This is a genomic window from Cryobacterium sp. M15 (assembly GCF_002929675.1).
Taxonomy (GTDB): domain Bacteria; phylum Actinomycetota; class Actinomycetes; order Actinomycetales; family Microbacteriaceae; genus Cryobacterium; species Cryobacterium lyxosi.
In genome coordinates, this window is the sequence record NZ_PJJW01000038.1 from 57,260 (window position 1) to 172,602 (window position 115,343).

The window sequence follows — 115,343 nt, forward strand, 5'->3', positions numbered from 1 at the left end:
GAAGTATTTGCGGCCCGGTCCCCCGGCGCCCGGTCGCCATTCGCCGGCGATCCAGCCGGCCGCCTCGAAGCGGGTGAGCAGCGGATAGAGCGTGCCACCCTTGATGGCACCCAAGCCCGCCGCCTCGAGCGCCGACGCGATCGCGTAGCCGTACGTCGGGCCCGGCGCGAGCGTGCGCAGCACGCACAGGCTCAGGGCTGCGCGCATCCAATCGGCTGGCCAGGGTTTGGGTTGCATGACTACATAGTCTCACTAGCTAGCCAAACTGTCTACTCGGGATTCCATCCCGCCCTCGTCGAATCCAGCCGCGTCAGGCCAGGGTGCCGTCGACCAGTTTCACGATCATGGAGCAGTCCTTACCGCCGTGGCCCTGGTCGATCAGGCGTTGAAACAGCTGCTGCACATGCTGGCCGATCTCCAGCGGCGTGTCGGTGGCAGCGGCAGCGGCGACCGCCAGGCCGATGTCCTTATTGGCGAGGTCGGTCGTAAAGGTCGGCGCGAAGTCGCGGTTCACGGCCGCCGATGGCACGACGCCGGCAATTGGATACCAGGTGCGCAGCGCCCAGCTATCGCCCGACGAAACAGATGCGATATCCCAGAACACCTGCGCGTCCAGTCCCAACCGATCCGCCAGCACCGCCCCTTCAGCGGTCGCAGCGAGACTGATGAACAGCATCAGGTTATTGCAGATCTTCGCGGCCTGACCGGTCGTCGCGCCACCGGTCGGAATGATATTCGCGGCCATCGGCTTGATGTATTCGGTAGCGTCGCCGACGGCATCCGCAGCGCCTCCGATCATGAAGGTGAGCGTGCCATTCTCTGCACCGGTGATGCCGCCAGAGACCGGGGCGTCTACCAGGCGAAAGCCCGCAGCCGCCGCGGCATCGTGCAGGGCCTGGGACGATTCAATGTCGATCGTCGAGGACTCCACGAGCAGGGTTTTCGGGTCGGCGTGGGCGAACACTCCTTCGTCACCGAAGTACACCGCGCGGGCATGCTCACCCTTGGGCAATATGGTGAAAACCACGTCGGCGCCTTCTACGGCCTCTTGGATGCTCGTCGCGCGCGTGACGCCGGCGGCCACCGCAGCGTCGAGGGCTTCGACGCTCAGGTCGAAGCCGCGCACGCTGTGCCCGGCCTTCACCAGGTTTGCCGTCATGGGGCCGCCCATGTGGCCCAGCCCAATCCATCCGATGACCGCCATGGCGTAGCTCCTTCGCGTCGGTGACGGGCGTCACTGCCCGTCACCTCCACGATGGCACAACTTACCGCCAGCTAGTGCACGTACTCCAGCAGGTCGGCCCCCACCGAGCGCATGCCGTCGAGCACCGCGAGCCGGGTCATATGCCGAGCATCGTCGAACACCATCGACACCGCGTACGTCACTCCGGCCCGCGGACCGCGGAGGATTCCCACCTCGCTGCGAACGCCCGTCGTCGTTCCCGTCTTGTTGACCATGAGCAGACCGTGGTCGCTCTCCCGGTGCGCGAGCGGATCCAGGCCGAAGGCACTGGCCACGAGCGACAGGTCGGTGTTGAGCGACAGCCAGCCAATCACCCGCGCGCTGGTCTCAGCATTCACGATCTCACCGCGGGCGAGCGCCGTGAACAGCCAGGTGAGCTCCTTCGCGCTGCCCACTGAGAGCTGCGGCGCGTCGTCGGGGCCGCGTGTGTCGCGCACCAGATCGAGCAGCGCCGTGCGGCTGAGTCCGAGCTGTTCGGTACGGGCGCGCACCGAGTGCAGCCCTACGGCACGAATGAGCACGTTCGTGGCGAGGTTGTCACTCGTCGCGCCAACGAGGGCGGCAAGATCAGCGACACCGAGTCGTGAAGTCTGCAGGTGCTGCCAGACACCGGAATCACTCACGGCATCCGCGCCGGATCGTTCGAGCATCGTGGCCAGCCCGAATTCGGCGTCGTTCAGGCGCGCTGCCACCTCGATCAGCAGCAGCACCTTGCCAACGCTCGCCGTTGGCATCGACACGTGGTCGTCGACCGAGAAGAGCACGCGTCCGGTCGAAAGATCGGTTGCCCGGGCCGAGACCTGCACATCGTTGAGGGCGAGTTCGCCGAGGCACGCAAAGCCACGGGCGAAATTCTCAGGCGAGTCTGTTGTGCGGTGTTTGCCGCCAGGCACTGCCGCGTGGCGGGAACGGCCAGGCACGGCATCCGCCCGGCTGGAAGCAGCACTGGCGCCGTCGGCGTCGCGCCCGGAAACGATCACTCGGTTCGATCCTTTCCTCGGCATACGCCCCGCGCCTGCCTCATCCCCAGCTCAGAAGAGCTTGTTCCTACAGTAACCCGGACGGGGGGACGATCGCGCTACCAGATGGTGACGCGCTGGTCGGGGGCGAGGTAGAGGGCATCCGCTTCGCCGACCTCGAACGCCTCATAGAACGCGGGAATGTTGCTGACGATCTGGTTGCAGCGAAACTCGTTCGGGGAGTGCGGGTCGATAGCCAGCAAGCGGATGGCCTCAGCGTCGCGCAATTTCATCTGCCAGGCCTGGGCCCAGGAGAGAAAGAATCGTTCGGCACCGGTGAGTCCGTCGATGACGGGGCTTTCTGCACCGTTCAGCGAAAGCAGATAGGCCTTCCAGGCGATGGAGAGCCCGCCGAGGTCACCGATGTTCTCGCCGATCGTGAGCGCGCCGTTGACGGTGTGACCGGGGATGGCCTGCGGCGTAAGGCCCTCGAATTGCGCGATGAGCGCGGTCGTGCGCAGCTCGAACGCGGCCTTGTCCTCGGCGGTCCACCAGTCGGTGAGGCGACCATCGCCGTCGTACTTGGAGCCCTGGTCGTCAAAGCCGTGACCGATCTCGTGGCCGATGACCGCACCGATCGCGCCGTAATTGGCGGCCGGGTCACGCGCATCGTCGAAGAACGGAAACTGCAAGATGGCGGCCGGAAAGACGATTTCGTTGAATCCGGGGTTGTAGTAGGCGTTGATGGTCTGCGGCGTCATGAACCATTCGTCGCGGTCGAGCGGCTTGCCGATCTTGCCGAGCTCGCGCTGAAACTCGAACTCGCCAGCGGCCTTGACGTTGCTGATGAGGTCGTCAGCTGCGATCTCGAGACTGGAATAGTCGCGCCACTTCACCGGGTAGCCGATCTTCGGCGTGAATTTGCGCAGCTTTTCGAGGGCTCTTGTGCGTGTCTCCTCGGTCATCCAGTCGAGGGTGCTGATGCTGTTTTCGTAGGCTTGCACGAGGTTGGCCACGAGCACGTCCATGCTCTCCTTGGCGCTCGGCTTGAAGTGACGCTCCACGTAGATGCGGCCCACGGCCTCGCCGAGAGCGCCCTCCACGAGTGAAACGCCGCGCTTCCAGCGGTCACGCAGCTGCGGGGTGCCGCTCAGGGTGCGCCCGTAGAAGTCGAAGTTCGCCTCCACGAATTCACCCGACAGGTACGCAGCGCTCGAGCGGATGACCTGCCAGCGCAGCCAGTCCTGCCACGATTCGAGGCGGTCGTCTGACAGGGCGGTCGCGAGCCCCGCAATGAAGCTGGGTTCACGCACGACGACCTCCTCGAAGCCGCCGGCCGGGGCGTCGAGGCCATCAAGCCAGAGGTCGACGTCGGCACCCGCGGCGAGTGCCGAGACCTGGCCCCAGGTGCGCAGGTTGTAGGTTTTCTCACTGTCGCGGGTCGCTACCTTGTCCCAGTGGTGCGAGGCGAGTTCGGTTTCGAGGTCGAAGACGCGCGCTGCGCGTTCGGCGGCGCCGTCGAAACCGGCGAGGGTGAACATCCGCTCGAGAAATTCCTGGTACTTGGTGCGAATCTCGGCGAACTTTTCTTCGCGGTAATAGGACTCGTCTGGCAAGCCGATACCACCCTGCGCGATGAAGACCAGGTAGCGTTCGGGGTTGCCTGGGTCGTTGTCGACGTAGAGGTGGAAGGCTCCGGCGACGCCACCGCGCTCGAGGCGGCCGAGGGTCGAGAGAAGTTCGGAGATGCTGGTGACCGCGTCGACCGCGGCAAGGTCGTCGCGCAGCGGGCTGGACCCGAGCGCTTCGATGCGCTCTTCGTCGAGAAAGCTCGTGTAGAGGTCGCCGAACTTGCGCTCCAGGCTGCCCGCTGGCGCGGCCTGCGCCTCGACGATAATCTCACGCACGGCCTTCTCGGCGTCTTCGGCAAGCATCGTGAAGGAACCCCAGCGGGCCTTGTCGGCGGGGATCTCGCTACGTGCGATCCACTTGCCGTTCACGTGCCGAAAGAGATCGTCTTGTGGGCGCACCTCCGGGTCAAGTTCGTTCTCGTTGATTCCGGATGCACTCGCCAGCTCAGTCATGAGCCCAGCCTATCTGGGCGGAGTCGGTGGAAGCCGAGTGTACGAATCAATATTCGATACTAAAAGCGCTGCCCGCCAACGCCGCATCACTTCGAATAAGTATCTGGGTTCGATTGTTGCGAACGAGACGGCCGAACCGACCCCTCGACGAAATACAATAAGGGATCGTTTATTCGAAGTTGTGAGGAGATAGTCGTGCCAGATTCCCGCGGCAGGCGGGCAGGCGGCTTGCAACACGGGAGTCGACACCGGGGTGCGTCCGCGTGTTGCAGAACTACGCCCTGTTCCCTACTGATGACCGCAAACCACCGGCGTTGCAACAACCCACGGCGCGCACCCGAGAACGGGAACACGATCTCGGGTGAGTGCTGTCGTGGTCAGTCAGATGTCGCTGGCGGTCTCAAACATTGAGACTTGGGGGGCGCTGGCTAGCAATGAGCCCAGTTCGGTCGCACCCGCACCCGCACGCCACTCACGGTAGGCCGCGTCAGCGTCGGCCGACGCCCACCGCTCCAGCAAGATCATGTGGGCGGGATCATCACAATCAAGCAACACGTCAACACCCAAACACCCCTCAAATGCTCGGGTCCCGGTAAGGATGTCGCGCAGCATGGCCGGCGCACCGAGAACGGCTTCCGGTTTCAAGCGAAGGTCAAGAAGTACTGTCAGGGCCATGAAAACTCCAATTCATGCAAGGGAACGGGGGCGGACGTGGTGCTTAGAAGTTGAGGATCTGGTAGCCCTGGACGACGAGAGAACGGATACTCGCTTCGCCTTTGTACTCAGCAAGTAGCGGCCAGCCGCCGGACTCGACAGCGTCGGTAACCCCGTGGGATGCGACGCAGAATGCGCAGGCGCCCCGGATGTTGTCGTGCAGGGCAACGGCGAGCGGGTTCATCTTGTGCTTAGGGTCTGAGATGGCGGCGAGGGATTCAACACCCGATCCGTCGAAAACGACGACAACGTCATCGCCAGCATCCTTGAACTCGAGGGCGGTTTTGAGACCGCGATAGACGCGTGAGGTGTCGGAGCCGATGGGCTCATAAATGACGACGGCGATCTTAGATTCAGACATGAATAGTTACCTCCTAGTTAGACCGATCTGGTCACTGTCAACTATACCGATCGGTCTGGTAATATCAAAGTATGTATTCGTCGACCATCACCCCGATAGTGAGCGCCAAAGAGCGCCTACTCGCGTCCGCGGGCCGCCTGTTCCACGAACACGGCATCAATGCAACGGGAATCGACCTTGTCGTGCGTAACGCGGGCGTCGCCAAAGCCAGCCTCTATAACAACTTCGCCAACAAAGAAGCTCTCGTCGTGGCCTACCTGGAGCAGGAACTAGACGGCTGGATCCGAAACGCCCACGTACTGGACAATCCGCTCTCACCACGCCGGGAGCGGGTCGCCGCCCTATTTGAGGCCCTCGCCCGCTCAGTCGAATTGAACACGTTCCACGGCTGCCCATTCACCAACGCCGTGATCGAACTGCCGGAGTGCGCGGCGGTACGCACGGTCGCGCAAGACTACCGCGCCGTCGTTCGCACACACTTGGCCAACCTCCTCGGTGCAGACACTATGTCCACGGCAGTATCCCGCCTCGTCTTGCTCTACGACGCGGCTATCACCGCTGCGAAGGTCGGCCGCGACGCTGCTCTCGTTCGCGAAGCAAGCACCATGGCACAAGAACTCGTCGACGCTCACAAACACGAGGAAACGCAGCCGCCCGCTACCAAGGGAGAACTAACGAAACGTGACGCAGCTGCCCGTTAGCCGGCGGTGGTCAGCGCTTGGTCACTGCCTTCTGACTACCGGTCAGATCCGGCTCGGGTGGTGACCGGCAAAGATTCGGAAACCTCATCGGACGATAGGTCTTTGCGCGCCCAGTAGCTGGCGAGCACCGAACCCGATACGTTGTGCCAGACCGAGAATATCGCTGCCGGCAGCGCGGCCACCGGGTTGAAATGCGCCACGGCCAGGGCGGCGGCGAGGCCGGAATTCTGCATGCCCACCTCAAAGCTGAGAGCTCGGCGACTAGCGACGGGAAGCCCGAACAGACGCCCGATGTAGTACCCCAACGTCAGCCCGAGGGAGTTGTGCAAGATCACGGCGACGACCACGAGCACGCCAATCGATAACAGCGTAGAGGCACTCGCGGCGATGACGGCCGCAACCACGACGGTGATGCCGGCCACCGACAGCAGCGGCAAAACATCGAGAAACCGCTCCACCAGGCGCGGGACGATCATGCGCAGCACGAGCCCGAGCACCACCGGAACCAGCACGATCTGCACAATCGACACGAATAAAGCGCCAGCATTAACGGGCAAGGACTCTCCCACGAGCACCAAGACCAGCAGCGGCGTCAGCACAGGCGCCAACAACGTCGAAACGGACGTCATCGCCACAGACAATGCGGTATCGCCCTTAGAGAGGTAAACCATCACGTTGGACGCTGTACCTCCGGGCACCGAACCGACCAAAATCATGCCGGCCGTCAGCATCGGCGAAAGCCCCAACGCGACGGCAATCCCAAAGCCAAGCAGCGGCATCACAAAAAACTGGACGGCAACGCCGAGCAGTAGCGCCCACGGCCGCCTGGCAATAATCGCAAAGTCAACGGGACGCAGCGTCATACCCATTCCCAGCATGATCACGGCAAGTAACCACGGGATCGCCACGGTCAGGCCTGAAAATGCGTCGGGCACAGCAAGCGCCAACGCCCCCGCAGCCAAAACAATAACGGCAAACCAACGACCGACGAATGCGCTGACAATTCTGATGCGGTACATGATGAAACCATACCCACAATGAACAGGGACCTCGTGGCCGGCACCTGCTGGTTAGGCAGCATCCCCGAGGCACTGCCACTGAGTCTTCGGATTCAACACCGCCAAATCCACCAACTCCCGGAATCGGCGCGAACGCACAGGAACGCTGCCAGTCTCCGGCGCAACGCAACGCTCAATAAGTCAGGCGGCAGCGCGGCTCAGAACTGACCGGCGGCCCCCCGTAAAGTCGAACTATCAATATTTTGCGGGCACAGCCCATCGACCGCGACATTCTGCGGCTCGCCGTGCCCGCGCTCGGCGCCCTCATGGCCGAACCGCTGTTTCTGCTGGCGGATTCGGCCATGGTCGGCCACCTCGGCACCACCCCTCTGGCCGGACTCGGCCTGGCGAGCGCGGTGCTGCAAACCATCATCGGCCTCATGGTGTTTCTCGCCTACAGCACCACCCCGGCCGTGGCCCGCTGGCTCGGCGCCGGCGATACGCGCAAGGCAGTCTCCGTCGGCATCGACGGGCTCTGGCTCGCCGTCGGTCTCGGAATCGTTCTCGCGGCCGGTGGCCTGCTGGCCGTTCCGGTGCTCGTCGGCGCGTTCGGCGCCGAACCGGCCGTGACAGCGGATGCCGACACCTACCTCAGTATCTCAATGTTCGGCCTGCCCGCCATGCTGCTGGTGTTCGCCGCCACCGGACTGCTGCGCGGCCTGCAAGACACCCGTACCCCGCTCTACGTCGCCGGAATCGGCTTCGGCGCGAACATTGCGCTCAACTATGTCTTCATCTACCTGCTCGGCTGGGGCATTGCCGGATCGGCCGTCGGCACGGTCGTGGCGCAGTGGGGCATGGCCCTGGTCTACCTCGTGGTGGTCGCCATGCATGCCAGGCGCCAGAGCGCTCCGCTGCGCCCGCACCGAGCCGGATTACTACTTGGCGCCCGCAGCGGCGGCTGGCTGTTTGTGCGCACGCTCAGCCTGCGCGCTGCCATGCTCCTCGCCGTGTTCGTCGCCGCCCAGCTCGGCTCCCCCGAGCTCGCGGCCTTTCAGATTGCCATGACCCTGTTCGCGACGCTCGCCTTTGCCCTCGACGCCCTCGCGATCGCCGCCCAGGCTCTCGTCGGTCGCGGCCTCGGTGCCGGAGACGTGGCGCACGTGCGCGCCGTGCTGCGCCGATGCCTGGAATGGGGCGTACTGGCCGGCCTCGTGCTCGCCGCCGTCGTGATCGGCACAAGCGGCGTGCTCGGGCACGCGTTCACGAACTCTGACGCGGTGACCTCACTGCTGCCGCTGACGGTGATCGTGCTGGGGGCATCCGTCCCCCTCGGCGCGGTGGTGTTCGTACTCGACGGCGTGCTCATCGGCGCCGGCGACGCTCGCTACCTGGCCCTGACCGGGCTGCTCAACTTCGCAGCCTTTGTGCCGCTGGCCGCTGCCGTGTTGGTCTTTGCGCCGGCGGGCCCAGTTGGTCTCGCACTGCTCATGGCGGCGTTCGCCCTCGGCTACCTCGGCGCCCGCGCGCTGACGCTGAGCGTGCGCGCCCGCAGTTTGGCCTGGATGATCGTCGGCGCGCGCTGACTTCGCGCCGCAGATGCAGGACCGGCCGCGCACCGGCATCCACTGCCTGAACGGCGCTAGTGCGGATCGACCGGATGCTCGATGTAGCGGGGGCTTTTCGGGTTCATGACGGAGTTGTGGCGACCGTAGAAGAAGTAGATGACCAGGCCGATGACGAGCCAGATGCCGAAGCGCAGCCAGGTCTCCCAGTGCAGCTGCGTGATGAGAAAGACAGAAGACAGCACCCCGAACACGGGCACCCAGGGCATGAAGGGCAGCTTGAAGGTGCGGGGAACATCGGGGCGGGTGCGTCGCAACACAATCACGGCGACGCACACCACGACGAAGGCGGCGAGAATTCCGATATTGGTGAGGTCGGCAATCAGCCGGATCGGGAAGACCCCGGCCAGTAGCGCCGCGGCAAGGCCGGCAATCCATGTGACCCGGGCGGGAGTTCCCTTCCGGTCGGTGCCGGAGAACCACTTGGGAAGCAGGCCGTCGCGGCTCATCGAGAACCAGACCCGGCTGACGCCGAGGAGGAAGGTCAGCATAACGGTGAGGATCGAGATAACGGCGAAGGCCGAGAGCACGGTCGCGACGATCGGAAGCCCGACGGACTGGAATGCGACGGCGAAGGCGGCGGTCGGGTCGATATCCTGCCAATTCTGCATGCCGGTGAGCACGAGAGTGGCCAGCACGTAGAGCACCATGGCGATGGCGAGCGAGAGCAAAATCGCCTTCGGCATGTGCTTCTTGCCATCTTTGGCCTCTTCGGCGGCGGTGCTCATAGCGTCATAACCGAAGACGGCGAAGAAGACCGTGGCCGCGCCGGTGAAGACCGCGCCGAACCCATTCGGCACGAATGGAACGTAGTTCTGGGTGTTGATGTAAAAGAACCCAAGAACGATGATTGCGAGGATCAGCAACACCTTGAGTCCGACGGCGACGAGCTCAAAGCGGCCGAAGGTCTGCGTTCCGCGGCTGAGGATGAAGGTCACGAGCACGCAGACCACGATGGCGGGCAGGTTGATCAGGCCACCGTCGAGAGTGTCGGGGGTGCCCTGCATCCAGGTCGGAACGTCGATGCCGATGCCGCTCATGAACTCGGTGAAGTACCCCGAGATGCCGATCGCGACAACGGCGACGATCGCGATGTACTCCAGCAGCAGGTCCCAGCCGATGAACCAACCAATAATCTCACCGAGGGCGACATAACCGTAGGTGTACGCCGAGCCCGCGCGGGGGATCATCCCGGCGAACTCTGCGTAGCTGAGGGCGGCGGCCGCGCTCGCGAGTCCGGCGATGAGGAAGGAGATGAGCACGGCCGGACCGGCGCCTTCGCCGTCCGGGCCGCCGTTTGCAACGAGTCCAGCGAGAGTGAAAATACCGATTCCGATGATGCCGCCGACGCCGATCGCGGTGAGCTGCCAGAGTCCGAGGCTCTTGAAGAGACCGTTCTTGGCGGTCTCGTCGCCGATGTCGGTAATGGGTTTGCGCCTCATGACCGAATTGGAATTGCGCTCGTTCATTTAGCCTCCATTGGCTTGGCTACAACCGTTTCATGCGCGCTTGCACATGATTTCGGGAGGGCTTCGTGCGCACGGCTCCGAGCTCTCACCAGTCCTAAGGGTGGCACATGCGTGAGCTAACGTCATGCAACTCGCGCAAAGAGTAACTTTACGGACTGACTGCCGCACGGGTCAGCGGATGCAGCAGTGCGGCAAGTGAAAGGCTTTCAGACCTGCCGGTAGGAACTCGGGACCGCGGCCAAATCACGCGCCCAGCGGGTAGGCGAGAGCATTCTGGCGCACCCCAAGGGTTAGCCGGTCGCCGATGCGGGGCAGGTCGGGGGCCGCCACTCGGGCTCGCACGGTGAGGCCTGCCGGGAGGGCGAAGCTCACCAGGGCGTCGTGGCCGGCGTAGGCGATGGCCGTGGTGACGGCACCCGTTTGTCGTTCGGTCGATGGCAGAGCCAGGGTCAGCCATTCCGGGCGGAGCAGCACGAGCACCGGCGTTCCGTCGGCGGGGGCGGATGCCGCGCCCATCCAGTCCGCCGGGAGAGAGCCGAGGGCGCACTCCACCTGGCCGTCCCGCCACTGGCCGTCGAGTTCGACGGTGTCGCCGACGAATCCAGCGACCCAGGGGTCGACCGGGCGCTCATAGACATCCGCTGGGGTGCCGAATTGCAAAATCTTCCCGCCGCGCATCACGGCCACGAAGTCGGCAAGGGAGAGCGCCTCTTCCTGGTCGTGTGTCACGATCACGCTCGTGTTGTGCTGGCCACGCAGCAGGGCAGCGACCTCGGTGCGCAGGGCCGAACGCAGCAGCGGGTCGAGGGCCGCGAACGGTTCGTCGAGCAGTATGAGGTCGGGGCGAGGAGCGAGCGCCCGGGCCAGCGACACCCGCTGGGCTTGGCCACCGGACAGCTGCGAGGGGGCGCGATCCACGAGTTCGGCCAGGCCCACGAGGGTAGCGAGCTCCGCGATGCGGGCCGCGCGGCTGGTCTGGCGGCCGCGGTCGGGGCTGATCGGTACTGCAGTGAGGGGGTTCGCGTGCGCCGCTGTACCGGCCAGAACGGACACCGGTCGGGCGCGGTTGGCGCGACCACGCCGGGTGAGTCCGGCCAGCAGTCCGCCGACTCCGCCGGAAGTCTCGCCGGGTTCGCAGTAGAGGTCGTCGTTCTGCTTCGTGCGCGGCAGACCGAAGCCGATGTTTTCACCCACCGACAGGTGCGGAAACAGGGAGGCATCTTGCGGAACCCAGCCCATGCCGCGCTTCTCCGGAGCTCGCAGCACGCCGGGGCCGGTCACGAGGCGCCCACCAACGGTGATCGTGCCCGAGTCGACCGGCAACAGACCCGCAACCGCGCGCAGGAGCGTGGTCTTGCCGCATCCGCTGGGACCGAGGACGGCCACGAGCGAGCCGCGCGGAATGTGCAGGCTGACGTCGTCAAGCACACGCGTGTCACCATAGGAGACGCTCAGCGCCTCGATCGTTACCCAGCCCACTAGTTCTCCCTTGCCGTGCCGCGAATGCCGGACAGCAGCACCGCGGGCACCATCGCCACGAGCACGAGCGCCGCCGCGTATGGCGCCGCAGCGCCGAACTCGAACAGGGCCGTGCGACTCCACAACTCGGTCGCGAGCGTCGAAATGCCCGTCGGCCGCAGCAGCAGCGTCGCTGGCAATTCTTTCATAGCTGAGATGGCCACGAGCAGTGCGCCGATCGCGATGCCAGGCAGGGCGAGGCGTGCGGTCACCCGCCACCAGGCCTGAAACGGTGACAGGCCGAGCATGCGCGACACGTCGCCGAGGCTGGTCGGTACCGCCGCAATGCCGCTGCGCACGCTGCCGATGGCGCGCGGCATGAACAGAACAACGTAGGCGAAAACGAGCACGAGCGAGGTTTGGTAAAACATTGGAACCGCAGCGAGCGCGAAGAACACGAGGGAGAGGCCCACGACGATACCGGGCAGGGCATGGCCGAGAAAGCCGACGGCCTCGATTGCCGCGACGAGCCTTCCGCGGTACCGGGCGGCGAGCGCGGCGATCGGCAGCGCCACGAGCACCGCGATCACGGCAGCCGCCAGGGCCAGCCCGAGGGTCGCGCCGATCGCCTCGACCAAACGCGACACGTCGATTGCGCGCAGGGTTTCAGCCTCGAGCAGGCGACTGAGCAATCCGACCACCGGAACCGCGACCCCGGCGAGCGGCGCGGCGAGGAGCAGCGCGACATAGACGGGCCAGGTACGGCCGGGCGAGCGCATCGGCATGGTACTGCGACCGGGAACACTGGAGACTTGGCGGCGGCTGCGACGTTCGCCGGCCACAACCACGAGGGCGAGCACGACCAGCACGAGGGCGAGCAGCGCGGCCTGGTTGCGGTCGAAACTCGCACCATACGCGGCATTGATTCCCCAGGTGAGCGTCTGAAACCGTAGCATCGCGACGAGCCCGAAATCGCTCAGCGAGTAGAGGCATACCAGTAGCGCCCCGGCGATCGCGGCCGGGCGAATCTGCGGCCAGGTCGCGGCCGCGAACGCGCGAAACGGGCCACGACCGAGGGTGCGGGCCACCGATTCCAGATCTGCGGATGCGCCGCGCAGCGCCGCCGCGACCGGCAGCGTCACGTAGGGGGTGCAGACCGCGGTCATGACGAACCAGCTGGCCCAAAACCCGTTGAGGTGCGGAAACCAGACCAGCCAGCCGTAAGCGGCCAGGTAGCTTGGAACCGCCAGTGGCAGCGCGGAAACCAGCAATAACGTGCGCTGCAGAGGCAAGCGGATGCGCGTGAGAACCCACGCGCAGACCGTGCCGAGCACGAGGCACGACAGGGTGACGGCCGAAGCGAGCAGCACCGTGTTGATCGTGAGCTGCAGCACGCGCTGGCGCATCAGGGTATCGAGCAATTCGGTGAGCCCTGCCTCGGTCGTGCGCGCCACGAGGTAGACCAGCGGTATGGCGGCAGTCGCCGCGCAGAGCGCGGCGAGCACCAGCAGCCAGGGCGGCGCGCCGAAGCGATGTCGGCCGGGCGCGCGCGGTGGCAGTGGCGCATCCGTTTCGAGCGGTGGAATGAGCAGCTCGGTCACGAGAGACTCCCGGCGCAGGGTAGGGCGCAGCCACCGACCCGAGCCCACAACCGCGCCTTCACTGCTGCAATGTTAGATCAGGCCGTGTTTGCCGAGCAGGGCCTGGGTGTCGGCGAGGGTGTCCAGGTCGGCCAGGTCGAGGTCGGGGTTGACGAGTGAGTCGAGCGCGGGCAGTCCGGCCGGGGCGTCGATGCCGGCGATGAGCGGGTACTCGTAGGTCTCATCGACGAAATACTGCTGGGCATCGGTGCCGACGAGATAGTCGATGAACTCGAGCGCGTCGGCATCCGCCGTGGCACCTGCGAGCAGTCCGGCCCCCGTGACGTTCACGATCGATCCGGCATCGCCAGCCTCGGGATAGGAGAGCTGCGCGCGCATGTTGGCCTCGCCGGTTTCGGCGGCCTGGGCGAACCAGTAATAGTGGTTGATGAGTCCGGCCTCGATGACCCCGTCGTTGACGGCGGCGAGGATCGCGCGGTTGTTGTCGAAGATGACCGGGTCATTGGCGGCGACGGCGGCAACCCACTTGTCTGCGGCCTCTTCGCCGTTCAGCACCCGATAGGCGGTGACAAAGGCTTGAAAGCTCGCGTTGGCCGGCGCGATGCCGAACTTTCCAGCCCAGGCGGGGTCGGTGAATGCATCAACGCTTGAAGGCACCTCGGCCGCACTCATCACTTCGCTGTCATAGGTGATCACGCGAGCACGGCCGGTGACGCCAACCCAGGTGTCGTCGGTCGAGGTGAATCCGGCTGGGACCTTGTCGGTGGTTGTTGCTGGCAACGTCGCGAACAGGTCGGCGTTGCTCAGCGCTCCGAGCGCTCCGGCGTCTTGCGCGAGAAACACCTGGGCTGGAGTGGCCTCGCCCTCTTCGAGCAGCAGGGCGCCGAGCTCGGCGGTGTTGCCGTAGCGCACCTCGACGCTGATGCCGCTTTGCTCCTCGAACTGGTCGATGAGCGGCTGGATGAGCGCTTCGTCGCGCCCCGAGTAGAGGGTGAAGGCACCGTCTGCGGAGCTTGCTGCCGGCTCGGCGGCCTGCGTGCATCCGGCGAGGGCGAAAACGGTGGCGCCGGCAACGAGTGCGGCGACAGAGATGGGAATGCGCATGGGACTCCAGAGACGTGGCGAACGATTGCTAAGGTAAGGCTACGCTAACTTTGTCGACGGAGCGAATCGTGTGTCCATGTGTCCATTCGACAAGGGCAAGCCGAGGCCTGGCTGGCTGCGACGCCGGATGCGCGGCGGAGCGCGCGGGGAATAGCCCGAGTCAGCAGACCGTTGGCCCCAATGATCATGCAAGTCGAGTACTCGCTGCCCGTCTCGCCTAATTCGAAGGAATGACTATTGTGGATCTAACTAACCGATACGGCATCATCACCGGAGCAGGGCAGGGAATAGGGCGTGCCCTGGCTGTCGAATTCGGATCGAGAGGCGCCCACCTGCTCCTGGTCGGCCGGAAAGAGTCAACGCTCGTCGCGACAGCCCGGCTGGTCGAAGCCGCCGGCGGCACGGCCGAAGTTTTTACGCAGGATCTCACCCTGCCCAATAGTGTTGACCGAGTAGCTGAGGCCGTAGGGTCATGGGCCACCGTGGACCTACTTGTGAACAATGCCGGCAACGTGCGCGCCGGCCGGCTCGAATTGACCAGCGAGGCCGACATTCGGTCCATGATCGAACTCAACCTCGTTGCCCCCGTGCTTCTGACCCGGGCTCTGTTGCCGCGTCTTCGTACCGGCGCCGACCGAGACAGCATTGTCTTGAACATATCCAGCGGAATCGCCCTCGTCGGCATGCCATTTTATACGGTCTACGCCGCGACTAAGGCCGGCCTCGCTCGTTTCGGAGAATCCCTGCGGCGCGAATTGACCGGAGTGAAAGTGCACGTGACGACCGTCTACCCGGGCGCGACGGATACCGACATGATGTCATCTCAGAACGCCGGCGCCGACTTGGGCTGGGAGCGTCGATCCCTCGACGACGTCATTGCCGATGTGCTGGCCGGACTGGAGGCTGGCGACCACGAAATCAACACGGTCCCCGAAGACCGGCGCGGCATGCAGGAGCTCAACATCTCCGACCCCATGGCCGTCGATGCCGCGATGGCCCCCGGACTCGCAGATTTGGAATCTGCGGTACGAGACCACCGCAGCATCTAGGCAAATCGTTCGGGTGGCACTCGTTGTACCTTTGACCTGTCCGCCCGTCTCGAGTCGAGGCCGTCCGCCCCCATCCAGGAACCGTGATGCCGATTATGGCTAACCCCGCTGACTCCAGCGTCGCTCTTGCGGCCGTCGGCAGTGCGCGCCCCGCCCTGCTCGGCTGGCGCAATGCCGTATTCGCGGCGTTCTTTGTGTCGGGCCTCGGCCTCGCGAGCTGGATGTCGCGGGTTCCCGCCGTGCGCGACGGCCTCAGGCTCGACACTGCTCAGGTCGGCCTGCTCATCTTTGGACTCTCCGCCGGCTCGGTCGTCGGCCTGTTGATCGCCGCGGGCCTGCTCAATCGCCTCGGCGCCCGCCGGGCCATGCTGCTCAGCGTCTCGTTGTCGGCCTCCGGGCTCGTGCTCATGGGCGCCGGTGTCAGCGTCGTGCCCTCGGCACCGTTCGTGTTCGCCGCCCTCGCCGTCTTCGGAATCGGCATGGGATCCGTCGACGTCATGATGAACGTCGAGGGCGCCGCAGCTGAACGTGCCATCGGTCGCACGCTCATGCCGCTCATGCACGCCTGCTTCAGCCTCGGCACGGTGGTCGGCGCACTCGGTGGCGCCGCCGCATCCGCTTGGCAGGTTTCGGTGTTCTGGCACCTGATGATCGTGGCAGTGCTCGTTCTGAGCACGATCGTCGTGGCCGTGCGTTTTCTTCCGGCGCCCGTCAACACCACTGAAGCGGATGCCCCCACACCAGCCTGGCGCAACCGCCTGCGAGATAGTCTCGCCGTTTGGCGCGACCGTAAACTGCTTCTGATCGGCGTCATCGTGCTCGGCATGACCTTTGCCGAGGGCTCGGCCAACGACTGGCTCGCCCTCGCCTCGGTCGATGGTCACGGCCTCAGCAACACCGACGGTGCAATCGTCTTCGGCGTGTTCGTGGCCGCGATGACCGTGGGGCGCGTCATTGGCGGGCCCGTGCTCGATCGCTTTGGCCGGGTTCTCGTATTGCGCGCCTGTGCGGGAATCGGCATTGCGGGGCTCGCGCTGTTCATCCTCGCGCCGAACACTCCGCTCGTGATCGCGGGCACGATTCTCTGGGGCATCGGCGCGTCGCTCGGTTTTCCGGTGGGCATGTCCGCGGCCGCCGACGACACCAAGAACGCCGCAGCCCGGGTGAGTGCCGTTGCCATCATCGGCTACTTCGCCTTCCTGGTCGGGCCTCCCGTGCTCGGCCTGCTCGGCGAGGCCTGGGGTATCCTCAATGCCCTCTACCTGATCTTGGCGCTGATGGTACTGGCCGGGCTGGCGGCTCCGGCTGCGCGGCCGGTGGCATCCGCCCCGGTTTGACCGAGCGTCTCCCAATAAACCAACTGACGGCCGCGCGTGCGGGTCACCAAGCTGGACCGATGGCCAGATCCGGACTGTCACGAACGACCTGAGGCCGTAAACTCGACCAGTGCGCCTTGTAATTGCGAAATGCTCCGTTGACTATGCCGGGCGTCTCAGTGCGCATCTGCCGCTGGCCACCCGCCTGCTGATGATCAAGTCCGACGGGAGTGTGCTCGTGCACTCCGACGGCGGCTCCTACAAGCCGCTCAACTGGATGAGCCCGCCCTGTTCGGTCACCATCTCCGAACCCGACAGTGATCAAGCGGATGCCGGTATCACCGCCCTCTGGACGGTCACCCACGCCAAGACCGCCGACCAACTCGTGGTCAGTGTCTACGACGTTCAGCACGACTCCGCGCACGAGCTCGGCATCGACCCCGGCCTGATCAAGGACGGCGCCGAATCGCACCTGCAGAAGTTGCTGGCCGAGCATATCCATCTGCTCGGTGAGGGATTCACCTGTGTACGCCGCGAATACATGACGGCGATCGGGCCGGTCGATATTCTCGCGCAGGACGCGAGCGGCCGATCGGTCGCCGTCGAACTCAAACGCAACGGTGACATCGACGGCGTCGAACAGCTCACGCGCTACCTCGAATTAATGAACCGTGACCCGCATTTGGCGCCGGTCAGCGGGGTTTTCGCCGCGCAGACGATCAAGCCGCAGGCCCGCAGACTGGCCGAAGATCGCGGTATTCGCTGCTTGCTGCTCGACTACGACGCCATGCGCGGACTCGACGACACGGCCTCGAAGCTCTTCTAACTCGCCGCGCAGCCCAAGCCGACACACACTAACCGGGCAAAAGCTGAGAAAAAATGGGTAAATGGGGTAACTATGCGGTGATCGCCTAGGCTATTTTAAGTGAATCCCACTCTAACGCGCACCTGGAGCGCCATCCTCTTCGACCTCGACGGAACCATCACCGATTCCGCCCCGGCTATCACCAGCTCTCTGGCCCGCACCTTCACGTTGCTCGGCCGCCCCGTTCCCTCGGCTGCCGAACTGCTCGCCTACGTGGGCCCGCCCATGCTCGACGCCTTCCAAGAATACGCAGGCATGACCCCCGACGAAGCCCACGAGGCCATCGCGGTCTACCGGGCCGAGTACCACGGTGCCGCCGCACTGGATACAGCTGTCTTTCCCGGCATTGCGGGCCTGCTCGAGCGCATCCACGCTGCGGGCATCCCCCTCGCCCTGGCCACCAGCAAGCCCGAACTGAGTGCGATCGCCATTCTCACGCACTTCGATCTTGCGAAGTACTTCACGGCAACGGTCGGTGCCTCCGCTGACGAGACCCGCAGCCACAAGTCCGACATCGTCGCCGAAGCCCTGGCACGTCTCGCTGCGACCGGCGTCGACACCAGCGGCGCGGTCATGGTCGGCGACCGCAGCTATGACGCCATCGGCGCTCAGGCCAACGGCATTCCCGCCATTCTCGTGGAGTGGGGCTACGGCTCTCCCGCCGAAGCCGCAGCCGCGACAGCCGTGGTGTATTCGTCCGACCAGCTGGGTCGGTTACTGCTGGGCTGAGACCTCGCGCCTAGGAGTCGAAGCCGAGCCTCCGCGCGTCGAAGCTCGTGAGTAAGACATTACGTTTTCCCCGGTTATGGTCGGCGCGGTTGAGCGCCCACCGGGTGGCCTGAATTCCAGCGGATGCGATCGGCTCGGCGGAAACGAAAGTGGACGCCCCGCACCATAGCCAGTTCAGTGCGTTCCGTGGTGCGGTTAGCCAGCTGATCGAGTACCACCCGGCGGCGAAGTGCGCCGCGCCGCCGCCAAGACCGGTGAATCCGGCGGCGTAGCTGATGCGCCCGCCGCGAGCCTGCCCGAAAAAGGCGCAAAACCAGGTTGAGGTGTCGATGGCACCGGCCCATTTGTGTCGGAACCGCACCCCGGCGAGATTGGTTGACGACGCTACCGCGGCCTGTACGGCCGTCGCATCGAGACACACCGTATTCTCGTCGGTGCTCTCCTCGTGCAACCACTGACCCTGGTGTTCCTCGATGGCCAGGTCGATGATTCCGGTGCACTCAAACTGGCAGTCAAGTCCGAGGTCGGCCACCGCCAGCTCAATGTCGTCGAGGTTTTCCTGACCGAGTTCGATCAGCCGGTCGATCTCCTACGGCCAACGGCGGCGCCCGTTCTCTTCACCGCGGGTGTTGCGCACGAATGCATTGCGCCAGTTCGCCGGTTCGCCAGTTCGCCAGTTCGCCAGTTCGCCAGTTCGCCGGTTCGCCAGTTCGCCAGTTCGCCGGTTCGCCAGTTCGCCAGTTCGCCAGTTCGTCTCCGGACGGGGCCCGGGCCCCGTCCAGGCTTGAAGGCGGGTGTGGACCTCCGCTTAACGCGACAGTGCCGCCCCGCAGAAGCGGGACGGCACCAGATTAAACGCTGGGACTAGATGATCGCGGCGCGCAGGGCGGCAGCAGCAGCGGCCGGGTCCTCGGCGCCGTAGATTGCTCCGCCGGCAACGGCGACCGTTGCTCCGGCGCGCTGCACCGAAGAGATGGTCGACAGGTTCACGCCACCCGCGAGGGAGAAGGGAACCTTGGCGGTCTCGCCCTGGTTGAGCAGTGTTGCGAGCGAGAAGCCGGGCTCGGCCTGCTCGTCGAGACCGGCGTGCATCTCTACGAACTGCGCGCCGAGCGCGGTGACCTCGCGGGCACGGGTGACCTTGTCGGCGACGCCGATGAGGTCGACGACGATGCCCTTGCCGTGCTTGGTCGCGGCGGCGACCGCTCCGATAATGGTGCTGTCACCAGCCGTGCCGAGTACGGTCACGAGGTCGGCGCCGGCGGCGAACGCGATGTCGGCTTCGAGCTCGCCGGCATCCATCGTCTTGAGGTCGGCGAAGACGATCTTGTCGGGGTGAGCGGCCTTGATCGCAGTGACGGCGCGCAGGCCCTCTGCCTTGATCAGCGGGGTGCCGAGCTCGATGATGTCGACGTGCGGGGCAACCTGGGCAGCCAGCTTGAGTGCTGCTTCGGTGGTCAATACGTCCATTGCTACCTGGAGCTTCATGGGTTTCTGCTTTCTTTTAGTGACTAAGAGTGGAAAGTTTTTGGAAGGGTTCGCGCCCTATTCGAGGTTGGCGTGACGCGGCCAGAGCTGTTCGGCCGTGGCCCCGCTCGCTTGCCAGAGCGTGTGAAACAGGGCATCGCCAACGAGCAACAGGGCCTGCTCGAACAAACCGCCCGAATACTGGGCCGATACCTGTCCGGCATGGTCCTGCTTGGCCGCGGCCGGAATAACCACGGTCACCGCAGCGAGGCGCCCGAGCGGCGACTCGGGAGCCGTGGTGAGCGCAAGAATGTTCGCGCCCACACTCTGCGCCGTCTCGGCGGCTCGCACAATGGCGCCCGTCGTCCCGGAGCCACTCGCGACCAGCAACAGGTCGCCAGAAGCGATCGCCGGGCTGGTCACCTCGCCGACAACGTGCACGTCGAGTCCGAGATGCATCAGCCGCATCGCGGTCATCTTCAGCGCCAGTCCGGAGCGACCGGCACCCAGCACGAATATGCGGGGAGCCGCAGCGAGTGCGGTGGCCGCCTCGTCGAGCGAGGAAGCGGATGCAGACCGCAGCGAGTTCACGACGTGACTGTTCTCGGCAAAAATGAGGCCAAGAGCATCCGCTGCAGAGGGGGTGGTTGTCATTTCGGTCATAGGTCAATACTCCACTCCTTCGAGCGGGAGTGCTGCCCACCAAAAGGACGGTTTAACTATCCAAACGGATAGCTATGAGCGGGCATCAGGGATGGCCCGGGTAGGCTGGACCTATGACGATCTTCGCAACCTCCCGAGAGCCCGGCACTCACGCCGCCGGTTCCTCCGGGCAAACCGCGCAGACCTCGCGCACCGCGGCGGCCGAACGCTCCAAACTCATCGCCGACCTAACCGACGCGCACGCAACCACGCTGGAAACCCTGCTGGCCGTGCTGCGCTCGAAAAGCACGAGTGACACGGCCGCCCGCCAGAAAGCCACCGAGCTGGCCGCCGCGGCGATGGTCGCATTGCGCGCGGTGAGTGACCTCGATCGCAGCCTGACCGAGGAACCCGTCGCGCAGGCCTTCGAACGCCTGCGTGACGATCTGCGCCCGCTCGTACGTTTCGGCGACCTCGACGTACAGTTCATCGAGCCACCGGTGAATGGGCGCGCCCTTCCCGGTGAGGTCGCCCACGAAGCCCGCGCCATCGTGCGCGGCGCCGTGCTCGCCCTGGTCGAGCAGGCCGGGGTCGCCCGGGTTCGTGTGCAATGGGACTGCGACGGCAGCAACCTGCTCATTCGCATTCGCGACGACGGACCGGGCGATCTCAACGGGGAGGTTCCCAGTGTGCGTCAGCTCGCCGCCCGTGTCGTCGCGCTCAGCGGAACCCTGAACGTCGAGGCGACCGCCGGCTGGGGGTCCGAGCTAGCGGTGTCACTTCCGCTCGACGCGCCCACGGCATCCGTTTCTGCCGCTGCGACCTGGGGGCTCAGCCCGCGCGAACGCGGCGTGCTCGAGCTCGTGGCGTCTGGCGCACGCAATAAAGCGATCGCCGAGGCGCTGACTATTAGCGAGAACACCGTGAAGTTTCACGTGGCCAATCTGCTGCGCAAGGTGGGCGCCTCGACCCGCGCCGAGTTGGCCGCTCTCGCTCGCTGAGCGATTCCCCGCGCTCGTTCATTGCGCCAGCTATCGCTCCTCGCGCCCTCTGAAACTGGCGCGCCCACCCGTATCTGGCGCCGCGATCAGCGTTATGGTGATGATCGAGGGACCCGGCCAAACTGCACCCCCGTGCCCAGGAACGCGATGACGCTCTCTGCCGGGCCCGGTTCGAGTTCCGTTGGACCGACCCGTTCGCGCACTCTCTCGACCCAGGCACCGCGCAGAGCTTCCACGACGAAACGCTTCCGGCTGGCCCGGCCAAGGCCGCCCACTTCTGCAGCAGGTGCGGTCCCAACTTCTGTTCCATGCGCATTTCAGCGGATGCGCGTGTCTACGCCGAAGAGAACGGCCCTACCAGCCTCGAGGCCATCGAGGCCATCGAGGCCGGCGTGGCCGAGAAATCGGCCGAGTTTGCCCGACTGGGCAGCTCGGTATACCTGCCACTCCGGGTGCTGACGACGCGCCAAAACTGATGCTGGCTGGAGGCTGATCGCGCGAGCAAGAGCACGCGCATCCGCCTCCGCGTGCGCATGCACATGCTGCTCGGGCTCACCGGGACACGTTTATCTCGTGGAACCGGGCACCACACGGCGCTCTGAGAAAACCTCCCTCAAATTGGGGGTAAACGCCTACTCCACACGCGGCTACCCCGCTCATCGACAAGCGGGCACCATGGTCGTATTCCAACAGTGGAGGTCGTAATGACAACCGGATTCGACATACGAAAACAGCCAACCGCGACAACTGTGATCCACCTGAACGTGCACGTGTTTGGAAACCTCAGCGTTCGACGGGGGCCGGTCGTACTGCACGCTCACCAGCTGGGCGGACCCAAACCCCGCCAGATCTTCGAAATTCTGCTCGTTCACCTCGGGCTGCCCGTTTCCAAAGACCGCCTGATTGAAATGCTCTGGGGCGCGAATGCTCCGGTCGAGGCGCTGCCCACCCTCGAAAGCTACGTGAGTGTTCTGCGTCGGCATCTGCAGCCGGGCGCGGGAAAATTCGGTCCGCTAAAAACCACCACTGGCGGCTACGTATTGGACCGTGACCTGGTCGACGTCGACCTGGACCAGTTCGACGTACTGTTGCAGCGAGCGCAGAGGACCGAACCCACCCTCGCCTACCCTCTGTTGTTGCGGGCGTTGAACCTCGCCGACGCACCGCTTCTCGGCGACGAACTCATTCCGGCCTGGGCGTCAGAAGCCCGAAACCTGCACGCCGCTCGCCTAACCAGCGCCCGCATTCTCACCTCGGAAATCGCCGCCGTCCTGCACCGCATCGATGACGCCCTCGTTTTCGCGAATCTCGCGCTGATCGACGAACCACTGAACGAGCGGGCATGGACGGCCCTTATCCTGGGATTAGAGACCAGCGGGCGTCACGCCGAAGGGCTTCAGGCCTATCACCGGTGTCGTCGTGCGATGCAGGACGAGTTGGGCTGCGCTCCCGGCCCGATTCTGCGCGCCGCCCAGCTGCGGCTGCTGCACGCGACAGCCGATGGGGACGGCGACCTGGCCGACGTGCTTTCCGCCCTGATCACATTGCACGACCAACTCCGAGTGTCATCCGCCAGCGGCTCGGCCTTGCGCCGTGCCACCACTAATCATCCTCGCCCAGAGCCGGTCGAGGATTCCCTCCGGGAGGCTACTGATGTTGTCACGTCATTTCTGCGACGCGCCGTCGCTCGCGCTTGAGCTGGCCGCGCCTGCGCGCGCCGACCTACCATATGGGGGGGCAAAGAGTAAGCCCTCGACAAAAACTGCGCTTCTCCTGATACTGACTTCGTCAATTGGAAAAGTACGGCGTCTTCCCACGCTACGGAAGCTCACGAACGGGCAGAGAGGTCTCCGCACATGACCGCGCAGATGTCCCCGATCGAACCCAGCGCGCAGGGGACTACCGCTACCGCATCCCTGACCGGTTCCATCCCGGTGGTTGAAACGACGACGGGACAAATCCGCATACTCATCGTCGACGACCACACTACGTTCGCCGAACTGCTCATCGGGTCCCTTAATCGCGAACCCGATTTGTGCAGCGTAGGTTCGGCCAACAGCGTGGCCAGCGGCATCGCCGCCTGTTTAGAGCTGCTCCCCGACGTCGTCGTCATGGACTACCACCTGCCCGACGGCAGTGGCCTCGTTGCGGCCGCCGCCATTCTCGCCCGCGCGCCGAATACCCGCATCGTCATCCTCACAGGCGACCCTGCCCTCGAGGCCCTTGAGCAGTCCGCCGCGATCGGGGTGTGCGCGTTCCTGCCCAAGGACGGATCGCTCGCGACGGTGCTTGACACCCTGCGGCACGCACGTAACGGTGGCTTCATCGTGCATCCGTCCCTTGTCGGGCTGCTCAGCGCCCGACGCCGCCAGCGCAGCGAAGAGATCCCCTTTCCCGAGCTGACCAAGCGCGAGTTCGCCGTGCTTCGGCTCATGGGCGAAGGCTCCGACGTGCGCGCCAACGCCAAAGTTCTTGGCATCTCGGAGAACACCTGCCGTGGCTATGTCAAGGCAATCCTGGGCAAGCTCGGCGCACACTCGCAATTGGAGGCCGTTGTGATCGCGACCAGACTCGGCTTGGTACCGGCCCAGCATGTCTAAACGGCGGCCGGGCTCGTCGCTGCCCAATTGGCACGACGACGCTCAGGCCGCCGAAGGCTCCGGGGTTCGCGCCGCGGTTCAGCGATTTCTGCTCATGGGGCTCATCGCGATGGTGCTGGTCGCTGTGCCGGTATCGCTCTGGGTACGCGCGCAGTCCGCACATAACGCCATGGCCAACGCGGTGCTGCTCACCCACCGGCTGGCCGACTACTCGATCGGGCCGCTGATCACTGATGCCGTCATTGACGGCGACCCCGGTGCGCGTCGACAGCTCGACGAACGGCTCGCCCCGCGCATCGCCGACGGTTCTATGGTGCGCGTCAAAGTGTGGGATACCAACGGCACCATCGTCTATTCCGATCTGCCGCGGTTGATCGGTCAGACCTTCCCCCTGCCCAGCTGGACCTTCGAAATGCTGGCCGATGGCAAGGGTCGGGCCACTCTGGAAACGCAGACATCTCCCGATGACCGATATGAAGCCGATTCGGGCGAACTCGTCGAGGTCTACGTGCCGACGATCGCCTCCACTGGTGAAACGTTTGTTCTTGAGGCCTATTTCAACGTCGATGGTGTGCGTCAGGAACAGAATTCCGCACTGCTCGGTCTTATCCCGGCGTTCCTGCTTGCGTTGGGTGCCCTCCAACTCGCCCAGCTCGTTCCGGCAGTGCAACTGGCTCGCCGCATCCAAAAGCATCAGTCGACCAAGCGTAAATTATTGCAGCACGCGATCGACGCCTCTGATCTCGAACGCCAGCGCATTGCGCGCGACCTGCACGACGAAGTCATTCAAGATCTGGCCGGTTTGTCTTATGCCCTCGAAGCCGAGGAGATGCACTCCGCACCCGAGAATCGTCCATTGTTTGGCCAGGCGAAGGCCATCCTCCAGAAGAACGTGCGTACCCTCCGAGCCATGACGACCGAACTGTATCCCCCCGACCTGGAAGAACTTGGGCTGCCCGAAGCACTGGCCCGCCTCACCGCACCGTTGCTCGAGCAAGGGATTCAGGTGAAGCTAACCGTGCCGCCCAATTGCGACCTCGACCGCGACCGGTCAGCGATGTTCTACCGAGTGGCCAGGGAGGTGCTCGCCAACACCGTCAAACATGCCAGGGCCAGCACTCTCGAGCTCACCCTGATGCAAGACGATGACTGCACCATTTTGCTCATTCATGACAATGGCTGCGGCTTTGATTTGAGTGCCGATCCCCCCGACAACCATCTGGGCCTGCGCATCATGCGCGACACCGTCTATGTTGCTGGCGGCTCGCTTGAGGTTCGCTCCTGGGCAGGCCGCGGTACCTCCGTCATGGCTACTCTCGATCGTGCAGCTCCGGTTCGCTCGCGTTAGTCGACCGCCCGGCGCCGCCTCAAAGAAAGCATGACCCCGACCAGCGACGGCTATCGCGGCCCGGCTCGGGCTCTGTGGCCATGTCCACGCGGCCTCCACCCGGCGTTCCGGCACCGATCAAACTGCCATAGTCACCGAGATCATCCATTTCGATCAGACCAAGCACACCGAATGCGCCCAGCTGGAGAGCGTTCCTGCGTGACGTCATGACCTCTCCTCAAGGCTTTCCACTGATGTTCGTTGTACTGCAGAACATGGGGAAAGCCGGCCGGCGACTGAGATCCAATCGCCGGCCGGCTTCGAGTTGTTGCTGGTGTTCGGTTAGAGCGCTGCGCCGGTCGTGAAGGTCCACGTACTCGTTACCAGGGGGTTACCCGCCAGGTCCCGAACGCTCGTGTTGCCGCCGGTAATTGTGACCCGGTATTGAACGTTGGAGCTGAGGCTCACCGAGGGATTGATGGTCAACACGTTGGTGGTGGCATTGAACGCTGCCACCGATGTGACGACCGCCCCGGTGGAGACCTGCGTAATACGAACCGTGGTGGCGTTGACTCCGGTGATGTCTTCACTGAAGGTTGTAATGACGTTGGCGTTTCGGCGTACCGCGACAGCTCCGGGTGCGGGAGTCCTATTCTGGATCCTCGGAGCCGGGCCTGTGATGAAGGTCCACGAGCTAGCCACCATCGTGTTGCCCGCCACGTCACGGATCCCCGAGAGGGTGGCCGTGTAGGTGCGGTCGGCGAGCAGGGTCGCGCTCGGGTTCAGCGTCGCGACCTGAGTCGTGGCGTTGTACGACACCGAGGCGGAGACCGCCGTGGCGCCAAGCCGAAGCACGAACGTCGTGCGGCTGACGCCCGTGACCGGTTCGCTGAACGTTGCCGTCAGGTTGCCGGTCTGGCTGACCGAACGAGTACCCGCTGCCGGGGTGCGCGTTGTCACGGTCGGCAGCACAAACTCCGTGCGCGGCGTGACGACAATCGAGCGAGCCGAGGCTGCTCCGGTACCGACCGCGTTGATCGCGGCAACATCGAAGGTGTACCCGGTTCCGTTCGTCAGTGACCCGATCACCGCGGCGGTCACGTTCGCCACCGTTGTGGTGCCCGTGGCCGTGGCGCCAGCACCGATGAAGGTGCGAACCCGGTACCCCGTGATCGGTTCCGCATTGGCGACCGGTGCCGGGGCAGCCCAGTTCACGGTGACCGACGCATTCCCCGCGACCGAGGTTCCGATCGTCGGAGCTCCCGCCACCTCCTGCACGACCGGCGCGGTCGGTGTGACGACCTCCGAACGAGCCGAGGGCGCTCCGGTACCGACCTCGTTGATCGCGGCGACATCAAAGGTGTAGCCGGTTCCGTTGGTAAGCGACTCGATCACCGTGCTCGTGACATCAGCCACGGTCGTGGTGCCGGTAGCCGTCGAGCCCGCTCCGATGAAAGTGCGAACGACGTAGCCGGTGACCGGCGGGGCATTGGGAACCGCGCCCGGTGCCAACCAGTTCACGGTGACCTCGGCATTACCAGCGACCGAGGTACCGATCGTTGGCGCGCCGGGCACGACCGGCACGACCGGCGCCGACGGTGTCACTACGTTGGACGAAGCCGAGAATGCGCTTGTTCCTTCCGCGTTGGTCGCCGACACTTGGAAGGTGTAGCTGGAACCGTTGGTCAACCCGGTGACAATAAGGTCGACTGCGGTTGCCGGTGCGGAACGCAGCGCACCCACCTGGACTCCGGCCGAATCGAGCACCTTCACCGAGAAGCTGGTGGGGATACCGGTCGGGGAGGATACCCAGTCAACAGTCGCCTGACCGTTGCCGGCGACCGCAGAGACTGTAGTGGGGGTTCCCGGGGCCACGGTGTCACTGAACTGCAGGCGTTCGATGTTGCGCAGGGTGTCGGTACCGTCGGTACCGCGGTTGTCGACCACGGTCGTGGTCGATCCGGCCGAGCCGAGCGTGCCATCGCCGCCGGTGGTGGTGATCGCATAGTCACTGGTCAGTCCAGAGAACCGTGCCGTGTCAATGCCCCCAGATCCATAAAGGATCTCGCGTACCGCCACGATGTCACCCGGGTCGACCGAGCCAGCGAAGACAGCTTGCTGCAGGGTCGGACCGAAGAATCCACCAGCGCCGTCTGAGAGGTACTGGCTGGCCATTGCACTCTGGTTCGTGCCGGTGATGCTGGCACTGCCGATCTCCGTCGCCGAGTCGCTCGGGTTGGTCCGAACGCTCAGGCGAAGGCTGAGGAACGCGTCACCGTCAATGATGTCATCGGCTCCTCGTCCCTCGATCAGGTCACTGCCCCCGCCGCCGAGGAGCACGTTGCCGGCGCCCCAGACGTTTGGACCGGTCAGGATCGGGCAGTCGCCCTGTGCCGACACCGCAACAACGGATGCCAGCGTGGTCGTGAATTCTGGAATCAGCGCGTCGAGGCCCGCGATGCGGTCTACTCCGGCCTGGTCCACAACGTCACAGCCGATAAAGCCGCCGCCGCCCACGGCGCTGGGAACCCGGTCGTCACCGCGAAGGGTGTCATTCAGCTTCCAGCCCGAAAGTGCCTCGACTTCGTTGTACTTATCGCGTACGCCGACCTGCAGGATGTCCAGCGGAGCGATCGGTAGAGCCAGATCGGAGTCCTGAGCCTGGGGGTCACCCTGGCCAGTCGACCAGTCGTAGCCGGAACCGCCCGCGACCTTTTCAATGCCGGGACCACCGACGCCAATGTCGTCGCCGCCCTCCATGTCGTAGTCGTCGTCGCCGCCCTGACCGATCATGAAGTCGTTCCCCGGCTTCTGTGAGTCGTCCAGGAAGAACAGGTTGCTGCTGTCTCCGATCATGAGGTCAGGCTGATTGCCGCCCTCTTCCCAGTCGTCACCACCGTCTCCCAAGGCTGCATCTAGGCTTTCACCGAGCATGATGAAGTCGTCGTCGGCGCCGCCAAAGGTTGTGTTGGCATTGGCTCCACCGTTCGTGAAGTCCTTGCCTTCGCCACCCATAATGATGTCGAGCCCGGGGCCGGCATCGATCGCGTCGTTGCCAGGACCGCCCTTGGGTACATCGTCTCCGGCGACGTCGGTGATGATGTCACTGCCTTCACCGCCAAGAGCCACATCGGCACCGCCTCCGCCCTCGATGAGGTCGTTACCGAGACCACCCCAGAAGGTGTCGTTGTCGTTGCCGCCGTAGATCCGATCCACCTGGCCCGTGCCGTTGTAGACGGCCTGCCCGTTGATGCCGGCGGGGTCGACCGTGTTGCGGGCACGGTACTTGATCGTGCCGTCAGGCATGCGAATCAGAAGCGCCGTCTCGTTACATTCAGATTGCGGATCGTTCGCGACGGTGTTGCCCGAAGCCGCGAACCCTTCGACGGTTCCCGCCAGGTTTTTCAGCTCGAACTTGCAGTCGGCCGTGGCGAAGGGGTCAGCCTTGAGGGTGTGCGCCGTGGTGTTGCGCATCATGAGTTCGGCAAACGAGTTGCCCTCCAGCTGGGTGCGGAGGTTCATGCCGGGCGTGCGGGCGAGGTAATACAACCGGTCTCCGTTTTGCAGGTCGGTCATCTGTTTCTCGAACACATAGTTGAACGTCGTGCCGAGCAGGCCACCGAACGGGGTCGTCATCTCAGCGAGGCCGCCGACCCAGAGGTCGACGTCGTCGAGACCGGTGATCGAGTGCGTGCCCGAGTTCACCCACGCTCCCGTGCTGTTCATAAAGTCCATGGCACCGTCCGGAGAAAACTCTCCGGCCAGGGCGTCGGGACTGACGATCAGTCGGGCAGCGTCACGCTTGCCGTCGAGCGTAGTCGCACCGGTAATGGTGGGGAACTGACCATAGGCGGCCACGAAGTTGATCAGCGATTCCGGGTGCTTGAGGTTTTCACCGAAGTCGATCCAGTTTGTGTACGGCCTGAGCGCGCCGTCGTTGGTCTTGTTGAACAGATCGCGACGAAAAACGTTCAACCGCGGCACACCTTCCGAACGTGCACGGGCCATATTGACCGATGCCAGGTCGAGCGGCAGGCCGAGCAGGTTGTTGCGCAGGGTGTCAGTGACGAACTCGTCGAGTTCGTTGCCGACCTGATCACTCATGCCCATGATGACGCTGCCCGCCGCCTCTTCAGAGGTCAGTTGACCATCGGGTCCACCGTCGGTATAGGCGGGTGGGTTAAGGAACCCTTTGAGCAGCGAGACATCGTTCTGGGTGCCCAGAACGTCGTCGCTCGTGCCGAACACTCCGTCAGTTCCAGGCTTGTCCTCGTTGCGACGCGAGATGGTTTCGGTCAGCATGGAGTGACCGAAGCGATACACCGCGTGAGCGAATTCAGCCGTGATTGCCGGATTGATTTCGGTCTGCGTGAATGCGAAGGGTTCGAACGGGTTAATACCGGGCTGCACCTTGCGCGCAAACTCCTCGAACACGAGGTGCTGGTACTCCATCTCGGTGACGAAGCGGGCAGCCTGAAACAGGCGGTCGCCGTTCCATCCGGCCGCTCCGCTGGCCAGTTTCCACTCGGCCAAGGCTGCAATGCCCTTGGCGGAGGTGTCGTTGGTCAGGGTTTTCTCAATGTCGCCGATCAGGCGGTCATGCTCCGAGTGGAATACCTGGTGAATGGCGGTCAGTCCGATGTTCTCGTTGACACGACCATCACCGGCGATGAAGTGAGTATCGAGCATCTCATCGTCGTAGGTCCCGGCCGGCTGGCTGGCGAAGTCCGCGGAGGCCGTGGTGTTGCTGTCCGGGGTCAGTCCAGCCTTCGGCTCCGCGTTGTGCGCGATGTCGGTCAGAAATGGGGTTTTGAAATACAGCGCGTTAGCCGGAACGGGCACGGGGCTGGCCGTGTCACCCTCGACCAGACCGGTCGCGGTGGCGTATTGCGGCATACCGCGCGCGGGCCCGGGGATGAACGTGCCGTAGGCATCCGCTGCGAGCATCGGCACGTTGAGCACGTCTTGATCGGTCAGCAGAAGGCCAAGAACATTGGCAGCCTGGGCCTTCGTTGTAGCCCAGGTGGCCATGCCTCCGGCGGAGGGTCCGGTAGGCCCGCCGAGCAGCTTGCCAGTGGCAACGGGATGACCACCCTCGGTCACGTACTCGCGCAGGAACACTTGGTGCGAAGGGTGTGAAGTATAGGTCTGGCTTTGGTCGACCCAGGGCGAATCCGTGTTGAGGGCATCCTGCACATCATCGGCACTCTCGTCGGCCGCGGTGGCCGGGTCGTCACCGGTGACGCCGTCGGGGCCAGGCTGGTTCTGTCCCCGAGTCAACACCATGAAAGCCTGACTTGCGGGTACTTCATCGCCGTTGCCGGCGATGCCGTCGGGGCCGGAAACGCGCAGCGGGTCATCCGCCTTGAGGGGCACGAAGACCGTGCCGCCGCCCTTGACCGTCTGGTCGATACCGTGGTCGAAGAACTGGCCGAAAAGGGTGAACAAAGAGTTGTACGGCGGAGACAGGCCGACATCCGTCGTCACGTTCGGCATGAACAACGTCTCATTAGACGGGATACAGCCTGCGGGAACGCCGAACGGCACGTCCGGGCTCGGGTCGGTCGTGCAGGCCACGACACCCTCATTGCCCTGGGTGCGCACCGGGTTTCCGGCGGCAGCGATGGCGGCTGGGTTGGTCGAGGTTTGGTCGACGATCAGGTTGCTGACAGTGCGCGGTTCACTGTCGAAGATCAGGCCCTTCTTCTGGGTGTAAGAGGTCGGGTTTGGCGGTCCGAAGCTGGAAGGAGTGACATCCGCTGGAGAGAAGGTCGGCTTCGCGAGGCGCGGGAAGACCTGGTCGGCGGCACCGAACTGATCCTGGCCGGGCTGCAGATTGTTGCAGGAACCGTCCACGGTGCGCAGTCCGAGCGAGAGCAGCGGGCTGCCGATTTGATTGGCACCGGTGCCAACGAGGGCGCCGCACGGGCCGGTAGCCGAGGTGGTGTTGGCCACGTGGGCTTCGGCGATCTTGATCTGTTTGAGAATGTAGGCGAGGTCCGAGGTCGTCACGGTAAAGCCCTGGCCGACCGGCGCGACGACCGCGCTAGCACTCATCGCGGACCCGAGCCCGAGTCCGGCGTAGAGCACGACGGCCATCCCCGCAGCGATGACGCGGGTAGTCGTGCGAAAAGCGCCCTGGGGGGTAGGGGTGGGACTTTCAACGCCTGGCGAAGATGGACTACCACGCATTCCGGTTATGCCTCTTGTGCTGCGCACGATTTCTTTTATTTTGAACCTGCTCATGACGCACCTATCTCTTCAGGGTGAGTAAACGCTGTAAGAGTGCGATGTAGACCCTATGGAAACCTTGGGCATTCGCCAGTCGGGCTGCCCGTTGATTCCCCCGTTGATTCCGTGCTAATTTCGCCTGACAATGCCTGATCCGTCCGCAGCTTCCGCGCGCCCCAACCTCATCCTCCCGCCGGTCGCTCGGCTAGCGGAGGCCCGCAGCCGCGTCGACGTGGCCGACATCGCTGTTCGCCTGTTTCAGGCCCAGGGCTACGAAGCCACGAGCACCACTCAAATCGCCGCTGCCGCCGGAGTGTCCCGAAGTACCTTCTTTCGTCAGTTCCGGTCGAAAGACGACGTGATCTTCGCCGATCACGACGAACTCCTGGAACAGATCGACAGGTACTTCGCGGTCGAGCACGATGATCCTTGGCTGGCCGTCTGCGACGCGGCCGCGCTCGTGTTCGAGCGGTTTCGGGAGCGTCTCGAGATCGTGCGGGTGCGCGATCTACTCGTGCGCCAGACATCCGTTCTGCGTGACCGCGAAACCGTCATGGTGTCGCGGTACGAAAAAATATTCTCGGCTTACCTGCGGCGCTCGCTGCTCGGTGTCGACCCGGTCATCGCGATTCAATTTGCGGCAGCCGTCACCGCCACGCACAATTTTGAACTGCGCCGCATGATTCGCGCCGCCGACTCAAGTCAGCTGCTCGACACGGCCGGGCTTGCGGCCGAGCTCCACGCGGTGCGCCATCGCTTCGATCCCTCCGCGAGCTCGCGGACCACAGACACGGTACCGGCGGCCAGCGAGCTGCTGGTCGCCGTGTTTCCCGCCTCGGCCCTGCCGGAAGACGTCGCCCGCGTGATCGAGAAGAGGCTTCGATCCACGGTTATTTGACACTTCGTGTCACTTGACCTGAGACTCAGTGTCAGATAGAACTGATATCACCCCCGCTACCGCGAAAGGCACTGATGCCCGATTACGATGTCTCGGCCCCCCTCGACACCGATTACTACGGCGTTTTTGCCGATGTACCCGAAGCTGATCGAGCGTTCTGGAGCCGGGCCCGTACCTTTGCAGTAGAGACCCTCGACGAGCTGAGCGAAGCCTGGGACAAAGCGGAGTACCCGCTGCACCTGGCTCGCCGCCTGGGCGAACTCGACCTACTCACCGACGGCGTCGAGGGGCCTGGGCTCACCCCCATGTCACCGCTCGCCGCCGGCCTGGTGAACATGGAGATCTCGCGCGGTGACGGTTCAATGGGCACCGTCGTGGCCGTGCAGGGCGGACTCGCCCTGCGCAGCATCGCCATGTTCGGTAGCGATGAACAGAAAGCCACCTGGCTGGTGCCGCTGGCCCGCGCCGAGAAGCTCGGCGCCTTCGCCCTGACCGAGCCGGATCACGGGTCGGATTCGGTGGGCCTCGAGACCACCGCCCATCGCGACGGCGACGAATGGGTCATCAACGGCGAGAAAAAGTGGATCGGCAACGGCTCAGTCGGCGACCTGACCGTAGTCTGGGCACGCGACAACGACGACAACGTGCGCGGCTTTCTGGTGGACCAGTCCCTGCCGGGGTACCACGGCGAGACAATGCTGGGCAAGGGCTCCCTGCGCGCGGTACATCAGGCCCGCATCACGTTGACCGACGTGCGGATTCCGCTCGATGCTGTACTGCCCGGCACCCACACTTTCAAAGACACGGCCGCCATTCTGTTCGCCACCCGGCTCGGTGTGGCGTGGTCGGCACTTGGACACGCCACCGCGGTCTTCGAAGCAGCCCTCAACTATGCGCAGCAACGTGTGCAGTTCGGTAAGCCGATCGCCGGTTTTCAGATCGTGCAGGAACGCCTCACCCTCATGCTTTCTGAGCTCACGTCGATGCAGTTGCACTGCATGCGCTTGGCCGAACTCGACGCGGCCGGAACCCTGCGGCCCATCCAGGCCAGCCTCGCCAAATTTCACAACACCCGCGCGGCCCGGTCCCTCGCCTCTCTCGCCCGCGACATGCTTGGCGGCAACGGAATCCTGCTCGAAAACCACGTCATTCGGCACCTGGCCGATATTGAATCCATCCACACTTACGAGGGCACGGAGAGCATCCAGTCTCTGCTCATCGGTCGCGATCTGACCGGGGTCAGCGCCTTCCACTAGATTCGACGTGTTTTCGCTAAACCCGACACGCTTTTCAGAGAAATCACTTTGCCGGCGGTGTCTGAGTGAAGTTTCTGACAGGGCGTCTGACGTGCTCCCTCTGTATGACGACAGGCGGGTCGAGAACCAGACCTGAATTTGATTCTCCTATACCCAAGCGGCACACCACCGAACGAACTACTCTTACTTGGATGCTGATGGAAGAGACGAATGATCCGGCTCCGGCCGCCCTGCTCGGCAATGGTTTTGTGCGCGTGCGCGGGGCCCGCGAGAATAACCTGCGTAATGTGAACGTCGACGTACCACGGGACGCCATCGTGGCGTTCACCGGGGTCTCTGGGTCGGGCAAGTCCTCGCTCGCCTTCGGCACCATCTTCGCGGAGGCGCAGCGCCGTTTCTTCGAGTCGGTCGCGCCATATGCGCGCCGATTGATTCAACAAGGGCATACCCCGCACGTTGACGAGATCACCGGGCTGCCACCGGCCGTCGCCCTGCAGCAACGCCGCGGAACGCCGAGTTCGCGCTCGAGCGTTGGTACAGTCACGACGCTCTCCAATTCCCTGCGCATGATGTATTCTCGTGCCGGCATATACCCGGCAGATGCAGACGGTCGCCTCGAATCGGATTCGTTTTCGCCCAATACAGCTATGGGAGCTTGCCCGCGGTGCCACGGCCTGGGTATGGCCCACACCGTCAGCGAGGAGTCGATGGTGCTTGACGCCACGCTAAGCATTCGTGATGGCGCAATCACTGCCTGGCCAGGTGCCTGGCAGGGCAAGAATTTGCGTGACATCGTCGCCGTGCTCGGCTACGACATCGATGTACCGTGGCAGGAATTGTCCCGCGCCGACCGGGACTGGATTCTGTTCACCGAAGAGCAGCCGGTAGTCGAGGTGGTACCGCAGCGCGATCGTATCGCCAAGCCCTATCAGGGCCGTTTCTGGAGTGCGAAGAGCTTCGTGCTGCACACTCTCGCCGACAGCAAAAGCCCCAACGTACGGCAACGTGTGTTGCGCTACGTCGACACCGGCCCCTGTCCGGTCTGCGGCGGCAGCGGGCTGAAGCCCGACGCTCTCGCCGTCACCGTGGCCGGGCACTCGATTGCCGTTCTGAACACCCTGCCGATGACTGCCCTCGCCGACATTCTGCGGCCGATCGTAGCGGGTGATACGGCGTCGGAGGTGGCCATGACCCTGGCCAGCGACCTGCTGCGCCGTATCGACGTGCTGCTCGAGCTCGGTCTTGGCTATTTGGCCCTCGGCCGGTCGACCCCCACGCTCTCGCCGGGAGAAATGCAGCGGCTGCGCATCGCCACACAACTGCGCTCGGGCCTGTTCGGCGTCATCTATGTGCTCGATGAGCCTTCCGCCGGCCTGCACCCAGCCGACGCGGAGCCCCTGCTTCTCGTGCTCGAGCAGCTCAAGCTGTCGGGCAACTCGGTCTTCGTGGTCGAACACAATATGGACGTGGTCAGCCGCGCCGACTGGGTCGTCGATGTGGGTCCACGGGCCGGTGAAGGTGGCGGCGACGTGCTCTATAGCGGGCCGACCGCTGGACTGGCCGAGGTAGAGACTTCCGTGACGCGGCGGTACCTGTTTGCGGACCACCGCGATCTGGCGCCACGAGCAAAGTTGCGGCATCCGCTGGGGTGGCTGGGCCTGACGAATATCACCCGGCACAACCTGCGAGGGCTGGACGCGCAGATTCCGCTCGGGGTACTCACTGCCGTCACCGGCGTTTCGGGGTCAGGCAAGTCGACCTTGGTCAGCCACGTTCTCGCCGAGGCCGTGGGCCTGCATTTGCATCCGGCTCTCGACGATGAGCCCGCGCTCGACCTCGGCGACCCGGATGCCGCTGGAGAAGCCGCAGCAGAAGCGGCTGCTGATGCGGCGTCCGGTGAGCGAATTTCCATCGCACAGGTCACCGGACTGGAGACCATCGACCGTTTGGTGCAGGTCGATCAAAAACCGATCGGGCGCACACCGCGGTCAAACCTCGCCACCTACACCGGGCTGTTCGATGCCGTTCGGGCGACCTTTGCCGCCACGGACGAAGCGCGTCAGCGCGGTTTCAACGCCGGTCGATTTTCTTTCAATGTCGCTGGCGGTCGCTGTGAAACCTGCCTCGGTGAGGGCTTCGTGGCCGTCGGGTTGCTGTTTCTACCGGGAAGCTATGCCCCCTGCCCCACCTGCGGCGGGTCACGCTACAACCTCGAAACCCTCCAGGTCACCTACCATGGCAAGAACGTCGCCGAGGTGCTCAGCCTCACAGTGGATGCCGCGCTGGTCTTCCTCGCCGACGTCGCCGTCGCCGCACGCAGCCTAGAGACCCTGCGCGAGGTGGGACTGGGCTATCTGCGTCTCGGCCAACCGGCCACCGAGCTTTCCGGCGGCGAGGCGCAGCGCATCAAGCTTGCGACCGAACTGCAACGCGCACGGCGCGGCCACACGCTCTACCTGCTCGACGAGCCGACAACCGGGCTGCATCCGGCCGACGTGGAGCTGCTCATGCAGCAGCTCGGGCGCCTGGTCGACGCGGGCAACACCGTCGTCGTGGTCGAACACGAGATGGACGTGATCGCCGCCGCCGACTGGGTGATCGACCTCGGCCCCTCCGGCGGTGACCAGGGCGGCCGCATCATCTCCGCTGGAACTCCGGCAACGGTAGCGGCCCATCCCACCAGCCGCACCGCACCGTACCTGGCCCGCCGCCTCGCCTGACCTCCCCGCACCCTGCTCTTCAGTTTCCTTGAGGTTCATTCCAATAAATAGTGCCTGAACGAGTGGCGGCTCGGTCTGTTCTGGTGCGGCGGAATAATTCATACCCTGCACAACGCTTCACCTGGAGGCGCCCACAGCGAGCCGTCACGGGGGCACTCACGGGTTGGGCGACCCGCTCATTTTCGCACCTTCCCTTTCGCACGACCTCCTTTTGCACGACCTCCTTTTGCACGACCGTCAGGGTCCGTTATGACCACGACAGCAAGCGCGCCCACCACCAAGGCCGACCTGCACCCGGACGCCCAGCGCAACCAGCTGGTGATCCGACTCCTATTGGTCTCGGCCTTCGTTGTAATTTTGAACGAAACCATCATGGGTGTGGCGCTGCCGCACCTCATGGACGACCTCGACATCACGGCGACCGCGGCGCAGTGGCTGACCACAGCGTTCATGCTCACCATGGCCGTCGTTATTCCGATCACCGGTTTTCTGATTCAGCGCTTCAATACGCGGCCGATCTTCATCGCCGCGATGACACTGTTCAGCACCGGCACCCTGATCGCCGCTGTCGCACCCGGCTTCGAGGTGCTTCTGGTTGGCCGCATCGTGCAGGCCACCGGAACAGCCATCATGATGCCGCTGCTCATGACCACCGTCATGACGCTCGTCGCACCCGCTTCCCGCGGCAAGACGATGGGAAACATCTCCATCGTCATCTCGGTTGCCCCAGCCATCGGCCCCACCATCTCCGGCATCATCCTGAGCCTGCTGGACTGGCGCTGGATGTTCCTGATCGTGCTGCCGATCGCTGTCGGCGCGCTCATTCTCGGTGCCTCGCGCATGCAGAACGTGACAACGCCGCGCACGGTTCCCCTCGACGTGCTCTCCGTCATCCTCTCCGTCTTCGGCTTTGGCGGCTTCGTCTACGGACTCAGCAACCTCGGCACTGATCCCGCGACCGGATGGCTGCCGCTTGGCATCGGCGTGTTCGCCCTGTTCGTGTTCGTGTTGCGCCAGCTGCAGTTGCAGCGCACCGATCGCGCCCTCCTCGATCTGCGCGTGTTCACCTCGCGCACGTTCACCCTCTCGATCTCGATGCTCAGCATCAGCATGATCGCCCTGTTCGGCACCATCATTCTGCTGCCGCTCTACATGCAGAACGTGCTCGGCATGACCGCACTCTCCACCGGGCTGTTGCTGCTTCCGGGAGGGCTGACCATGGGCCTGCTCGCGCCGTTCGTCGGCCGCATCTACGACCGCCGCGGCCCGACCATTCTGCTCGTTCCCGGGTCGATCATCGTCAGCGGCGCCTTCTGGGCGATGACCATGATGGGCCAGACCACACAACCGTGGATGCTCATGGTCAGCCACATTGGCATGAGTGTCGGCCTGTCGATGCTGTTCACGCCGCTATTCACGTCGGGCCTCGGATCGCTCCCGCCGGAGCTGTATTCCCACGGCAGCGCAGTTGTCGGCACCATCCAGCAGCTGGCCGGCGCCATCGGCACCGCACTGTTCATCGCCGTGATGACCTCACAGTCGGCCGCTCTCATGAGCCAGGGTGCCTCCGAGGTCCCCGCGACGGCATCCGGTATTCACGATGCGTTCCTGTGCGGCGCGATCATCTCGCTGTTCGCGATTCCAGCGGCGTTCCTGGTGCGGCGTGCACCGCTCGGTGCGCCGGCACCCATCGGGCACTAGCCCGCGCAGCTGCACGGCACAGCACGCCGGTTCAGCGGATGCGCTGGGCCAGCACTGCAGGGTGGTCCGCGGGCAGTCCGTGGCGCCGTCCGTTCCGCAGCAGCGCGACGTTCTTCTTCTCCCAGTCGCGCAGCGCCTGGCGCAGGGGGTCGATCGCGGCGCTCTCGGCGCAGCTGCCGGCCGTGCGCCCGCAGGAACACTTCTGCGTCGCTGAGTCGTGGTGCAGCGTTTCGATGCGCCAGATGCCGGCCATGGCCCAATCGATCTGGCGCCGGGCCAGATCGGTGTTGCGTTCAGCCCGCTTGACCAGGTCGTTCTGCAGCAGACCACGCACCCCATCGATGCCGGCCGTGAACTGGCCCGCCACAACGGCGCTGAGCTCAGCGACCTGATCGCGCAGTGCGGTCAGGTCGACGTCGCGGGCGACGAGCAGGGCATCCGTTTCGGAGACGAAGTCGGCGTGGCCGGTCTCGGACGCCGCCCACCGAGCGGCCCACAGTCGAACATGCTCGAGATCGCGACGTTCTGATTTCTCGGCCCCCAGATGGTGCACGCACAGCGCGCAGACCACCTGGTCACTCAGCGAGGTGAAGTGAAAGGGCTGCGGCGCGAGGCAGCACAGGCACGGCACCTCGAGGTCGACATGCAGCCGATGCGCGTGCGTCACGACTGCCCCCTCTCACTGTTGTTCCCTCGAGAATACCGGGTACAGGGCACAGAACCGAGGCACGCACCGGAACATCGGAACGCTACGGTCGCTCCGTCCCGCCGCCGGCTCGCAGCGTGGGCCGCCGAAATCACCGACACCCCCGGGGCGACACGGGCGGTTCACGGCAGCCCGGCCTGGCAGACCTCGCGCTAGGGTTTTAGGGTGCCGCCTTCGACGAGTCCCAGCGCCTCACGCGAATTCTTCGCCGGGGCCGGTTTTCTCGGTCGCGGCCTCAAAATGTGGATCACGTCACCACGCCTCATGCTGCTCGGCGCACTTCCGGCGTTCATCGTCGGCATTGCCTACCTCGCCGGCATCGTGGTACTGCTCATCAACCTCGAAGCCATCGCCGTGGCCATCAGTCCGTTCGCAAGCGGCTGGGGGGAACCGTGGCGCACGGGTATGCGGGTCGTAGCCGCCGCGGCGGTCACGGCCGCCGGCATCCTCTTGTTGGCGTACACGTTCGTGGCCGTGACCCTCGTCGTCGGCGACCCGTTCTATGAGCGCATCTGGCGCGCGGTCGAAACCAACCTCGGCGACGCGCCGGTCGAAACCCCGCGCGGCCTGCTGCGTTCCATGGTCGACGCCCTGAAACTGGTCGGCCTCGCCGTTCTGGGCGCTCTCATACTGCTGCTCTGCGGCCTGATCCCCGGGCTCGGCCAACTGCTCGCGCTCGTTCTCGGGGCGCTGTTTGGCGGCTGGATCCTCTGTCTCGAACTCACCGGCTTCGCCTTCGATGCGCGCGGCTTCACCCTGAAACAACGACGACGGATGCTCCGCGCCCGCCGCGCCCGCAGCCTCGGTTTTGGGGTGCTCACCTACCTGTTGTTCCTGATTCCCGGCGCCGCCGTCATCGTGATGCCCGCAGCGGCGGCCGGCGCGGCCATGCTCAGCCGGGACCTGCTCGCGTCGAGACGTGCCGCCGGTTAACGCTTCCGGTGAATGATGCGGCCGCTGCGAGCCGCGATTGCACGCACGACCGCCGGACGCGCGCCCGCCCAAATTCCGGCCGTGACCAGCAGCGCGGCCACGACGACCCAGACGCCGGTCCATCCGTCATCATTGCGCGCGGCATACATATGGTTGAGGTTTGCACGGGCACCGGTCGTGAGCACGAGCGTCACGTGAATGACAATGAACGCCACAAAGAAGATCAGTACCGCAAAGTGCAGTTTGCGCGCAACAGGCAGAGGAAAGACGCGATCCAGGCGGCGAAACCGGGCGGACAGGCCCGGGGACATGCGCAGGCCGGTCACGAGCGCGATCGGCGCCGCAATGAACACCACGACGAAGTAGCTGAGCATCTGCAGGGCGTTGTAGTGCACCCAGCCGGTGCCGGTCGGCCAATTGAGCGAGGCATATTGCAGGCCGGCCGACACCGCGTTGGGAAAGACGTCCCAGCTGGTGGGCACCAGACGCAGCCATTGACCGGTCGCAAACAGCAGAACATAGAAGAGTATGCCGTTGACAGCCCAGAGGGTGTCGAAGACGATGTGCTGCCAGAGGTTGAGGGTGATTCGAATCGGGGGATTCTTCGTGCGAAACAACCCGGTGTTCGTACGCGTCCAAAAAATGGACGGACGTTTAGTCGTACGCACCTGCCAGCCGGTACGAATGACGAACAGAATGAAGAAGGCATTGAGACCGTGTTGCCAGGCCAGCCAGGCCGGTATTCCAACCGGGGTCGCGGCGAGGTGCGTCGAGACACCGGGGTAGCTACGCACAAACGATTCGACTTGCGGAAGGCCACGAATCCCATTTGCCGCGAGCACAACGAGTGCCAGAGTGACGAGCACGGCAGGCACAACCCAGGCGAGCCAAAACCACCGGTTCGGCCGAACTAGGCTCAGCCGAGAGGCACCCGTCGTCATGGTGATCCGTTCCGCGCTCGGGCGGATTCCCACAGCGTCCTCGTAAGGTTACTTGCCCGTCTGCCTCCGGTGTCGATCACTGACGCGGTAGGTCATATTGTCGGCGACGAGGGCTCTTTGCACGGGGACTGATGGTTCCTTAACGACACAGGGCCTCCGATTTCTCGAAGGCCCTGACTGTTCGCATGGATTGTGCGCCTATCCGCAATGGGTGTTTCAGCTTATTTGAGGGGCCTTGCTACGACTGGGCGGTTATTGTGCCGCCGATCCACCATCCCCGCCTTAGGACTCAATCGTTCCAGCGCTTCGACGATTACTCCGCAACCACGCTAATTTCCTATAGAACATTGGATTCTCGAGCTGGACACTCCGACTGGGACACATTGACCGGTGGATGCTGCCCTCCATCAGTAAGCGTTTCTGCTCGGCGCCTCGGCCAGTGCGGATTAGCCATTGGTATTCGGGGTTGCGAATGTTCGTTGTACTCGCTGCACTCGTTGTGATTTCTTGAACACGTTCAGCTGTTCGGAAATGTTTTACGAATGCGCGAATCATTGCAACGGTGCAGTATCCAAGTGGAGGAATCATTTTGGAAAACGATCGACCCAACAGGGCATCTAATATTCCGATATGCCCCACTGCGATACCTTTCTCACCGGCCGTCCTGCTGAGTGAACAGCTGGCCCGCACCGCGCAGAAACATGGAGGTAATCTCGCCGTGGTGCACGCTGATGTTCGGCTGACATGGAGCCAGGTTGAGGAACAAAGCCGTCGTATCGCCAAGGCACTCCTAGTCAATGGCGTATCGCGAGGTGACAACGTCGCCGTCTGGATGCCAAACCACCCGACATGGTTGCTCCTTTGGCTGGCGGCAGTCCAGATCGGAGCCGTGATCGTGCCGTTGAATACTCGGTATACGGCCGCGGAAGCGTCCTACATTCTGGCGAAGTCGGAGGCGGCGATGCTCTTCATGGAAGCATCCTTCCTCGGCCGTGATTTTCCCGCCATGTTCCGCGAGATCTGTCCCGATTGGAATGGTGAACGGTCGTTAGGGCTCCCGCACCTTCGTTCCGTGGTGCTGATTGATGGCGAAGAAATCGGCCTAAGTGCATTCGCGGACTTTTTGAATAGTGCTGATGATGTCACAGACCTTGAGCTCGACACTGCAGCCCTCAGCGTGAGAGCAGACGACACCGTCATCATCGTATTCACGTCGGGAACGACAGGTTTCCCCAAGGGAGTTATGCACAGCCACAACGCGTTGCGCATGATGGCCGAAGTGACGATGTGGCTTTCGATCGGCCCGGATGATCGGATTCTCGGCCACCTTCCGCTCTTCCATGTTTCCGGAATCTTCTCCAGCTTCCTCCCCGCGCTGATTTCCGGTGGCGCCCTCATCCAACTCGACAAATGGGACGCGACCGAGGCGCTGCGCCTCGTCTCCACAGAAGGTGTCACCGTGTTGTCGGGGATACCGACACACTTCATCGACCTGTTGAAGCACCCTCGCCTGTGCGATTTCGACACCGCGACGCTGCGCATCGGCTGGATCGGGGGATCCACGATTCCGTCGAGCATAGTTACGGGGTCGCGGGACGCGCTCGGCATGCAGGCGCTCCTTCCGGTCTACGGTATGAGCGAGACCACGTCGACGACAACGTTAGGCCGACCGAGCGACCCCATCGACAGCCTGATGGCGGGCAAGGGTTTGCCACTGGGCGGGTACGAGGTCGTAGTCGTAGACCCCCGGCTTCGTGAGCCACTCCCGATGGGCACCGAGGGCGAGATTGCCGTGCGGGGCTACACAGTCATGAAGGGTTACTACGGGGACCCCGAGTCGACACGAGCCGTGCTCTCAGACGAGGGATGGTTTTACACTGGCGACCTCGGTGTCTTCGATGAGCGCGGATACCTGTCTATCACCGGAAGATTGTCCGACAAATTCATCGTCGGCGGAAACAATGTGCATCCGGCCGACATCGAACACGTGCTGCTCGCTTGTCCAGGCGTGAAAGTTGCTCATGTCGTCGCTCGCCCGGATAATCGCCTTGGTGAGGTGGCTGTCGCGTTCGTTGAGCGCGTGCCCGGAATCGTGCTCACCGCAGCCGACGTACTAGCACACTGCCGCTCGCATCTCGCGTCTTTCAAAGTGCCAAGGGACGTAGTCTTCGTCGACACCTGGCCGACGACGCCCACCGGCAAAGTCGAGCGCTTCCGTCTGAGGCAGAGTGCGATCGAATTGGCATTACACGAATTGACCTCAGTTACGGCGCCACCAAAAGAAGGGAATTCCGATGCGAATCAGTAGAGAACGAATCCAGGGAACGCCGCGTCCAGCACTCCGGAGGGTGATGCTCGCCGTCGTTGTCGCAGGATCGCTTCTGGTCAGTGGTTGTGCGCCAGGTCCTGCCGACGGCTCAGGGGAAGAAACCATCAAACTCGGTTCCCTGCACCCGCTCTCCGGCGGACTCGAGTTCGAAGGCACGGAAGCCAATCAGGGTGTCATGGTCGCGGTCGATGAAGTCAACGCGGCCGGCGGCATCGCATCGATGGGCGGCGCTAAGGTGGAGCTGCTCGTCGAGGACAACGGCGGCGATGTAGACCGCGGTTCTCTCATGGCGACAGGCATGGTGGAAGACGGTGTCGTTGCCATCCTCGGTACGATGTCAAGCGGAGTCGCGTTGGCCATCCAGCCCATTTCCGAGCGCAGCCAGGTGCCGTTCATGATAACGGCCGGAGCCGACCCAGAGCTGACTAATCGTGGGCTCAAGTACACGTTCCGCGCCCACCCCGACGTAGGGATGTCTGTCGACGGGGCGATTGCAGCTCTCAAAGGCATCTCAGCGGCCTCGAGCACGCCAATCCAACGGGTCGCCCACCTTAAGTTGGACATCTCGGCTTATACCGCTGTTTCCGAACTGCTTGAGAAAAAGCTTCCTGATGCCGACATGGATCTCGTTTCGGTTGTGACTGCGCCATTAGATGCCACCGATTTTTCGACCCAAGTGACCCAGATCAAACAGTCCAAGCCCGACGTGCTGGTGATCAGCGCACTGCTGGCCCAAAGTCTCGAGATTGTCAAGACGATGAATGCGCAGGAGTTTCGGCCAGACTTCACCGTCGGTATCGCTGCGGGCTTCACCCATCCGGGATTCTCGAAGGCGTTACCGGAACTCGGCGAAAACATCGGAGACGTCACCTACTGGTACAATGCGCGCAGCGACGTCTGGACGAAATTCAAGGCCGAGTATGTCGAGCGTTTCAGCACCGTACCCACGACGCACGCCGCACAGGGTTACCAATCGGCGATGATCGTGATGGACGCACTCGAGCGTGCCGGAACAACCGACGGTCCGGCCCTACGACAGGCCCTGGCCAACACCTCTCTCGAAGACCACCTTCTCCCGCAGGAAGGACCAATCGAGTTCGGTGAGGACGGGCAAAACCATGACGTGCAATCGCCGATGACGCAGCTCTTCACCGGACTGCCGGAGATCACCTTCCCCGCCGAGTTCGCAGCGACGGACTCCTTATTTCCCGACCCCCTCGCAACGCAGTGACTTCGGCAGTGGTATGCGAGCGGCATACCGGCAACGGCAATCCCTCCTATGGCACAATCTCGGATTACGCGCTCATGAAAGGCCAACGATGAATCTGCTTCTACAAGGCGTCGTTTCGGGAATCCTGGTTGGTGGCCTGTTCAGCATCGTCGCGATGGGCCTGGCCGTACAATTCAGCGTCATGCGCGTGATCAATTTTGCCCAGGGTGTCTTCCTGATGCTGGGCGCATACTTGGCCCTGTTCCTCAAGGCGAACCTGGGAATCGACCCGTACCTCGGTTCGGTGGCCGCCTTCGCCGCGCTGTTCCTCGTCGGTTACATCATTATGGGCACTGTCCTGCAGCGGCTCTTGAACTCTGATCCCGTACTTCCCCTTATCGCGACCTTTGGAATCGCGATGGCAGTGCAGAATCTCGTTGTCGCCACCGTGGGTGCCACGCCGCGCCAAGCTGATGCGCTTTGGAGCGATGAGATCTGGCATATCGGGGACGTGACTGTGCCAGTGTCCCGGGTGATCGCATTCGGTTTGGCGGCCGTGTCCGTCGTGGTGCTTGTCGTGATCGTGAAGCACACAAGACTAGGACGCTTCATGCGAGCGACATCGTCGGAGCCCGTGGCCGCAGCGCTCTCGGGTATCAACGTCAAGCGGGTCGACCGTCTTGCTTTCGGGCTGGGTTGCGGCTTGGCCGGATTCGCTGGCGCAATCATCCTGCCCGTGCTCCAGGCCAGTCCGTTCGTCGGCGACCAGTTCATGGTCAATGCCTTCGTCATCGTGCTTATCGGCGGCCTCGGCAGCATCGTCGGGTCCGGAATCGCTGGACTTCTGGTCGGCGTGCTGACCGGCGTCGGCAGCCTGATTCTTCCCGGTTCGCTCGTTGCTGCGCTGCTTTTCGTTCTGCTCATCGCCGTGATGATGTTCCGTCCCTATGGACTATTCGGCGGCAAACGCGAGGCCTTGATATACCGCTCGGCTGGCCATTGAAATGAGGGCATCATGAATCTCCCCCGAAACGAGACTCCGACCAATTTCTGGACCGACCGAATGCTTCCGGTCTGGATCAAACATCGCCGTACCATCGTGCTGGTCGGGTCAGTAGTTGCGCTCCTGATGGCGCTGTCATCTGCCCAAAGTAGTCAGCTCCTAGCTCTGATCCTGATTTATGCCGTCGCCGTTTCCGGCTGGAATATCGTCAGCGGCTATGCCGGGCAGCCCTCGCTTGGGCATGCCGCGTTCTTCGGCCTCGGCGCCTACGGAGCAGCGGTGTGGACTGTCCGTTTCGGTCAGAGCCCGTGGATCGGAATCGCGCTCGGTGCTATCACAGCCGGGATACTGGCGATGCTCGTCGGCTGCGTATCGTGGCGGCTAAAGATCTCTGGCATTTACTTCGCCCTGATCCTGTTCGCGGTCTCCGAGCTGCTCTTCGTGATTGCCTCGAATATCAAGTTTCTCGGCGGAACGACGGGCCTGTTCAGTGTGGTCTCCGGCGACAGTTTCACCATGCTGACCTTCGCCGACCCGCGCTGGTTCGCGGGGATAGCGGCGGGCATGCTCGGCCTGATATTGCTCCTTACCACCGCGCTGTCGCGCAGCCAGCTCGGCCGACAGTGGGCCATCGTGCGACACGATGAAGTGGCCGCCGAGGCCTCGGGAATCAACACCATGCGCGTCAAGGTCATCGCGCTGGGCATCAGCGCCGTGATCACGGCGATGGCCGGAGGTCTCTACGCACAGTTGCAGCTCTTCATCCAGCCCGACACTGCCTTCGGCATGCAGACGAACCTGCGATTCATCCTGATCGGGTTCCTTGGAGGCGTCGGCCTGCTGTGGGGCCCGCTGGTGGGATCCACCATCGTGACGATGATCGAGACCGTTTCCCGCGAGCTCTTTCGCGGTCTGCCTGGAATCGACGGAGTTGCCTTCGGACTCGTGCTGGTTCTCGCGGTCACGCTTCTGCCCCGGGGGCTTGCGTGGCGGCGTTCCGCCAAGGCACGGCGATCACTGGCAGTCACGCCATCCGATCCGCACATCAGCCCGAGTGGAGCAATCGGGTTGGACAGTGCAGATCCCGCCGGAAGAGATCAGGTGCGACGCGGAGCCACTGTGTTCACCGTTGCTGACCTTAGCAAGACATTCGGTGCCATCACCGTGGTCAACGCAGTGTCAATGACGCTCTCAGGGGGAACCATCCACGGCCTCATTGGCCCGAACGGTGCCGGCAAGAGCACCATGATCAATATGCTCACGGGCACTATCCAAAGCGATACCGGCGAGATGCACCTAGAAGGCCGGAGCGTGTTCGGACGACCACCCCATGAGTTCGCTCGGGCAGGGATCGCCCGCACGTTCCAGATCCCGAGGCCGCTGGGCGACCTCACCGTGCGCGAGTGCGTGTTGGCAGCCGCCACCGCGACAGGACGGAGTTCGAATCCGGCTCAGTCCACAGACCGCGCCCTCAAAGCGATGGGAATGGCCGAACACGCGGATCGACTCTGGGTCACGCTCAATGGTTCGCAACAGCGGCGGGTCGAAGTTGCCAGAGCCTTGTCACAGGAGCCGCGGGTTCTGCTCCTGGACGAGCCGATGTCCGGATTGGGAGCCGAGGAGATCGATGCCCTCGTCGAGGTCATCCGGCAGCTTCGGCATTCGCGTCCCGAGATGACCATCTTGCTCGTCGAACACCTCATGCGCATCATGATGACCCTCGCCGACCAGATTACTGTCCTCGACCGTGGTCGCGTCATCGCCCGTGGGACACCGTCGGAAATCAACGCAGACCGCGCCGTGATCGACGCGTATCTAGGGAGTTCGGTCGTATGAGTATTTTAGAGATTTCCGAGCTGGTCGTCGCTCGTGGAGCGGGCATCGTTCTTCAGGGGCTCACTGTCGAGGTCGCTAACAATGAGATCGCAGCCATCCTCGGCCCGAACGGGGCAGGCAAGACCACGCTGCTCGAAACGATTGTCGGGCTTCATCGCCCGCAGAGCGGGCATGTAGTCTTCGACGGCGATGACATCACCGGTGCCAAACCTCACCAGATCGCTGCACGTGGGATCCGCCTCGTTCCCGAGGGGCGGCGCCTCTTCAGCGGACTGACCGTCGGCGAAAACCTTCGGATCGGCGCGGAGGGTGCGGGGCTCAAGGAATGGCGGTGGGTGCTGGAGATTTTTCCGCAACTGCAGAAACTGCTCGGCAGCCGCGGAGGCACACTCAGCGGTGGTGAGCAGCAGATGGTAGCGATCGGTCGGGCGCTCGTCGCCAAGCCCCGCCTCATGATTCTCGACGAGCCGTCCTGGGGGCTGGCCCCATTGCTCGTAGACGATGTTCTGACCGCGGTTGAGAACATCCGCCAGCTCGGCACGACCATCGTGCTCGTCGAGCAGAACGTCGAAGCGGCTCTCAAGATCGCCGGGCAAGCGCACATCCTCGCAGACGGAAAGATCCAGAGATCACTCGGCCACGATGAGGCTATCGCTCGGCCCGAGTTCCTCCGGGAAGCCTACCTCGGCGCTCCGATCGCGCCAGCGTGAGCGAGTGCATGACGGGCTTTCCACAGGAACTAGATGACATTAGCTTCACCGAAAACGCATGGTTCAAAGGAGACCTCATGAATTTCGCTCCGGACACATCAGTACTGGACGTCATAGTGCACAATTCCAGAGCACACCCGGGTGGAATCGCGATCGTATCCAACGACGCGAGTTACACCAACCGCGAACTCGCCGACGCAGTCGCCCGGGTCGCCGCAGGATTCCGAAATCTCGGAATCGACTCCGGCTCGCGAGTTGGCCTGATCTGCTCCAATCGCGTCGAGTGGGCGGTTGCTTTCTATGGTGCGCTCGCGGCGGGAGCGACGGTCACGGCCTTTAATACCTGGTCAAAGAGGTGGGACCTAGATCAGATGCTGGAGCATTCCCGCTGCGATATTTTGGTCGCCGTTGATCACCTCGGAGACACCGACCTGCGCCCCCTGCTCGCCGAGGTAGTGCCGGAGGCATGGTCATCGACCAGCACGGGCTGGCAGTCCGCGAGCTACCCCCAGTTGCGGGACCTGATTCTGATCGCCGTCGACGTTCCTCCGGGAGCCCGGTCGTTCGACGATCTGCTGAACTTCCCGACCAATCCCGACCTCGACGACTTCCCTGCAACTGTTCTCGATCTGCCGCTTGCCGAAGTCGTTCTCTATACATCCGGGTCGACGGCCAGTCCCAAGGCAGTCCGACTGACGCAAACCGCCCTGGTACAGCACGCCCTGGCGGTAGGAGAGCGGATGGGCATCGAACCGGCCGATCGCGTGTGGGTGCCTGTGCCGCTGTTCTGGAGCTACGGCGGAGCGAACGCGCTGATGGTGGGGCTGGTGCATGCTTGTCCGATCATTCTGCAGGAACGGTTCGATGCTCGGGAATCGCTCACTCTCATCGAGAGAGAACGATGCACTGTCGCGTACTTGCTCCCCAACATTGCCCAGCGACTCACCGACTGTCAAGATTTTTCGCCGGCCAAGGTTGCAACTCTTACGCGAGGAATGATCATCGGTCCGCCCTCGGCCATCGTGCATGCCGCCCTCACTCTCGGCGTTACGCACGTGTGCAATGCGTACGGATCGACCGAAATGTATGGGGGTGCCACAACTACTCCGCATGACTGGACATTGGAACATCGGGCGAACTCGCAGGGATTGCCCCTCCGCGGGACTCTGGTTCGCATTTTGGACTCCCAGACGGGTGCCAGAATAGGCGAACGGGAGGTCGGTGAAATCGTCGTCTCCGGTTCGGTCAGCCCCGGTTATCTTGAACCGGCCGACCACAGTACAAGCCCGTTTACCAGCGACGGAGCATTCCATACCGGGGACCTCGGGTACATCGAAAACGGGGAGGTCCACTATGTGGGTCGCGCCTCCGAGATGATCCGCTCGGGTGGCATCAACATCTCGCCGCTCGAGGTGGAAGAGTTTCTGCTGACTAACGACTGCATCGAGGATGTTGTGGTCGTCGGGGCCGAAGCCGACAGTGGCGATCAGGTGGCCATCGCGTTCGTGCGCGTTGCACAGCTTTCCGTCACCGATGAGGTGCAGCTGACGACGTACTGCCGCGAACGGATCGCCTCCTACAAAGTGCCGCGGCGTTTCGTGCTCCGTACCTCGGACTTTCCCCGCACGTCCACCGGCAAGCTCGCCCGCGCCATTCTTAGGGACGAAGGCCAAAAAGTCTGGTCGAGTTGGGATAACGGTACGCATTCATCTTCAACAAAAATTACTGAGGAGACACCATGACCACCGACAATCCCAAAGTGCGCCCGCTCGATGAAACGCTGCTGCGCACAGCGATAGATATCGCAAACATCCCGTCGTTACTCATGGTTCTGGTGCAGCTGACCGGGGAGATGCGCTGGCTACACGATCCGTACCTGCCGAGTCGTGGCAAGGGCCTCAGCCCTAACGACACCGGCCAGCTCGACTCGGTCTACCAGAACGAAGTGCGTAGCGCGGCCTATGCGGCAATCCTGGAATGGAGCCGGGGTCGCGAGCCGCAGATCCCCGCGCCGAGTCCGGAGTTGCTGATCCGAATGCTGAGCGTTTCAATGGGTGAAGACGTGCCGGCCGAATACGCCGAAATGATGTCCCACGAACTTGGTCTCGATAAGGCCCCGCGGCTCGCCGAACGAGTATTCGGCGCCCGGCCACCGGCAGGATTCACCGCGCTGATCATCGGCGCCGGTGCATCTGGGCTGTGCGCGGCCATTCAGCTTGCCAAGGCCGGGATCAGCTATGAGATCCTGGAGCGAAACGACGAAGTTGGCGGAACATGGCTGGAGAACCGCTATCCCGGCTGCGGGGTCGACACACCGAGCCACCTTTATTCGTTCTCTTTCGCCGAGAAAGACTGGACCCGCTATTTCGCGTCCAGGGACGAGCTGTTCGACTACTTCAAGCAAGTGTCGATCGACCATGACATCCGCCGCCACATCCGTTTCAGAATGGAGGTGCTCGGGGCGGTTTGGGACGAGCAGAACAAGCAGTGGCACGTGAATGTAATGGACGCAGACGGACGCAAGCGCACTCTTTCGGCCTCGATGATCATGAGTGCGGTCGGTGCTTTCAACAAACCCAAGATTCCAGTGATCCCTGGTTTGGACACCTTCGAAGGCCCCGCCGCGCACACCGCGCAGTGGCCAGCCGATCTGGACCTTGCCGGCAAACGAGTGGGAGTCATCGGCAATGGTGCTAGCGCCATGCAGTTGGTTCCGGCCGTCGCCGACGTCGTTGAGTCGCTCACCGTGTTCACGCGCTCGAAGCAGTGGGCAGCGCCGTTTGAACAGTTCAAGCTGCCGGTACCCACCGCCCTCCGGTACCTCTTCGAATCGGTGCCGCTCTACCGCTCCTGGTATCGGTTGCGCCTCGCGTGGACTTTCAACGATCGAATTCATGCTTCTCTGCAGCGCGACCCCGAGTGGGAGCACCCCGAGCGTTCCATTAACAAGGTGAACGATGCACATCGCAAGTTCTTCACCCGCTACATCGAGAGCGAACTGGGGGACCGGCAGGACCTCCTTCCGCAGGTTCTCCCCGATTACCCGCCCTTCGGCAAGCGAATGCTGTTGGACAATGGTTGGTTCCGCACCATGACCCGCGACAATGTCACGCTTGTGGCCGATTCCATTACGGAGGTGCGTGCACACTCTGTTATCAGCGGCGATGGGACGGAACACGAGGTCGACGTCTTGGTGCTGGCCACCGGATTCGACGTTGTGCGATTCCTTGCCCCGATGGAGGTTCGCGGTCGTTCGGGGCGCACGCTGGAAAGCACCTGGCATGGTGATGATGCGCGGGCATACCTGGGCCTGGCTGTCCCTGACTTTCCCAACTTCTTCTGCCTGTACGGCCCGAACACCCAGTTCGGGCACGGTGGCAGCCTGATCTTCATGATGGAACTGCAGATGCACTACATTGTTGACCTACTTGAGCAAATGTTCGAGGCGGGAATTGACAGCGTCGATTGCAAGACGGAGGTGTGCGAAAGCTACAACGATCGAGTCGACGAAGCGCACTCTAAAATGGTGTGGACCCACCCCGGCATGGACGTGTACTACCGCAACTCCAAGGGGCGCGTGGTGGTCAACAACCCGTTCAAGATCGTCGACTTCTGGCGAATGCTTCGCAATGCCAATCTGAACGAGTTCGAGGTGACGACCGGATTCAACAGCGCCGAGTCCCTCGCGGGTGTATCCGAGCATGCTCTCGCAGAGCGCCAGGTTTAGCGTGCTTCTGGAAAATAGCTCAACCCTGGTGACCGGTGGTTCATCAGGACTCGGTGCCGCCACAGTACGCCGCCTGCACCAGTCAGGGTCGCACGTCGTGATCCTCGACCTGCCATGTTCGAAGGACGGGGCCGAGCAATTGATCGCCGAGTTGGGCTGTGGGGTCACCTTCGTTGCTGGCGATGTGACCGAACCCGACGATGTAGCGACAGCCGTCGCTGCCGCCGTGAAGATTGCACCGCTTCGGGTGGCCGTGGCAACGGCCGGTATCTCGACGGCGGATCGTCTGATTGGACGCAAAAGCCAGGTGGAACGCCGCAATCACTTCGTCAGGACCATACAGGTAAACCTCGTCGGTACGTTCAATCTGCTCACACAGTCCGCAGAGACCATGGCGAGGAACGACCTCGTCGACGGCGAACGGGGATTGGTCGTCTGCACCGCCTCGATCGCGGCTTTTGAAGGCCAGATCGGTCAGGTGGCATACTCCGCGTCGAAGAGCGGGGTCGTGGGGATGACCCTTCCGGCAGCACGCGAATTGGCGCAGAACAGCATCCGAGTCATGACGATTGCGCCCGGGTTGTTTGACACGCCTATGTTGGCGCGGGTGCCCGAGGCCGTGCGGGCGTCCGTCGCCGCTCAGGTGCCGCACCCAGCCCGTTTGGGTCAACCGCATGAGTACGCCGCGCTAGTTCTGCACATCGTAGAAAACCCAATGCTCAATGGTGAGGTTGTGCGGCTGGATGGCGCAATCCGGATGGGCGTGAGTTGATGGTCGGGTATCGTCGTCGGGTAATCGGTCAGAAGAGGCAAACAGTTATTCAGGAGGTTTCATGGGTCCGCTCGTAGGTGTGACGATTCTGGAGTTCGCTGGGCTCGGGCCCACCCCGTTCGCGGCATTGCTGCTCAGTGATATGGGTGCGAACGTGATCACAATCCACCGGGTGTCCGAAACGAAGCCGCTGGGAGAGAACTCCGAACTGAACGAGATGACCTGCGGTGCGCTTGCGCGCGGGCGGCGGTCGATTGCCGTGGATCTGAAAAGCCCCGATGGGATCGAGACGGTGCTGTCCCTGCTGGCTTCCGCGGATGGTTTGATCGAAGGCTTCCGACCCGGTGTCATGGAACGGCTGGGCCTGGGACCCGACGCGTGTTGGAAGCGCAATCCGCGTCTTGTATACGGCCGCATGACGGGATGGGGGCAGTTGGGAAAGCTCGCCCGCACCGCAGGCCATGACGTGAATTACATTGCAATCGCCGGTGTGCTCGACCACGTCGGGCCGGCAGGCGCGCCGATGGTCCCGCTCAACCTCATTGGCGACTTCGGAGGAGGAGGACTGCTCCTGGCATTTGGAATGGCTGCCGGGCTGTTCGAGGCCACCCGTTCGGGAACGGGACAGGTCGTCGATGCGGCGATGGTCGACGGCTCCTCGCTATTGATGACGATGATGTACGAGTTATGGGGCCGCCAGCAGTGGGATGCCCGTCGTGAGTCGAATATGAATGACGGCGGAGCCCACTTCTACAACATTTATGAGACCCTGGACGGGAAGCACGTCACCATTGCGGCGATGGAACCGGCGTTCTACGCGATCCTGGTCGATTTGATCGGTCTTGGGAACGAACAATTACCGGATCAATGGGACAAGTCCACCTGGGCTGGAATGAAGACACGGTTCGCCGCCGTCTTCCGAACGAAGACTCGGGCGGACTGGTCGACACTGCTCGATGGCACGGACGCCTGTTACGCGCCGGTGCTGTCTATGGATGAGGCGGTCTCGCATCCGCGGAACGTTGAGCGTTCGTCGTTCGTCGAGGTTGACGGCATCTTACAACCCGCCCCAGCGCCGCGCTTTAGCCGCACGCCGGCCACGGTCAGTCGCGGGCGGGCGTCACCGGGGGAGCACACCGAAGAAGTGCTACTCGAATTCGGAATCGATCAAGGCACGATCGATGGGCTCATGTCTTCCGGCGCGGTCGCGGGGATGGCGTCCGTCTTAGCCGAGACCAGATCCTGAATGGCCGTGAAAGTCGCCCGTACCACCTCGAAATCCGACGAAAGTTTCGAGGCGAACCTCGAACGCGTCGATCCGCAGATGCGCCGGCAACTGAGAGGACTGCGAGGCAGGCTCGGGCCCACCGGATTTCTGGGGATCGACGACCTTGTCGCCCGTCGGCAACAGTATGAAGCTGTGGGGCAGGTTGCGGCGCAGGCTTCACCGCCCGCAGACGTCACGCGGGAGGACGTGCTCCTTCGCAATGGGACGACAGGGGAGGGGCTTCGGTTGCGCATCTACCGACCGCCGGAGTCACCCATCGGTTCCGCTCCGGGGCCGGCCGTGCTGTACCTGCACGGAGGCGGAATGATCATGGGCGGTATCGAGACCGATGATGTTTACGCGGCGGCGCTGGCCGCAGAAGCTGGGCTCATCGTCGTGGCCGTGGAATATCGGCTCTCGCCGGAACATCCGTACCCGGCGGCGCTGAACGACTGCGTGTGGGCATTGACCGCTCTGGAATCCGAGCAGGTCGCGGTCGAGATAGATGGCACACGACTCGCCGTCTACGGCGTGAGCGGAGGCGGTGGCCTGGCCGCGGCGGTCGCGTTGTACCTGCGCGATCACGAGGGGCCCACGATTGAGCTTTTAGTGCTGGCAGCACCCATGTTGGATGATCGCGTGGCAGCGCGGCTGAACCATGTTGAGTTGGGGGTCTGGGATGCCGCACACAACGCGGAGGCTTGGGGCTTCGTGCTGGGACATCCAGCCGGGGCCCAGACCGTCCCGCAGTACGCGGCTGCAGGGCGGGCGCTCGATGTGAGCGGGTTGCCACCAACCTACCTCGATGTGGGCGCCCTGGACCTGTTTCTCCAGGAGGATCTCGAGTTCATCCAACGATTGGCGCTTGCGGCTGTTCCGATCGAGCTGCACGTCTATCCCGGCGCGTATCACGGCTTCGACCAGATCGCTCCGGGGTCCGCATCGTCACGCGCGGCCCGGGACAACCGCGTCAGCGTGCTGAGGCGAATACTTGGCCCACTCAATGACCTCACTGATCCGGACGCGCCGGAAGTACCCCGCGGCAACGCTCACGAGTTGCTTGCTACCGTAGGCAATCATGATCGGTTCTCACGCCGACCAGCACGGGGATGGATCGCTCCGGAGCAAGATCTGGAAGGTCACCGGCCCGCTGCCGATGACCGAGACGCAAATTGAATATGCTCGGCTGATGAGGCAGGGTACGAGCAACGCCGAGGCGTGCGGAATGTTGACCATAGGCTCATGCATCTGAACAGCAAGCACGATGCTGTTACCGTTCGCGAACGCGTCGGCACGGCGACGGCCCATCTGCCGGCGCACCTTCGAAATCACTGACGTGAGATCAAGGATTAGAGATGGCCGAATATCTTCATTTCAAGGAGAACACGACGATCCCGGTTTACCTCTGCGACTCTCATTCGCCGTGGCAACGAGGGGCGAACGAGAACACAAACGGGCTCATTCGCCAGTACTACCCCAAGGGCACCACCTGAACCTCCACAGCCCCGAATACCCGGCCGAAGTCGCCACCAAGATCAACGCTCGACCGCACAAATCACGCAATTGGGAACCATCCCAGGCACTTCGACAGCCTCAAGAAAATAGCTTCACGGGAACGAGTGTTGCGACGTTGGCGAGAAAATACCCCGTTCTTCACACCCCTTTACTTTCGGTGTCCAAACCGACGCAATCATGGACCGGGTCATCTGGCGCCCCCTCGCACGATCCTCGGCGCTGGACCGCACGATTGGGTAGCGCTCAGGGCTTCACATACTCACCACAATCCAGATTTCAGTAGACGACGATAGAGTCCCGCTCTAGCCGCGCGTTTTCCGTTCCAGGCAGGGTACTGACCAGCCTGTCTTCGATTGCCGATGCGGTGCGTTGGAGCTCCGTGTAGACATCGCGAAGACTGTGATCACTCAAAATGCTGCGCAGAGCCGAGATATGCACTGCTCCGACGATGGAACCATTGCGGCGGACAGGCGCTGCGAGACCGATGATGCCTGAAACCGCCTCTTCGCGGGAGATGCTTATCCCCTGAGCCTTGATCCACTCCAATTCGCGCATCAAGGATTGTCTATCTACACGGGTTTGCGGGGTGAGTCGAGGGAGCGGCCCATTCATCAGCTCCTGACGGATCTCTCGATTAAAGGCGGCGAACATCTTCCCTGCTGCGGTCGCGTGGCGGTATAGGGGTAGCCCAAGTGGGATGTCGACGTTGATTCGTTGACGGCCTCGGAGGCGAATTGCGTAGATGACGTCATTGCCCGTTCGCACCGCGAGATAGGTATCGAATCCGATCTTGTCTAGAAGTTTTTCCAGTTCAGGACTGGCCACGTTGACTATGTTCAATCGGTCTTGCACCTTGAATGACAGACGCGCCGTGGCTGGTCCTAGGTCGTACCCGTCACTCGTCGATGAGACCATGCCACCCTGCACCATTGCCTTGAGCAGATCATGCGTGCTGCTCACGGGAAGAGACAGCGAGTGACTGACCTCCGTTACCGTTTGTGGGCCACCTACCGCGAGTCGTGCGAGAACATCGAAAATTCGCTTTAACCGCTGACTTTGCATGTCAAGTCCTCTTTAAGTTCGCCTCTTCATCGAGACAATATTCGATAATTCGGAGGTGACCTTCGAATAATCGAAGTAAACCGTGTTTCAGCGTGACAATCAATTCTTCTTCGTGTTTTCGAAACACGAAGACACTGAAAGTGAGAATCGGTCATACCCATGTGACGCTGGACGGTGATGATTCGTGAGCTAGCCGCAGCAGCGCATTCGCCTCGACGCCGACTGCAAACACCGGGATACGAGTTGACCACCACATCATCCGTCGGGGGGTCACCCCGTCGCGGCATAACCAACATGCACTTTCGCACTAGACCCTCGGATTAAACGGACCATCCAGGGATTTCTTCACCTGACCAGCCCACATTAGAATCCACCTCTGCAACACGATGCTCACTGTAGATGCAGAAGTGGATTCTCGACAGGTGATCCTCTACGCCTTAACCATGATCGACTTCGTCTCCAGATAGGGCAAAATTCCCTCGGGGCCACGTTCTCGGCCGATGCCGGAATTCTTGAATCCACCGAACGGTGAGGCGCAATCGAGGCTGTAGAAGTTCACTCCAAGGGAGCCTGAGCGGATTTGATTCACGACCTCGAGACCCGCGGCCTCATCCTCGGTCCAGACGCTGCCGGCCAAACCATACGGAGAATCATTCGCGATCGCGATCGCCTCGCTGGTGTCGTCGTAGGGGATCACCACGTAAACCGGCCCAAAAATCTCCTCCTGAGCAATCCGCATCCTGCTATCAACGTCGCGAAAGATAGTCTTGTCGATATACCATCCCTTATCTCGATCCTTCGACCGGCCGCCGCCGAGTACTGCATTCGCACCTTCCTGAGCTCCAATTTGAAGGTAGGACTCGACCCGGCTCCGTTGCTGGGCCGACGCCAGCGGTCCTACAAAGGTGTTCGGGTCGCGCGGGTCACCGAATGGAACCGCTTCTACTGTGCTGACCATCGCATCCACAACCTCGTCATAGCGGGAGCGCGGAGCCAGGATGCGAGTTTGAGCGTTGCACGCTTGGCCGGAGATAAACAACATCGGACTCACGAGGTCACTGATCGCCCGGTCGAGATTTACATCCGGTAATAGGATCGCTGCCGACTTGCCGCCAAGCTCAAGCGTGGCGCGACGCACCCGCTCGCCGCACAAACCACCGATTCGTTTTCCCGCCGCTGTGCTTCCGGTGAAGGTGATCTTGTCGATTCCGTCGTGTGTAACGAGGTACTCCCCCACTTCGCGTCCCGCCGGTACGATGTTCAAAACACCGGCGGGAAGTCCCGCTTCCTTGAAAGCATTCGCGAACTGCACGAAATTGAGCGTCGATTCCGGCGGTGGCTTGAGGATCACAGTGCAGCCCGCCAGGAGCGCCGGGGCCAACTTCATCGCTGCGACAATTTGTGGACCGTTCCATGGAATGATGGCTCCAACGACCCCAACGGGTTCGGAACGAACGATGACCTCGTATCCGGCGTTGAGCGTGTCATAGGTCGGCCGACGAGACGTCCACACGAATGTATTGGCCAATCCCGCATAATATTCGAACAGGTCGACAGCGCCGGGCATTTGTGCGCCTCTCGAATGCGCGATGGGCGAACCCATCTCCGACGTCAAGACGTTTGCCATTTCTTCGCCGTGAAAACGAAGCCGCTGCGCAGCCCGCTTCATGATTTCGGCCCGCTCTTGATGCGACATTCGCGGCCAAGGGCCTTGGTCAAACGCCTGTCGAGCAGCCGCGACCGCGCGGTCGATATCGGCATTCGTGCCGTCGGGGAACGACCCGGACACTTCTTCGGTGGCCGGATCAAGCACCTCGATGACGTCGGTTCCCGCGGGATTGACCCAATCTCCGTCGATGAAGAACTGCTTCTGGATGTACATTTACTCCTCTTTCTGCCGAATTTTTTTGTATTGCTCGAGAATGACTAGTGCTCGTGTACGAGTAGTCCACGAATGTTGTCGCCGGCAAGCAGATCGTCATAACCCTTGTTGACGTCCTCGAGTGCGTAGCGTTTCGTTACGAGTTCCTCTAGCTTCAAAGTGCCGTGGTTGAAGAGGTCGATCAACCGAGGAATGTCGACTGTCGGGTTGCAGTCACCAAAGACAGTTCCTTTGATGGTTTTCTTATATAGCCCGAGCACGGTACCTGGAACATGGACCGTCTTTTCGGTAAGACTTCCCATGCCCGTGAGTACGACGGTTCCACCCTTGCTAATGGCATCGACGGCGGCACTGATGGTGTCTTCGTCGAGGCGCCCCACGGTCACGATGCTGCTATCCGCGCCGACGCCACGCGTGAGATCCTTCGCAAGCTCGTGCGCCTCCGCTGCCGTACCCACGGCGTGGGTCGCACCAAAATCCTTGGCCGCGGCGCGCTTGTTTGCGAGAGGATCGACCGCGATGACATGTTTCGCACCTGCCATCGCGGCACCCTGAACGGCGTTAATTCCGATGCCGCCAATGCCATAGATGACCACGACATGGCCGGGTCGGATCGCGGCCACATTCACCGCAGAGCCCCATCCGGTCGGCACGCCGCATCCGACGAGCGCCGCAGTGTCCATCTTCGTCGCTGGATCTACCCGAATGGCGGAATTCTGATGCACCACTGAGTACTGACTGAACGTACCGAGCATGCAAAACGCACCGACGGTTCCGGCTTTTCCTCTGAGCGGCCATCTTCCCCCGGGCAGGGAACCTTCGAGTATTGTGGCACCCCAGTCGCAGATTGCCTGCTGACCGGTTGCGCACCACTTGCACGTGCCACAACTGGGGATGAAGGACATCACGATGTGATCACCGGGCTTGACTCGGGAAACGCCGGGACCAACATCTTCAACGATTCCAGAGCCTTCGTGGCCTCCGACGATTGGTGCGTTTAACGGCAGATCGCCGGTCATGAGGTGGACGTCAGAGTGGCATAAACCTGAATAGAGGTTTCGCACAAGTACTTCGCCTTCACCGAGAGGCGCGAGTTCGAGTTCCTCGATCTCGAAGGGCTTTCCTACTTCGTAAAGGACAGCTGCTTTGGTCTTCATTGCACGGCCCATTCCTTCCTACCTTTCGGGCTGTCCTTATTGATACCCGCCTGTGGCTAGGTCTACAGATAGCCGCTCTGCAAGTCAATGGCGCATCGGGATCACGAAGATTGGCGTGCAATAACCACGCCACAAGAGCATTCTTTTCGCACTCATCACTGCCGTCCCAAGTTCGAGGAGAAGACGTCATAGATCGCGTTTCGGGCAAAGTAGCCTTCAGCACCTGTGTGGCTCAAGGCTAAGGAAGGTCGTACGCACTCCGCCTTACTGAACAGGGTGCTGACATCATCGCCATCGATCTTATGCAGCAGATCGACACCATTTCCTAAGCGATGTCCACACTGGACGATCTCGCTGAAACTATGCGACTGGTCAAGTCCCCCGGCCTCCGAATCGTGGCATGCGGGGTCGACGTGCGTGATCAAGCTGGAGCGGATGCTGCGTTCGTCGACGGATTAGCGGAGTTCCGCCACCTCGATATTGTCCTTGTTAACGCTGGGATTAGGTCGGTCGCCCCTACCCGGGAGCTCGGCGATAAAAATTGGGACGACATGTTCGCAGTCAATTCAACGGGAGGCTGACGCACCTCCGAGGCGGTCATCCCGAGTATGGTCGAGGTGAGCCGGGGCGGGTCGATCAGCCTTCCGTGCACGACCGCCGGCATGAACAGATTCACCAACCTTGCTCACCACGTCGCCGCCAAGCATGGTGTGGCTGGGTTGGTGAAGATCTTGGCCAATGAGCTCCAGGTTCAATATATCCGTGTCGATATCATTCATCTCACGGACGTGGCGACCGGAATTGGGCAGAACGCGCCGACCTACAAGCTGTTCGCACCGCGTATCGAGCATCCCCAGAAAGAGCAAGCCGAGCCCCGTTTTCACAACTTCCAATGCGTTTCAATCGTTCAATACGACGGGATAACAGACCAGCAAACGACTGCAGCTCAATGAAGTGACTATCCATGTAACTGCCGTAATTTTACGGGTCGAGAGCGACGTGACGACAGCGCGAAGCTTGGCTCAGCGTCTTGTAGAGGCTAAATTGGCATAGCTTTGTCATTACCCCGCGACTGAAGGTGAATTGCACAAGGCCTAATCGTGTCGTCTTATGTGAAAGCCCGTTCATTGGCTATGGAATCGGTCTCCGTCCGCATAATCCCGGCAGGTACATGGATAACCTCACTGAATAAATCCGCGAGACGGCGGTCTTCACGCATCGATGTCGTTCGATAAGAGATCTGATCGAAGAAACTCCGGATCTTCCCAACAATCCATGCGCAGCAAGAGTCAGTTCGTTTCGCCGAAATTACGGATGACGGCGGCCAGCTCGGCTGGGGCATCACGCTGCACGTTGTGACCGGCATCGATCTGCACCATCGCTGCCGCTGGCATACGCTGCGCGAAGTCCTCAAGCGTTTCCGTGTTGAGAATTCCACGGCTTCCATGCACCAGCAGGATAGGAATATCGAGCATTCCAAGGACCGGCCAAAGCGCTTCACCATCGAAATCACGGTGAGAGCCGGCGGGTAACGATGCGAGATGGTGTTTAAAGATGACGCGTCCGTCTTCGCGCACTCTTGTATTAAGCCTGACGCCCCGTTCGAGATCGGCGGCGCTGCGCCCGATCCCAAACTCGATCGCCCGCTCGATTACTTCCGAATAAGAAGCGTAGCTTTCCGGGCCGGCAAGGAAGGCACTTACGGGGCTAATGAACGCCGCCTTGGCTTGAAAACCAGGTGTGACGTCCACGAGCACTAGGTGCGAGAGTTGTCCACGCAGCTGATTTGCCAGGGGGATCGCTGCTAGGCCGCCGAGTGACTGACCAACCAGCATCGACACTCTCGCACCGAACTTGGGAATGACAGAAGCCAGGGCCTCGGCAATGGTCGGCGGCGTGTAGTCAGAATCGGCTCGCCACTCGGATTCGCCGTGGCCCGGGAGATCGACGGCAACTGCGGCACGACCCAGCACGAGAGCCGTTGAATCCCAGGAGTGAGCGTTCAGTCCTGCTCCGTGGAGGAAGGCTACCCCGGGATCATCCGTGCCCCATCGGAGTGCACTCATCCCATCACCATTTGCTGCGACTTCCGCTATGCGCCGTACCGGTAGAGGATCCATGACACCCAGTCGCGCTGCATCGGTGTCGAGAAAAGCAAACTCGTCGAACGGAATTCTTTGTAAATCAGTCCTGCCCATCACACACCATTTCTATCCAGTCACAACATGAAACTCAACGTTAAGTCCACCGAACTCCTCGCCGGAAACGCATTCGGGTTCCCGAAGAATCGTTGTGCGGACTCACCTGATTCGATTTGATTCAGATGTTCGGAATTTATTTCCGGGTAATCGAACCCAATCTAATGTCGAGACGAGTCGTAGTCGCCCGTCGGCCGGCAATCATTACAGTAAGGAGAATCCACTTTGGAGAGCGATCGGCTCAAGCGAATATTTAATGTTCTGGGCAGACTTGCAACCGATGCCCCCCAGACCGTCACCGAAGTCAGCGACGCCTTATCGTTGCCAATGAGTAGTACGCACGACCTCATGAAAGCCATGGTCAACAGCGGGCTAGCGTCCACGACCAGCCACGGATACTACGTAGGCGCGGCAACCATCCGGCTGTCATTGCGCGTGCAGGAGCGTCTCAACATCGTGAACGCCGCGTCGCCCGAGCTGGAAAAACTTGTAGCTCGTATCGGCTTCGATGTCTATCTGGCGGTTCAGACTGGCAATGATGTCGTGTACGCGGCTCGATTCCGTGGACGCAAGGGAATCCAGCTGGATATTCCTCTTGGGCTTCCGCTCTACCGGCACGCTACCGCCGTCGGCAAACTACTCGCCGCCTACAACGTGGAGTATCGGGAGGAGATGCTTGCCGGGCCGTTGAATGCGCTCACGCCGCAGACTTGTACCAATCCCGGGGCCCTCACCGAGGAACTGAAAAGAATCAGTGCGTGTGGCATCAGTGTCTCCCGCGAAGAAGCGATCATCGGTGCCATCGGACTCGCCACCCCGATTTGGACGAACCACAGGATCGTAGGCGTTGCCCATATCTCCGCTCTCCGGAGCATCCTCAATGACGATCGTATCGGCGAGCTTGGAGTCGAACTGCAGCGCACCTCCGCGGCAATTGAACAACGGCTGATCGGGCTCGCCCCCGACGACGATCCCCCTGCGCCGATCACCGACGTCATGGGCCCGCCAATCCGCGATGGTGCGTATGCCCCTCGTTCCCGCTAAAGAAAGGCTTTTGCTGTGTCCCCTTTACCCCTTGATGAAATAACTCTTAGACCAGACATTGCTGTCATTTCGATGAGCAGCACCGTCATCGACTTTGAATCATCGCGAAGTCTTGAAGAGATGATCTTCGACACTACGAGCGCAGCGTTGGATTCTGTTGCCCTGACCGCGAAAGACCTGGATGGCATCGTGCTCAGCGGCAACGACCAGCTCGACGGTCGCGTGATTTCGATCATGTCGTCGGCCGGACCCGCAGGCGGTGTGGGTCGCGATACGACCATGATCGCTTCTTCTGCCGACCACGCACTCGCTTTTGGATATCTGCGGCTTCGTGCCGGACAGGGCAAGAACGTCCTGGTTGTCGGCTGGGCGAAACCCAGTGAATCTGTCGATCCAGACCGGGTGGAATTGATGGGTGCTGAGCCATATCTGCTTCGCCCGATGGGAATGAATAATACGATTGCAGCGGCATTGCAGGCATCTACATGGCTGACACCTGACAACACTCCCGATGCTTCGGACAAATTCGTTGCCTGGCCACTTCGCCGCGAAGACCTACCCGCACGTGGCGACACGGTTCATGCCATCATCCTCGCGATCGACGGCGAGTTTCCCTCTGGATCGGAACTCGCTTGGATCGTCGATGCAGGCTGGGCGAGCGCGAGCTACGAGATTGGTACGCGAAACCTGGGCGATCTCAGTTCACTTCATGCGGCCGGTCAGCAGATCTTCGATCGCAACCCTCAGGCGAGTCCCGAACACTGGGACTCGGTCGAGATCGGTGGTGACAGCGAGTACGCCGTTCGCGCGGTGCAGCAGTCGCTCCGCTTGAAGGAGTCTGTTGATGTCAACATATCGGGATCGCTCTGCGAGCGGCCCACGTCTCCCTATGTGGCCGGTCTGAGCCGCATGGTTGCCGCAATCGACGCGGTTAGACCGTCTGCAACGGCAGCCGAGGGTGTACGGCTCACGGCCGGGATCGGATTCAATGGTTTCGCCAGCCAAGGCGCAACGGTCATGGTATTCAGCAATTCCAAAGGAGGAACAGCATGATCAACGTGGGAATCGCCGGGTTCGGCCAATCGCATTTTGTTACCAAACGCACAGACGTGACATTTCCCGAACTTGTGAAGGAAGGTGTCGACTTCACTCTGGAGGATGCGGGTATTGGTATCGAAGACGTAGATGCGGTGGTGTACCCGCTCGCGCCCGATGCTTTGATCGGCGTTAGCAATGGCGAACGCTGGGTTATTGATGCACTCGGTGCGACCGGAAAGCCTTTTATGCGCGTCAATAATGGAGGTGCTACGGGGATGAGCGCAGTGCTGGCGGCGTGGACCCACATCGCCTCGGGGATGTTCGACGTGATCCTCGTCGCAGGTGCCGACCGGGTCTCTGAATCCGGGTCGGCACAGTCGGTGTTGAACAAGATGTGGGACGTGGGTTACGAACGTACGGTGCCGCTAAACACCATTACGATGCTTGCGTTGTCGGCACAGCGCTATATGTCCAAGTACAACAGCACTGAGTTGGATATGGCACGGGTTGCAGTGAAGAACCGCACCCACGCGGCACTGAACCCTTACGCCCACCTCCGCGAACCGATCACAATCGATGAGGTGATGGCAAGCCGCACACTCGCTTGGCCGCTCAAACTCGGCGATGCCTGCCCCGCATCCACTGGAGCAGCGGGAGTTGTACTGGTCTCCGAGCGATATGCCAAGGCTCACGGACTCAACCCGGCATGGATCAGAGGCATCGGCCAGAACACCGAGACTTTCTGGATGGGCAACCGGGTCGGGGCCAGTGCTTTCGCCGATCACGCCGATGCGGATGCCCTCGAGGCCGCGTTCCAGACTGCGTACGCTCAGGCCGGTGTCACCGATCCAACGACTCAGATCGACGTCGCCGAGATCTACGCACCGTTCTCAAGTGTCGAACTGCACGCAATCGAGGCCGCCGGATTCGCCGCTAAGGGCCAAGCGCCCGCAGCGCTCGCGAACGGCAAGTTCGCGCTCGGAAGTGATGGTCCCATCGTGAATCCTTCAGGGGGCACGCTTTGCACCAACCCCATCGCAGTGACGGGAACCATCCGTGTTGGCGAAGCCGCAAACCAGGTCCGGGGCCGTTCCGGCGCACATCAAGTTCCCAATGCACGAGTCGCGGTGGTCAGCGCCATCGGTGGAGACCACCAATTCTATTCAACAATGGTGCTCAGCACCGATCTAGAGGAGATTTCACGATGAGTAAAACGACTATGCCGGTACAGACTGCTACCGTGACCGCCGAAGGCCCCACGTTCATGGAGCAGACCTGGGACTTGGAATACCGCCACGCTCTGGGAGAAACTACGTCCCACTTTATGCAGGGCTTGACCGAGGGCAAAATTCTCGGCCGTCGTACGACAGATGGTCGGGTGCTCGTGCCTGCACGTTCCTACGACGACCAGACCCACACCAAGACGGAAGAGTGGGTCGAGGTTGGGAACACGGGCATCATCGAAATGTCGACCTTCGTGTACGAACCGTTCAAGGGTCTCCCGGCGCCGCCCTATGCAATTGCCTACGCCATGCTCGAAGGTGCCGACACTGCGCTAGTGGGATATGTGCGCGGCATTGACTTGGCCGACCAGGATGCCGCGATCAAAGCTCTTTCGATCGGCACACCAATTGTGGTGTGTTTCTCGGACAAGCCCACCGGGACCGCCGCCGATTACTGGTTCGAATTGGCCGAGCCCGTGCGTGAATGATCGCCGGAGCGCCGGTGTTAGGAGCCTCTGAATCCTCCGGTACTGGTAGGACAACCATGCGCGCGATGCGGCTTAGCTCTTCCGGAAAGTTTGCTCTAACAGACATGGAAATACCGATCCCGGCTTTGGACGAGTTCCTCATTAGAGTCGCTGCGTGCGGGGTGTGCGGGCATGATCTCCTCGCAAGCAATGGATTGTTATCAGCAGGGAATGGAGCAGTGCTCGGCCACGAGATCTCCGGTACGGTGCAATCGGTGGGATCACCCGATCTATCCGGGTGGCTGGGGACTAGGGTCGCGCTCGTGCAGCGTCGGTCCTGCGGCGAGTGCGCCGACTGCATAGCAAACCACACGTCACAATGCCGATGCGGTCCCGGTTTCTACGGGGACGACATCCAAGGCGGCTTCGCCGAATTCGTCTTGGCTGATCCCCGCAACGCCGTTGAGATTCCGGACAGCATTGACAGTGTCACCGCCGCATTCCTCTCCTGCGGTGTGGGCACCGGGTTACGGGCCCTACGAGCGGCAAAACTGAAGGCCTCCGACGTAGTGCTCATCACGGGCGCAAGCGGTGGCGTGGGCGTGCATACAGTGCAGCTAGCCAGGCATCTCGGCCTACGGGTCATCGCAACCACCTCGCGCCCATCGGCCACCGCCGCGCTGGTGCAAGCTGGTGCGACGGAAGTCGTTGTGAACCCGACGGTTGCGAACATCAGGGCGGCCGCTGCCAGTTTGGGTCGACCACGGGGTGTCGACGCGGCTATCGAGGTCACTGGCGCTCCACTATTTGCGACCAGCCTTCGTTCCCTAGCGCCGGGTGGCCGTCTGGTTCTAGTCGGAAACGTCCGACCCGAGGCGATCGCCCTAGATCCGGGCCTCACCATCGTCAAGGAGCTCCAGATCATCGGAACTGCCCATGCCACTCGCAATGACCTAGTCGAGATAGTCGACCTCGTCGCCACGGGAGCCATTCATCCGATCGTGTCCCACGTGTTCGCACTGATCGACGTTCCCCAGGCATTCGCCGCGCTGACGGCACGGTCTAGTACAGGAAGAGCGGTAGTTGTGCCATGAATTTCGTATCGATAGCGTTACCGGCCATTGACAGTATCGTCGGGCCGATTCCCTGGAATCAAGAACAGACTCCGCCCAGTTGCCAGACACTGCCCGACCTGCTGGACGTCCAGGCGTCGACTCGACCGGACGCACCAGCTCTCGTAGCCGGCACCACCCGTTTGACCTACCGCGAGCTTGCAGCGCGTGCGGGACAGTTCGCCGCGGCGTTACAGGGCCTTGGCATCACTGCCGAATCGAAGGTCGCTCTGTTGGCAACCAACACCGATGAGTGGCTAGTTGCCGCCTTCGCGTCTTTACGGCTCGGCGTGTCCCTCGACACGTTTAACACCTGGATTCTTTCCTGGGATCTCGAACAGCTCATAGACGCATCCAGAACTCAACTGCTCATTATGGTGCCGTCTGTTCGATCCACGGACATGTTAGGGCAGCTGCGCCAACTGGTTCCGGAGTTCTGGACGTCCCCGCCGGGTGAGGTCACGAGCGCGAAATTCCCCGCATTGACGCACTTAATCGTGCTCAGCGGAGACTTCACGGACACTCCCATGCCGTCTGGAGCGTACTCATTCGCCAAGTTAATGACCGGCGCCAAAGATCTTCCCGTGCCTGCGAACGTGGCCGCCGGCACTGATGCCGCGCTGGTGATGTACACATCGGGAACGACTCAGCGGCCCAAAGCCGTACCGCTGCGGCACCGCCACCTCATCGAGAACGGTTACGCCATCGGCACCCGGATGGGGCTGACTGATGAGGATCGGGTTTGGTTGAGCTCACCCCTTTTCTGGAGTTTCGGCGGTGCCAACGCCACCATGGCGGCGCTGACCCACGGCTCCTGTCTGATACTTCAGGAACGTTTCACTGCTGAGACCGCAGCCGTACTTCTGGCCGACGAGCAATGCACTGCCGCCTATTTACTTCCAAGCCTGTCGCTGGTGCTGGCAGAAGAGGTCGGCGAGCGAATTCGGGCAATCGACTCGCTTCGCACAGGTCTTATCATCGGCAGGCCCGAAGAAGTGAAGCGGGCCGCGATCGATCTCGGCATCAGCGAGATCTGCAATGTCTACGGATCCACAGAGGTCTACGGAAATTGCTGCGTCACCGAACACACCATGCCGCTCAATGAGCGGATCATCACGCAGGGACCACCACTGCAAGGCGTGGAAGTACGCGTTGTGGACTTGGAGACAGGGAAAGTTGTTCCCTTGGGGGTCGACGGTGAGCTGCAGATCCGAGGCCGGGTTACCGAGGGTTACATTGACAACGCCGAGGCCACCGAGGCCGCCATCACAGTCGATGGCTGGTATCGCACCGGCGATGCGGGGCTCATCCGGCCAGATGGCACCATCCAGTTCCTGAGCCGCCACACCGACATGATCAAAACATCGGGTATCAACGTGTCGCCTGCAGAAGTCGAAGCATTCATTGAATGTAATCCTTCCGTCGACGAGGTCGCCGTGGTCGGTGCCCCCCATCCGGGTCGGGGTGAAGTGCCTGTAGCGTTCGTTGTACTGCATGACGGCGAGAAGACGACGGCTGATGATATACGGAACTTCTGTAAAGGTTCGATCGCCAGCTATAAGGTGCCGTGGGCAGTAAAGATAGTGTCGAAGCTGCCACACACACTTACCGGAAAGATGGTGCGAAAAAACCTCATCGGATCGGCGACTGCCCTCGTCGATTCTCTTCTGGCCGATCGATAAGCCGGTCGATCCCAATCAAGGTGGAACCAGATTATGTACGATAATTCAGACGACAACTGGGGACGATGGGGTGCATCCGACGAGATCGGAGCGCCCAACCTCGTTGATCCGGCAAAGATCCTCGACGCTGTCGCTCTAGTGACCCAAGGCCGGATCATCTCGCTCGCGCAACCAATCGGTCCCACCGCAGGTGTACCACCGCACCGCAACAAGGGTTCGCGATTTATGGACAGGGATGCCGGGGATTATGCACTCGGTGCGCGGTCGCCCGGTGGTTTTCGCTTTGCTGAGGATACTGTTCAGCTGTCCACTCACAGCGGCACACATATGGATGCCCTGGCCCACGCTTGGGAGGGAGATGAACTCTACAACGGCCATTCGTCCGCCAATGTGAGATCGACGTTGGGTGCGAAAAAACTGGGTGCGGACAAGCTTCGGCCCGGAGTAACCCGTGGCGTACTCCTAGACTTTGTCTCGATAAATGGCGTCAGCCTGCCACCATCGACACCGATCGGTCCAGTCGAGCTGGTTGACGCCTACCAGCGTGCCAAGGTAACGCCGGCACCCGGTGATGCGGTACTTCTTCGGACTGGATGGTGGGAGTCGACTGGTTCGAGCGCCGAGTATTTCGACTTAGAGCCTGGGTTGTCAAATAACGGCGCCCGATGGCTTTCGGATAGAGACGTCGCTTACGTAGGTGCCGATAACTACGCCGTGGAGGTGCAACCTGACCCCGATGGCGCGACGTTCCCCGTTCACCTCCGACTGATCCACAAGTTCGGCGTGCCCCTGATCGAGAACCTTGATCTTGCAGAACTCGCCGCCGCCGGTGCTTCGACATTTTTGTTGGTCTTGGCACCGGTGGGCTTTCAAGGATCGACCGGTAGCCCACTGAACCCTCTGGCGGTGCTGTAGGTGATGCTCTCACTTATCTGCCCAGAGCCGACAAACGACCCCGACGTTCCACTACACGCAATGCGGGTGCTGGATTCAAGTCAACGACTGCCCGGACCGTACGCGACGCAGCTGCCTCCCGGAGCCCGGCTCGACCGGGTCGGGGCGCCCTGGGTAGACCGAACACCGAGCACCACCACGGCCGATCACCGCTTTGGCACTCCCGACCATCCCGCTGATTGCACGATCCCCGCCTCTACCTTCTGGCAGAATTCGCTGTCCCCAGCCCTTGGTAAGCCCTAGTCGTGCGTTCGAGCCTCGAGCACTTACTTATCAACGTCGTCGGTCCGGTCGCCACGCTCACCCTGAACCGGCCTGAGCAGCGCAACGCGCTGTCACTGAAAATGTACAATCAAATTCCCGAGTTGCTGGCGCAGCTTAACGCGGAATCCACGATAGCCGCGTTGATCGTTCGAGGTGCTGACATGCGGGCGTTTTCGGCCGGAGCGGACATCGCGGAGTTCACCACCGTGCGCGCCGGCACAGACGGTGCGCGTCGTTACAATGCTGCCGTCGCCGAAGCGGAACGAGCTATCACCGGCTTCCCCGCACCCACAATTGCCATGGTTCATGGTTTCTGCATCGGCGGAGGATGTGGACTCGCTCTCAGCTGCGATGTTCGGCTGGCCGACACCGCCGCGGTCTTCGGCATCACGCCCGCTCGGCTTGGTTTTGCCTACAGTCTCGAATCCACGAAACGTGTCATCGACTTGGCGGGACCTGCGGAAGCGAGTTACCTTCTTTTCTCCGGCCGGCACGTCACCGCGGAGCGGGCCCTCCGCGTCGGCCTGATCAACGAGGTCCACTCGCCCGATGCGCTTGAGCGCGCTACTTATGAACTCGCCGTCGAAATCTCCGAGCGAGCGCCGATGTCTCTGCGCGCGACGAAAGAAATCATTGGATTAGTTCGAGCGGGCCAGGTCCAAGACGACGATCACACGACGGCTCTTCGGAACGATCTGTTCAGTTCGAACGACTACCACGAGGGCGTCAGAGCATTTCTCGGCAAGCGACCGCCGCGATTTACCGGTCACTAAACCCGAAGGCTTGCAGCCGATCCTCCGAGATCACGAAATTGCATTGGCGCGTTTCCGAATAAAAGTTAGATTCGAATAACCGAATTGCACCTCCGAAAGTTCGAAACGTGTGACTAGCCCGGGAAGTCCAGTGCCATCAAAGAGGATGTATACAAATGACTAGAGACACCACGAGCTCTCATTTCCGCGAGCGAAAGAGGGTTGTCCTCGCCGCGATAACCGTCGCTGCGCTGCTTGCTGTCGCTGGCTGTAGCGGGCAGGATGCAGGTGCCGGCGGCAACACGATCAATATCGGTCTTCCATATCCGCTGACCGGTGCGTGGGCCGACGGCGGGCAGAACGCTCTTAACGGGGCGATGCTCGCGATTGAGGACATCAACGCCGCTGGCGGAATCGAATCTCTCGACGGCCAACATTTGCGGGGCATCAAAGCGGACACCAGCTCCGACGACCCCGGCCAGGCTGCCACGGTCACGCGGCGCCTGATCGAACAGGAGAACGTCAGCGCTCTTATCGGTTCCTATGTCTCCGCCTTTACCATCACGGCCTCCACGGAAGCCGAAAAAGCCAGCGTACCTATCGTGAGTCAGTCGTATGCGGACGCGCTGACCGACCGCGACTACAGCTACTTCTTCCAGCTCCCGCCCACTGCTTCAGCTCTCGGTGACTCCATTGTTTCGTATGTGCAGGACGCGTACGCTGACATTGGAATCGAGTTGCAGAAGGTTTCGGTCCTGGCGTCTGACGATGCCTCGATCGAGGCACAGGGCAAAGCGGCCATCGCACAGGCCAAAAGTTCTGGTCTCGACGTCGTTAGCCAGGCCTTCTATCCTCAGGACCTCAGCGACGCGACGGTGATCGTCTTGGAAGCACTTCGCGCAGATCCCGACGTTATCTTCCTTGGCGGTCCCACTGGTGCCGCGGTGACAATCGTGAATACCCTCCGGGACCTCGACTACAACGGACCGATCGTCGGACTCGGCGGCGGCGGAATCCTCTCCCCCGAGTTTGGGAAGATACTCGGCGAAAACGTTGACGGAATTCTGAGCCAGGCCGGTTGGAACTGGGACATGCCCTATGACGGTCTCGAGGACATCAGCAAACGGTACACAGAGAAATATGACACCGCGTTCATGCCTCAGGAAGCTGGTGAATCCTACGTCGCAGCCTGGATTCTCGCAGACACCATCGACGGTGCAGCGAGCAGCGATCCCGAGACGATCGCTGAGGCGCTTCGCAAGACAGACTTCACCGCTGGTCCCTCCTCATTCATGCCCGCCGGAACAGTCAGCTTCGACAAAAAGGGTCTAAACAAGGATGTGTTTCCCATCATGATCCAGTGGCAAGCGGGCGTTACCCGCACTGTCTGGCCGCTGGACGTCCAGGCTGTAAAGCCGCAGTAGCCAGCAGCACGCTATCCGCTTCTGACGCCCAGCCTACGAAGGACCAGTCACAATGGAAATCCTTGCTCAAACTGTTATTACTGGCCTTCTACTCGGAGGCGTCTTCGGACTGATCGCCATGGGCTTGAGCCTCGTCTTTGGCGTGATGCGGATCATCAATTTTGCCCACGGCAACCTTGTGCTGCTCGGCATGTACACCGTTCTCTTGCTCTACACGACGTTTGGTATCAATCCGTTCCTAGCCCTGCTCATCGTGGTTCCCATCGGCCTCCTATTGGGCGCGGCACTGCAATCGGTCCTCTTTGCGCGGCTTCGTAACGCGGGCGAGCTTCCGCAACTCTTGCTCACGCTCGGTCTTGGCATCATTATTCAGAGCCTTGTACAGGTGTTCTTCTCACCAACCCAGAAATCTCTCCACGAGTTCGCCTGGGGTAGCGAGCTCATCGCGGTCGGCGGGATCTACCTGCGTCCCGCGCACGTTGTCGGGTTCGTGATTGCCGTCGCAATCACCATCGGCTTGACGTTCCTCTTGAAGAGCACCGACTTCGGCCGTCAAATGCGCGCCACCGTCGACGACGCCGAGATGGCCGAGTCGTCTGGTGTCCGATCCAAGCGAATCTACGTCATCGTTGTTGCGCTCGGCACCTGCATTGCTCTGGTCGCCGGCGGCGTTCTCATTACCTATCAGCCAGCCTCGCCCACCTTAGGAAACCAATTCCTAGTCCTCGCATTTGTTGCCGTCGTACTTGGTGGCCTCGGCAACATTATCGGTGCCTTTATCGGCGGCTTGATCGCAGGTACAGTTCAGCAGCTAACGGCGGCGTACGTGTCCGTCGGCCTGCAGGACGTCGGACTATTCACTCTGTTCATTCTGGTGTTGATCTTCAGGCCAAACGGACTATTCGGAAGGACGGAAGTTACAGCATGATCAGGAAGCCTGCAACCATCGGTGGCATTCTTTTTTTCATCGGTGCAGCAACTCTGCCCCTATGGCTCCTTCGCGGATCATACCTTCAGGGCATTGGCGTCACCGCACTCATCGTGAGTTCTCTCGCTGTGGCCTGGAACATCGTCGGTGGCTTGGGTGGTCGGCTCTCCTTCGGCCACGCAGCTTTTTTTGGCGTCGGCGGCTACACCAGTTCCCTGCTCCTGATCAACTTTAATCTTTCGCCCTGGATCGGAGGACTGATCGGGATGCTGGTGGCGGGTATCCTCGCCCTACTCTTAGGCTCGATCACCGTCCACCTGCGCGGAATCTATTTCACCCTCGTCACGTTCGTCTTCGCTCTCATCCTGCTTAACCTCGCGCGCACGATCTCCGCCCTGACAGGGGGCGACGTAGGACTAAGCCTTCCGCTCATTAAGCCTTCGTTCGCGATGCTGCAGTTCCGCGACCAAGTGAATTATTACTACGTCGCTCTCGGACTGCTACTCCTTTACGTTATGGTCGCGGCATTCATCATCGAGTCGCCTTTCGGATACCGATTGAAAGCCGTTCGCGACGATGAGCAGGTGGCACGAGCCCTCGGTGTTCGCACCGTCCAAGTTAAAATTCAGGCCTTCGTTCTCAGCGCGATGATGGTTTCGTTCGGTGGCACTCTACTGGCGCAACACAGTCTGTTCATCGACCCAGGCAGTGCCTTCGGTGTAGACCGTTCCGTCGAGATGGCGCTTGGAGCGATCTTCGGTGGTATCGGTACACTCTGGGGACCGGTAGTTGGCGGCATCGCCATCGTAGCTATCGGCGAATCGGCGAACAATGCCCTCCAAGACATCGTTGCTGGCTCAGACGCTATTGTCTACGGTGTTGTACTCGTCGCCGTCGCGCTGTGGCTACCAGGAGGGTTGGCATCTATTCCGCGACGGTTGAGAAAAAAACGCGGCAACCCGATTGGACACACTCGTGGTGAGGACGACACGAAGATCAGGGCCGCTGAGGAGGTGCTCACAAAGTGAACTCCTCACTCGTGAGAATGGAAATGGCATCGAAGTCGTTCGGTGGAGTCCAAGCCGTTCGGGATGTCACGATTGATATCCAGGCCGGCGGAATCATCGCCCTCGTTGGCCCCAATGGAGCGGGTAAGAGCACATTTTTTGACCTGATGACGGGGGTCCAAAAACTCGATTCCGGTAAGCGAATCGTCGGTGGAAGCGACATGACAGGTTCCGCCAGCCACCAGATTGCACGACAGGGTATCTCCCGCACCTTCCAGAAAGTGCGCCTCTTCCCGTCGATGACGGCGCTCGAGAACGTCTTGGTGGGAGGACTGCAGAAGCATTCGTCCGTCGAGAAGTCTAAAACGGCTGCTTACGTTGCTTTAGAGCGTCTCGGCCTGCAGGACCGAGCGAACGACAGTCCGGCGGAACTCACGCTCATTGACCGAAAACGATTGGAAATGGCCCGCGCTCTCGCGTCAGAGCCGTCACTCTTACTGCTCGACGAAGTCATGACCGGCCTGACCCCGCGCGAGGTAGAAGATGCCGTCGCGCTCATCCAGCAGCTGACAAATGAAGGCGTTACCGTGCTGCTCGTTGAACATCTTCTCAAGGTCGTGATGCGTATCAGCAAGCGAGTACTTGTGCTCGACCACGGTTTGCTCATCGCGGATGGAACGCCAGCAGAAGTGCAGAGTGACCCTGCCGTCATCGAAGCCTACATCGGAGTCCCAAAGAAGGACCAAAATGCTGACTGTTAAAAACGTCCACGCCCGTTACGGCGACGCTACGGCACTCCACGACATCTCGCTCAACGTTGTTGAGGGTGAAGTTACAGGAATTCTCGGGCCAAATGGAGCCGGGAAATCCACGCTTCTCAAAGTGATCGCTGGCCATCTGAAACCGAGTCACGGAACGGTCTGCCTCGATGGGGAACCCATCACGGGTCTTCCTCCCTATGCTATTGCCGAACTCGGTATCGCTCTCGTTCCCGAGGGGCGTCGGGTTTTTGCGAACCTGACTGTCGAAGACAACCTGCTCGTCGGCGGTTCATCGAAGAGGGCAAAATCCTTACGATCGGCAGCGCTGCGCGAAGTTTTCGATCTCTTTCCGCGCCTCGCCGAACGCCGCGCTCAGTCCGGCGGAACGCTCTCGGGAGGAGAGCAGCAGATGCTCGCCATCGGTCGCGCCCTGATGCTGCATCCGCGGATTATCCTTCTCGACGAGCCGTCATTGGGGCTCGCACCCTTGATCACGGATCTTGTTTTCGACACAATCCGTATGATCGCGAACACTGGAGTGACCATGCTGCTGGTCGAACAGAATGCATCACTCGCCCTCTCCACCGCGGATAACGGTTACGTGCTCGAGCACGGGCGGGTAGTCTTTTCGGGTGACCGAGCGACCCTGCGCACATCTCCGGAGGTTCGGGAGGCTTATCTCGGAATCGGGACAGACACCGCAGAGAGCACGGTGGGATAACAATGGCCACAGCGTCAAGCGAAGCCACTGATGCTTTCCCTGACGAACCTGCCGTCAAACGACACCGCAAATGACAGACATGCACCATCTCTGTCAAACACCACCCCAGCGAGTCAGGAGCGGTGGAACCGCCCAGCAGGCATTCTTGTGTTTAAAGCGCCAACAGTTTCAAGCGGTCAATGCAAGTGTTGCGGTGTTGTAGACCTCGTGAGGAGTCTGCCACTTTTAAGCCCTACGGAGGCGATTGTTGAGTTCGGTCACGATCTCCGTAAGTCGCGTGGTGTCGGTCAGGTTGAGATCGGTGCTTTTGGGTAGGTATTGACGAAGAAGTCCGTTGGTGTTTAGGGTAGTGCCGCGTTGCCAGGGCGAGTACGCGTCGCAGAAGAACACGGGAATCCCGGTCGCTGTGGTGAAGTCAGCGTGGCGGGCCATCTCGTTGCCACGGTCCCAGGTCAATGTTCGGCGCATGGTTGCGGGCGCCGTGTTGAACTTTTCGATCAGTGCGGCGATCACTTTCTCGCTCTTCGCGCCGAGCGGAAGGGGTAGGGCGATCAGGAGGCGGCTGTTTCGTTCGTCTCGAGATTTGTTGTGGAGACCAGCAGATACTGAGTTTCGATTCCACGTGCTCCCGCAACCGATCGTCCCACGTCAATTTTTCCAGTCGCGGACGCCGGGTGCGGGCCACGGCGAGACGTTCGGCGGGAGCCGCACGGTATCCGCTCTTGCCACTATTGCGGAGCACTCCCGCGAAACCGTTGAGACGGGCCGCCGTAATTCGGCCGCGATCGCCGTCAACGACCGACTCGCGGCGAGACCGCGAGAGATGCTCTCGCGGTCATCGAGCGTCAACCGCAACGCCGGCTGCGGCTTTGTCGCACGTGGTCGGACGCCGCCCGATTGCTTGAGCCACAGACAGGCAGTCGACCTCGAAATCCCGGCTAGCGCCGCGGATTTCCGAAGAGATGTCCCTGATGCGCGCGCCGTGAAGAATGCCATCCGCTGCTCCCGTGGCTTTCATTTCCGTCCCATTTCATTCCTCCTACGAAGTACTTTAGGAGGTCACCACGGCCACACCGTTGCATTCACCGCTTGAAACTGTCGGCACTATTGGCCCTGTTTTGGCCCGGCGTTAACAGCAACGATTCCGGGCTCGGTAATCTAAATTCCGTCAGTTCGTTTGGCCCAACGAACAGCACCACTTACATCAGCGGCCCGTTCTTTAGAAGTGACATTCGGACTCTGTATGCGTCCGCAGATGCAGATTGGTAGGGGACAGATTTGTTGGGATCGACACGACTCGTGGCGGGAGCATTTTTAGCCATGTGCCTGCTGGGAGCATCTGCGTGCTCAACAAACACCTCCGACGACTCGCTCGGGGTCGACGAGGGCGGTTCCACTGCACTGCCAGCTCCCTCTACAAGTGGCAGTCCAGCACCTAAAGATGAAATTCCACGCGATGATCTCGTCGAGGAAAGAGTCCTGCCATGGACGGATTCGGCGAACGTCTCGAACACCCAAGTTCGTGTGTTCTTCGTCGGAGGAAATCCTGCGTGCTACGGAACGCGCGCAATCACTGAGCAAACCGATTCGGAAGTCGCTGTGGCGCTCATCCAAGGCACCTTGCCGGAAGCGCCGGATGCGTGCACTGCCCTGGCGTTTCGGGGCTCGCTACTCATCGATCTCGACGCACCTCTCGGGGACAGGCCTGTAGTCAAACTTTCGATCGAGGGCACCGTTCCACCATCGAAATAATGCAAAGTGCCCAGATCTGTCAGATCAGCACCACTACGAGCGGTGCTGAAAGTACACGCTGGGGCGAGATAGCGGACGCGTCGATCCAGTCGTCGTCGAGTTCCACCTGCAGCCCACTTTTGCCCGGCTCAAGACGAAGTACTGCCAGTGAGTGCCGCACACATCGTTAAAAAACCGAAGGCCGGCCGAGTATTTCTACTCAACCGGCCCGTTCGCTTGGATTTCATGAAAACGCATACTCAATTTCCTGAAACACCCACAGTGCGCGAGAGGGGACTTGAACCCCTACGTCCTTTCGAACACTGGCACCTGAAGCCAGCGCGTCTGCCAATTCCGCCACTCGCGCGAACTTAGGAATGCTAACACTACGAGAGGGGTCAGCGCCATTCGGGTACCCGTCGCTCGCCCCTGCGGGCCGTATCCGGCGTGAGCGCGCCCGATGCCGGTTGCCGCGCCACCTATACCTGGCGCCCCTGCGCGTAGCTGGCGCGCCGACACCATAGCCGCCAACGGATGCCCGTGTGGCCACGCCCCCCTACAAAAAAGTCCCACGGAATGCCCCGAACGCGCGCGGAATTCGGTCAGAGACGCTCCGCGGGTAGTATGACTGTTCGTGCCGTTTGCGCCCCCAAGGTGGGTTGTCACCCGAGACAAGTAACATGCTCATAGCCAAACGGACCGGATCGGGAGACCTGTGGGCATACTGGATAACTTTGAAAAGGGCTTGGAACGCGCCGTCAACGGAGCATTCGCCAAGACCTTTCGATCGGGCTTGCAGCCGGTGGAAATCACCTCCGCGCTGCGTCGTGAGCTCGACACCAAGGCCGCAGTAGTCTCGCGGGATCGTATCCTCGCGCCTAATCGCTTCACCGTGCGTATGTCCCACGCGGACTACGCCCGCATGAGCGCGCTCGGCGTCACCCTTCTCGACGAGCTCACCGCCCTCGTGCAAAAACACGGTGCCGAACAGCGCTACCAGTTCACCGGCGGCATCACGATCACCCTGCAAGACGACCGTAGCCTCAGCGAGGGCATGGTGCAGATCGACTCCAGCTCGGTCAAGAGCAGCGTCACCTGGACCCCGGTCCTCGACATCAACGGCACCAGGCACCCGCTGGTCAAGTCCCGAACCGTGATCGGGCGCGGCTCTGACGCCGATATCACCGTCGAAGATACCGGCACCTCGCGCCGCCACGTCGAAATCCTCTGGGACGGCGCCCGCGCGCAGGTGCGCGACCTCGGCAGCACCAACGGTTCCCAGCTCAACGGCGCTCCCGTCAGCCAAGCCATTCTCGAGCCCGACTCGATCGTGACGATCGGTCGCACCCGCATCGTGTTTCGCGTCCTCGCCCAGGCTTCGCCAGACTCCCATGAGTACCCGCGGGCCGCACCATCGGTCGATCCGGCCACCGAACGCCACGACATGGGCGGATTCTGGGGGCCGACGACATGAACGTCAGTGAACTCACCCTGCTGGTGCTGCGCTTCGGCTTCCTCCTGCTGCTCTGGATGTTCATCTTCGGCATCGTCTACGCCCTGCGCAGCGATCTGTTCGGGCAGCGCGTGCGCAAGTTGAAAACAGATGCCACCCCCGCGCCTGCTTTCCCACTATCCGCTGTTCCCGCTGCAGTCCCCGTTCCCTCGGCCGCCTTCACTGCGCCGGTGGCGCGCGCCAGTCCGGCTACCGGCGCTGAATTGGCTACCGCACACAACACCACCCGTCTGGTTATCACGAGCGGCCCGAAAGCCGGTACCGAGTTTCCGTTGGGCACCGACACCATCACGATCGGGCGCTCGAGCGACTCCAGCCTGGTGATCCGCGATGACTACACCTCCACGCACCACGCGCGCCTCATGCTCTGGAACGATGAGTGGATGTTGCAAGACCTCGACTCCACCAATGGAACCTTCCTGGCCGGCTCCCGCGTCACCGTTCCGACCAAAATTCCCCTGAACGCCACCGTGAAGATCGGCGCCACCAGCTTCGAGCTTCGGCGGTAGGTCATGGCGACGGTAAGTCACAGCGCAGCCGCGTCCCACGTCGGCAAGATTCGCTCCAACAACCAGGACTCCGGCTACGCCGGACGCTCCCTGTTCGTGGTTGCTGACGGCATGGGCGGCCACGCCGGCGGTGACGTCGCGTCGGCGATCGCAACCAAGCGCATCATCGAGGCCGACAAGCCATACGCGAGCGCCCAAGACGCCGAGTTCGCCCTGCAGGCCGCCCTCATCGGCGCCAACGCCCAGCTGGCAGAGACCGTGTTCGAGCACGCCGAACTCACCGGCATGGGCACCACCGTCAGTGCTATCGTCGTCCTCGAAAACGAGGTCGCGATCGCGCACATCGGCGACTCGCGCATCTATCTGCTGCGCGATAACGAGTTGTCCCAGATCACCGTCGATCACACCTTCGTGCAGCGTCTGGTCGACAGCGGACGCATCACCGAGGCTGAAGCCATGGTGCACCCGCGCCGCTCCGTGCTCATGCGCGTTCTCGGCGACGTGGAGGCGAGCCCCGAGATCGACACGTCCATCCTCGCCACCATCGCCGGCGACCGCTGGATGCTGTGCTCCGACGGCCTCACCGGCGTCGTCTCCCACAACGCCATGGCCTCAGCTCTGGCGAGCGGGGCGAATGCGCAGGATGTCGCCGACCTTCTCGTTAAAGAAAGCCTCGACGGCGGCGCTCCCGACAATGTGACCGTCGTCATCGTCGACATCGGTGCGGGCGTCGCGCGCACCGATAGCCCGGTCGTTGTCGGCTCCGCGGCGAATCCGCTCGCGTTCGGTGAGGAGCCCAGCCGCAATCGGGCCCTGCGCATCCCGGCCCTCCGCCTCCACCCGGTGCGTGAAACGCATTTTGAGCCCGATTCTCAGGACTACCTGTCCGAGCTGATCGAAGAGGATGCCCGCCGCGCCCGCCGCCGCAAGGGCACCTGGCTGGTCGCTGTCATTCTGCTGGTGCTCAGCATCGTCACGACCACCGTTCTCGGCTACCAATGGACCCAGACCCGCTACTACGTGGGCGCTGACGGTTCCAACGTCGCTATTTATCAGGGTGTGCAGCAGGACATCGGCCCGATCAAACTCTCTGGTGTCTACGAACATACCGACCTCAATCTCTCTGACCTGCGCGTCTACGACCGCCAGCAGGTCGAGCAAACCATCAACGCCGGCTCCCTGGCCGACGCCCTGGACATCATTGAACGATTGAAGGGTGCAATCGTTGAGTAAGGCATCCGCTCTTTCAGCACAACCGGCGACCGAGCCGGTACGTCGCCTGCGCCTGCCGCAGAAGCTGCGCAACCTTGAACTGTTTTTGCTCCTGATCGCGTGCTTCATCAACGCGAGCGCGGTCGTGCTCGTGCAACTCGGTGCGCTCGGCGAACTCGACCCGACCCTCGTGCTGCTCGGCGCAGGCCTGTCCATTCTGGTCATCAGCCTGCACGTCGTGCTGCGGTTCGTCGCCCGCGATGCCGACCCGTTCATTTTGCCGATCGCAACGGTGCTCAACGGCATCGGTATTGCCATGATCTATCGCATCGACATTGCCGACCAGCAGGGCGGCTGGGCGAGTGCCGCCGTGCGCCAGACGGTGTGGAGCGCCCTGGCTATTTTCAGCGCCATCGTCGTGCTGCTGGTCATCCGAAACCACCGAGTGCTGTTTCGGTACACCTACATCGCCGGCCTCGTCGGTGTGCTCCTTCTTTTTCTCCCGCTCATTCCCGGCCTCGGCCAGGAGATCAGCGGTGCCAGGGTGTGGATCCGCTTCGGCGGTTTCGCTACCTTCCAGCCCGGTGAGATCGCCAAAATCGCCCTCGCCGTGTTCTTCGCCGGCTACCTCGTGCGCAACCGCGACAGTCTCTCAATGGTGGGCAAGAAGATTCTCGGTGCCCGCTTTCCCCGCTTCCGTGACCTCGGCCCGATCCTCGTCGTCTGGGCCCTGTCGATGTCGGTCATCATCTTTCAGCGTGACCTCGGCACCGCCCTGCTCTACTTCGGACTGTTCCTGGTCATGCTCTACCTCGCCACCGGCCGCCTCAGCTGGGTCATCATTGGTCTGGGCCTGTTCCTGGGTGGCGCCATCATTGCCAGCCAGACCCTGAACTACGTCAATGGACGCTTCACCAACTGGCTCGATGCGCTCAACCCGGATGTCTACAACGCCAAGGGCGGCAGCTTCCAGCTGGTGCAGGGCCTGTTCGGCCTCGCCAAGGGCGGCCTGCTCGGCACCGGTTGGGGCCAGGGTCGCCCGGAGCTCACCCCGGTACCTCAGAGTGACTACATCATCGCGAGCCTCGGCGAGGAGCTTGGCCTCGCCGGTCTGTTTGCCATCCTCGCCCTGTACCTTTTGTTCGTCGCCCGCGGGTTCCGCATCGGCTTCGCCGGACAGGATGACTTCGGCAAGCTGCTCGCTGTCGGCCTCGCCTTCGTCGTGGCCCTCCAATGCTTCATTGTCATCGGCGGTGTCACCCGGGTCATCCCCCTCACCGGCCTGACCACCCCGTTCCTGGCCGCCGGCGGCTCATCGCTCGTAGCCAACTGGATCATCGCGGCCCTCTTGCTGCGGCTCTCCGACACCGTGCGCAATCAACCCAGGCTGGTGGTCTAAGTGAACCGTGAACTCAAGCGTGTCAGCATCGTCGTGATGCTGATGTTCGTCACTCTTCTCGGCTCAACCTCGGTCGTGCAGGCTTTCCAGGCCGACAACCTGTCGGCCGACCCACGCAACACCCGCACTCTCTACGACAGCTACCAGGTCGAGCGCGGTGCCATCCTCGTCAAAGGCGAGCCGATCGCGCAGTCGATGCCGGCCGATGATGATTTCAAGTTTCTGCGCACCTATACCAACCCCGAGCTCTACGCGCCGATCACCGGGTATATTCCAATCAATGGCCAACCGACCGGGCTTGAGTTCGCCCTCAATAGCGAGCTCACCGGCACGTCAAACTCCCAATTCTTCGACAAGATCAGCGCCCTTGTCACCGGCCAGGACCCGAAGGGTGCCGCCGTCGAGGTGACCATCGATCCAATCGCCCAGCAAGCGGCGTGGGATGCCCTCGGCGATTACACCGGATCCGTCGTCGTCACCGAGCCCGCCACCGGTCGCATCCTGGCGATGGTCTCCAAACCGGGTTTCAATCCGAACCTGCTCACGGTGCACAACAACGCCGAGGTCACTGCGAGCTATGACGCCCTGGTGGCCGACCCGAACGATCCGCTGATCAACCGGGCGATCAATTCGCTCAACCCTCCCGGTTCAATATTCAAACTCGTCGTCACCACGGCCGCGCTCGAATCGGGCAACTACACCCCGGAGAGTACTTTTTTGAACCCATCCGTCTATATGGCCCCCGGCACAACGAGTGTGATCGAGAACTCCAGCGGAGGAACCTGTGGCGCCGGCGAGACGGTTACCCTCGCGACCGCACTGCGGCTGTCCTGCAACATTCCCTTCGCTGAACTCGGTGTCCAGCTGGGCGACACGACCATTCGTGAGACCGCCGAGAAATTCGGTTTCAACAGCACCCACAGCATTCCCATGACCGTCTCCAAGAGCACGTACCCACGCGGGCTCGATGACCCTCAGACCGCGCAGTCGGCGTTTGGCCAGTTCGACGTGACGGCGACACCGCTGCAAATGGCCATGGTCAGCGGCGCCATCGCCAATGGCGGTGTTGTGATGGCTCCCAACCTGGTGCAGGAGATTCTCGCCCCCAACCTCAGCGCCATCCAAACCTTTGAAGCAACCGAACTCGGGCGGGTGATGAGCGAAGAAACCGCCGCGACGATCACCGCGATGATGGTCAACGGCGTTCAGGATGGTGCGGCAAGCAATGCAAGAATAGATGGGGTTGACGTGGCGGGAAAAACAGGCACGGCGCAAAACGGGTCAACGGATCCGTTCACACTGTGGTTCACCGGTTTCGCACCGGCGAACGATCCGCAATACGCCATCACCGTTCTCGTAGAGAACGGCGGGGGAGAAGGACAAACGGGGTTCGGCAACAAACTTGCCGCGCCTGTCGCAAAGAAAGTACTAGAGGCGGTGCTTAACAAATGAGACCCACAGCAGGCCTCACCTTCGGGGGACGATACGAGCTGCAGTCGCGCATTGCGATTGGCGGCATGGGCGAGGTGTGGAAGTCCACCGACCTCGTCATCGGACGAAGCGTCGCCATCAAGATTTTGAAAGACGAGTACCTCGGTGACCCCGGTTTTCTGGAGCGTTTCCGCGCCGAAGCCCGCCACGCCGCGCTCGTCAACCACGAGGGCATTGCGAATGTCTTCGACTACGGCGAGGAAGATGGCAGCGCCTTCCTCGTTATGGAACTTGTTCCCGGCGAAGCCCTGTCCACCATTCTCGAACGCGAACACGTATTGCCGACCGACAAGGTGCTCGACATTGTCGCGCAGACCTCGGCCGCACTGCACGCCGCCCACGCCGCGGGACTCGTGCACCGTGACATTAAGCCCGGCAACCTACTCATCACGCCAGAGGGACGGGTGAAGATCACCGACTTCGGCATCGCCCGCATCGCCGACCAGGTGCCACTCACCGCGACCGGGCAGGTCATGGGTACCGTGCAGTACCTCTCGCCCGAGCAGGCCAGCGGCCACCCGGCCTCGCCGACCACCGACATCTACTCGATCGGTATCGTCGCGTACGAGTCCCTCGCCGGCCGACGTCCGTTCACGGGCGAGTCGCAGGTCGCCATCGCCATGGCACAGATCAATGAGATCGCGCCCGACCTGCCGGTAACCGTGTCCGAACCGGTGCGCAATCTGGTCTTCGCCTGCCTGGCCAAGAACCCGGCCGACCGACCGGCATCAGCGGCCCACCTGGCGCGCGCGGCATCCGCTCTGCGCCGTGGTGATGTGGCAGCGGCCGCCGTGGCCGTGCCCTCCATTTTGGGCGGCCTCACGGCCACCAGTGCCACCATGCTCATGCCCGGTGCCGGCGCTGATTCGGCCACGACCATTCTTCCGGCCAACGGTGCCCCCACCACGCGCGCCTCCGCTGCTGCTGCAGAGGCACAGGAAAAGAAGCGCAGCAAGTGGACCTGGCCGCTCATCGCTCTCGTCGCGCTGCTGGTGATCGTACTCACCGGCACGCTCATCGCCCTGTTCACCCAGAACAATGAGACCCCGGTTCCTGCCGAGACGTCGGCGACGCCGTCGCCGACACCCACGCCATCGCCCACGCCGACACCGAGCCCAACGCCGACACCGACACCGACACCGACGAATACGTCGGTCAATCCCGACGACTTCATCGGAAAGCCGAGCGCCGAGGCCGCCGCCTTGCTCGTCGACATGGGATTTGCAGCTGACGTCGAACCTGGCAACGCGGCTGCGACCGAGGAAGACGTTGACCGGGTGTACCTGGTCAATCCCAGAGGCCCCGTTCCGGCCGGCTCGACGATCACCCTCACCACCTACGGGCCGGTTGCCACACCGAGCACGCCAACATCAGCCCCGACCGCCACACCGTCACCGGCCGCTCCGGCAGGTACCGTCACCGTGACTTGGAACGCCCAGACCTGCCCGACCGGCCAAACGCTGGCCGGCTATGAGATTGCCACGGAGGGCGGTGCCGCCGTGATCACCTCGGTAAACCCGTCCAACGCTCAAACGACTACGGCCACGATCACCGCCGGTACAGAAAACTTCACCGTAAAGTTCCGCTATTTCTGCGGCCAGATCAGTTCTGCATTCTCCCCGCCTGCCGAAGTGCTCGTCACTGGTGACACTGCCCTCGGAGAGTAACTCCCCAATTCCGTGCGGTAAAGTAGCGGTCACTGTGTCCAACCCGAATACGGTGTCTGATTGTGGGGGAGTGCGTACGTGGCTGACTCTGGTCGTTTGATCGCCGGTCGCTATCGTGTCGGGGCCCTGCTGGGCCGTGGCGGCATGTCCGATGTGCACATCGGCACCGATTCCCGGCTCGGTCGCACGGTAGCGATCAAACTGCTCAAGTCGACCCTCGCGGCCGATCCCGCGTTTCGCACCCGCTTCCGCCAGGAAGCGCAGGCTGCCGCGCGGATGGCGCACCCCACGATTGTGCGCGTGTTCGATGCCGGTGAGGAAACCGTCACCGATGAGTCGGGCCACGACTCGCAGATTCCGTTCATCGTCATGGAACACGTCGACGGCCGGCTGCTCAAGGACATCATCCGTGAGGGTGCGATCGAACCCGCAGAGGCTGTGCGCATCATCGACGGGGTTCTGACCGCTCTCGAATACTCGCACCGGGCAGGCGTCGTACACCGCGATATCAAACCAGGCAACATCATGATCACCAAGTCCGGTCAAGTGAAGGTGATGGACTTCGGCATCGCCCGCGCTATCTCCGACTCGGCCACGACGGTCGCCCAGACCACGGCAATCCTTGGCACCGCTGCCTATTTCTCCCCCGAGCAGGCCAAGGGTGAGTCCGTCGATGCGCGCACCGACCTTTATTCGACCGGTGTGGTGCTGTTCGAAATGCTCACCGGTCGACCGCCGTTTCGCGGTGACACGCCCGTCGCAGTCGCCTACCAGCACGTCAGTGAGATGCCGGTCAAACCGTCTGCGCTCAACCCGAGAGTGTCGCCGGCCCTCGACTCGGTCGTGCTGCACGCCCTGGCCAAGGACCGATTCGCCCGATATCAGAGCGCCGTTGAGTTTCGGGGCGATGTCGAGACCGCCGGATCCGGCCAGATTCCACTCCATCACGCCGGCGAAGAGGTCGGCGCCGGACTCTTCGGCGCCGCGCCCACCGCCGTCACCGGTTCGGCCCTGGCCCTCAAGCAGCTCTCCGAAGATCCCACTATGGTGCGCACGCAGCGGCGCCCTCCGGTGATCTGGGTGTGGGCTGGAATCGTCTGCGTCGTCGTCATCGTCGTAGCGGTCATGATCTGGGTGGCGAACCTGCAACCGTCGGTGGAACTGCCCGACAGCTCACGAAAGGTGCCCTCACTCACTAGCCAGAGCTACGATGAGGCCCAAAACGCGCTTCTCGACCTGGATCTCGCGGCTACCCGTGCCGAAGAGTCGAGTACCACGGTGCCCGCCGATCAGGTGATTCGCACCGACCCTCCGGCCGACACCATCGTCAACCCCTCGGACGTGATCAAGATCTTCGTCTCCACCGGCCCGGTCCCCGTTGTGGTTCCCGACGTCACCAACCAACCCATAGCAGATGCCCAGGCCGCGATCGAAGGGCTCGGTTTCGTTTCCGGATCGGTCACCTCCGAGAATTCGCCAACCGTGGCCGTCGACGTGGTCATCCGCACCGATCCGGCGGCCGCCGCATCCGAGTTCTCCGGCGTCATCGTGAACTACACCGTCTCAAGCGGGCTCGTCACCCTCGGCGACCTGACCGGCCAGTCCCTCGTGGCCGCGATCGACCTCGTCAGCAATGAAAGCCTCATGCCGGATTCGCAGGCAGATTACACCTGCGCCCAGCAATCCGGTTCCCCGATCAAAACCCAGTCGCTGGCGCCCGGTGACGTCCCGCAACGTTCCGAGATCACCCTGACCTACTGCGCCGGCACCTAGCATCGTGCGGACGGGGCCCGGGCCCCGTCCGTGGGCCCAGTTTATAAACTGGGCCCGTGGTTATAGGGTGGGCCCCGCAGCCTGGTCCGTCACCGATACACTCTGTCGGCGTCCAACGTCTTTCCTGCCTGGGTCAGGGCCAAAACCCATGGGTGCCCGGATCAGGGCTAAAACGCGCGGGGTGGACTCAGGTGAGGCGTAACAGCGGGTGCAGAGACTTCGCGGCCTCCCGCGCACCCTCCAGGCCGGCCAAGGCGAGCCAGTTGCCGAGCATGAGGTAGCCGCCCTCAGTGAGCACCGACTCCGGGTGAAATTGCACGCCCAGAATGGGAGCGGATGCGTGCCGCAGTCCCATAATGACGCCGCCCTGTGTGCGTGACGTCACGATGAGGTCACTCGGAACAGTCGACGCGACGACGGCGAGCGAGTGGTACCGGGTAGCCGTGAATGGCTGCGGTACACCGCCGTAGAAGTCGCTGCCGTCGTGCGTGATGAGCGATGTTTTGCCGTGCATGAGCTCTTCGGCATTGGTCACCGTGGCCCCGAATGCTTCAGCGATGGCCTGATGGCCCAGGCACACGCCGAACAGGGGCACGTCGGTCGTCAGTGCCGCTTCGACGACGGCAATGGACACACCAGCGTCCGACGGCTTACCAGGACCCGGCGAGATCAAAACACCGTCAAAGTCGGCGATGCGGGAGATGGCATCCACTTTTTCGAAGGAGTCGTTGCGCACGACTTCGGTCTCCGCGCCGAGTTCCATCAGATAACCGTTGAGCGTATAGACAAAACTGTCGTAGTTGTCGATCACGAGAATACGGGTCATGAGCCGCCCACCGTTGCTTCCTGGTTGTTGAGAATGCCGTCGATCCACGGGTACGTCCAAGTGGCGAGTACGGCGAGTACGGCCAACAGCAGGATCAGAACAAGAATAATGCGCATCCAGATTGGTCCGGGAAGAACACGCCATAGTGCTGCGTAGATGGGAGCCTCCTAGCCCTGTGCTGCGATGATCGGTGCGAGTTCGGCGGGAGCGCCGAACGCGAGCGGCTGCCACGATTCGAACACGCCGTAAGCGATGATACGTTCCGCGGTGGAATAGAGCGGGTTGCAGCTGGTCAGGGTGATGATGCGGTCGACGGCGCTCGCGTCGGGACGGTTCGGAACGGATGCCAGCACCTGTACCTGCGAGGGTGCCACGTACTCGGTATCGCGATACCGGTAGGTGTAGTAACCGTCGGCAGTCTGAACGTATATGGCGTCCCCGAGCTGCAGTTCATGGATCAGATGCATACCACCGCCGAAAGCGCTGCGGTGGGCGGCAAGGGCGAAGTTGCCCACCTCCCCCGGCATTTGCGTGCCCGCATAGTGCCCAATGCCCAGTCGATTGCTGTTCAAGACGTCGTGGCCGGTGCCCTCGGCAATGGTGCGGTGATAGCCAGCTCCGAAACGGGGAACGTACAGCACCGCGAAAGCTGTGGCGTTAGCTGGAACGACAGACATGACCGGCTCTCCGTTGTCGCCCGGGACCGGTACGGTACTCGGCTCGGCCGGATCGACGATGGGAACGGGTGTCGGTGTTGACGTGTTCTGCTCGATCCAGTCCTGGCTGATCTCACTTGCAGCTGAGGTCTGTGAGTTCGCCATGATCATGTCATTCCACCAAAGCTGCCAGCCCAGAAAGAGCAACACGAGTATACCTGCGGTGATGAGAAGTTCGCCCAGCACGCCGATGACGGTGATCTTGCCCGATTTGGCGCGGCGTGGGCGCTTGCTGACGATCTCGATGGGATCATCTGCCACAGGACACATGCAACGAGTCTACCGACCTGATTGGCATCCAGCCCCCGCGTCACGTCCACTCAAACAGGCGAAGACGCTAGGATCGCAGAATGGCACGTAAGAATCCTCGCACCCGGTCCGCCCGCACCGATGTTGCCCGCTCGAACGAGGACGCGCCCAACGCCGTCTGGTTCAAGCCGGTCATGTTCGGTTTCATGCTGCTCGGTCTAGCTTGGATCATCGTGTTCTACGTCAGTGGCAGCCAGCTTCCTATCGCGGGGCTCGGTGCCATGAATATCCTGGTCGGGTTTGGAATCGCCTTCATCGGCTTCCTCATGACCACCCGCTGGCGCTAACTCTTCGACTCGACCGACCACCGTTCGCGAACTGTTCATCGAACGCTAATCGCCGGGTCACCGAGGCCCTGTATTGGCGGTAATGACACCGGTGTAATTATCCCCATGTGGATAAACCTGTGGATAACTCAAGGTGAAACGGCGAGCTCCCGCCGCCAACTATCCCACCGGTGCGAGCAGGCTCAAAATCCTGAGTACGGCAATAGCCACAAAGAGAACGGCAACTGCCGCGATCAAAACAATCTGCACGCCTTTTTGGTTTGGTCGACGGGTGCGCATGAGCACAAACCCGATCAGCGCGCCCCCGACGATGCCGCCGAGGTGGGCTTGCCAAGCGATACCGGGAATGAAGCTCACGACAACGTTGATACCGAGGAGCACCAGCAGTTGCTTCGAATTTCCACCCAGACCGCGTTGAATGATCAGGAACGCACCCATGAGCCCGAATAGAGCCCCTGATGCTCCAACGACGGAGGTGAACGGCGCTAGAACCAGAACACCGACCGAACCCGCGAACCCGCTGATCAGATACAGGGCCAGAAAACGTCCGCGGCCAAGCATTCCCTCCAGCATCGGACCGAATAACCACAGCGCGTACATGTTCAGCAGCACGTGAAACGGCAGCCCGCCCTGCGAATGCAGAAAGACACTGGTCAACATGCGCCAGGGCTCAACGATGGTGAGGGCTGGTACGTAGGCGAATCGCTGGGTGATCCCGAGGCCCGGGATCCATTGCAGCACGAACATGAATACGGTCAGCGCGATGAGGGTATACGTGACTGTCGGCTGGCCACTGCCGGTCAATCTGGTGAGCACGGCTGGTTTGGTGCGCGGAGCGTTCTTACGCTGGATTTTCATGCACTCGGGGCAGATAACCCCGACAGCAGCCTGAGTTTGGCACTCGGTGCAGATGGTGCGGCCGCAACGTTGACACAGAATGAAGCTCTGCCGCCCCGGATGGCGGTAACAAAAATTCGCCGCCGAGACCGGCAGATCATTCATTCTCTGTACGGGGATACTGGTTAGACGGACTCGACAGAAACGCTCTGAATGGAAACATCTTCGAGGGGGCGGTCGCGCCCATCCGTGGCGACGGTGGCGAGCTTGGCGACGATTGCGCGACTGTCTTCGTCTTCGACAGCACCAAAGATGGTGTGCTTACCCTGCAGCCAAGTGGTCGGAACGACGGTGATGAAGAACTGCGAGCCGTTCGTGCCGTGGCCCCCCTGGATTCCAGCGTTTGCCATGGCGAGCACGTAGGGCTGGGTGAAGTCGAGGTCGGGGCTGATTTCGTCATCGAACTGGTAGCCCGGGCCACCGGTGCCCTGGCCGAGCGGGTCACCGGCCTGGATCATAAAGTCTTTGATGATGCGGTGAAAGATGGTTCCGTCATAGAGCGGCGCAGAGGAGGCGGCGCCCGTTGCGGGGTGCTTCCACTCGATTTCGCCGGTTGCAAGACCGACGAAATTCTTCACCGTTTTCGGCGCGTGATTGCCGAAGAGGTTGACCTTGATGGGTCCGAGGGTGGTATTCAGGGTGGCGACAGCGGTGTGCTTAGACATACCCCGATTCTTGCACAGCAATCTCCACCGAATCTGACTCCCTGCGTGCGCTCCCAGTGCATTCGCTGGTAAGACAAAGATTGAGTAGCATGATGGGCACTCAGTGGCAAGATGGATATACATTCGCCACACGACATCGATGGAGGGTCTAGATGAGCCTGTCACGCAAGCGCCGCAAGGAACTCACTCGGCTGCGCAAAAGCGCAGACGAATTATGGAGCCACCAACAAGAGGTTTTAGAGCGGGCCAATGTTCTCGCTCGCCAAGCCGGTCACCACGCCGGCGTTCTCGCGCGCGAAGAGGTAGGTCCGCGCGTTCGCGAGGGCTATGACCACTACGTTCGCCCGAGCGTGAACGCCACCCACGACGCCGCCGACGGTGTACGACGCCGCGTGGTCAACGACGTTCTACCCGGAATCGGAACCGCGATCGGAACGGTCATGTCCGTCGGCGACGTTGCACGCGACGCCCGCGTACGGGCTGCGCTCGGCCGCATCCGCTTTCAGAAGCCCGTTGTGGTCGAACCGAAGGGCCCTGGTGCCGGGACGTACTTCGCCCTCGGCCTGGCCGTCGTCGCCGCCGTAGGCGTCGCCTACGCCGTCTGGCAGACTTTTCGCGCCGACGACGAGCTCTGGGTCACCGATGATGAGGTCGAACCGGGTACGCAGGAAGACTAGGCGAACGCCACCAGCTCAAGTAGAGCCCGCATCCATCGGATGTGGGCTCTACCGCGTTAAGCGCTGTATCAGCCAACACGGCTCTGCTGCGGGCTGAAGAGATGCACTACAGGTGGCTGCCCACCGTTGGCGAACGACACCGCGACGCCGCACGGTACACGAAAGGCCCGTCCGAAGACGAGCCTTGTGCCTGAACTGTGGAGCCACGGGGAATCGAACCCCGGACCTCCTGCTTGCAAAGCAGGCGCTCTACCAATTGAGCTATGGCCCCGATTTCTCAGGCCGAACATCAAGCGCAAGCGCTGAATTCGGAGTGAATCTGGTACTGCGTGGGGATACCGGGATTTGAACCTGGGACCTCTTCATTATCAGTGAAGCGCTCTAACCAACTGAGCTATATCCCCCTCTTGAGCAGATTGAAGACTACCGGAATCTGGCCGGAACCTGAAATCGAGCCATCCTCCCGAAGGAGAAACGACGTGAATTCGGCTTACGAGGGCTGTTTTAGGGTGAAAACAGCCCTCAATCGCGCAAAAAGTGATTAGTTATTGGTGAAGCCAACGAGGAGGCCGCCAGTGATTTTGACACTCAAGTTGTACAGAACGGCGTAGATAGCACCGAGGGCGGTGATCACGACAATGTTCAGCACGCCCACGACGACGGCGAAGCCCATGACATTGCCGATCGAGAGGATGGCGGCCAGATCGGCCGATTCTCCCGCGACGGTTGCGTACAGCTCGTCGACCGTGGTCAACACCTCGGTCTGCACCAGAACGGTGTAGGTGAGGAAGGTCGCCACGATCGTGACGATGGCAAGGCAGATCGCCACCAGGAATGATAGTTTTACGCTCGACCAGAAGTCGACGTAGACCAGTTTGAGGCGAACCTGCTTGCTCGCGGTCTTGCGAGTGGACTTTTTGGCGAGTTTTTCGGCAACGCTACTCATTCGGTGTCTCTACTTTCCCTGAATCCGCGTTTGGAACAGCGTCCACCGCAGCAGTGGTGCCGATGGCACCAGCTGGTGCATCGGCATCCGTAACGCCTTCCTCGTCGGTGGCGACCAGATTACGTTCGATGTTTTTCGCGATGGAGATGATTCGGTCGTCATCCGCGAACTTCGCGAATACAACGCCCATCGTGTCCCGACCCTTGGCCGGAACCTCAGCGACGTCAGAGCGTACCACCTTGCCACTGGCAAGAACCACAAGGACCTCATCCTCGGGGTTCACAATCAACGAACCGACCAGGTCACCACGATCGTCGTTGAGCTTTGCCACCTTGATCCCGAGGCCTCCACGATTTTGCAGGCGGTATTGGTCAGCGGCGGTGCGTTTGGCGTAACCACCCTCTGTCACCACGAAGACATAGCCATCGTCGTTGATAACGGATGCGTCCAGCAGGTTGTCCTCACCGCGAAAGTGCATTCCGATCACGCCGGACGTGCTGCGACCCATCGGGCGCAATGCGTCGTCGGTCGCGGTGAAACGAATCGACATGCCCTTACGAGAGACGAGCAGCAGGTCGGAGTCATCTTCAACCAGCAGGGCGGACACGAGCTCGTCGCCTTCCCGCAGCTTGATCGCGATGATGCCGCCGGTGCGATTGGTGTCGTACTCACTGAGCGCAGTCTTCTTGATCAAGCCGTCGCGGGTAGCGAGGGTCAGATACTGGGCCACCTCGTAGTCGCGAATATCGAGGATCTGCGCGATTTCCTCCCCGGGCTGCAGCGCGAGCAGATTGGCCACGTGCTGGCCTTTAGCGTCGCGGCCGGATTCCTGGGCTTCATAGGCCTTGGCCCGGTAAACCCGACCGGTGTTGGTGAAGAACAACAACCAGTGGTGCGTAGTGGTGACGAAGAAGTGTTCGACCACGTCGTCCGCGCGCAACTGGGCGCCCTTGACTCCCTTGCCGCCGCGGTGCTGGTTGCGGTAGTTGTCGCTGCGGGTGCGCTTGATGTAGCCGCCGCGCGTGACGGTAACGACCATCTCCTCTTCGGGGATGAGGTCTTCGACCGACATATCGCCGTCGAAACCGAACATGATCTCGGTGCGACGGTCGTCGCCGAACTTTGCGGTGATCTCGGCGAGTTCTTCACTGATGATCGTTCGCTGACGCTCGGGGCTGGCCAGAATCGACTTGAATTCTGCGATCTGCAGTTCGAGTTCGGCAGCCTGGTCGATGATCTTCTGGCGCTCGAGGGCGGCGAGGCGACGCAGCTGCATGGTGAGAATCGCGTCGGCCTGCAACTTGTCGACGTCGAGCAGGGCCATGAGGCCTTCGCGGGCGTCGTCGACCGTGTTCGATCGACGGATGAGCGCGATCACCTCATCGAGGGCGTCCAGCGCCTTGAGGTAGCCGCGCAGAATGTGCGCATCAGCCTCGGCTTTGTTCAGCCGAAACTGGGTGCGCCGAACGATTACCTCGACCTGGTGAGCGACCCAGGCCGAGATGAAACCATCGAGGGCGAGCGTACGCGGTACGCCGTCGACGATGGCGAGCATATTCGCGCCGAAGTTCTCCTGCAACTGCGTGTGCTTGTAGAGGTTGTTCAGCACGACCTTGGCGACGGCATCGCGCTTGAGCACGATGACAAGGCGCTGGCCGGTGCGACCACTGGTCTCATCGCGGATGTCCGCAATGCCGGTGACTTTGGCGTCCTTGACCAGGTCAGCGATCTTGATCGCGAGGTTGTCGGGGTTCACTTGGTAGGGCAGTTCGGTGATGACGAGGCAGGTGCGGCCCTGCAACTCTTCGATACTCACGACCGCCCGCATGGTGATCGAGCCACGCCCGGTGCGATAGGCGTCCTGAATACCCTTGACACCCAGAATCTGGGCGCCGGTGGGAAAGTCAGGTCCCTTGATGCGGGCAATCAGCGCTTCAAGCAGCTCGTCGCGCGTAGCGTCGGGATTCTCGAGATACCACTGAGCACCGGCGGCAACCTCACGCAGGTTGTGCGGTGGAATGTTGGTGGCCATACCGACTGCGATTCCAACCGAGCCGTTGACCAACAAGTTCGGAAAGCGGGCAGGCAACACGGTCGGTTCGAGGGTACGGCCGTCGTAGTTGTCCTGAAAATCGACGGTGTCCTCGTCGATGTCCCGAACCATTTCCATGGCCAGCGGGGCCATTTTGGTCTCGGTGTACCGCGGGGCTGCAGCACCATCGTTGCCGGGGGAACCGAAGTTGCCCTGGCCGAGGGCGAGCGGATACCGCAGGCTCCACGGCTGAACGAGACGCACGAGCGCGTCATAAATCGACGAGTCACCGTGCGGATGGAATTGCCCCATGACGTCTCCGACGACGCGGGCGCACTTGGAGAATGCCTTGTCCGGCCGGTAGCCGCCGTCGAACATGGCGTAAATCACACGTCGGTGCACAGGCTTCATACCGTCGCGCACGTCGGGCAGCGCGCGCCCAACGATGACACTCATCGCATAGTCGAGGTAGGAACGCTGCATTTCCAGCTGAAGGTCGACCTGGTCGATCTTGCCGTGCTGCACGAGGTGGGCTGCCGCAGCGGCCGCGGTTGCAGCCATCGCGTCCGGGTTGGTTGAGTCGGGGTTGCCTGTGGTGTCGTCAGATGTCAAGGAAACGCACGTCCTTCGCGTTTTTCTGAATGAAGTTACGTCGTGATTCGACGTCTTCACCCATCAGGGTGGAGAAGATCTCGTCGGCAGATGCCGCGTCGTCCAGGGTGACCTGCAGCAGGGTGCGGGATTCGGGGGCCATGGTGGTCTCCCACAGTTCCTTGTAGTCCATCTCGCCGAGGCCCTTGTAGCGCTGGATGCCGTTGTCTTTCGGGATGCGCTTGCCGGACGCTGCTCCGTCGGCCAGGAGCGCATCGCGCTCCACGTCGGAGTACACGTACTGGTGCGCAGAGTTGCTCCACTTGAGACGGTACAGCGGCGGTTGAGCGAGGTACACATAGCCAAGGTCGATCAGCGGGCGCATGTAGCGAAACAGCAGGGTGAGAAGCAGGGTGGTGATGTGCTGGCCGTCGACGTCGGCGTCGGCCATCAAAACAATTTTGTGGTACCGAACCTTGTCGGGGTTGAATTCTTCCCCCATGCCGGCGCCGAAGGCCGTGATCATCGCTTGAACCTCATTGTTACCGAGGGCACGGTCGAGGCGCGCCTTCTCTACGTTGAGGATCTTGCCGCGAAGGGGCAGGATGGCCTGGAATTCGGGGTTACGTCCCTGCACGGCCGAGCCGCCGGCCGAGTCTCCCTCCACAATGAAAATTTCGGAGAGCGACGGGTCCTTACTCTGGCAGTCCTTGAGCTTGCCTGGCATACCCCCACCCTCGAGCAATCCTTTGCGGCGCGCGGTTTCGCGGGCCTTTCGGGCTGCCATTCGAGCGTTTGATGCCTGCAGGGACTTGCGGATGATTTCGCGGGCCGGGTTCGGATTGCGGTTGAACCAGTCGGTGAGCTGATCGTTGGCGACCTTCTGCACGAACGATTTCGCCTCGGTATTGCCGAGCTTGGTCTTGGTCTGGCCTTCGAACTGTGGTTCGGCGAGCTTGATCGATACGACCGCTGTCAAACCCTCACGAACATCATCGCCGGTGAGGTTGTCATCTTTCTCTTTCAGGATGCCTTTCTCACGGGCATACTTGTTCACCAGCGTGGTCAGTGCAGCGCGGAAACCTTCTTCGTGCGTTCCGCCCTCATGCGTGTTGATCGTGTTCGCGTAGGTGTGCACGCTCTCGGTGTAGGCGGTGGTCCACTGCATGGCCACTTCAAGGGCCATCTTGCGTTCATGGTCTTCCCACTCGAACGAGATGATCTCATCGTTGACGAGGTCGGCCTTCTTGGCGCGATTGAGGTATTCGACGTAATCGACGAGCCCCTGGTCGTACTTGAAGGTGTTGCTCACGGCTTTGCCATCATCGGTCTGGTGGTCTTCACGCTCGTCGGTGAGGGTGAGGCGCAGGCCTTTATTGAGAAAGCCCATCTGCTGAAAGCGCGCGCGCAGAGTTTCGTAGTCGAACTCGATGGTCTCGAAAGTTTCAGCACTCGGCCAGAACGTGATGGTCGTTCCGGTTTCGTCGTTGGCTTCGCCCTGTTCGAGGGGAGCGTTCGGAACACCGTTAGCGAAGCTCTGACGCCAGATATATCCCTGGCGGCGAACCTCGACCTCGAGACGGCTTGACAGGGCATTGACGACAGAACTTCCCACGCCGTGCAGACCACCGGAGACGGAATAGCCACCGCCGCCGAACTTACCGCCAGCGTGGAGCACGGTGAGTACTACCTCGACGGTCGAGCGTCCCTCTGCCTTATGGATGTCGACTGGAATGCCGCGGCCGTTGTCCTCGACGCGAATCGCGCCATCGGCCAGGATTCGAATGTCGATGGTGTCACAGTGGCCCGCAAGAGCCTCATCGACTGAGTTGTCGACGATCTCATACACGAGATGGTGTAGCCCGCGTGGCCCAGTGGACCCGATGTACATTCCGGGTCGCTTACGAACGGCCTCCAGGCCTTCAAGCACCTGGATATCATCGGCACCGTATTCATGTTCCGCTTCCCGCTCCCCCTGTTGCTGGGAAATGACTGGGGATATATCTGGGGACGGGCGTTCGGGCGTCGGTTCAACTGTCATCTGAAATTAGGCTCCTGACCATCGCACGGGCGACCCTTCAGTCTACCAAACGGGGGAAGACGAACAGGCCACAATCGCCGTTTGACGCGTTTTGTTCAAGGGGTTGACCTTAAATGTGGGGTTACCCGTAGGTATCGCGTGGACCACGCCCTGGAATTGATCTGGGGCCCTTTTTCCAGGACGGCGCGTTGGGCCCTTGGAAACGAATTGATTGGATACCAGCATCCGGGTACCGATTCGCAATATGTTCCATGATCACATTGCGCATGAGTCGGAGTTGGGTCGCCCAGGCGGTGGATTCACAGCGCACCGTGAGCACACCGTCGTCAATGCCGGCCGGGGTCGAATGGTTGGCAGTTTCTTCGCCTGCAAGCTCTGCCCACGTTGCGAGGAGTTCAGACTGGGCCAACGGAGAGTTCCACCCCAACTGCAGCGTCAGCGAATTGATCGTGTCACCGAGACCGCGCGGGTCGCGTCCGATCCCGAACGGGACACTCGAGCCGGCAACCGGCGCAATTCGCTTACGACCGCGCGCACGCCTGGCATTGGGATCGCCGAAAATGCTCTTGAAGCGCAGGTAGACGTTGGCAGCTTCACTGGTACTGAATTCCACGGAATCGTCGACGTTGGTTGTTTCACGTGGAACATTTTCGTCAACCATTGGTGACGACTCCGGCATGAATGTGGATGGTGTGTGCGACAAGCGCTGCGGGAACGTCTTCGAGAACCGCGGCCGTAATCAAAACCTGCTCGTACGACTCGATCGCGGCGGCCAACCTGGCCCGGCGGTCCAGATCCAGCTCGGCAAAAACGTCATCGAGGATCAACACCGGGTCGCCGCTGGCTGACTCTTGCCGCAACAACGAAGCGGATGCAAGTTTCAACGACAGCGCGAACGACCACGATTCCCCATGGCTGGCATATCCCTTGGCCGGCAAGGCATTGAGCATGAAAACCAGGTCATCGCGGTGCGGTCCAGCCAGAGTGATGCCTCGTTCCAGCTCGCGTTTTCGCAGGCCGACCAGCGCTGCACGAAAGATCTCATTGGTGGATGATTCCACCGACACCGCCGGTCTAGAGGCGAGGGGCGTGATCACGCCGAGATCGGCGTCTTCATCAGCACCGAGAATGCTCAAGCTCGCCACCAGGGCCGGACCATGGTCTTCATTGACGACGGCTCGATACGCCGCGCGCAACGGCTCACCGAGCTGCCGCACAAGTTTGGCGCGCTCGTCGATGATCTCAGAACCGAACTCCACGAGCCTTTCATCCCAGATTTCGAGGGTCGAGAGCTGGTTACCACGCACTCCCGATGCTCGGGCCGATTTGAGTAAGGTATTGCGTTGCTTGAGCACACGGTCATAATCGCTGAGCACTGCAGCCAGGCGCGGATTGCGAAGCACCAAAAGTTGGTCGAGAAACTTACGCCGCCCCGATGGGTCGCCCCGTACGAGGGCAAGATCCTCCGGTGCAAAGACCACACTCGAAAAATACCGGGGCAAATCACGGGTCTTGATAACCGACCGATTAACCTGCGCCCGGTTTTGACCGGAGCGGTTGAGCTGCACCTCGGCGAGGATATCGCGGCCGTTGTATTCGAGCCTGGCTCGGATTATGCCGGCGTCCTGGCCGGCTCGAATCATGGCCTTATCCGTGGAGACTCGGTGCGACCCCAGTGTGCTCAGAAAGCCGAGTGCCTCGACCAGGTTGGTTTTGCCCTGTCCATTACGCCCGACGATGAGGTTCGGACCCGGAACAAAAGCAACCTCGGCGTTCGAATAGTTTCGAAAGTCGGTTAGTGAGAGGTGGGTAACCCGCACCGGCGTTAGCGCAGCAGCAGGTTGGGCTGGAGCAGATACTTGTAGCTGTCCACTCCGGCTTGCTCGCGCGAGGTCTGGCTGGTGATCAACACCGGCCCGGGCTTATTCGGATTGTCTGTTTTCGTGAAAGAAATCCGCACAAATTCGGAGTGGACAGCGCTGAGCCCATCCAGAAGAAACTGTGGCTTGAGTGAGACGACGGTCTCGGTCCCGGAAAGGATGGCATCGATGGTTTCCGAGGCCTGTGCCTGCTCGGAGCCGACGGCTTCCAAAGTGACCCCGTCAGTGGCAAAGGTGAAACGCAGTGCGGCTTCACGTTCGAGTACAAGTTGCACGCGCCGTGTGGCTTCGATGAGGTCAGCCGTGTTCATCACCGCATAGTTGTCAACGGTTGCGGGGAACAATCGGCGAACCGGAGGGAAATTGCCTTTGATGAGCAACGAGGTCACGGTCTTTTTGTTCGCGGTGAACGCGATCAATTCGCGGTCGTCGCTGTTGGTGATGGAGACCGAAATGGTTCCGCTGTGGCCGAAAGTCTTACCGACTTCCTGCAGTGTACGAGCCGGTACGAGGGCCGTGACAGTACCTTGCCCGTTGTCCTCGGTGTTACTGCCCGGGTCCCAGTCGATTTCTCGAACCGCAACGCGGTACCGGTCGGTGGCGACCAGGCTCAGGCTGTTTTCGGTGACCTCAAGCTGTACGCCGGTAATAACAGGGGTGACGTCATCTCGCGACGCCGCCACAGCGACCTGGGCAACAGCCGCAGCGAATTCTTCAGCCGGCACCAGTCCGGATTGGGTCGTGACGATAGGGATACTGGGGTATTCCTCAACCGGCATAGACAGGAGGGTGAAGCTTGCAGAGCCGCAGCTGACCTTGATGCGGGAATCTTCCGTGGAAAAACGTACCGGTGCGTTGGGCAGACGACTGGCAATTTCAGCGAGTAAACGCCCCGAGACGAGAACCTTGCCGGTTTCTTCAACCTCGGCCAAGATCTCCGTTTGAGCAGAGACCTCATAGTCGAACGAGGAGAGAATCAAGCCGGTGGCGGTGGCTTCGATGAGGACACCACTCAGGATTGGCAGGGTGGTGCGTTGAGGCAGAAGTTTGACCGCGAAGGACACTGCTTCGCTGAAGACATCCCGGTTGGCCTGAAATCTCACGAAACATTCCTTGCGTTCGACGGGCGGATGGGTGGTCCTCAATGCTAGCTGTGTTCATGGGCTGGTTCGTTACCGTCGTGATTGATCGGCGTCAGCCGTCAAGGTTGTCGGCTAGATCAAGGTTAAGAAATTCTTGTTAATCTTCTTAACCGTTGTGGAAACTGTGGATAACTCTGTGAAAACCGCTCAGGCATTGGGAATTACACGTTTGTAAGTTGTGGGCGAGCTGTGGAAGTTTGTCATTCGTTTGGGCAAGCGCGGCACGGAGGAATTACACGTTTCCACAGGGTGCATCCGAGTTTCTACAGGCGATGACCGGTTGTGTGAGTTAATTCCACAGGGTTATCCACAGGTGTGAAAACTAAAAAAAAATTCGGCCCCTCCGGGCCTAAGCACGTTGAACCTGCTTAAAACGTCCGGAAGGACCGCTCAGATTTCCCCGTCACAACGAGGGTCGTGACCTGCACGGATGGCTGTGACCTACTTGTACCGGTGGTCCTGCTTGATGCGGTTGGTCAGCTCGGTGACCTGGTTGTAAATCGAGCGACGTTCCTTCATCAGTTCACTGATCTTCTTGTTCGCGTACATCACGGTCGTATGGTCGCGATTACCGAACAGTTGCCCGATTTTGGGAAGAGAGAGATTCGTGAGTTCGCGGCACAGGTACATGGCGATTTGGCGGGCGGTAGCTATGGCCTGTGACCGGCTCGATCCGTAGAGGTCGTCAACGGATAGTTTGAAGTAATTGGCCGTATTCGTAATGATGTCAACCGGAGCGATGACGTTGTCCTCGTCCAGGGTGATCAGGTCTTTCAACACCGTCTGAACCAGATCCATATCCACCGGCGTGCGATTGAGGCTAGCGAAAGCGGTGACCCGGATCAACGTGCCTTCAAGCTCACGAATGTTGGACGAGACCTTCGACGCCATGAACTCGAGAATGTCGTGTGGCACCTGCAGTTTCTCGCTCTGGGCCTTTTTCCGCAGGATAGCGATGCGGGTTTCCAAGTCCGGAGCCTGGACATCCGTGATCAGGCCCCACTCAAAGCGGCTGCGCATGCGGTCTTCAAAACCGGTGAGGTGCTTGGGAGGTAGATCGCTTGTGATCACTACCTGCTTGTTGTGGTCGTGCAAGGTGTTGAAAGTATGAAAAAAAGCTTCCTGGGTCTCCGCTTTGTTTTGAAGAAACTGGATGTCATCGATCATGAGGATGTCGATGTTTCGATATCGAGCCTGAAAAGCCGAGCCGCGGTTGTTCGCAATGGAGTTGATGAAGTCGTTGGTGAACTCCTCCGAACTGACGTAACGAACGCGGATCCCGGGGTACAGGCTCATGGCGTAGTGGCCGATCGCGTGCAAGAGATGTGTCTTGCCGAGGCCCGATGATCCGTAGATAAAAAGCGGATTGTAAGCCTTGGCCGGTGCTTCAGCTACCGCGACGGCGGCGGCATGGGCGAATCTGTTTGATTGCCCGATCACGAAGTTGTCAAAACTGTATTTGGGGTTGAGTCGGGTTTCGTGGGGCTGTGCCGCGACTGCGCCCTCAAAAACCGATTGCGCGGGGGCGGGAGTGATGACGTCTGGCGGGGTCATCGTTTGTTGCACCGGTCGCAACGATTCCTGCTCGAGTTCGGGGTTGACGACCACATAGAAGGTTGAAACGGCAGTCGCTTCATCGAGCTGGCCCATTGCCGTCAGCAGGGGAACCCGCATCCGCTGGTTGAGCATGCTTGCCGTGAACTCGTTGGGGACCTCCAGGTAGAAGGTGCCGGCCGCGATGCCCTTCGGCTCGACCAGGCTGAGAAATCCGTACAGCATGGGTGTGATGGTGGCGTCGGATTCCAACGTGGTCAGAACAGACCGCCATGTTTCAGCAATCGGCGCTTCTACGTCTGCCATTGTTCCTACAATCTGTGCATTTCGAGTTTTCACTGTTGGGCGACCGGCGGATGCGGGTGGCCTTATGCCGGACACCGGCCGCCGACCCTATCGGCCCGCGTGAGGCGAGTTTTGGAGGCCCGTGTGAGTTCTTGGTCCGAACTCATCGTTAAAGTTATCCACTGCCTGTGTACAAAATCAGCCGAATTCTCAGGTTGGTGCGACCAACCTGTGGATAACTTGACTTTACGGTAGTCACTGCCGCGCAACGAGGCGAATTCATCGGGCGCTACGCATCCTCTCTTCGGCATTTACGTTGGAGTCATTATTGTGCAGAATCCCCCGATTCGGGCTCTGAGTTTGACCAGACGTGGCCGAGGCCGTAGTTTTAATCAGTTGACCCCATCCCGCGGGCTTCCATATTCTGTGCGCGCTGCTGTTTTGGCCGAAGGAAATTTGGCCAGCGGTGATTCAAATACGTGGAGATTGAATTATGAGCAAGAGAACTTTCCAGCCGAACAACCGCCGTCGCGCCAAGGTGCACGGCTTCCGCCTGCGCATGCGCACCCGTGCGGGCCGCGCCATTCTCGGTGCTCGCCGTCGCAAGGGTCGCACCGAACTCTCAGCGTAGGTTTTCATGGTCGCCAGGTTCTCGTGCTCGCTCACGTAAATCGCATTACGAGCGGCAGTGACTATCAAGGCGTCGTTCGGCGCGGTGTGCGGATCGTTGGTGCGCATACCGTTCTTTATGTGCGAAAAAGCGCTGGAGATCAATCTGGTGTCGCCGGTGTTCCGGTTCGTTTCGGCTTTATCGTCGCAAAGAATGTGGGTGACGCTGTGAAGCGCAATCTCGTTCGGCGTCGCCTCAAGGCGGTCACGTTCGAACTGCTCCCACTCGTTCCGGCAGGAACGGATGTTGTCATCCGGGCTTTACCGGGAGCGAGCAGTATCGCGTGGCAGGCGCTGCGCGACGAAGTTCACCGTTCCCTCTCCCGCCCGCAATCTGCGCGGAAGAACAGCGTGGGCCGATGAACCCGGTACTCGCGACGATTATCCTGATACCCCGCAACGTCGGTGTCGTGGTTCTTCGCGTGTATCGAGCCGTGATTTCTCCACTCTATGGAGATGTGTGCCGGTTTTACCCGTCTTGTTCGGCCTACGCATTGGGGGCCGTTCAGGAACACGGACTAGCGTGGGGCTGCGCTCTTGCTGTGCGCAGGCTGAGCCGTTGTCATCCGTGGTCACCAGGCGGCATTGATGATGTACCACTCAAAAGCAATCGTCGCTTTCGTCTGACGTCGTTCGGTTTTGTTGTCGCACCTAGCCACGGAAAGGGCTAACCCACAGTATGGACCTCATAGGTACGATCCTCTGGCCTCTGAAATGGGTCGTCGAACTGCTGCTCGTCGCCTTCCACGGGCTCTTTTCCAGCTTGGGGATGGGCTACAACGACGGCATCACGTGGGTGCTGTCCATTGTCGGCCTCGTCTTGGTCGTGCGTGCCGCCCTGATTCCCGTTTTTGTACGGCAAATCAAGAGCCAGCGCAAGATGCTCGAGGTCGCTCCGCAGCTCAAGAAGATCCAGGACAAGTACAAGGGGAAGAAAGACCAGTTCTCCCGCGAGGCGATGTCCCGCGAGACCATGGCCATGTACAAAAAGACCGGGACCAACCCGCTCAGTTCCTGCCTGCCACTTCTCTTGCAGATGCCGATTTTCTTCGCCCTGTTCTCGGTGCTGAACGACGCCCAGAAGTCCAACGCCGGTGTCGGGCCGCTTGACCAGAGCCTTGCCGAGAGCTTCGGTAACGCCAAACTGTTCGGCAATGCGCCGCTGCACGACACTTTCGCCTCCCAGTGGTCGCTGTGGACCGCCGGTAACCCATTCAATGGCACCGTCATGATCATTGCCGCCACCATGGTGGTGCTGATGACCGCGTCGCAGTTCATCACGCAGTTGCAGATCGTGTCCAAGAACATGTCGCCGGAAACCAAGGCGAGTCCGATGTTCAAGCAGCAGCGCATCATGCTCTATCTCCTCCCCCTCGTCTTTGCCTTTTCCGGTGTTGCTTTCCCGCTCGGCGTGATGTTCTACTGGCTTACCTCCAATATCTGGACCATGATTCAGCAGTTCCTGGTCATTCGAAACATGCCGACTCCTGGCAGTGAAGCCGCCAAGGCTCGCGAAGAGCGTTTGGCGCGTAAAGGCAAGCTCATCGCGACCGATGGTGACATCATTGTGGTGGAGGAACCTGCCAAGCCCGTTCAGCGCCAGCAGCCGGTCGGCAGGGCCCGCGCCAAAAAACAAACCGGCCCGAAGAAGTAGTGGAGATCACCGTGACGGACAAAACTGGCCTCACCGAAGTGGGCACTGTCACTGCTGACAGTGCAGATGTCATTGCTCACACAACGGATCCCTCATCCGACGCTTCCGAATCCGGGAGCGTTACTGAGGCCCCCCTTACGACCGACCAGCTTGAGCGTGAGGGTGACATTGCCGCGGACTACATCGAGGAATTTCTCGATATATGCGACCTCGATGGCGATATTGACATCGATGCCCGCAATGGACGGGCCTACCTGGCGGTCAAAGCGTCGGACGCCGACAATCTGCGAGTGCTTTCCAAACCAGATACGGTCAACGCACTGCAGGAACTGACTCGCCTCGCGGTGCAGAATAAAACAGGTTCTTTCTCCCGCCTGATCTTGGACATCGGTGGATCTCGCGAGACGCGCGAAGCTGAGCTCGCCACCCTCGTAGCCCACGCTATCGAGCGGATTGAGGGCGGCGCGACCGCGGCCGACCTGCCGGCCATGTCCTCCTACGAGCGCAAACTCGTGCACGACATCGTGGCAGCCAGTAATGGGTACCGGTCGGAGTCGTCCGGTGAAGGCCGCGACCGCCACACCGTCATTACCGCAGCGTAGCCTCGTTGGTCATGTCGCAATCCGTCACGCCGGACCCGATCCGTGCTGCTTCGAACATTCCGGGATCCACGCCGGCGTCACGGAGCGCGTCCGATCCGGTCACACTGGAGATTGAACCGTTAGCGGCGGTAAGCCTTCTGGGTCCCCAAATCGATCTTATGCGAGCGTTTACCAACAATTTGGCTGATCAGGGCGAATTATTGGGCTTGATTGGTCCACTAGAACTCCCGCGTCTATGGTCACGACACATTCTCAATTGCGCCATTGTGGCGCCGCTGTTACGCCCCGGTCTCGTGGGGGACGTTGGTTCCGGTGCTGGTCTTCCCGGTGTCGTGCTGGCCATCGCCCGGCCCGACGTGAACTTCGTGCTGATCGAACCGATGGAACGTCGGGTTGCCTGGCTGAATGACCAGGTCGCTGCCCTGCACTTGCCGAATGTTACCGTGGTGCGTGCTCGCGCCGAAGACACACGCTTGGCGCACCCACTTGATCAGGTGACTGCTCGAGCGGTGAGTGCGTTCAGCAAGCTGATTCCGCTGACTGCTCCCCTGCTGCGCAGTGGTGGTGAACTCATTCTTATGAAAGGTGAGGGCGCCGAGCGTGAGATCCAGGCGGCAGCCAAGCCGATTCGCAAGTATCGCCTGAGCAAGGTTGAGGTAATCACCCTCGGCGCTGGCGTGCTGCCTGAGGTAACCCGGGTCATCAGAGCTACAGTGGAGTAGTCCCGAATGTCACTGGATTTGGTGTTCGGGGGTCCCTTTCGGGTGGCTCATCAACCGTCGAGCGTAAAGGTTTCACGTGAAACATCCTGCTGAAGATCAGCACACCGGCAAAGCGGCAGGCTTCGACGGGACAACACCGCTGGCCCGCGAAATTGCCGAACTGACGCGCCGCCGCCAGGTGATTGCTGCCGGCGAGTTGCCAAAACCCGATCAGACCCGGGTATTGACGATTTCCAATCAAAAAGGTGGCGTCGGCAAAACAACGACCGCGGTCAACCTGGCCGCCGCCCTCGCTCGCCAGGGCGCGCGTGTTCTGGTCATCGACCTGGATCCGCAGGGCAACGCCTCTACTGCCCTCGGTGTTGAGCACCGTGCCGAGACACCAAGCGTCTACGACGTCATCATCAACGACATGCCCATGGATGAAGTCGTACAGAAGAGCCCCGAATTCGGTGCCTTGTTTTGTGTTCCCGCTACGATCCATCTGGCGGGTGCGGAGATTGAACTGGTGTCGCTCGTCGCGCGCGAGCAACGACTCCGTCGTGCGCTTGATCTGTACCTCTCCGAGGCGGTCGAACCGTACGATTACGTCTTCATTGACTGTCCACCGTCGCTCGGTCTACTAACGATCAATGCTTTCGTCGCCGCTCGCGAAGTTCTCATTCCCATTCAGTGCGAGTACTACGCACTCGAGGGGCTGAGTCAGCTGCTCAAGAACATCGCTCTCATCGAAAAGCATCTCAACCCCGAGCTCGTCGTCTCGACCATTCTGCTCACCATGTACGATAGCCGCACCAATCTGGCCACCCAGGTTGCCAAAGAAGTGCGCGATCACTTTCCAGAACAGGTCCTTAACACCGCTATTCCGCGCTCTGTGCGCGTTTCTGAGGCCCCGAGCTACGGCCAGAGCGTTGTGAGTTACGATCTCAACTCGGCAGGATCGCTCTCATACCTTGAAGCAGCAGCAGAAATGGCCCATCGTGGGGCACCGCGAACAGAAAATAGGCCCCAAACGAAAGAAAAGCACTAATGGCGAAAAGAACCGGCCTCGGCCGCGGTATCGGCGCACTCATCCCGGTGCAGGGTGACGCGTCTGCGCCCCGCCCGGTCGACGTATTTTTTCCGCGCGGCGTAACCGATGTGGCGGATACCTCCCCCGAAGTTCTTTCCGACGTCCCGCTGATAGCGGGCGCCCGGCTGGCGCAGCTGAATCCTCAGGACATTGTTCCCAATCGGGCCCAGCCGCGTACTATTTTCGACGAGGATGACCTTGCTGAGCTGGTGCACAGCATTCGCGAGGTTGGGGTACTGCAGCCAATCGTTGTGAGGCCATTGGCCGATGAACCGGGCAAGTATGAGCTTGTTATGGGTGAGCGCCGACTGCGTGCCACCAAGGAGGTTGGGCTCGACACTATTCCGGCTGTTGTACGCGAAACAGCGGACGTGGATATGCTGCGTGACGCGTTGCTGGAGAACCTGCACCGTGCGCAGCTGAATCCGCTGGAAGAAGCGTCCGCATATCAGCAGTTGCTTGCCGACTTTGGCATTACTCAGGAGGAACTGGCAAAACGTATCGGTCGATCGCGTCCGCAGATCACCAACACCCTGCGTCTCTTGAAGCTGCCGGAACCGGTGCAGGTACGTGTAGCCGCTGGTGTTTTGTCTGCCGGTCACGCGCGAGCGATTCTGTCGGTGGGTGACCCGGCCGGCATGCTGCGCCTGGCCGATAAAATCGTCGAGGAAGATTTGTCCGTTCGCGCCGCTGAGGCCGCGGCGGTTGCGGTTCCGCGGGCCATGAAAGCGAAACCGCTGCCGGGTCGACGCCAGGGGCATCTTGACGAGATCGCAGAGCATCTTGGAGATCGCCTTGATACTCGCGTCAAGATCAATCTGGGGGTAAGAAAAGGCCAGATCACAGTTGATTTCGCGACCATTGGTGATCTGAATCGCATTCTGACGGTTCTCGGTGAACCGGGTTTTAGCGCCAGCTGACCAGAGACTCCTTCGACGTCGCGTTTCACGTGAAACGGTGGACTGAGGTAGCGGCACGGTGTTTGACCGGGCTGCCGACGTCGGTGGCCCTCCCTAAAGGCTCGCCTTCTGCTGGGGTTTGGTTTGGGGCTGGGGTTTGGTTTGGGACCGTGGCTATGAGTTGGTCATGATTGCTCGTGCGCATCGGTTACGGTGTGTTTCACGTGAAACATGAAACATGAAGCGTGGGACACGGTGGCAGAGGGTCGAGAGCGTTTCACGTGAAACATGTGGAACGTGCTGTTGGGGCGGGACGGTGTTTCACGTGAAACACCAGGATCGCCCAGTGAAACTGCGATGGTGTTTCACGTGAAACGGCACACTACTGAGTGGCTAGGGCGTTTACCGCCAAGGCCGAGTAGGTGGCGCCGAGAGTACGGCGGTCGGCTTCGATGGCCTGCGGAACCAGGGATGTTTCGGTCAGGCCGGGGAGTACGTTGGCCTCGAGAAACCACGGGGTGCCGGCGGCGTCGACAATGAGGTCGATTCGGCTGAGGTGGCGTAGCCCCAGGAGAGTGTGAATGGCGACTGCGGCCGTGGCGACGGTAACGGAGATGTCGTCAGAGAGACGGGCGGGGGTGTAGAAGTCCGTCTCACCCGCGTTATATCGGGCCTCGAAGCTGTACACGCCGTCGAGGGGGACGATTTCCACGATTGGCAGAGCCGTTGGCCCGTCCCCGGTGTCGAGTACGGCGACCGTAACTTCGGTCCCGTCAATGTAGGCCTCGACCAGGGCGGTGTCGGCGTAGGTATACGCGTCGACCATGGCGCGTGGGAGGTCGGCGGGAGTGCGCACGATCGTGACGCCCTGGGACGAACCACCCTGGGCTGGTTTGACGACGAGCGGTAAGCCGATAGCGCTCACCAGATGCTCCAGCACGCTCGCGGCGCCGAGGTCGCGAAAGGTTTCGGTCGATAGGGCAATGGCTGGGGGAGTAGCGAAACCAGCCCGCAGAACCAGTTCTTTAGCGATGGCTTTGTTCCAGGCGAGAGCGGCGGCGGGACCGCGCGAGCCAAGAAAAGGAAGTCCGGTGGTTTCCAGCAGGGACAGCAGTGCGCCATCCTCTCCGGTGGCGCCGTGCAGGGTGGGCCAGATGAGGTCAGGAACCTGCTCTGCCAGTGTGCCCAGCAAGTTGGCGCCAGGGTCGAGCACGGTGACGAAGTGGCCTTCATCGGTGAGGGCATCCGCTATGCGTCGGCCAGAACGTAGCGACACGTCACGTTCATGGGAGATGCCGCCCGCCAGCACAATAATTTTAAGTGCGGAGAATTCGCTCATGATCAGGTTTTTTCCTAGCTGGGTGTGGGTAGTAAAGCGAACTTAGGAGATATTTGCTGGCGGACCGCCGAAACGCGGATTGTGGATACCAGGTCGATCTGGGGCAGCTCCGAGTGATCCTGTGCCCGCGAAAGTATCCAGTAGGTCGAGTTCGCCGCGAATGACGGTAGCCAGTCGGCGTATGCCAAGTCGAATGCTGTCGGGGGTGGGATAGCAGAACGCGAGACGTAAGTTCTGGCGTCCATCACCGTCAGCGTAGAACGCGGTCCCGGGCGTGTATGCGACAAGTTCCTTGACCGCACGAGGAAGCATCGCTTTGGAATCGAGTTGTTTGGGTAGGGTCACCCAGACGTAGAAACCACCGGTCGGATTGGTCCAGCTCAGGTCGGGGAGATACTCATCCAGGGCAGCCAGCATGGCATTCTTGCGTTCGTGGTAGACACCACGAAACGTGTTGATTTGCGCTTTCCAGTCGGCCGTAGAGAGGTATTCCGAGATGACCATCTGGGTGAAGGAACTGGGAGAGAGCACGGCCGCCTCGTTGGCGAGCACGAGTTTCTCGCGGATCGCGTGCGGGGCGAGTGCCCAGCCCACCCGGAAGCCGGGGGCGAGCGTCTTGGAAAAGGTGCCCAAGTAGACGACGCCGTCGCGCTCGAGCGAGCGGATGGCGTCTGGTGCAGGCTTGTCGAAATAAAGCAGCCCGTAGGGGTTGTCCTCGAGCACCAAGATGTTGTTCGAGCGGCAAATCTGTAGAATTTCCAGGCGCCGGGCCCAACTGAGGGTTACGCCCGCCGGGTTGTGAAAGCTGGGGATGGTATACAGAAACTTGATGGTGCGTCCGGCTGCCTTGAGGGCGGCAATGTGCTCGGTCAGTGCTGCAGGGATCAGGCCATTCTCGTCCATCGGCACGTGGTCGATCTCGGCTTGATACGACTTGAAGATGACCATGGCGGTGACATAGCTGGGGCCTTCGGAGATAACGACGTCACCGGGGTTCAGGAACAATTTGCTCACCAATTCCAGGGCGTGCTGGGAGCCGGTCGTGACGACCACGTCGTCAGCATTGGCCTTGATGCCTTCGAGTGCCATGACGTCGAGAATCTGCTCTCGTAACAAGGGAACTCCCTGACCAGAGCCATATTGCAGGGCGGTGGCACCCTTTTCCCGCATGACGCGGTCCATGGCGTTGATGACGAGATCCTGTGGCAGGGCGGCAACGTACGGCATGCCGCCGGCGAGTGAGACCACCTCGGGGCGGGAAGCCACGGCAAAGAGTGCGCGCACTTCGGATGCCTTGAGCCCGGCGGCTCGGTCGGCGTAGTGGTGGTACCACGGGTCGAGGTTGTTGCCGCCCTGCGCAGTACTTGTCTGCACAGCGCCGGCCTGAGGGGAACCCTGAATTGTCACGTCACATCCGTTCTACTGTGTTCTTTATCGTATGGGGTGGTACCGGGCAGGAAAAAACCCGCCCGGTCGATGCCGGACGGGTTTGATCGCGTGGAAACTGGTTTAGACGAGGAAGTCGGCCAGGTCCTTCTCGAGCTGCGGCTTCGGCTTGGCGCCGATGACGGTCTTGACGACCTCACCCTTCTGGAAGACCTTCATCGCGGGGATGGAGGTGATCTGGTACTTCGCGGCCAAGGCGGGGTGCTCGTCGACATTAAGCTTGACGATGTCGAGCTTGTCGGCGTTCTCGGTTGCAATCTGGTCGAGGATCGGGCTGACGGCGCGGCAAGGGCCACACCACTCGGCCCAGAAATCCACCAGAACGGTCTTCTCGTTGTTGATGACTTCTTGCTCGAAGTTGGCTTCGGTAACGGATCGTGCGGTCATGTGATGCTCCTTAGTTAACTGTTGCGAGTTCGGTGTCGCCGGCTTGGGCCAGCAAGGCAGGGGGAAGGGTGCTGAGGTAGTGCTCTGCGTCGAGAGCGGCCGCGCAGCCGGAGCCGGCTGCGGTGATGGCCTGACGGTAGCTGGAGTCGATCACGTCGCCCGCCGCAAACACGCCGGCCTGGCTGGTGAGCGAGGATCGGCCCGCGACGGCGATGGTGCCTTCCGGTGTGAGGTCGAGCTGCTTGTGCACGAGGTGCGTGCGTGGATCGTTGCCGATCGCCACGAACACACCACCAACAGGCAGGCTGGTTTCGGTTCCAGAGACCGTGTCGCGCAGGGTGAGGCCGTCGACAGCGTCGGTGCCGGTGATGCCGACGACCTCGGAATTCCAAGTGAATTCGATCTTGTCGTTTGCGAAGGCACGTTCCTGCATGATCTTCGATGCGCGCAATTCACCCTTGCGGTGGATGACGTGCACCTTCGAGGCGAACCGGGTGAGGAACGTGGCTTCTTCCATAGCGGAGTCTCCACCGCCGATCACGGCAATTTCTTTGCCCTTGAAGAAGAAACCGTCGCAGGTGGCACACCAGGAGACGCCGCGGCCGGAGAGACGTTCTTCATCACTGAGGCCCAGCTTGCGGTAAGCGGAACCGGTGGCAAAAATGACCGTGAGCGCCTGCTCAACGTCACCGTTGCCGAGGGTGACCGTCTTGATGGGTCCCGACAGGTCAATAGATTCGACGTCGTCATAGACGACCTCGGTGCCGAAGCGTTCCGCCTGCTCCTGCATTTTGGTCATCAGGTCGGGGCCCTGGACGCCTTCCGGGAAGCCGGGAAAGTTCTCGACGTCGGTCGTGTTCATCAATTCACCGCCGGCCTCCACCGAACTGGCGACCAGAAACGGTTTGAGGTTGGCCCTGGCGGCGTAAATCGCCGCCGTGTAGCCGGCCGGTCCGGAACCGATGATGATGATCTGACGCACGCGCACGCTCCTTGCAGTAATGGGCAAGACGGGCAATATCCCGCCTCACGCTTCGATACAACACATCCTAATCGGCTGCTATTCCATGGCTTCCCAGCTTGGATGCGCTGCACCGGCACGGGTTGGGTAAAACCGGGTGCAGCCTTCACCCCGGCGCTGGGGCGACTGCGCGCATCGTGGTACTCAGCGGCGCAATCGTTCACGCAAGGGCGTCAGGAACGCTGTGAGCTCGTCGCTGCGCATGAGCAGCAGCAGGCCGAAGTAGCTCGCGGCCATGATCATACCGATCAGAGCCATGGAGACCATCGCCGAGAGCCTCGAGGACACCGCGAAGCCATTCTCGACACCGCCCCCCAGGATCACCATGAGGGTCAGACCCGCAGCCAATGGAATGATGACGGCGACCAGGTATTTCACCAGGCTGCGAAGAATACGGCGCCCGTCGATACCGTGCATTCGACGGCGCAGGAGCAGCGCGGCCAGAATGGCCTGCAGCGTGCCGGTCACAGTGATTGAACCGGCGATGCCCACGGCAATCCAGTCTGTTGGCAGCCACGCGCATGCCACCACGGCGCAGACCAGCAGAACGACCTGGAACAGGGTGAAAAAAAACGGTGTGCGTGTGTCGCCGAGAGCATAAAAAGTTCGTTGCACAACGAACAACACGCAGAACGGCACGAGTCCCAGAATGAACGCAATGATGACGTTGCCGATCGATTGCACCTGGTCGAATGGTGCCACGAAGACGGCAGCGAAAGGGTAGGCGCAGACCGCAATGACGGCCGCAGCGAGCACGATCACCAACGACGTTCCCCGAATCGCGCTCGAGGCATCCGTTTTTACCAGAGTCCAATTACCGCGTGCGGCATGTTCGCTCATGCGGGTGAAGTAGGCCGTCGCGACCGACACCGTGATCACTGAGTGCGGCAGCATGAAGATCAGCCAGGCGGTGGCGAGAACGGCAACGGATGCCTTACCGTGTGCCAGCGTCACGACTTGCGTTTCGACGATGCCCGCGAAAGTGGTGAGCAGCAGCATGCCGAAGGTCCAGCTCGCCATTTTTCCTGCGGCCCCGAGACCGACGCCGCGAAAGTGGAAGTCCGGGCGATAGCGCAAACCGATGCGATGCCAAAAATAGAACAGCACGACGGCCTGGGTGATCACGCCGAGGGTGGCGCTGCCTCCCAGCACAGCGACCATGGCCGATGTGATCTCGGCAGCCGAACGATCACCGAATGGGTCGGGGCGAAACAGCGTCGCGAAAACGACCAGGCCGGCGATGGCTACGAGGTTGTTGAGCACCGGCACCCACGTGAATGGTCCGAAGGATTTGCGGGCGTTGAGGACTTCGCCCAGCAGCGTGTAGAGGCCATAGAAGAACATTTGCGGAAGGCACCAGTAGGCGAATGCCACGGCCAGCGCCTTCTCGTTCTGTGGCAGGTTCAAGCCGATGAACCCGGTGATGATCGGGGCCAACAGGGTAGCCGCGAGGGTCGTCGCACACAGCACGACCAAAGCCAGCGTGAGCAGTTTGTTGATGTACGCCGTGCCGCCGTCGGCGTGCAGGCTGGCCCGAACGATTTGCGGAACCAGAACGGCCGTCAGGATTCCGCCGGCGACGATCACATAGATCGTATTCGGCAGCTGATTGGCGATCGCGAAAGTGTCGGCAGCGGCGCCGAACTGGCCGATTATGGCGGCGAGCACGATGACCTTGACGAAGCCGAGAATGCGCGACACGATCGTGCCCGAGGCCAGGAACGCACTCGCTCGACCGATTCCGCCGGTTCCGGTCACGGTGTCAGACATCGGATTTTTCCTCCGGCAACACCTTGTCGCCTGCAGGAGCGGATTCCTCACCGGCGCGTTCCCGGCGCCGGCGCACGATGTTACGCCAGATGCCGAAACCGAAGAAGGCGACCACGAGGACCGCGAAGATGCTGGCGCCGACTCCTTCCCAGTCGGCGCGCACGCTGACGTCGATGGGGGCCGGCTGGCCCAGCGGAGTGCCGTTCAGGGTGAATAAAGTGACTCGCAAGACGACGTCGCCATTACCGACGGCAGCGCTGACCGGCACGGAAACCGCCTGTGCGGAGTTGGGCTGAATAATAGTCTCGAGGGTGTCACCGACAACGAGTCGACCGTTGGAGGGCACAATCTCCGCGCGCACGGTGACGGCTTGGTCCAAAGCGTTATTGAGCGTGATGCGGAGGTCGACCTTGCTGCCCACCACAATAATCGGTCCACGGGTGGTGACGGTCACGGCGTGAATCAGGTCGAAGGAAGCAGCAAGGCTCGCCTGGACCTGCATATCCCAGGCCGCTGTCTGCGAAGCCCAGGTCGTGTCCAGAAGGGCCAGCAAATTCAGTCGTGCCGGCGCGGTGAACGCGATAGGGTCGGCCAAAATGGTGGCGAATTCAGCGATCGCCCCCTCGCGCTGCAACAGGGAGCGGGCGAGCGTGACCCGGTTGCTGTCAATGGCCTGGTCGTGAAACGTCACCGTGGTGGCCGGGGCGGAGTTCACGGCTGACTGCAGCGGAGCCGCGTTCGACCAAGCCGTAGAATCGAGCGCCGCGAGGGTCTGAGCGATCCGGGTCGCACTCGCCGGGCTGCTGCGATCGAAAGTGACCAACATCGTGCGTGCCGCGTTGGGGTTCTCCGCAGACACGATCGCCAAAAGCGAAGCAGCTTCGGAGATGTTGACCCGCCACTCGTCCTCGGTCGTTGCCTCGGCGGCGGCACGGACGGCGGTCGAGAGCACGGAGTCACTGACGAGGGCCAGCCCGCCCGGAAGAGTGAACGCGGCGTTCGGGGTGAAGACGTCGGATTGTTCGACGTTGCCGCTGGAGAGGATGGTCGTGGTTTGGCCGCTCGCGGCAAACACGCCGAGGTCGGTGCGCGCAACGTGCCCGGCGACCGGCCACCCGATCGCGGTGCTCGTGTAATCCCACGCCAACAGGTCACTGGTCGAGGGAATGACCGTTGCACCGGGTTCCAATGTCGGAGTCGGGGTGGGCGTTGGGGAGGGGGCAGTTGTGGCCCTGTTACGGGACGTGATGCTGGGCACATCGGTCGGTCTGGTCGTGGGTTCAGGGAGTGGTGCGGCCGAGGGCACGACAAACAGATTGGCGTCAATCGCCGACAGGAAAGAGGTTGGCGCGAGCAGCGTCGTGGCTCCGGCCTGCGCTTGCAACGCGATGTCAGCATCCGCGTAACCGAGTGGAAAAATGTCATTGCTCGCCCCGGCCAGGCGGTCGAGCCAAGCCACGGCCGACGCCGGAGCTGCGGTGCCGAGCACGCGAATCGAGGCGATGATCTGCGGATCAAGGGCGATCGTTGCCGTAGGGGTATCTATGGCGGCATCCAGTTGGCGAGAGAGCAGACCGACCGAGCTTGTGTACGCCTCGAGCGCCTTCGAGGTGATCAGGCCGGTCGCGCTTTCCGGGGTCGTGATCGGCAAGATGGAAGCCAGCTCGACCGGGGTGATGGCGCTGCCCTGCGACCAGACAAATGTGCCGCGGCCCTGCGCCTGAATTACGTCAGCCACAGTGAGGATCGCGGCGAGCCCACGGGATCCCCATGCGTTTCGGTCGGTCAATCCAATGGCCTCGGCCGGAACCGTGATGCTGAGGTTCGTGCTGGCACGAGCCGGAATAACTTCTGTCGTTGGCACGCTCACCAGTTGGTCGCCGGAGTTTGTGTCCTCATTGGGCCGCAGCCAGCTATCGAGCGCAGCTCGTGTGGTGAGCGCGAGTTGCGCGAGGTACACATCGATGCGGCCGGTCGGAATGTCAGCATCCGTGTTGTTGTGCACGGTCACCGTCAGAATCAGATCCTGGCCTGGCGTCAATTGCGGCGAAGTGGTCGGAGAGACGGTGACGCGAATGGTGTTTTCGGGGGTTGCGGCGCTCGTGACCATGCTGTTCTCCGTGTTGGAGTGGGCCACTGGAAGAGAGAACGTCGGTGCCAAAATCAGGGCGGCCAAGGTGAGCAATCCTGCCAGAAACGCCGTGATCGAAAGCAATCCCCGATGACCTAACCCGCGTCCGGCCGGGCGCACGGCAGCGCACGCGGCAACCGTTAGCGCGGGCCGATGCGCGGGATCTGACTCGGCCACCATAAGGGGATTCTACGGCGTACCGACCTAGAGCGGCCTGCACCGCGACTGCGCGCCCCAGGATGCCAACTAATATGGGGCTTATGCAGAGCGTCGCGGCAGCCCTCGCACGACTGGGCGACCTGGCTGCCACTCCCACGGTATCCCGTCTGGCGAACGCATTTGCGTTGGCCGGCCATGAACTCGCTCTGGTCGGTGGTCCGGTGCGCGATGCGTTCCTTGATCGTCCACTGCACGACCTGGATTTCACCACGGATGCAACCCCCGACCAGATCCTCGCGCTCGTCAAGCCACTGTCGGAAGCGCAGTGGGACATCGGCCGGGCATACGGCACGATCGGTGCCAGCCTGGCCGGCGAGACCGTGGAAATCACCACCTATCGAGCCGACAGCTACGACGGCACCACCCGCAAGCCCGACGTCGTGTTCGGACGCCACCTGGAAGCCGACTTGCTGCGCCGCGACTTCACCGTCAACGCGATGGCATTGCGCCTGCCCCAGTTGACGCTCGTCGATCCGGCCGGCGGCATCGACGACCTGCTGGCCAAACGACTGCGCACCCCGAGCA

99 protein-coding genes, 3 tRNA genes and 2 pseudogenes (2 of these 104 running past the window's edge) are annotated in these 115,343 nt (G+C 61.7%); 59 read left to right on the plus strand and 45 right to left on the minus strand.

All coding sequences use genetic code 11. From position 1 onward, the window contains the following. The 6 genes from CXY83_RS09985 to CXY83_RS10010 all read right to left on the minus strand — a co-directional run. Positions 1 to 237, minus strand: the 5' portion of a protein-coding gene (locus tag CXY83_RS09985; RefSeq protein WP_104197208.1) for a PadR family transcriptional regulator. The gene continues 108 nt to the left of window position 1, outside the view; only the first 237 of its 345 coding nucleotides appear in the window; the start codon lies at positions 235 to 237; its stop codon lies off the left edge, out of view. Between the two features lie 73 nt (positions 238 to 310). Continuing rightward, entirely contained in the window at positions 311 to 1,204 is an 894-nt protein-coding gene (gene mmsB, locus CXY83_RS09990) for a 3-hydroxyisobutyrate dehydrogenase (protein WP_104197209.1), read from the minus strand. A gap of 71 nt (positions 1,205 to 1,275) precedes the next feature. Then, entirely contained in the window at positions 1,276 to 2,223 is a 948-nt protein-coding gene (locus CXY83_RS09995; protein WP_233200777.1) for a serine hydrolase, read from the minus strand. A gap of 98 nt (positions 2,224 to 2,321) precedes the next feature. Beyond that, a complete protein-coding gene (locus CXY83_RS10000; protein WP_104197211.1) occupies positions 2,322 to 4,286 on the minus strand; it encodes a M13 family metallopeptidase in 1,965 nt (654 codons plus the stop codon). 381 nt (positions 4,287 to 4,667) lie between these two features. Continuing rightward, positions 4,668 to 4,961 carry a putative quinol monooxygenase gene (locus CXY83_RS10005; RefSeq protein ID WP_104197212.1) on the minus strand — a complete coding sequence of 98 codons (294 nt, stop codon included), beginning with the start codon at positions 4,959 to 4,961 and terminating at the stop codon, positions 4,668 to 4,670. 43 nt (positions 4,962 to 5,004) lie between these two features. Next, entirely contained in the window at positions 5,005 to 5,361 is a 357-nt protein-coding gene (locus CXY83_RS10010) for a DsrE family protein (RefSeq protein WP_104197213.1), read from the minus strand. A gap of 71 nt (positions 5,362 to 5,432) precedes the next feature. Here CXY83_RS10010 and CXY83_RS10015 point away from each other — a divergent pair, with 71 nt between their 5' ends. Continuing rightward, positions 5,433 to 6,062 carry a TetR/AcrR family transcriptional regulator gene (locus CXY83_RS10015; RefSeq protein WP_104197214.1) on the plus strand — a complete coding sequence of 210 codons (630 nt, stop codon included), beginning with the start codon at positions 5,433 to 5,435 and terminating at the stop codon, positions 6,060 to 6,062. 35 nt (positions 6,063 to 6,097) lie between these two features. Here CXY83_RS10015 and CXY83_RS10020 read toward each other — a convergent pair whose 3' ends face one another. Continuing rightward, positions 6,098 to 7,081: a bile acid:sodium symporter family protein gene (locus tag CXY83_RS10020; RefSeq protein ID WP_104197215.1), complete on the minus strand. Its 984-nt coding sequence runs from the start codon at positions 7,079 to 7,081 to the stop codon at positions 6,098 to 6,100. Between the two features lie 242 nt (positions 7,082 to 7,323). On the opposite strand from CXY83_RS10020, the gene CXY83_RS10025 reads away from it, so the two are divergent. After that, positions 7,324 to 8,646, plus strand: coding sequence for an MATE family efflux transporter (locus tag CXY83_RS10025; protein ID WP_104197216.1), 1,323 nt, complete (start codon positions 7,324 to 7,326; stop codon positions 8,644 to 8,646). Positions 8,647 to 8,702: 56 nt separating this feature from the next. Here the strand turns inward: CXY83_RS10025 and CXY83_RS10030 are convergent, their stop codons facing one another. From CXY83_RS10030 to CXY83_RS10045, 4 genes are all read right to left on the minus strand, one after another. Beyond that, positions 8,703 to 10,154 carry an amino acid permease gene (locus tag CXY83_RS10030; RefSeq protein WP_104197217.1) on the minus strand — a complete coding sequence of 484 codons (1,452 nt, stop codon included), beginning with the start codon at positions 10,152 to 10,154 and terminating at the stop codon, positions 8,703 to 8,705. 243 nt (positions 10,155 to 10,397) lie between these two features. After that, positions 10,398 to 11,633, minus strand: a complete 1,236-nt coding sequence (locus CXY83_RS17400; RefSeq protein WP_198416454.1) for an ABC transporter ATP-binding protein — start codon at positions 11,631 to 11,633, stop codon at positions 10,398 to 10,400. Then, on the minus strand, positions 11,633 to 13,261 hold the full coding sequence (locus CXY83_RS10040; RefSeq protein ID WP_198416455.1) for an iron ABC transporter permease: 1,629 nt from the start codon (positions 13,259 to 13,261) through the stop codon (positions 11,633 to 11,635). The genes CXY83_RS17400 and CXY83_RS10040 overlap by 1 nt, the downstream gene beginning before the upstream one ends. Before the next feature lie 24 nt (positions 13,262 to 13,285). Continuing rightward, on the minus strand, positions 13,286 to 14,317 hold the full coding sequence (locus CXY83_RS10045; protein WP_104197218.1) for an extracellular solute-binding protein: 1,032 nt from the start codon (positions 14,315 to 14,317) through the stop codon (positions 13,286 to 13,288). A gap of 239 nt (positions 14,318 to 14,556) precedes the next feature. Between CXY83_RS10045 and CXY83_RS10050 the strand changes: the two genes are divergently transcribed. From CXY83_RS10050 to CXY83_RS10065, 4 genes are all read left to right on the plus strand, one after another. Further along, positions 14,557 to 15,366 carry an SDR family oxidoreductase gene (locus CXY83_RS10050; protein ID WP_158251868.1) on the plus strand — a complete coding sequence of 270 codons (810 nt, stop codon included), beginning with the start codon at positions 14,557 to 14,559 and terminating at the stop codon, positions 15,364 to 15,366. Between the two features lie 86 nt (positions 15,367 to 15,452). After that, positions 15,453 to 16,703, plus strand: a complete 1,251-nt coding sequence (locus tag CXY83_RS10055) for an MFS transporter (RefSeq protein WP_369831148.1) — start codon at positions 15,453 to 15,455, stop codon at positions 16,701 to 16,703. Between the two features lie 109 nt (positions 16,704 to 16,812). Then, positions 16,813 to 17,508: an endonuclease NucS gene (gene nucS, locus CXY83_RS10060; RefSeq protein ID WP_104197220.1), complete on the plus strand. Its 696-nt coding sequence runs from the start codon at positions 16,813 to 16,815 to the stop codon at positions 17,506 to 17,508. Between the two features lie 99 nt (positions 17,509 to 17,607). Next, complete coding sequence (locus tag CXY83_RS10065; RefSeq protein ID WP_104197221.1) at positions 17,608 to 18,276, plus strand: HAD hydrolase-like protein; 669 nt, start codon at positions 17,608 to 17,610, stop codon at positions 18,274 to 18,276. A 10-nt stretch (positions 18,277 to 18,286) separates the two neighbouring features. Here CXY83_RS10065 and CXY83_RS10070 read toward each other — a convergent pair whose 3' ends face one another. The 3 genes from CXY83_RS10070 to hxlB form a co-directional block, all read right to left on the minus strand. After that, entirely contained in the window at positions 18,287 to 18,808 is a 522-nt protein-coding gene (locus CXY83_RS10070; RefSeq protein ID WP_104197222.1) for a hypothetical protein, read from the minus strand. Between the two features lie 332 nt (positions 18,809 to 19,140). After that, positions 19,141 to 19,764 carry a 3-hexulose-6-phosphate synthase gene (hxlA, locus tag CXY83_RS10075; protein ID WP_104197223.1) on the minus strand — a complete coding sequence of 208 codons (624 nt, stop codon included), beginning with the start codon at positions 19,762 to 19,764 and terminating at the stop codon, positions 19,141 to 19,143. Positions 19,765 to 19,821: 57 nt separating this feature from the next. After that, positions 19,822 to 20,406 carry a 6-phospho-3-hexuloisomerase gene (gene hxlB / locus CXY83_RS10080; RefSeq protein ID WP_369831149.1) on the minus strand — a complete coding sequence of 195 codons (585 nt, stop codon included), beginning with the start codon at positions 20,404 to 20,406 and terminating at the stop codon, positions 19,822 to 19,824. A 113-nt stretch (positions 20,407 to 20,519) separates the two neighbouring features. Here hxlB and CXY83_RS10085 point away from each other — a divergent pair, with 113 nt between their 5' ends. From CXY83_RS10085 to CXY83_RS10105, 5 genes are all read left to right on the plus strand, one after another. Further along, the gene (locus CXY83_RS10085) at positions 20,520 to 21,386 is read left to right on the plus strand and encodes a response regulator transcription factor family protein (RefSeq protein WP_104197224.1); all 867 of its coding nucleotides are present in this window, start codon (positions 20,520 to 20,522) and stop codon (positions 21,384 to 21,386) included. A gap of 122 nt (positions 21,387 to 21,508) precedes the next feature. Then, the gene (locus CXY83_RS10090; protein WP_104197225.1) at positions 21,509 to 21,862 is read left to right on the plus strand and encodes a phosphomethylpyrimidine synthase ThiC; all 354 of its coding nucleotides are present in this window, start codon (positions 21,509 to 21,511) and stop codon (positions 21,860 to 21,862) included. 228 nt (positions 21,863 to 22,090) lie between these two features. After that, the gene (locus tag CXY83_RS10095) at positions 22,091 to 23,083 is read left to right on the plus strand and encodes a BTAD domain-containing putative transcriptional regulator (protein WP_104197226.1); all 993 of its coding nucleotides are present in this window, start codon (positions 22,091 to 22,093) and stop codon (positions 23,081 to 23,083) included. Between the two features lie 159 nt (positions 23,084 to 23,242). After that, positions 23,243 to 23,986 carry a response regulator transcription factor gene (locus CXY83_RS10100; protein WP_104197227.1) on the plus strand — a complete coding sequence of 248 codons (744 nt, stop codon included), beginning with the start codon at positions 23,243 to 23,245 and terminating at the stop codon, positions 23,984 to 23,986. Then, positions 23,979 to 25,334: a sensor histidine kinase gene (locus CXY83_RS10105; protein WP_104197228.1), complete on the plus strand. Its 1,356-nt coding sequence runs from the start codon at positions 23,979 to 23,981 to the stop codon at positions 25,332 to 25,334. The genes CXY83_RS10100 and CXY83_RS10105 overlap by 8 nt, the downstream gene beginning before the upstream one ends. Before the next feature lie 19 nt (positions 25,335 to 25,353). Here CXY83_RS10105 and CXY83_RS17405 read toward each other — a convergent pair whose 3' ends face one another. Next, positions 25,354 to 25,542: a hypothetical protein gene (locus tag CXY83_RS17405; RefSeq protein WP_146069903.1), complete on the minus strand. Its 189-nt coding sequence runs from the start codon at positions 25,540 to 25,542 to the stop codon at positions 25,354 to 25,356. A gap of 113 nt (positions 25,543 to 25,655) precedes the next feature. Beyond that, a complete protein-coding gene (locus CXY83_RS10110; RefSeq protein ID WP_146069904.1) occupies positions 25,656 to 31,559 on the minus strand; it encodes a peroxidase family protein in 5,904 nt (1,967 codons plus the stop codon). A gap of 130 nt (positions 31,560 to 31,689) precedes the next feature. Here CXY83_RS10110 and CXY83_RS10115 point away from each other — a divergent pair, with 130 nt between their 5' ends. The 4 genes from CXY83_RS10115 to CXY83_RS10130 all read left to right on the plus strand — a co-directional run bounded on the left by CXY83_RS10115 (position 31,690) and on the right by CXY83_RS10130 (position 38,119). Next, positions 31,690 to 32,442 carry a TetR/AcrR family transcriptional regulator gene (locus tag CXY83_RS10115; protein ID WP_104197230.1) on the plus strand — a complete coding sequence of 251 codons (753 nt, stop codon included), beginning with the start codon at positions 31,690 to 31,692 and terminating at the stop codon, positions 32,440 to 32,442. 74 nt (positions 32,443 to 32,516) lie between these two features. Continuing rightward, the gene (locus tag CXY83_RS10120; RefSeq protein WP_104197231.1) at positions 32,517 to 33,698 is read left to right on the plus strand and encodes an acyl-CoA dehydrogenase family protein; all 1,182 of its coding nucleotides are present in this window, start codon (positions 32,517 to 32,519) and stop codon (positions 33,696 to 33,698) included. Positions 33,699 to 33,889: 191 nt separating this feature from the next. Continuing rightward, positions 33,890 to 36,418 carry an excinuclease ABC subunit UvrA gene (locus tag CXY83_RS10125; protein ID WP_199184944.1) on the plus strand — a complete coding sequence of 843 codons (2,529 nt, stop codon included), beginning with the start codon at positions 33,890 to 33,892 and terminating at the stop codon, positions 36,416 to 36,418. A 249-nt stretch (positions 36,419 to 36,667) separates the two neighbouring features. Continuing rightward, entirely contained in the window at positions 36,668 to 38,119 is a 1,452-nt protein-coding gene (locus tag CXY83_RS10130) for an MDR family MFS transporter (protein ID WP_104197233.1), read from the plus strand. Positions 38,120 to 38,150: 31 nt separating this feature from the next. Here the strand turns inward: CXY83_RS10130 and CXY83_RS10135 are convergent, their stop codons facing one another. Beyond that, entirely contained in the window at positions 38,151 to 38,786 is a 636-nt protein-coding gene (locus CXY83_RS10135) for a hypothetical protein (protein WP_104197234.1), read from the minus strand. A gap of 204 nt (positions 38,787 to 38,990) precedes the next feature. Here CXY83_RS10135 and CXY83_RS10140 point away from each other — a divergent pair, with 204 nt between their 5' ends. Further along, on the plus strand, positions 38,991 to 39,758 hold the full coding sequence (locus CXY83_RS10140; RefSeq protein ID WP_199184945.1) for an EI24 domain-containing protein: 768 nt from the start codon (positions 38,991 to 38,993) through the stop codon (positions 39,756 to 39,758). On the opposite strand, the gene CXY83_RS10145 is transcribed toward CXY83_RS10140, so the two are convergent. Next, the gene (locus CXY83_RS10145; protein ID WP_104197235.1) at positions 39,755 to 40,699 is read right to left on the minus strand and encodes a cytochrome b/b6 domain-containing protein; all 945 of its coding nucleotides are present in this window, start codon (positions 40,697 to 40,699) and stop codon (positions 39,755 to 39,757) included. The genes CXY83_RS10140 and CXY83_RS10145 overlap by 4 nt on opposite strands. Positions 40,700 to 41,261: 562 nt before the next feature. Here CXY83_RS10145 and CXY83_RS10150 point away from each other — a divergent pair. From CXY83_RS10150 to CXY83_RS17410, 11 genes and pseudogenes are all read left to right on the plus strand, one after another. After that, positions 41,262 to 43,007, plus strand: a complete 1,746-nt coding sequence (locus tag CXY83_RS10150) for an AMP-binding protein (RefSeq protein WP_104197236.1) — start codon at positions 41,262 to 41,264, stop codon at positions 43,005 to 43,007. Then, positions 42,994 to 44,259, plus strand: coding sequence for an ABC transporter substrate-binding protein (locus tag CXY83_RS10155; protein WP_104197237.1), 1,266 nt, complete (start codon positions 42,994 to 42,996; stop codon positions 44,257 to 44,259). Before CXY83_RS10150 ends, CXY83_RS10155 begins: the two co-directional genes overlap by 14 nt. A gap of 88 nt (positions 44,260 to 44,347) precedes the next feature. Then, a complete protein-coding gene (locus CXY83_RS10160) occupies positions 44,348 to 45,241 on the plus strand; it encodes a branched-chain amino acid ABC transporter permease (protein ID WP_158251869.1) in 894 nt (297 codons plus the stop codon). Positions 45,242 to 45,253: 12 nt separating this feature from the next. After that, positions 45,254 to 47,077, plus strand: coding sequence for an ATP-binding cassette domain-containing protein (locus tag CXY83_RS10165; protein WP_104197239.1), 1,824 nt, complete (start codon positions 45,254 to 45,256; stop codon positions 47,075 to 47,077). Then, the gene (locus tag CXY83_RS10170) at positions 47,074 to 47,787 is read left to right on the plus strand and encodes an ABC transporter ATP-binding protein (protein WP_104197240.1); all 714 of its coding nucleotides are present in this window, start codon (positions 47,074 to 47,076) and stop codon (positions 47,785 to 47,787) included. The genes CXY83_RS10165 and CXY83_RS10170 overlap by 4 nt, the downstream gene beginning before the upstream one ends. Before the next feature lie 77 nt (positions 47,788 to 47,864). After that, a complete protein-coding gene (locus tag CXY83_RS10175) occupies positions 47,865 to 49,529 on the plus strand; it encodes a class I adenylate-forming enzyme family protein (protein WP_158251870.1) in 1,665 nt (554 codons plus the stop codon). Then, positions 49,526 to 51,514 carry an NAD(P)/FAD-dependent oxidoreductase gene (locus CXY83_RS10180; protein WP_104197242.1) on the plus strand — a complete coding sequence of 663 codons (1,989 nt, stop codon included), beginning with the start codon at positions 49,526 to 49,528 and terminating at the stop codon, positions 51,512 to 51,514. Before CXY83_RS10175 ends, CXY83_RS10180 begins: the two co-directional genes overlap by 4 nt. Position 51,515: 1 nt before the next feature. Beyond that, complete coding sequence (locus tag CXY83_RS10185; RefSeq protein WP_199184946.1) at positions 51,516 to 52,286, plus strand: SDR family NAD(P)-dependent oxidoreductase; 771 nt, start codon at positions 51,516 to 51,518, stop codon at positions 52,284 to 52,286. Between the two features lie 61 nt (positions 52,287 to 52,347). Next, positions 52,348 to 53,532: a CaiB/BaiF CoA-transferase family protein gene (locus CXY83_RS10190; protein WP_104197244.1), complete on the plus strand. Its 1,185-nt coding sequence runs from the start codon at positions 52,348 to 52,350 to the stop codon at positions 53,530 to 53,532. Then, positions 53,533 to 54,729, plus strand: a complete 1,197-nt coding sequence (locus tag CXY83_RS10195) for an alpha/beta hydrolase (RefSeq protein WP_104197245.1) — start codon at positions 53,533 to 53,535, stop codon at positions 54,727 to 54,729. A 164-nt stretch (positions 54,730 to 54,893) separates the two neighbouring features. Further along, positions 54,894 to 55,040, plus strand: a pseudogene (locus tag CXY83_RS17410) (transposase); the annotation flags it as partial. Positions 55,041 to 55,344: 304 nt separating this feature from the next. Here CXY83_RS17410 and CXY83_RS10200 read toward each other — a convergent pair. The 3 genes from CXY83_RS10200 to CXY83_RS10210 form a co-directional block, all read right to left on the minus strand. Continuing rightward, positions 55,345 to 56,130, minus strand: coding sequence for an IclR family transcriptional regulator (locus CXY83_RS10200; RefSeq protein WP_104197246.1), 786 nt, complete (start codon positions 56,128 to 56,130; stop codon positions 55,345 to 55,347). Between the two features lie 430 nt (positions 56,131 to 56,560). After that, on the minus strand, positions 56,561 to 58,012 hold the full coding sequence (locus CXY83_RS10205) for an aldehyde dehydrogenase (RefSeq protein WP_104197247.1): 1,452 nt from the start codon (positions 58,010 to 58,012) through the stop codon (positions 56,561 to 56,563). 44 nt (positions 58,013 to 58,056) lie between these two features. Beyond that, positions 58,057 to 59,169, minus strand: a complete 1,113-nt coding sequence (locus tag CXY83_RS10210) for a Zn-dependent alcohol dehydrogenase (protein ID WP_104197460.1) — start codon at positions 59,167 to 59,169, stop codon at positions 58,057 to 58,059. 332 nt (positions 59,170 to 59,501) lie between these two features. Between CXY83_RS10210 and CXY83_RS18135 the strand changes: the two are divergent. Next, positions 59,502 to 60,122, plus strand: a pseudogene (locus CXY83_RS18135) (SDR family NAD(P)-dependent oxidoreductase). A gap of 336 nt (positions 60,123 to 60,458) precedes the next feature. Here CXY83_RS18135 and CXY83_RS10225 read toward each other — a convergent pair. Beyond that, positions 60,459 to 61,367 (minus strand): alpha/beta fold hydrolase, encoded by a 909-nt coding sequence (locus CXY83_RS10225; RefSeq protein ID WP_104197250.1) that lies wholly within the window; start codon positions 61,365 to 61,367, stop codon positions 60,459 to 60,461. 225 nt (positions 61,368 to 61,592) lie between these two features. Between CXY83_RS10225 and CXY83_RS10230 the strand changes: the two genes are divergently transcribed. The 13 genes from CXY83_RS10230 (at position 61,593) to CXY83_RS10290 (ending at position 74,744) form a co-directional block, all read left to right on the plus strand. Further along, positions 61,593 to 62,411 carry an IclR family transcriptional regulator gene (locus tag CXY83_RS10230; protein ID WP_104197251.1) on the plus strand — a complete coding sequence of 273 codons (819 nt, stop codon included), beginning with the start codon at positions 61,593 to 61,595 and terminating at the stop codon, positions 62,409 to 62,411. Positions 62,412 to 62,600: 189 nt separating this feature from the next. Next, the gene (locus CXY83_RS10235) at positions 62,601 to 63,464 is read left to right on the plus strand and encodes a hypothetical protein (protein ID WP_146069907.1); all 864 of its coding nucleotides are present in this window, start codon (positions 62,601 to 62,603) and stop codon (positions 63,462 to 63,464) included. Next, positions 63,461 to 64,657 (plus strand): thiolase family protein, encoded by a 1,197-nt coding sequence (locus tag CXY83_RS10240; RefSeq protein ID WP_104197253.1) that lies wholly within the window; start codon positions 63,461 to 63,463, stop codon positions 64,655 to 64,657. Before CXY83_RS10235 ends, CXY83_RS10240 begins: the two co-directional genes overlap by 4 nt. Beyond that, entirely contained in the window at positions 64,654 to 65,160 is a 507-nt protein-coding gene (locus CXY83_RS10245; RefSeq protein ID WP_146069908.1) for a Zn-ribbon domain-containing OB-fold protein, read from the plus strand. Before CXY83_RS10240 ends, CXY83_RS10245 begins: the two co-directional genes overlap by 4 nt. Positions 65,161 to 65,264: 104 nt before the next feature. Then, positions 65,265 to 66,233, plus strand: coding sequence for a zinc-binding dehydrogenase (locus CXY83_RS10250; RefSeq protein WP_158251871.1), 969 nt, complete (start codon positions 65,265 to 65,267; stop codon positions 66,231 to 66,233). Continuing rightward, the gene (locus tag CXY83_RS10255) at positions 66,230 to 67,933 is read left to right on the plus strand and encodes an AMP-binding protein (protein WP_104197256.1); all 1,704 of its coding nucleotides are present in this window, start codon (positions 66,230 to 66,232) and stop codon (positions 67,931 to 67,933) included. The genes CXY83_RS10250 and CXY83_RS10255 overlap by 4 nt, the downstream gene beginning before the upstream one ends. A gap of 33 nt (positions 67,934 to 67,966) precedes the next feature. Beyond that, positions 67,967 to 68,848 carry a cyclase family protein gene (locus CXY83_RS10260; RefSeq protein ID WP_104197257.1) on the plus strand — a complete coding sequence of 294 codons (882 nt, stop codon included), beginning with the start codon at positions 67,967 to 67,969 and terminating at the stop codon, positions 68,846 to 68,848. A 284-nt stretch (positions 68,849 to 69,132) separates the two neighbouring features. After that, a complete protein-coding gene (locus CXY83_RS10265; protein ID WP_104197258.1) occupies positions 69,133 to 69,924 on the plus strand; it encodes an enoyl-CoA hydratase-related protein in 792 nt (263 codons plus the stop codon). 155 nt (positions 69,925 to 70,079) lie between these two features. Further along, positions 70,080 to 71,327 carry an ABC transporter substrate-binding protein gene (locus CXY83_RS10270; protein ID WP_104197259.1) on the plus strand — a complete coding sequence of 416 codons (1,248 nt, stop codon included), beginning with the start codon at positions 70,080 to 70,082 and terminating at the stop codon, positions 71,325 to 71,327. A gap of 52 nt (positions 71,328 to 71,379) precedes the next feature. Next, positions 71,380 to 72,255 carry a branched-chain amino acid ABC transporter permease gene (locus CXY83_RS10275; RefSeq protein ID WP_104197260.1) on the plus strand — a complete coding sequence of 292 codons (876 nt, stop codon included), beginning with the start codon at positions 71,380 to 71,382 and terminating at the stop codon, positions 72,253 to 72,255. Then, on the plus strand, positions 72,252 to 73,283 hold the full coding sequence (locus tag CXY83_RS10280) for a branched-chain amino acid ABC transporter permease (RefSeq protein ID WP_104197261.1): 1,032 nt from the start codon (positions 72,252 to 72,254) through the stop codon (positions 73,281 to 73,283). The genes CXY83_RS10275 and CXY83_RS10280 overlap by 4 nt, the downstream gene beginning before the upstream one ends. Before the next feature lie 23 nt (positions 73,284 to 73,306). Next, entirely contained in the window at positions 73,307 to 74,023 is a 717-nt protein-coding gene (locus CXY83_RS10285; RefSeq protein ID WP_233200785.1) for an ABC transporter ATP-binding protein, read from the plus strand. Next, positions 74,010 to 74,744 carry an ABC transporter ATP-binding protein gene (locus CXY83_RS10290; protein WP_104197263.1) on the plus strand — a complete coding sequence of 245 codons (735 nt, stop codon included), beginning with the start codon at positions 74,010 to 74,012 and terminating at the stop codon, positions 74,742 to 74,744. The genes CXY83_RS10285 and CXY83_RS10290 overlap by 14 nt, the downstream gene beginning before the upstream one ends. A 225-nt stretch (positions 74,745 to 74,969) precedes the next feature. On the opposite strand, the gene CXY83_RS10295 is transcribed toward CXY83_RS10290, so the two are convergent. The 4 genes from CXY83_RS10295 to CXY83_RS10310 all read right to left on the minus strand — a co-directional run bounded on the left by CXY83_RS10295 (position 74,970) and on the right by CXY83_RS10310 (position 76,842). After that, on the minus strand, positions 74,970 to 75,383 hold the full coding sequence (locus CXY83_RS10295) for an IS30 family transposase (protein WP_146069909.1): 414 nt from the start codon (positions 75,381 to 75,383) through the stop codon (positions 74,970 to 74,972). Between the two features lie 9 nt (positions 75,384 to 75,392). Then, positions 75,393 to 75,740: a helix-turn-helix domain-containing protein gene (locus CXY83_RS18600; protein ID WP_104197265.1), complete on the minus strand. Its 348-nt coding sequence runs from the start codon at positions 75,738 to 75,740 to the stop codon at positions 75,393 to 75,395. 775 nt (positions 75,741 to 76,515) lie between these two features. Next, positions 76,516 to 76,656 carry a hypothetical protein gene (locus CXY83_RS18140; protein WP_233200787.1) on the minus strand — a complete coding sequence of 47 codons (141 nt, stop codon included), beginning with the start codon at positions 76,654 to 76,656 and terminating at the stop codon, positions 76,516 to 76,518. 102 nt (positions 76,657 to 76,758) lie between these two features. Beyond that, positions 76,759 to 76,842: transfer RNA gene (locus CXY83_RS10310), tRNA-Leu, on the minus strand. A 348-nt stretch (positions 76,843 to 77,190) separates the two neighbouring features. On the opposite strand from CXY83_RS10310, the gene CXY83_RS10315 reads away from it, so the two are divergent. The 7 genes from CXY83_RS10315 (at position 77,191) to pknB (ending at position 86,039) form a co-directional block, all read left to right on the plus strand. Continuing rightward, positions 77,191 to 77,949: a DUF3662 and FHA domain-containing protein gene (locus tag CXY83_RS10315; RefSeq protein ID WP_104197267.1), complete on the plus strand. Its 759-nt coding sequence runs from the start codon at positions 77,191 to 77,193 to the stop codon at positions 77,947 to 77,949. After that, positions 77,946 to 78,497 carry an FHA domain-containing protein gene (locus CXY83_RS10320; RefSeq protein ID WP_104197268.1) on the plus strand — a complete coding sequence of 184 codons (552 nt, stop codon included), beginning with the start codon at positions 77,946 to 77,948 and terminating at the stop codon, positions 78,495 to 78,497. Before CXY83_RS10315 ends, CXY83_RS10320 begins: the two co-directional genes overlap by 4 nt. A gap of 3 nt (positions 78,498 to 78,500) precedes the next feature. Next, entirely contained in the window at positions 78,501 to 79,730 is a 1,230-nt protein-coding gene (locus tag CXY83_RS10325; protein ID WP_104197269.1) for a PP2C family serine/threonine-protein phosphatase, read from the plus strand. After that, the gene (locus tag CXY83_RS10330; protein WP_233200831.1) at positions 79,723 to 81,108 is read left to right on the plus strand and encodes an FtsW/RodA/SpoVE family cell cycle protein; all 1,386 of its coding nucleotides are present in this window, start codon (positions 79,723 to 79,725) and stop codon (positions 81,106 to 81,108) included. Before CXY83_RS10325 ends, CXY83_RS10330 begins: the two co-directional genes overlap by 8 nt. Then, entirely contained in the window at positions 81,109 to 82,560 is a 1,452-nt protein-coding gene (locus CXY83_RS10335; RefSeq protein WP_104197270.1) for a penicillin-binding protein 2, read from the plus strand. Beyond that, positions 82,557 to 84,266: a protein kinase gene (locus CXY83_RS10340; protein WP_104197271.1), complete on the plus strand. Its 1,710-nt coding sequence runs from the start codon at positions 82,557 to 82,559 to the stop codon at positions 84,264 to 84,266. The genes CXY83_RS10335 and CXY83_RS10340 overlap by 4 nt, the downstream gene beginning before the upstream one ends. A gap of 78 nt (positions 84,267 to 84,344) precedes the next feature. Beyond that, positions 84,345 to 86,039, plus strand: a complete 1,695-nt coding sequence (pknB, locus tag CXY83_RS10345) for a Stk1 family PASTA domain-containing Ser/Thr kinase (protein ID WP_104197272.1) — start codon at positions 84,345 to 84,347, stop codon at positions 86,037 to 86,039. Positions 86,040 to 86,226: 187 nt separating this feature from the next. Here the strand turns inward: pknB and CXY83_RS10350 are convergent, their stop codons facing one another. Then, positions 86,227 to 86,865 carry an aminodeoxychorismate/anthranilate synthase component II gene (locus CXY83_RS10350; protein ID WP_104197273.1) on the minus strand — a complete coding sequence of 213 codons (639 nt, stop codon included), beginning with the start codon at positions 86,863 to 86,865 and terminating at the stop codon, positions 86,227 to 86,229. A 167-nt stretch (positions 86,866 to 87,032) separates the two neighbouring features. Further along, positions 87,033 to 87,851 (minus strand): class E sortase, encoded by an 819-nt coding sequence (locus CXY83_RS10355; protein ID WP_104197274.1) that lies wholly within the window; start codon positions 87,849 to 87,851, stop codon positions 87,033 to 87,035. Between the two features lie 80 nt (positions 87,852 to 87,931). Between CXY83_RS10355 and CXY83_RS10360 the strand changes: the two genes are divergently transcribed. Next, positions 87,932 to 88,177, plus strand: coding sequence for a cell division protein CrgA (locus tag CXY83_RS10360; RefSeq protein ID WP_104197275.1), 246 nt, complete (start codon positions 87,932 to 87,934; stop codon positions 88,175 to 88,177). Between the two features lie 159 nt (positions 88,178 to 88,336). Here the strand turns inward: CXY83_RS10360 and CXY83_RS10365 are convergent, their stop codons facing one another. Together CXY83_RS10365 and CXY83_RS10370 are read right to left on the minus strand one after the other, a co-directional pair. Continuing rightward, positions 88,337 to 89,035, minus strand: coding sequence for a rhomboid family intramembrane serine protease (locus CXY83_RS10365; RefSeq protein ID WP_369831150.1), 699 nt, complete (start codon positions 89,033 to 89,035; stop codon positions 88,337 to 88,339). 164 nt (positions 89,036 to 89,199) lie between these two features. Next, on the minus strand, positions 89,200 to 89,739 hold the full coding sequence (locus tag CXY83_RS10370; protein ID WP_104128760.1) for a peptidylprolyl isomerase: 540 nt from the start codon (positions 89,737 to 89,739) through the stop codon (positions 89,200 to 89,202). 152 nt (positions 89,740 to 89,891) lie between these two features. On the opposite strand from CXY83_RS10370, the gene CXY83_RS10375 reads away from it, so the two are divergent. Next, positions 89,892 to 90,416, plus strand: a complete 525-nt coding sequence (locus tag CXY83_RS10375) for a hypothetical protein (RefSeq protein ID WP_104197277.1) — start codon at positions 89,892 to 89,894, stop codon at positions 90,414 to 90,416. A gap of 198 nt (positions 90,417 to 90,614) precedes the next feature. Here CXY83_RS10375 and CXY83_RS10380 read toward each other — a convergent pair. The 9 genes from CXY83_RS10380 to dnaA all read right to left on the minus strand — a co-directional run bounded on the left by CXY83_RS10380 (position 90,615) and on the right by dnaA (position 100,908). Next, positions 90,615 to 90,687: transfer RNA gene (locus CXY83_RS10380), tRNA-Ala, on the minus strand. A gap of 59 nt (positions 90,688 to 90,746) precedes the next feature. Further along, positions 90,747 to 90,820: transfer RNA gene (locus tag CXY83_RS10385), tRNA-Ile, on the minus strand. A gap of 137 nt (positions 90,821 to 90,957) precedes the next feature. Then, the gene (locus CXY83_RS10390) at positions 90,958 to 91,362 is read right to left on the minus strand and encodes a DUF3566 domain-containing protein (RefSeq protein ID WP_104197278.1); all 405 of its coding nucleotides are present in this window, start codon (positions 91,360 to 91,362) and stop codon (positions 90,958 to 90,960) included. Continuing rightward, positions 91,355 to 93,955, minus strand: coding sequence for a DNA gyrase subunit A (gene gyrA / locus CXY83_RS10395; RefSeq protein ID WP_104197462.1), 2,601 nt, complete (start codon positions 93,953 to 93,955; stop codon positions 91,355 to 91,357). Before gyrA ends, CXY83_RS10390 begins: the two co-directional genes overlap by 8 nt. Positions 93,956 to 93,995: 40 nt before the next feature. After that, positions 93,996 to 96,026: a DNA topoisomerase (ATP-hydrolyzing) subunit B gene (gyrB, locus tag CXY83_RS10400; protein WP_104197279.1), complete on the minus strand. Its 2,031-nt coding sequence runs from the start codon at positions 96,024 to 96,026 to the stop codon at positions 93,996 to 93,998. A gap of 121 nt (positions 96,027 to 96,147) precedes the next feature. Then, positions 96,148 to 96,687, minus strand: coding sequence for a DUF721 domain-containing protein (locus CXY83_RS10405; protein ID WP_134571401.1), 540 nt, complete (start codon positions 96,685 to 96,687; stop codon positions 96,148 to 96,150). Next, entirely contained in the window at positions 96,680 to 97,846 is a 1,167-nt protein-coding gene (gene recF, locus CXY83_RS10410; protein ID WP_104197281.1) for a DNA replication/repair protein RecF, read from the minus strand. Before recF ends, CXY83_RS10405 begins: the two co-directional genes overlap by 8 nt. Positions 97,847 to 97,851: 5 nt before the next feature. Continuing rightward, on the minus strand, positions 97,852 to 99,009 hold the full coding sequence (dnaN, locus tag CXY83_RS10415; RefSeq protein WP_104197282.1) for a DNA polymerase III subunit beta: 1,158 nt from the start codon (positions 99,007 to 99,009) through the stop codon (positions 97,852 to 97,854). A gap of 480 nt (positions 99,010 to 99,489) precedes the next feature. Then, positions 99,490 to 100,908, minus strand: coding sequence for a chromosomal replication initiator protein DnaA (gene dnaA, locus CXY83_RS10420; RefSeq protein ID WP_104197283.1), 1,419 nt, complete (start codon positions 100,906 to 100,908; stop codon positions 99,490 to 99,492). A gap of 472 nt (positions 100,909 to 101,380) precedes the next feature. Here dnaA and rpmH point away from each other — a divergent pair, with 472 nt between their 5' ends. From rpmH to CXY83_RS10460, 8 genes are all read left to right on the plus strand, one after another. Then, the gene (gene rpmH, locus CXY83_RS10425; RefSeq protein WP_010204566.1) at positions 101,381 to 101,518 is read left to right on the plus strand and encodes a 50S ribosomal protein L34; all 138 of its coding nucleotides are present in this window, start codon (positions 101,381 to 101,383) and stop codon (positions 101,516 to 101,518) included. Between the two features lie 86 nt (positions 101,519 to 101,604). Further along, complete coding sequence (gene rnpA, locus CXY83_RS10430) at positions 101,605 to 101,919, plus strand: ribonuclease P protein component (protein ID WP_369831154.1); 315 nt, start codon at positions 101,605 to 101,607, stop codon at positions 101,917 to 101,919. Continuing rightward, positions 101,916 to 102,227: a membrane protein insertion efficiency factor YidD gene (gene yidD / locus CXY83_RS10435; protein WP_104197285.1), complete on the plus strand. Its 312-nt coding sequence runs from the start codon at positions 101,916 to 101,918 to the stop codon at positions 102,225 to 102,227. Before rnpA ends, yidD begins: the two co-directional genes overlap by 4 nt. An 8-nt stretch (positions 102,228 to 102,235) precedes the next feature. Next, positions 102,236 to 103,210 carry a membrane protein insertase YidC gene (gene yidC, locus CXY83_RS10440; protein WP_104197286.1) on the plus strand — a complete coding sequence of 325 codons (975 nt, stop codon included), beginning with the start codon at positions 102,236 to 102,238 and terminating at the stop codon, positions 103,208 to 103,210. A gap of 38 nt (positions 103,211 to 103,248) precedes the next feature. Next, a complete protein-coding gene (locus CXY83_RS10445) occupies positions 103,249 to 103,812 on the plus strand; it encodes a protein jag (protein ID WP_369831155.1) in 564 nt (187 codons plus the stop codon). A gap of 56 nt (positions 103,813 to 103,868) precedes the next feature. Continuing rightward, on the plus strand, positions 103,869 to 104,534 hold the full coding sequence (rsmG, locus tag CXY83_RS10450; RefSeq protein ID WP_233200832.1) for a 16S rRNA (guanine(527)-N(7))-methyltransferase RsmG: 666 nt from the start codon (positions 103,869 to 103,871) through the stop codon (positions 104,532 to 104,534). A 76-nt stretch (positions 104,535 to 104,610) separates the two neighbouring features. After that, a complete protein-coding gene (locus CXY83_RS10455; protein WP_104197288.1) occupies positions 104,611 to 105,564 on the plus strand; it encodes a ParA family protein in 954 nt (317 codons plus the stop codon). Then, positions 105,564 to 106,526 carry a ParB/RepB/Spo0J family partition protein gene (locus CXY83_RS10460; RefSeq protein ID WP_104197289.1) on the plus strand — a complete coding sequence of 321 codons (963 nt, stop codon included), beginning with the start codon at positions 105,564 to 105,566 and terminating at the stop codon, positions 106,524 to 106,526. The genes CXY83_RS10455 and CXY83_RS10460 overlap by 1 nt, the downstream gene beginning before the upstream one ends. Before the next feature lie 361 nt (positions 106,527 to 106,887). On the opposite strand, the gene CXY83_RS10465 is transcribed toward CXY83_RS10460, so the two are convergent. The 6 genes from CXY83_RS10465 to CXY83_RS10490 all read right to left on the minus strand — a co-directional run bounded on the left by CXY83_RS10465 (position 106,888) and on the right by CXY83_RS10490 (position 114,779). Then, positions 106,888 to 107,844 (minus strand): D-alanine--D-alanine ligase, encoded by a 957-nt coding sequence (locus CXY83_RS10465; RefSeq protein ID WP_104197290.1) that lies wholly within the window; start codon positions 107,842 to 107,844, stop codon positions 106,888 to 106,890. Positions 107,845 to 107,886: 42 nt separating this feature from the next. Beyond that, entirely contained in the window at positions 107,887 to 109,251 is a 1,365-nt protein-coding gene (locus CXY83_RS10470) for a PLP-dependent aminotransferase family protein (RefSeq protein WP_369831151.1), read from the minus strand. Positions 109,252 to 109,353: 102 nt separating this feature from the next. Continuing rightward, the gene (gene trxA, locus CXY83_RS10475; protein WP_104128743.1) at positions 109,354 to 109,677 is read right to left on the minus strand and encodes a thioredoxin; all 324 of its coding nucleotides are present in this window, start codon (positions 109,675 to 109,677) and stop codon (positions 109,354 to 109,356) included. Between the two features lie 10 nt (positions 109,678 to 109,687). Then, positions 109,688 to 110,659, minus strand: a complete 972-nt coding sequence (trxB, locus tag CXY83_RS10480; RefSeq protein ID WP_104197291.1) for a thioredoxin-disulfide reductase — start codon at positions 110,657 to 110,659, stop codon at positions 109,688 to 109,690. Between the two features lie 183 nt (positions 110,660 to 110,842). Beyond that, on the minus strand, positions 110,843 to 112,468 hold the full coding sequence (gene murJ, locus CXY83_RS10485; RefSeq protein WP_104197292.1) for a murein biosynthesis integral membrane protein MurJ: 1,626 nt from the start codon (positions 112,466 to 112,468) through the stop codon (positions 110,843 to 110,845). Then, positions 112,461 to 114,779 (minus strand): DUF6049 family protein, encoded by a 2,319-nt coding sequence (locus tag CXY83_RS10490; protein ID WP_146069910.1) that lies wholly within the window; start codon positions 114,777 to 114,779, stop codon positions 112,461 to 112,463. Before CXY83_RS10490 ends, murJ begins: the two co-directional genes overlap by 8 nt. An 80-nt stretch (positions 114,780 to 114,859) precedes the next feature. Between CXY83_RS10490 and CXY83_RS10495 the strand changes: the two genes are divergently transcribed. Then, on the plus strand, positions 114,860 to 115,343 hold the 5' portion of the coding sequence (locus tag CXY83_RS10495; RefSeq protein ID WP_104197294.1) for a CCA tRNA nucleotidyltransferase. Its footprint extends 947 nt past the window's final position; 484 of the gene's 1,431 nt are visible here — the first part of the coding sequence; its start codon is at positions 114,860 to 114,862; its stop codon lies off the right edge, out of view.

Coding starts and splice junctions, on each gene's coding strand:
- CXY83_RS10005 (WP_104197212.1), bottom strand. CDS start 4,961: ATGGCCCTGACAGTACTTCTTGACCTTCGCTTGAAACCGGAAGCCGTT.
- CXY83_RS10375 (WP_104197277.1), top strand. CDS start 89,892: ATGAGCCTGTCACGCAAGCGCCGCAAGGAACTCACTCGGCTGCGCAAA.
- trxA (WP_104128743.1), bottom strand. CDS start 109,677: ATGACCGCACGATCCGTTACCGAAGCCAACTTCGAGCAAGAAGTCATC.
- CXY83_RS10290 (WP_104197263.1), top strand. CDS start 74,010: ATGCTGACTGTTAAAAACGTCCACGCCCGTTACGGCGACGCTACGGCA.
- CXY83_RS10275 (WP_104197260.1), top strand. CDS start 71,380: ATGGAAATCCTTGCTCAAACTGTTATTACTGGCCTTCTACTCGGAGGC.
- hxlA (WP_104197223.1), bottom strand. CDS start 19,764: ATGAAGCTCCAGGTAGCAATGGACGTATTGACCACCGAAGCAGCACTC.
- CXY83_RS10175 (WP_158251870.1), top strand. CDS start 47,865: ATGAATTTCGCTCCGGACACATCAGTACTGGACGTCATAGTGCACAAT.
- CXY83_RS10125 (WP_199184944.1), top strand. CDS start 33,890: ATGCTGATGGAAGAGACGAATGATCCGGCTCCGGCCGCCCTGCTCGGC.
- CXY83_RS10370 (WP_104128760.1), bottom strand. CDS start 89,739: ATGTCTAAGCACACCGCTGTCGCCACCCTGAATACCACCCTCGGACCC.
- mmsB (WP_104197209.1), bottom strand. CDS start 1,204: ATGGCGGTCATCGGATGGATTGGGCTGGGCCACATGGGCGGCCCCATG.
- yidD (WP_104197285.1), top strand. CDS start 101,916: ATGAACCCGGTACTCGCGACGATTATCCTGATACCCCGCAACGTCGGT.
- murJ (WP_104197292.1), bottom strand. CDS start 112,468: ATGTCTGACACCGTGACCGGAACCGGCGGAATCGGTCGAGCGAGTGCG.
- CXY83_RS10240 (WP_104197253.1), top strand. CDS start 63,461: ATGATCAACGTGGGAATCGCCGGGTTCGGCCAATCGCATTTTGTTACC.
- CXY83_RS10095 (WP_104197226.1), top strand. CDS start 22,091: ATGACAACCGGATTCGACATACGAAAACAGCCAACCGCGACAACTGTG.
- rpmH (WP_010204566.1), top strand. CDS start 101,381: ATGAGCAAGAGAACTTTCCAGCCGAACAACCGCCGTCGCGCCAAGGTG.
- CXY83_RS10280 (WP_104197261.1), top strand. CDS start 72,252: ATGATCAGGAAGCCTGCAACCATCGGTGGCATTCTTTTTTTCATCGGT.
- dnaA (WP_104197283.1), bottom strand. CDS start 100,908: ATGGCAGACGTAGAAGCGCCGATTGCTGAAACATGGCGGTCTGTTCTG.
- hxlB (WP_369831149.1), bottom strand. CDS start 20,406: ATGACCGAAATGACAACCACCCCCTCTGCAGCGGATGCTCTTGGCCTC.
- CXY83_RS10205 (WP_104197247.1), bottom strand. CDS start 58,012: ATGTACATCCAGAAGCAGTTCTTCATCGACGGAGATTGGGTCAATCCC.
- CXY83_RS10115 (WP_104197230.1), top strand. CDS start 31,690: ATGCCTGATCCGTCCGCAGCTTCCGCGCGCCCCAACCTCATCCTCCCG.
- CXY83_RS10255 (WP_104197256.1), top strand. CDS start 66,230: ATGAATTTCGTATCGATAGCGTTACCGGCCATTGACAGTATCGTCGGG.
- CXY83_RS10165 (WP_104197239.1), top strand. CDS start 45,254: ATGAATCTCCCCCGAAACGAGACTCCGACCAATTTCTGGACCGACCGA.
- CXY83_RS10260 (WP_104197257.1), top strand. CDS start 67,967: ATGTACGATAATTCAGACGACAACTGGGGACGATGGGGTGCATCCGAC.
- CXY83_RS10130 (WP_104197233.1), top strand. CDS start 36,668: ATGACCACGACAGCAAGCGCGCCCACCACCAAGGCCGACCTGCACCCG.
- gyrA (WP_104197462.1), bottom strand. CDS start 93,955: ATGGCTGCAACCGCGGCCGCTGCGGCAGCCCACCTCGTGCAGCACGGC.
- CXY83_RS10180 (WP_104197242.1), top strand. CDS start 49,526: ATGACCACCGACAATCCCAAAGTGCGCCCGCTCGATGAAACGCTGCTG.
- CXY83_RS10320 (WP_104197268.1), top strand. CDS start 77,946: ATGAACGTCAGTGAACTCACCCTGCTGGTGCTGCGCTTCGGCTTCCTC.
- CXY83_RS10020 (WP_104197215.1), bottom strand. CDS start 7,081: ATGTACCGCATCAGAATTGTCAGCGCATTCGTCGGTCGTTGGTTTGCC.
- CXY83_RS10015 (WP_104197214.1), top strand. CDS start 5,433: ATGTATTCGTCGACCATCACCCCGATAGTGAGCGCCAAAGAGCGCCTA.
- CXY83_RS10010 (WP_104197213.1), bottom strand. CDS start 5,361: ATGTCTGAATCTAAGATCGCCGTCGTCATTTATGAGCCCATCGGCTCC.
- gyrB (WP_104197279.1), bottom strand. CDS start 96,026: ATGACAGTTGAACCGACGCCCGAACGCCCGTCCCCAGATATATCCCCA.
- CXY83_RS10285 (WP_233200785.1), top strand. CDS start 73,307: ATGGCATCGAAGTCGTTCGGTGGAGTCCAAGCCGTTCGGGATGTCACG.
- CXY83_RS10490 (WP_146069910.1), bottom strand. CDS start 114,779: ATGGTGGCCGAGTCAGATCCCGCGCATCGGCCCGCGCTAACGGTTGCC.
- CXY83_RS10170 (WP_104197240.1), top strand. CDS start 47,074: ATGAGTATTTTAGAGATTTCCGAGCTGGTCGTCGCTCGTGGAGCGGGC.
- CXY83_RS10155 (WP_104197237.1), top strand. CDS start 42,994: ATGCGAATCAGTAGAGAACGAATCCAGGGAACGCCGCGTCCAGCACTC.
- CXY83_RS10190 (WP_104197244.1), top strand. CDS start 52,348: ATGGGTCCGCTCGTAGGTGTGACGATTCTGGAGTTCGCTGGGCTCGGG.
- CXY83_RS10045 (WP_104197218.1), bottom strand. CDS start 14,317: ATGCGCATTCCCATCTCTGTCGCCGCACTCGTTGCCGGCGCCACCGTT.
- CXY83_RS10000 (WP_104197211.1), bottom strand. CDS start 4,286: ATGACTGAGCTGGCGAGTGCATCCGGAATCAACGAGAACGAACTTGAC.
- CXY83_RS10120 (WP_104197231.1), top strand. CDS start 32,517: ATGCCCGATTACGATGTCTCGGCCCCCCTCGACACCGATTACTACGGC.
- CXY83_RS10245 (WP_146069908.1), top strand. CDS start 64,654: ATGAGTAAAACGACTATGCCGGTACAGACTGCTACCGTGACCGCCGAA.
- CXY83_RS10160 (WP_158251869.1), top strand. CDS start 44,348: ATGAATCTGCTTCTACAAGGCGTCGTTTCGGGAATCCTGGTTGGTGGC.
- yidC (WP_104197286.1), top strand. CDS start 102,236: ATGGACCTCATAGGTACGATCCTCTGGCCTCTGAAATGGGTCGTCGAA.
- CXY83_RS10225 (WP_104197250.1), bottom strand. CDS start 61,367: ATGGGCAGGACTGATTTACAAAGAATTCCGTTCGACGAGTTTGCTTTT.
- CXY83_RS10030 (WP_104197217.1), bottom strand. CDS start 10,154: ATGAACGAGCGCAATTCCAATTCGGTCATGAGGCGCAAACCCATTACC.
- CXY83_RS10350 (WP_104197273.1), bottom strand. CDS start 86,865: ATGACCCGTATTCTCGTGATCGACAACTACGACAGTTTTGTCTATACG.
- CXY83_RS18600 (WP_104197265.1), bottom strand. CDS start 75,740: ATGGCATTCTTCACGGCGCGCGCATCAGGGACATCTCTTCGGAAATCC.
- CXY83_RS10110 (WP_146069904.1), bottom strand. CDS start 31,559: ATGAGCAGGTTCAAAATAAAAGAAATCGTGCGCAGCACAAGAGGCATA.
- CXY83_RS10460 (WP_104197289.1), top strand. CDS start 105,564: ATGGCGAAAAGAACCGGCCTCGGCCGCGGTATCGGCGCACTCATCCCG.
- CXY83_RS10325 (WP_104197269.1), top strand. CDS start 78,501: ATGGCGACGGTAAGTCACAGCGCAGCCGCGTCCCACGTCGGCAAGATT.
- CXY83_RS17405 (WP_146069903.1), bottom strand. CDS start 25,542: ATGACGTCACGCAGGAACGCTCTCCAGCTGGGCGCATTCGGTGTGCTT.
- CXY83_RS10270 (WP_104197259.1), top strand. CDS start 70,080: ATGACTAGAGACACCACGAGCTCTCATTTCCGCGAGCGAAAGAGGGTT.
- CXY83_RS10405 (WP_134571401.1), bottom strand. CDS start 96,687: ATGGTTGACGAAAATGTTCCACGTGAAACAACCAACGTCGACGATTCC.
- CXY83_RS10465 (WP_104197290.1), bottom strand. CDS start 107,844: ATGAGCGAATTCTCCGCACTTAAAATTATTGTGCTGGCGGGCGGCATC.
- CXY83_RS10105 (WP_104197228.1), top strand. CDS start 23,979: ATGTCTAAACGGCGGCCGGGCTCGTCGCTGCCCAATTGGCACGACGAC.
- CXY83_RS10100 (WP_104197227.1), top strand. CDS start 23,243: ATGACCGCGCAGATGTCCCCGATCGAACCCAGCGCGCAGGGGACTACC.
- CXY83_RS10145 (WP_104197235.1), bottom strand. CDS start 40,699: ATGACGACGGGTGCCTCTCGGCTGAGCCTAGTTCGGCCGAACCGGTGG.
- CXY83_RS10195 (WP_104197245.1), top strand. CDS start 53,533: ATGGCCGTGAAAGTCGCCCGTACCACCTCGAAATCCGACGAAAGTTTC.
- CXY83_RS10360 (WP_104197275.1), top strand. CDS start 87,932: ATGGCACGTAAGAATCCTCGCACCCGGTCCGCCCGCACCGATGTTGCC.
- CXY83_RS10355 (WP_104197274.1), bottom strand. CDS start 87,851: ATGTGTCCTGTGGCAGATGATCCCATCGAGATCGTCAGCAAGCGCCCA.
- CXY83_RS10085 (WP_104197224.1), top strand. CDS start 20,520: ATGACGATCTTCGCAACCTCCCGAGAGCCCGGCACTCACGCCGCCGGT.
- CXY83_RS10200 (WP_104197246.1), bottom strand. CDS start 56,130: ATGCAAAGTCAGCGGTTAAAGCGAATTTTCGATGTTCTCGCACGACTC.
- CXY83_RS10340 (WP_104197271.1), top strand. CDS start 82,557: ATGAGACCCACAGCAGGCCTCACCTTCGGGGGACGATACGAGCTGCAG.
- CXY83_RS10250 (WP_158251871.1), top strand. CDS start 65,265: ATGGAAATACCGATCCCGGCTTTGGACGAGTTCCTCATTAGAGTCGCT.
- CXY83_RS10390 (WP_104197278.1), bottom strand. CDS start 91,362: ATGAGTAGCGTTGCCGAAAAACTCGCCAAAAAGTCCACTCGCAAGACC.
- CXY83_RS10210 (WP_104197460.1), bottom strand. CDS start 59,169: ATGAAGACCAAAGCAGCTGTCCTTTACGAAGTAGGAAAGCCCTTCGAG.
- CXY83_RS10055 (WP_369831148.1), top strand. CDS start 15,453: ATGCCGATTATGGCTAACCCCGCTGACTCCAGCGTCGCTCTTGCGGCC.
- CXY83_RS10365 (WP_369831150.1), bottom strand. CDS start 89,035: ATGAAAATCCAGCGTAAGAACGCTCCGCGCACCAAACCAGCCGTGCTC.